Here is a 115,343-nt window from a genome sequence, read left to right as displayed (position 1 = left end):
ATCCTGGGTCTGGTTGTGACCGCCGAGGACGAGAAAACTCTCTATCTGCGGTCGATGGAAGAGTTTATCCACCATAATCTGGTGCTGCGTGAAGGACCGGTGGCTGCCGTTGCGGCCTTTGCCTTCCGGGTGCGTACGCCGGAAGACGTCGATCGGGCCGAAGCCTATTTCAAAGCGCTGGGTTGTCGTACCGAACGTCGGGTGAATGGCTTCGCCAAAGGCATTGGCGATTCGGTGCGGGTAGAGGATCCGCTCGGCTTCCCGTACGAATTCTTCTATGACGTGCAGCACGTCGAGCGTCTGGCCTGGCGTTACGATCTCTACACGCCAGGGGCGCTGGTACGTCTCGACCACTTTAACCAGATCACGCCCGATGTTCCGCGTGCGGTGGAATACATCCAGGGCCTGGGGTTCCGCGTGACGGAAGATATCCGGGATGAAAATGGCGTGGTTTACGCCGCCTGGATGCGCCGCAAAGCCACGGTGCACGACACCGCGATGACCGGCGGCGCCGGGCCGCGTATGCACCATATTGCGTTCGCCACCCATGAAAAGCACAACATTCTGGCCATCTGCGACAAGCTCGGCGCACTGCGTAAATCCGATTTGATCGAACGTGGCCCAGGCCGCCACGGCGTCTCTAACGCCTTCTATCTCTATCTGCGTGATCCCGATGGCCATCGCGTAGAAATCTATACCCAGGATTACTACACCGGCGATCCTGACAACCCGACCGTGAGCTGGGATGTGCACGATAACCAGCGTCGCGACTGGTGGGGCAACCCGGTAGTGCCAAGCTGGTACACCGAGGGGTCACTGGTGCTCGATCTCGATGGCCAGCCGCAGCCGGTTATCGAACGCAACGCGCCAAGCGAAATGGCCGTCACCATTGGCGCGGATGGTTTTTCCTATACCCGTCAAGGCGATACAGAGAAAGGCTTTAAGCTCGGTAACACCCTGTAGCCCCCAACGCGCGGACAGGCGTTCGCGCAAATTCGTTTCCCGGAGATTGCTATGCCGCATTTTTATGCTGAATGCACCAATAACATCCGCGAAGAAGCCGAGCTCCCCGCGTTGTTCGCCAAGGTCAATCAGGCACTGGCGGACACCGGTATTTTTCCGCTGGCCGGAGTGCGCAGCCGCGCTATCTGGCTGGATACCTGGCAGATGGCCGACGGTAAGCACGATTACGCCTTCGTGCATATGACATTGAAGATTGGTCACGGCCGCAGCCTGGAAAGTCGTGAACAGGTGGGCGAGATGCTGTTTGCGCTGATCAAAGAACATTTCGCCGCGCTGATGGCCAGGCGCTATCTGGCGCTGTCCTTCACGATGGAAGAGCTGGATCCGGTGCTGAACTACAAGCAAAACAATGTCCACGCGCTATTTCGCCAAGGCTAAGGGGCCGTCAATGTTGAATAAAGAGCTGGTTAGTCGTGCCGTGCAGCGCTTGCATCAGGCGGAGCAAAACCGCGAGCAGATCCGCGCGCTGTCGCTGGATCATCCCGAGATCACCATTGAAGACGCTTACGCCATTCAGCGCCAGTGGGTAGAGCTGAAGATCGCCGAAGGGCGCAAACTCAAGGGTCATAAAATCGGCCTGACGTCGCGCGCCATGCAGGTCAGCTCCCAGATCTCCGAGCCGGATTACGGCGCGCTGCTGGACGACATGTTTTTCAACGATGGCAGCGATATTCCCATCGACCGTTTTATCGTGCCGCGCGTCGAGGTGGAGCTGGCCTTCGTGCTCGCCAAGCCGCTGCGCGGGCCAAACTGCACGCTGTTCGACGTTTATAACGCCACCGATTACATCATTCCGGCCCTGGAGATCATCGATGCGCGCAGCCATAACGTGGATCCCGAAACTCAGCGCCCGCGCAAGGTGTTCGACACCATTTCCGACAATGCCGCCAATGCCGGGGTGGTGATGGGCGGGCGGCCGATCAAACCGGACGCGTTGGATCTGCGTTGGATCAGCGCGTTGCTGTACCGCAACGGCGTGATTGAAGAGTCTGGCGTGGCGGCAGCGGTGCTGAACCATCCGGCCAACGGCGTGGCCTGGCTGGCCAACAAACTTTTCCCGTACGACGTAGAGCTGGAAGCCGGGCAGGTGATCCTCGGCGGTTCCTTCACCCGACCGGTTGCCGCCCGACGTGGCGACACCTTCCATGCGGATTATGGCCCGATGGGCTGCATCAGCTGTCGCTTTGTCTGATCGGCCCTTTCCCTGTGGGAGAGTGGAAAAACCAATGGAGAACACCATGTTAACCAACCCTTTCAAGCAGGCGTTGCAGGAAAAACGCCCGCAGATTGGCCTGTGGCTGGGGCTGTGCAGCAGCTACAGCGCAGAAATGCTGGCCGGGGCCGGTTTCGACTGGCTGCTGATCGACGGCGAACACGCGCCCAACAACGTACAAACGGTATTGGGCCAGCTGCAGGCCATCGCGCCTTATCCGAGTCATCCGGTGGTGCGTCCGGCATGGAATGATCCGGTGATGATCAAGCAACTGTTGGACGTCGGTGCGCAGACGCTGCTGATCCCGATGATCCAGAACGCAGAACAGGCGCGTGACGCGGTGCGAGCCACCCGTTATCCGCCGCATGGCATACGCGGCGTTGGCAGTGCGCTGGCTCGTGCTTCCCGCTGGAACAGGGTGCCGAATTACCTGCAACAGGCCGACGCGCAGATGTGCGTACTGGTGCAAATCGAAACCCGTGAGGCGGTGAAAAACCTGGATGCCATCCTGCAGGTGGAGGGGGTCGACGGGGTATTTATCGGCCCGGCGGATCTCAGTGCCGACATGGGTTTTTCCGGCAATCCACAGCAGCCGGAAGTGCAGCGCACCATCGACGACGCTATAGCGCGCATCAGCGCCGCCGGTAAGGCAGCAGGCATTCTGACGGCCAACCCGGAACTGGCGCAGCACTATCTGGCGTCCGGCGCGCTGTTTGTCGCAGTAGGGGTGGATACCACCCTGCTGTCGCGAGCGGCGGAATCTTTGGCCAGCCGCTTTAAACAAGAGCGGCCGCCCGTACAGTCCCCGAGCGTTTATTAGGTTGCAGGCCGCCATCTTATTGGAGACACCATGAGCAACGTCGATTCGCTGCCGCCGGTCAACCCGGCGCAGCAACATAAAGCGTTAACCGCCGCCGAGCAATCGGTGATTAAAAAGTTATTTCGGCGACTGATTATTTTTCTGTTTGTGCTGTTTGTTTTCTCTTTCCTCGACCGCATCAACATCGGTTTCGCCGGGCTGACGATGGGCAAGGATCTCGGCCTGAGCTCGACCATGTTCGGCCTGGCGGCAACCTTGTTCTACGTCACCTATGTGATCTTCGGCATTCCGAGCAATATCATGCTGGGGATCGTCGGCGCGCGCCGCTGGATCGCCACCATCATGGTGCTGTGGGGCATCGCCTCGACCTGCACGCTGTTCGCCACCGGGCCGACCAGCCTGTACCTATTGCGGATGATCGTAGGTATTACCGAGGCCGGTTTTCTGCCGGGGATTCTGGTGTATCTCACCTATTGGTTCCCGGCTTTTTACCGCGCTCGCGCCAACGCGCTGTTTATGATCGCCATGCCGGTAACCATGGCGATTGGCTCGTTGGTGTCCGGCTATATTCTGGCGCTGGACGGGCTGATGAACCTCAAAGGGTGGCAATGGCTGTTCCTGTTGGAGGGCATTCCTTCGGTGCTGTTGGGCGTGGTGGTGTGGTTCTACCTCGACGATACTCCAGCCAAGGCCAAATGGCTGACCGACGAGGAAAAGGCCAGTCTGAAGGCGATGATGGAGGCGGACAAACTGCAACTGGTGCAGCCCAATGGTCCGGGCAGCCATCGGGCATTGCAACAGCGCAGCCTGTGGCGGGAAATTTTCACCCCGATTGTGCTGATGTATACCCTGGCTTATTTCTGTCTGACCAACACCCTGAGCGCCATCAATATCTGGACGCCGCAGATCCTGCAGAGCTTCAACCAGAGCAGTAGCAACATTGTGATCGGTATTCTGGCGGCGATCCCGCAAGTCTGTACCATCGCCGGCATGGTGTGGTGGAGTAAGAGATCGGATCGGCTGCAAGAGCGCAAACACCACACCGCGCTGCCGTATCTGTTTGCCGCTGCCGGCTGGCTGCTGGCGTCGGCCACCGATCACAGCATGATCCAGCTGCTGGGGATCGTGATGGCGTCGGTGGGGTCGTTCACGGCGATGGCGATCTTCTGGACTACGCCGGATCAGTCCATCAGCCTCGAGGCGAGGGCGATTGGGATCGCGGTGATCAATGCCACCGGCAATATCGGATCGGCGGTCAGCCCGGTATTGATCGGCTGGTTTAAGGATCTGACCGGCAGCTTTAACTCTGGGCTGTATTTCGTTTCGGCGTTGTTGGTCATCGGTGCCGTGATCGTGTGGCGGATCCCGATGCAAGGCTCGCGTCCACGGGCCACGCCATAAGCCTGATATTAGGCTATTTTACTTGCCATTTTGGCCTAGGGCAGTGCTCGGACCCCTTACGTACTGCGTGTACGCTCGGGTTCCTGCGCGCTGTCCATGGCCAAACTGTCTGCGACAATGACGCCTAATAAAAGGCTTATCACTGATCTCATCGCTGATGGAGGATGATGTGCAGAAAAGTACCGGTTTTATCGCCAATATCGATATCTGCAAAGAGTACGATGCGCGTTACGCCACCGACGAAGTGCACTATGAAACCTTCGCCGGACTGGCCGCGTTTTTTGGCCGCGATATGCAGGTGCATTGGCACGATCGGTTTTTCCAGATGCATTTTCTGGAGACCGGCAAGATAGAGCTACAGCTGGACAGCCAGCACTATTCGGTGCAGGCACCGCTGTTCATCCTGACGCCGCCCTCGGTACCCCATGCGTTTTTCACCGAACCGGACAGCGACGGCCACGTGCTGACGGTGCGCCAGGAGCTGATTTGGCCTTTGCTGGAGCGCCTCTACCCTGGCAGCAATCTGGCGTTGGACATGCCGGGCATTTGCCTTTCACTGGCGGATGCACCGCAGGAATTGACCGCGCTTAGCCATTACTGGGCGCTGATCCGGCGTGAGTTCAGCCAGAGGTTGGTGGGCCGCGAACAGACGCTGGTGCTGTTGGCGCAGGCGGTGTTTACCCTGCTGTTGCGCAATACCACGCTGGAGGATACCGCCACCAGCGGCGTGCGGGGTGAGCTGAAACTGTTCCAGCGTTTCAACAAGATGGTGGACGAACGTTTTCGCGATCACCTGGCGGTGCCGGACTATGCTCAGGCGCTCGGCGTCACCGAATCGCGGCTCAACGATTTGTGCCGACGGTTTGCCAATCAGCCCCCCAAACGTTTGATCTTCGATCGCCTGCTGCGCGAAGCCAAGCGCATGCTGCTATTCAGCGCCTGTACGGTGCATGAAACCGCCTATAGCCTGGGCTTTAAGGATCCGGCCTATTTCGCGCGTTTCTTCAATCGTCTGGAAGGCTGTTCACCCTCGACCTACCGCGCCGCGCAGCATCCCCTTTCATAACGGCGGAACACTGTCTGGATCACAATTCGCGGCGATTGTGGCCAACCCGCCTGAAAAGTACCGGCGTTTGCCGCAAAAGTCTCTTCTCGAAACCGGCCCTGGAAGCTTCAATTAAGCAACCAAAAGAAAACATTTTATTAACAATGAAATGTTCAAACGATATTAGTGCTAGCCAAAATAGTTGGAGTTGCAGCAAGGCGACCAGTGAACGCATCCCGATGAGCTGACTTTGGTCAGTGATTCGGGTGAGGGAGCGCAGTCAACACCGCGGCAACTGCAAATATGAAGGATACGGCCGATTACGAGGAATGCTTAATGAAACCTGAAGACTTTCGTGCTGACAACAAACGCCCGTTCACCGGTGCCGAATACCTGAAAAGTTTGCAGGACGGCCGTGAGATTTATATCTACGGCGAACGAGTGAAAGATGTCACCACTCACCCGGCATTCCGTAATGCAGCGGCTTCGGTCGGTCAACTGTACGACGCGCTGCACGATCCGGTCAGCCAGGATCGCCTGTGCTGGAACACCGATACCGGCAACGGCGGTTACACTCACAAATTCTTCCGCTACGCCCGCAGCCCGGAAGAGATGCGCCAGCAGCGTGATGCTATCGCCGACTGGTCGCGCCAGAGTTACGGTTGGATGGGGCGCACCCCGGACTACAAAGCAGCCTTCGGGTGTGCGCTGGGGGCTTATCCCGAGTTTTATGGTCAGTTTGCCGATAACGCGCGCCACTGGTACAAACGCATTCAGGAAACCGGCCTGTACTTTAACCACGCTATCGTTAACCCACCGATTGACCGCCACAAGCCGGTCAACGAAGTGAAAGACGTTTACATTCAGGTGGAGAAAGAGACCGACGCGGGCATTATCGTCAGCGGGGCCAAGGTGGTGGCGACCAACTCTGCGCTGACCCACTATAACTTTATCGGTTTTGGTTCTGCCCAGGTGATGGGGGATAACCCGGACTTCGCGTTGATGTTTGTGGCGCCGATGGACGCCGAAGGGGTGAAGCTGATTTCTCGCGCCTCTTATGAGCTGGTGGCAGGTGCAACGGGATCCCCGTTCGATTATCCGCTTTCGAGCCGTTTCGATGAGAACGATGCGATCCTGATTATGGATCATGTGCTGATCCCGTGGGAAAACGTGCTGATCTACCGCGATTTCGATCGTTGTCGTCGCTGGAGCACGCAAGGGGGCTTCGCTCGTCTGTTCCCGCTGCAGGCCTGTGTGCGCCTGGCGGTGAAGATGGACTTTATCACCGCGCTGCTGCAAAAGAGCCTGTCCTGTACCGGCGTGCTGGAGTTCCGTGGCGTACAGGCCGATCTTGGCGAAGTGGTGGCCTGGCGTAATATGTTCTGGTCACTGAGCGATGCGATGTGCGCCGAGGCCACCCAATGGGAAAACGGCGCTTATCTGCCGGATTCCACCGCGATGCAAACTTACCGCGTGATGGCACCAATGGCCTACACCAAGGTGAAGCACATTATCGAAAAGAACGTCACCAGCGGTTTGATTTATCTGCCGTCCAGCGTACGCGACATGAATAATCCGGAGATCGATAAATACCTGGCTCGTTACGTACGCGGATCCGACGGTATGGATCACGTTGAACGCATCAAGATCCTCAAGCTGATGTGGGATGCGATCGGCAGCGAATTCGGCGGTCGCCACGAGCTGTATGAGATCAACTACGCCGGCAGCCAGGATGAGATCCGCCTGCAGTGTCTGCGCAACGCACAGGGATCCGGCGCCATGAACCAGATGATGGAGATGGTCGACAAATGCTTGTCCGACTACGACCAGCACGGTTGGAAAGTGCCGCATCTGCATAATAATGGTGACATTAATCAGCTGGATAACTTGCTCAAGTGATCCTGAAGGAGGGGTGTATGTCTCAGGAAAATGAACACCGTTTGCTGTTTCGCGACGCGATGGCCAGCCTGTCCGCCGCGGTGAATATCGTCACTACCGACGGTCCTGCGGGGCGCTGCGGCATTACCGCCACCGCCGTGTGCTCGGTGACCGATACGCCGCCGACGCTGCTGGTTTGCATTAACCGCAACAGCGCGATGAACCCGGTTTTCCAGGCGAATCAGCGTCTGTGCGTTAACGTATTGAACCATGAGCAGGAGCTGATGGCGCGCCACTTCGCCGGTATGACCGAACTCAGCATGGAGGATCGTTTCCGTCTGGAGGAGTGGCAAAACGGCGCACTGAATCAGCCGGTGCTGCGTAACACGCTGGCCAGTCTGGAAGGGGAGATCGAGCAGATCCAGAGTATTGGCACCCATCAGGTTTATCTGGTGCAGATCCGCCAGATCCGGGTGAGTGCGGGCGGTAACGGCCTGATCTACTTCAAACGCAACTTCCATCCGGTGATGCACAAGATGGCGGCGTTAGTCTGAAAACGGCGGGGCGCACGGGCTGCGCCCCGTTACGGCATTAGCTTTTGTTGGTCGCCAACTCGGCGACCAGCCGGTTAACCGGATCGCTCATGTTGGTGAATTTACTCAGTTCCGAGCGGGTTACCACCACAAATACCCCAACGTTTTTCTGCGGGATCATCGCCATATAGGTGATAAAGCCACCGCCACCGCCGGTTTTCTGAATAATCCCCGGCAGTTCGCCGTTCGGCGCCATATATACCCATCCCAATCCCAGGGCGCTGGCTTCACCCGGCACATCCATCCCTTTGAGCGAAACCAGATCGTTACGCTGGAAGTACATGGTCTGCTCACTGGCCGCGGTTGATTTGCGTGGGCCGGAGACGTTGGAAGTGAGGAACTGTTGCATCCAGCGCTGCATATCGCGTGGGGTAGAGTAAACGCCGCCGCTGCCGGCCGCGGCCGTGGTATCGCGGCAGGCGCTAGGGCCGGCTGAGGCAACCATCAGCCGTGAGCACTGCTCGGCACTGGGGGTCAGGGTGGTGTCGACCATACCGAGCGGCGCGGTGATTTTTTCTTTCAGCAGGGCGCTGTAAGGTTTACCCGCCGCTCGTGACAGCGCATCCGCCAGCAGGTCATACGCCAGGTTGGAATAAGAGGCACGTACGCCCGGCGGTACCGTCACGTTGGCATGCTCCAGCCACTGCCAGCGCTGCGCTTTGGTCGGCCAGGTGAACACCGGCGTTTTAGGCGGTTTCTTGCCCGGTTGCTCACGCGGCAGTGCGCTGGTGTGGGTGGCCAGGTTCAGCAAGGTGATCGGCTGGCGAGCGTTATAAGCCGGTACGTAGGCACCGGACGGGGCGTATTTGCGCAGCGGATCGGTGAGTTTGACCCGGCCTTCCGCCGCCATTTTTACCATCACTTCGCTGGTCATCAGCTTGGTGATCGAGGCGATGCGGATCAGGGAATCCGGGCGCGGACGCAGGTTGTTACCGGGTTTGGTGTCGCCAAAACTGCGGTTAACCACCTGATTGCCGTCGATTACCACCAGCGCCATGCCGGTGGCGCCGCTGTTGTAGAAAATGTGCTCGGCATATTGGTCGACGATTTGCGAAGCCAGCTGCGGGGCGGCGGCCTGCGCGGCCAGCGGTGCGGCACACAGGCTCAGCGCCAGCAATGAAGCGGAGAAAGAGTTCTTCAACGATGGTTATCCATTTTAAAAGGCAGCAGTGAAAGGGCCTATACCCGTCGTCTTTCAAGCCGCAGCGTTCAAATCCGTTTCCGACAGATTTGTCACTCACCCCAGTTACTCTAGGGGGCGAATATATTCGCCCCGATTAATGCGGGCGCCGCATGCGGCGCCCCTACAAAAGCTGGGGATGAGCGAGCAGGTCGCCTGGCTGCAACTTGAAAGCCATAGGGTGCAATGCAATATGCTGTCAGTGTAATGTGCCTGAGCCTTGGCTGCATGTGGAAAAAAGGCGGTTTGAGAAAAAATTTCTCACCGCCCTGATGCCGACCAATAGCCCTACTGCGCGCGGGCGAAAATGGCGATCACTTCGTCCAGATGCGCTTTCATCGCCTTGCGTGCGCCACGCACGTCACGCGCCTCGATAGCGGCCAGAATTTCCCGGTGTTCCTGCTCGGAACGGTGCGGCATGTCATCCGGCGTATAGTGACGCTGAAGTACGCGGAACATGCTGCCGTAGCGGTGGCCGAGCAGGTGGCCGATGATAAAGGCATAAGCTGGGTTGCCGCTGGCCTGGGCGATGCGGATATGGAACAGCCGATCGCCGGGATGGGTGGCCGATCCCGCGCGGTTATCACGGCAGTTTTGCTCGTAGGCCTCACGGATGCCCGCCAGTTCCTGATCGGTGGCGTGCCGTGCCGCCAGTGCCGCCGTTTCGGGTTCGATCAACAGGCGGGTTTGCAGCAGTGAGAACGGCGGCAGCTCGGCGTTAAAATCCAGCTCGATATTCAATTCATCATCGATTTCCGCCCACTGATCCCGGCCGGCCTGGGCCATCACCGGCTCTTGCGATGTCATCACCGGCGTTTGCGCCCGGACGATCACCCCGTTGCCGACTTTGACATCCACCAGGCCAATCACTTCCAGCGCGATCAACGCCTCTCGAACGGAGGCCCGGCTAACCTGTAACTGCTGGGCCAGATCGCGTTCGGAGGGCAGGCGGCTGCCGGGAGGAAATTCATTGTTATCGATAAGCCGTTTCAATTGGTCGGCTATCTGTCTGTAAATACGAGGGTTTTCCAGTCGGGTGATCGGCATTTTTTACCTTGGCCTTTTCCGTGTTAAGTGATTCAGCGCACAGTTATTAGTCAAACCGCTTGAGTAATCGTTATTCAAGTGTAAAAAATTGGTTAATCAAAAAGCTGTTTCAAGTGTATCTCATAACATTCTCACCAAACCATAACGCGTAAAGCGTCTTTTGTCATGTTAAAGGCCTGACCTTTAATCGCCCTGAGTGGCCTGACCATTAGACCTTTAAGCCAAGGGAGCGAAAATGAATTTAACCGGAAAACGCGTGCTGATCACCGCCGCCGGCCAGGGGATTGGCTTCAGTACCGCCAAACTTTTTGCTGAGGCAGGCGCGCAAGTCATTGCCACCGACATCAACACCGAGCAACTGCAGGGTTTGCCCGGCATCGAGCCAATGACGCTTAACGTCACCGATGCCGCGGCGATTGCGGCAGCGGCGGAAAGCCTTGGTCCGATCGACGTGCTGTTCAACTGCGCCGGCGTGGTACACAGCGGATCAATCCTGGAGTGCAGTGAGGATCAGTGGGCATTTGCGCTGGATCTGAATGTGACCGCGATGTACCGCATGATCCGCGCCTTTCTGCCCGGCATGCTGGCGCGAAAAAACGGGTCGATTATCAATATGTCCTCGGTGGCTTCCAGCGTGAAAGGAGTGCCTAACCGCTTTGCCTACAGCGCCACCAAGGCGGCGGTAATCGGCCTGACGCGTTCGGTGGCGGCGGATTACGTCACTCAGGGCATCCGTTGCAACGCCATTTGCCCCGGTACGGTGGAGTCGCCTTCGCTGCGGCAGCGCATCGCCGAGCAGGCGCGTGAGCAGGGACGCAGCGAAGAAGAGGTGTACCAGGCGTTTGTGGCTCGTCAACCGATTGGCCGTATCGGCACCACCGGCGAGATCGCCCAATTGGCGCTGTATCTGGCCTCCGACGCCAGCTCCTACACCACAGGGACCGTACAGATTATCGATGGCGGCTGGAGCAACTGAGGCCAGGCGCTTTGGAACATTTTTAGAGTGAGGACATCATGAAACTTTTACGTTACGGCGCACCGGGACAGGAACGCCCAGGAATATTGGATCCGCACGGGCAGATCCGCGATCTGTCGCAGCATATTGCCGACCTGAGCGGAGATGCGTTGCTGCCGGCGGGCTTGGACAAACTGCGTGCGCTGGACATCAACCAACTGCCGCGGGTGGAAGGACAACCGCGACTGGGGCCGTGCGTGGGCCGCATCGGCAAATTTATCTGCATTGGCCTCAATTATGCCGACCATGCGGCGGAAACCGGCGCGGCGATCCCCTCCGAGCCGGTAGTGTTCAACAAATGGACCAGCGCGGTGGTCGGGCCGAACGATGAGGTACAAATCCCGCGTGACTCGCTTAAAACGGACTGGGAAGTGGAGCTGGGCGTGATTATTGGCCAGGGCGGACGCTATATCAGCGAACAGGACGCGATGCGCCACGTCGCCGGTTACTGCGTGATTAACGACGTCTCGGAGCGTGAATTCCAGATTGAACGCGGCGGTACCTGGGACAAAGGCAAAGGCTGCGACACCTTTGGCCCCACCGGCCCCTGGCTGGTGACCGCCGACGAAATTGCCGATCCTCATAGCCTGAATCTGTGGCTGGAGGTGGACGGCAAGCGTTATCAGGACGGCAACACCAGCACCATGATCTTCCGCATTCCGCAAATTATCAGTTACCTGAGCCGTTTTATGAGCCTGCAACCGGGCGATGTGATCTCGACCGGTACGCCACCGGGCGTCGGCATGGGGCAGAAACCCACGCCTCTCTACCTGAAAGCCGGACAGACGATGCGGCTGGGTATCGAGGGATTGGGTGAACAGCGTCAAACAACCGTACAGGCCTGATGGGGAGCATTGCCATGACAACGATTACCGCACTGCGGGTGGAAGATATTCGCTTCCCGACTTCACTGGCGCTCGACGGATCCGATGCGATGAATCCGGATCCCGACTACTCCGCCGCTTATGTGATCCTGGAGACCGATCGCGCCGATCTGAGCGGCCACGGGCTGACTTTTACCATTGGCCGCGGCAATGAGATCTGCTGCGCGGCGATCCGCGCGCTGGAGCACCAGATCGTCGGTGTCACTCTGGAAGAGATCGCCGCCGATATGGGGGCCTTTTGGCGTCGTTTTACCAGCGACAGCCAGCTGCGTTGGATTGGGCCGGACAAGGGGGCGATCCACCTGGCGACCGGCGCGGTGATCAACGCGGTTTGGGATCTGTGGGCCAAAGCCGAGGGGAAGCCGGTGTGGCGGCTGGTGGCGGAGATGACGCCAGAGGAACTGGTGCGCTGCATCGATTTTCGCTACATCACCGACTGCATTACGCCGCAGGAGGCGCTCACGCTGCTCAAACAGCGGGCGCAGGGTAAAGAGCAGCGTCTGGAACGGCTGCTGGAGGAAGGCTACCCCTGTTACACCACCTCCGCCGGGTGGCTGGGCTACCCGGACGACAAGCTGCGTCGGCTGTGTCAGGAAGCGGTCGATGCCGGTTTCTCCTACCTGAAGCTGAAGGTGGGGCGCGATCTGGAAGACGATATCCGCCGCGTGCGCATTGCTCGCGAGGTCATCGGCCCCAATCGTCAACTGATGATCGACGCCAACCAGGTCTGGGAGGTCAACGACGCCATCCCTTGGGTTAAACATCTGGCATTCGCCAAGCCCTGGTTTATCGAAGAGCCCACCAGCCCGGATGATGTCGAAGGGCACCGTCGCATTCGCGAAGGGGTTCATCCGGTCAAGGTTGCCACCGGCGAGATGTGCCAAAACCGCATTATGTTCAAGCAGTTCATCATGCGCGAAGCGATTGACGTAGTGCAGATCGACGCCTGTCGCCTGGGGGGCGTCAATGAAGTGCTGGCGGTGATGCTGATGGCGGCCAAATACAACCTGCCGGTGTGTCCGCATGCCGGAGGTGTGGGGCTGTGTGAATACGTTCAGCATCTGTCGATGATCGACTATCTGTGCATTGCCGGTACCCACGAAGGACGGGTGATCGAATATGTCGATCACTTGCATGAACACTTTGTTCACCCTTGCGACGTCAAGGGGGCGGCCTATATGCCGCCACGTCATCCGGGTTACTCGATCGAGATGCACGCGTCATCGCTCGAACAGTATCGGTTCCGTGGTTGAACGGGAAACAGCCCATGCTGCGCATCGATGCCCACCAACATTACTGGCAATACCATCCGCAACGCTACCCGTGGATCAGCGAGCAGATGGCGGTGCTGCAGCAGGACTTTGGTCCGGCGCAGCTTGATCCGTTGCTGCAGCGCCACGGTTTTGACGGTGCGCTAGTGGTGCAGGCCCGCCACGGCGAGCAGGAAACACAGGAACTGTTGGCACAGGTGCAGCAGAGCCGTGGCGTCTGCGGGGTAGTGGGCTGGCTGGACATCACTGCGCCGCAGCTGGCGCAGCGGCTTGATGAATGGCGGCAGCAGCCTCTGCTGCGTGGCCTGCGTCATCTGGTGCAGGATGAACCGCAGCCGGACGCCTGGCTGGCGCGGCCGGAAGTGCGGCGCGGCATGCAGATGCTGCAGCGGCAGGGCTACGTCTACGACATGTTGGTCACCCACCGGCACTTGACGGCGGCGGCGCAGTTTGCCGCTGAACATGACGACTACTGGTTGGTATTGGACCATCTCGGTAAACCGGATATCGCTTTGGGCGCGAAGCACTGGGCGCAGCAAATCAAGCCGTTGGCGGCATTGGGCCATGTGGTCTGCAAACTGTCGGGGCTTATCACCGAGGTGCCCGGTGGCCGGTGGCAGGCATCGCAGCTGCTGCCGTTTTTTGATGCGGCGCTGGAGGCATTCGGCCCGCAGCGGCTGATGTTCGGTTCCGACTGGCCGGTGTGCCTGCTGGCCGGGGACTATGGCCAGGTTTATCAACTGAGTGAGCGGGCGATCGCCACGCTGAGTCCTTCGCAACAGGCGGAGATTTGGGGCGGTACCGCCTGCCGAATTTATGGCTTAACGGAGTCTGGTTATGGATCTGTATCTGAAAGATAAGGTGGTGATCGTCACCGGCGGCGGTTCCGGCATCGGTGCGGCCATCACCCTGCTGCTGGCGGAGGAAGGGGCGATCCCGGTGATTGTCACCAACGCTGCGCCAGAGGCGGAGTTTCTGGCGCAGCTACGGCAGTTGCAGCCGCAGAGTGCGGTGATCATCACCGACTTATGCGAAGAGCAGGATTGTCGACGGGCGGTGGCACAAACGCAAGAGACCTTCGGCCGCATCGATGCGCTGGTGAATAACGCCGGTGTTAACGATGGCGTGGGGTTGGAGGCCGGCCGCGAGGCCTTTGTCGGATCGCTGGAGAAAAACCTGATCCATTACTACCTGATGGCGCACCTGTGTCAGTCGGCGCTGCAAAACAGCAAGGGTGCCATCGTCAACATCGCTTCCAAGACGGCCCTGAGCGGGCAGGGCGGCACCAGCGGTTATACCGCCGCCAAGGGCGCCGTGCTGGCGTTGACCCGCGAGTGGGCGGTGTCGCTGCGCCATGAAGGCGTACGGGTGAATGCGGTGGTTCCGGCGGAGGTGATCACACCGCAGTATCAGCGCTGGATCAGTACCTTCGAGCAGCCGGAACAGCAGCTCGAGAAAATTACCGCACGCATTCCTCTCGAACATCGGATGACCACGCCGCAGGAAATCGCCAACACCGTGGTGTTTTTGATTTCATCGCGTTCGTCGCACACCACCGGGCAATGGCTGTCGGTGGATGGCGGTTATCTGCATCTTGATCGGGCGATCACATGAGTGGCGCGGCGGACAGGGGACGGCGCTTTTGTCAGGCGCTCGATCTGGTCGACTCACCGGCGCTGATCGAGGAGTACCTGCACCATCACCAGCGTATCTGGCCGGAGATTGCCGCACATCTGCGAGAGCACGGCATTTTGGATATGGAGATTTATCGGCTGGGTACCCGGCTGTTCATGATTGTTGACGTTAGTACCGAGTTCGATGCCGCGCGGTTTGCCGCCGCCGGCCTGAGCAACCCCCACGTGCAGCGCTGGGAAGCCCTGATGTGGCAATACCAGGTCGCCACCCCCTGGACGCCGAAAGGCGAAAAATGGGTGGAGATGGAGCAGATATTTTCTTTGCAAAAAAAATAACATCGTTACCCTACCGAGGATATATCAATGCTTGCTGAAAAAAGTGCGGCCCCGCCACAGCTGGGCGTCAAGTCAACCGCCAACCTGCGCTGGGCTTTTATTCTGGTCACCAGCCTGTTCTTTATGTGGGGGCTGTCGTATGGCCTGTTGGACGTATTAAACAAACACTTCCAGGAGACATTGCACGTTACCAAGGCGCAGTCGGGATTATTGCAGGCGGCATATTTCGGCGCCTACTTCCTGGTGGCGCTGCCCGCCGGCTATTTTATGGATAAGAAAGGGTACAAGGCCGGAATTTTGGTCGGGCTGTGCCTGTATGCGCTGGGGGCGTTGCTATTTGTGCCGGCGGCATCCGCCAACAGCTTCGCCATGTTCCTGTTCGCGCTGTTTGTCATTGCCTGTGGGCTGGGCTGCCTGGAAACGGCGGCCAACCCTTATGCCACGGTACTGGGCGATGCGAAGGGGGCCGAACGGCGGCTGAACCTTTCCCAGTCGTTTAACGGTCTGGGGCAGTTTATCGGCCCGATGATCGGCGGCACGCTGTTTTTCTCTGCCACCCAAGGGGCGAGCAGCGGTGACCAGAGCGCGGTGAAGATGACCTATGTGGCGATCGCCGTGCTGGTGCTGCTGATTGCCTTTTTGTTCGGCCGCACTCGGCTGCCGGACATTCGTGAGGAAGAGCAACCGGAACACGGTGAAATCGCTCAGGGGCTATGGCAGCACAAACACTTTGTCGGCGGGGTGATCACCCAGTTCTTCTATGTGGCAGCCCAAGTGGGCGTCGGTGCATTCTTTATCAACTACGCCACCGAACACTGGAACGAAGTGTCCAACCAAAGTGCGTCCTACTTGCTTTCTATCGCCATGATTTGCTTTATGGTCGGGCGCTTCTTCAGCACCTGGCTGATGGGCCGGGTCAAGCCGGCCACGTTGCTGATGATCTACTCGCTGATTAACATTGCGCTGTGTGGCGTGGTGATGCTCAGCCTGGATGGGGTCTCGGTGGTGGCGTTGATCGCGGTGTTCTTCTTTATGTCGATCATGTTCCCGACCATTTTCGCCCTGGGGGTGAAAAACATGGGCAAACACACCAAGCGTGCCAGCTCCTTTATGATCATGGCGATCGTCGGGGGGGCCATCATGCCTTACTTTATGGGGGCGCTGGCGGACAAATACAGTACGGCGCTGTCGTATGTGCTGCCGCTGTTGTGCTTCGGCGTGGTGTTTGTTTACGGTTTGCAGCAGCGCCGTCGCTAAAAGTCTGGCCCGCCGGCTCAGACAGCGGCGGGCTGCACGCTAGGCGCCAACTGAATATTATTGCGGCCGTTGTTTTTCGCCTGATACAAGGCGGCATCGGCCGCACGGATCGCCGAGGATACGTCAAGTTTGTCCAAGGCGGAGATCCCGGCGCTGAGCGTCACAGTGGTGCTTTCCAACTGGTTGAAGCGATGGGGGATTTTTAATCCCTGCACCCGCAGCCGCACCCGTTCGGCCAACTGGGTGGCGTAATCCTCGCTGACGTTGGTCAGCAGCACCAGAAACTCTTCCCCGCCGTAGCGCACCACAATATCGCGAGAACGCACCGAATCGCGGATGGTGATGGCAACCTGCACCAGCGCCTGATCGCCCATGGTATGACCATAGTTATCGTTATAAGCCTTGAAATGGTCGATATCGAGTAACACCACGAAATGACAACCCGACGGCGGTACCGTCAGCATATTGATTTTATTTTCCAGTCCCCGGCGGTTATAAAGCCCGGTTAAGGGATCGATCATGCTCAAATTGCTGAACCGGTCCCGTTCGTTATACAGATTGGCTACCAGCGTTTGGGTAAAAAGCTCGCTGCGTTTGAGCATCAGATGATGAATAGAGAATGCGATAATCGGCAATACCGTGGTGAATACGATCCTGGTGGTATTGTGCATACCGTCCAGTAATAGAATAACCAGGGCGGAAGGCACGGCGTGCAGGCAAAAAGCGATAAAGTTATCGGTTAAGGCAATGGCGCTGATAAAAAACATACTGAACAGACTAATTAATAGAAAACTTTGGTTGTTCGGCGCACAGTACTGACTTTTAACGTAAATATGGGCAGCCCACAGCAGGCCAAGCACGCAGGAAAATAGATTCAATTTTTTGACGTATAACCGTGGAGACTGCAAGGTAAATAACAGCGCCACCAGACAAAATATCGGTATACCTAATAAAGGTAGGGTAAAAGCTGGCTTGTCATTAAATGGGACCAATAATGTAAATATGGAAGAGGCCGCGTTCATTAACAAAAATAAAAATAATGATAAGCGGTGTTTGCTGTTCAGCAGTTCCTGATAAGAACGCGCGTTCATACGGAGTTCACTCTTCACAATATCGATCTGTCGAAAAATTAAGGTGGCGAAAAATTCTATCGGCGTGAATTAAACATTCGCATTGTATGGTTGTTGATTGTGATTATTAACATGCGAATAAGACTAAGAATTTTCTTATGGCAAACTATCATTTTTACACCGTTATGTCATCCGCGTTTGGTGGTTGCGGCGAAAATGATGCGCAGTGAAAAAAAGTGTTATATGATATTGGTTATCATTATCACTTGAAGGGTAGGGTTATCATGATTGCAGCCATGATTACCGCGTGTGGGTTGTGGGGCGTCAGCTGGTGCCTGGGCAATCGGCTGGCCAGCGCCTGGGGCGTTTTGTTGCCCTGCGCTTTAATGCCGTTACTGGCATTGATCAACCTGGATATGATGCAACTGCGTACGCTGATTGTGATCGCCATGCTGGCGACGCTGGTGATGTTGTTCAACAGCCGCTGGCGGCATTACCTGCTGCTGCCTTCCTGTATGGCATTGGCTGGGGGATTGGCGGCGATCAGCCTGAATTTCAATCTGGGATAAAAACGCAAAAATCACGCTATCGCGTGTTGGTTATCGTTTCGATTGGGAATAGCTTTGGAGGGGTTCCGAAGAGATTTATCGATTGGTGCGAAGAGAGGGACTTGAACCCTCACGTCCGTAAGAACACTAACACCTGAAGCTAGCGCGTCTACCAATTCCGCCACCTTCGCACAGCCGATAATCTTTGTTTTGCTTTCGATTTATATCACCAGCTTGGTGCGAAGAGAGGGACTTGAACCCTCACGTCCGTAAGAACACTAACACCTGAAGCTAGCGCGTCTACCAATTCCGCCACCTTCGCATTGATGCTGTGCAATATAAATCATGTGGTTATTTGGTGCGAAGAGAGGGACTTGAACCCTCACGTCCGTAAGGACACTAACACCTGAAGCTAGCGCGTCTACCAATTCCGCCACCTTCGCATACCAGATACATTACCGGAGTAACGTTACCACGGAGGCGAATTCTAGAGATTTTGGCGGGTACGTCAATAGTTATTTCCCCTGTTTGCGGGCGTTTGCTGGAAAAACGTCCGTTTTGGGTGACTGATAGCGTTCAAACAGCCAAATCAGCCAGTCAATCAACACCCTGACCCGTGGCGCAAGGAAACGGCCGGGGGGATACATGACGTAAATGGGCATCGGCGGTGGCGGGGTTTCTGCCAACACTTCGACCAATTCTCCTTTCTGCAGCCAGGGTGCCAGCGAATAATGCGCTGCCTGTATCAGCCCCATGCCGGCGCGGCAGCCGCTGGTGTAGGCATCAGCCCCGCTGACGCTCAGTTTGGCGGGCAATTCGCGCAATTCCACTTTGCCGTTGCGGCAAAACTCCAGCGGATAATCCCGGTTGCTGGTGAGGGAAAAATAACCTACCGCCTGGTGCTGCTGTAGCTGGTCAATCGACTGCGGCACGCCGAACGCCGCCAGGTAAGCAGGCGAGGCGCAGGTCAGCTGTGGCAACATGGCAATGCGGCGTGCCACCAGGCTGTCATCTTCGGTTTCCCAGGCACGCAGCACGCAATCTACTCCATCACGCAGTAAATCCACGTGGGTGTCGTTGGCACCCAATGCCAGGGTCAGATCCGGGTAGCGCCGGTAAAAGTCATCCAATGCCGGAATAACGATTTCGCGCGCCAGCGAATGGGGCATATCGATACGCACTTTGCCGGAGGGCTGCAGTTTTTGGTGGCTGAACAAGGTGTCCGCCTCTTCCAGCGCGCCCAGCAACTGTACGCAACGCTGGTAATAGAGGGTGCCTTCGCTGGTCACCTGTACCAGACGGGTGGTGCGCAGCAGCAGGCGCACACCGAGGCGCTGCTCCAGCCGCTTAACGGCATTGCTGACCGTGGCGCGGGGTAACTGCAGGCGTTCCGCCGCCCGACTGAAACTGCCCAGTTCGACGATACGGGTAAAAATGCGCATGGCCTGGATCTGATCCATCTTGCCCGCTCCGTATTGTTAGTGATTTATGAACAGTGATGAGCAATCTGCATTATTTATCTTTTTAGGCGAAACAACCAGACTCTGTTGCATCAGCATCTTCGCTGATAAAAACCGCAAGAGGGCAACACAATGCAACAACGCAAATTAGGTCCCACTGGCCCGCTGGTTTCCGCTCTGGGGTTGGGCTGCATGGGGATGAGTGATTTTTATTCGACCGCTCACGATGAACAAGAAGCTATCGCCACGCTGCACCGTGCGCTGGAGTTGGGCGTCACTCTGCTGGATACCGCCGACATGTACGGCCCGCATACCAACGAACAGCTGATTGGCAAAGCGATCAAGGGCAAGCGGCAGCAGGTCTTTCTGGCCACCAAGTTTGGCATTGTGCGCGATCCGGCCAACCCTGCAGCGCGGGGCGTCAGCAGCCGACCGGAGTACATCCGCCGATCGGTGGAGGGCAGCCTGAAGCGTCTCGGGGTCGAGGTGATTGATCTTTATTACCAGCACCGCGTCGATCCTGAAGTGCCGATTGAAGAGGTGGTAGGTACGATGGCGGACCTGATTAGCGAAGGAAAAATCCGTTATATCGGGCTAAGCGAAGCTTCGGTCGCCACGCTGGAGCGAGCGCATAAAGTCCACCCGATTACGGCGCTGCAAACTGAGTATTCATTGTGGACACGCGATGCCGAGCAGGGCGTATTGGCGGCCTGTGAACGCCTGGGCATTGGGTTTGTTCCCTATAGCCCGCTGGGGCGCGGTTTTCTGACCGGAGCGATCCAACGGCCGGAAGATCTGGACGCTGACGATTTCCGTCGCAGCAACCCGCGTTTTCAGGGGGAAAACTTTGCACGTAATCTGGCGCTGGTGGAAAAAGTGACCGAGCTGGCTAAGCAGAAAGGCGTTGCGCCGTCGCAGTTGGCGTTAGCCTGGGTGTTGGCGCAGGGTGAGCACATTGTCCCGATCCCTGGTACCAAACGCCGTCGCTATCTGGAAGAGAATATCGCAGCGGCCGAATTGACGCTCAGCGCTGCCGAACTGGCGGCCATTGAGGCGGTGTTCCCCCTGCAGGCCGCGGCAGGGGCACGCTACGGTGCGGAGTCGATGACCTATATCAACGGCTAATAAAAAGGGCGCAGCGTGTAAACGCTGCGCCCTGATACGGAGACGCGTTAGCGGGTCGCCGTTACTTCTTTTTCTTGGTATCGCGCGGCGCACGGGCTACGGTCGCCTGGTACACCTTGAAGCGGCCGTTTTGTGCCAGCACTTCATGGCTGCCGAAGGTGGCGTCCAGGATGTCCGGATACGGCAGGAAGGCGTTGGCCACGATGCGCAGACGGCCGCCGATCGGCAGGTGCTTCAACGCCCCGCGGATCAGGGTTTCTGCTGCGGTCAGGCTGGTTTGCAGGCCATCATGGAACGGCGGGTTGGAAATGATCAGGTCGAAACGGCCGGTAATGTCGGAATAGACGTTACTGACGATCACTTCGCCTTCAATGCCGTTGGCGGCAAGCGTAGCCCGGCTGGACTCCACGGCGGCGGCGTTGACGTCGCTGAGGGTCAGCTTCATCTTCGGCGACAGTTTGGACAGCACGGAAGCCATCACGCCGGCACCGCAGCCTACGTCCAGCACCTTGCCTTTCATGTGTTTTTCCAGGGTCGACAGCAGCAGTGAGCTGCCGACGTCCAGCCCGTCGCGGCTGAACACGCCCGGCAGGGTTTTCACTTCCAGATCGTGCAGCTGATAGCTTTCCCACCAGTCTTCCAGGTTGAATTCGGTCTGCGTATCCAGACGGCCGTGATACAGGCCACAGCGGCGGGCGCTGTCGATTTTCACCAGTGTGGCATAGTCTTCCACCATCTGGTCGGCACTGCGTACGCCGCTGCGGTTTTCACCGACCACGAACACTTCTGCGCCGACCGGCAGCAGCGCCAGAATGTTGCACAGTTGGAATTGCGCTTCCTGTTTGCTCTTCGGCCAATAGTAGATCAGCGTATCGCACTCGGCGACAAACGCAGCGTCCACGGTCAGCCCGAACTGCACGTTTTCGCCCATCGCCCGGTTCAGTAACTGCCAGTGATGGTACTGCTGGGTATGGACACGCACATCCGCGGCCTCGAATTGGGCCGGCAGGGCGTCCTGCAGGTCACCGGCAAACAGAACGCGGCGTTCGATAAACTCATCACTGTGGCGCAGCATGACTTCACTGGCGGGGGTTAATGCAGACATCAGGTTTTGGCTCCTAGAAATTAGACCGGGGATTATAGAGCTTTGTGGCGATATGTTCGACGGGTTTATGCCCAATAGCTTTCTGGCTCCAGCCAGGCGGGGATCGAGAGAGTTCCCGGGAGCTGAGATAACTCAGTGACTGGGATGAGCGAGGGAAGCCAACGCCGCTGCAGCCTGAAAGATGAAGGGGATGTTGGCGCAGTCCGCGCGGGTTTGTTAGCATAGCGCGGCGCATGGCAGGCATGGCGCACCACAACGGGTAGATCCTGACAGGAATCGGCATGGCATCAAAACGCGACTGGCTGTTACAACAACTGGGTATTACGCAGTGGACATTGCGCCGCCCGGGCGTGTTGCAGGGCGAAGTAGCGGTCAGCCTGCCGCCCGAAGTGCGTTTGCTGATCGTGGCGCAGGCACTGCCTGAGCATAACGATCCGCTGTTTTGCGACGTGTTGCGCAGCCTGGGGTTGACCCCGGCGCAAACCTACGGCCTGACGCCGGATCAGGTGGCGATGCTGCCTGAAGATACCGAATGCAACAGTTGGCGGTTGGGCGTTGCGGAGCCGCTCGCGGTGGCCGGCGCACAGCTACACAGCCCGGCGCTGGCCGAGCTTTCTCTCGATGCGGGTGCCAAACGCGCACTCTGGCAGCAGATTTGTCATCATGAACAGTATTTCTACCCTGACCGCGGCCGATCTGGCCACGGCCTTCAAGATTGAGCAAGCCAGTCACGCCTTTCCCTGGACGCAAGCCACCTTTTCCAGCAATCAGGGCGATCGTTATCTTAACCTGAAACTGGACGCCGACGGGCAGATGGCGGGCTTTGCCATTACCCAGATCGTGCTGGATGAGGCCACGCTGTTCAACATCGCCATTCACCCCGACTGGCAGCGTCGCGGCTTCGGCCGCCAGTTGCTGGAAGCCTTGATTGCGCAGTTGGAAACCCGCGGCGTGGTCACGTTGTGGCTGGAAGTGCGTGCCTCCAACCGTGCGGCGATTGCGTTGTATGAAGATCTCGGCTTTAACGAAGTGACCGTCCGCCGTAATTACTATCCGAGCGCCAATGGGCGTGAAGACGCCATCGTCATGGCGCTGCCGCTGGCTTAGCCGGTGTCTTGGTTTTAACTTCTTCCCGCCGGGAAAAGCATTGATTGTCACCGGTTGACAAATCAGCGAAAATGCCCGGCTATTATCTTTTATTTACCGCTTTGCCTGGCGCCGTGCGCGGCGCGTTCTGATGCTTTCGCAGGGCGGACTAACTGTAGAATCTGAAAAACATGTCTCCTAGTGAATTTGCCCGCGAAGTCTCGAAAAGAAGAACTTTCGCCATCATCTCGCACCCCGATGCCGGTAAAACCACCATTACCGAAAAGGTGTTGCTGTTCGGACAGGCGATCCAAACCGCCGGTACGGTAAAAGGCCGTGGCTCAAACCAGCACGCCAAATCCGACTGGATGGAAATGGAAAAGCAACGTGGTATCTCAATCACCACCTCGGTGATGCAGTTCCCGTATCGCGAATGCCTGGTTAACCTGCTGGATACCCCAGGGCACGAAGACTTCTCCGAAGATACTTATCGTACCCTGACCGCCGTCGATTGCTGCCTGATGGTGATCGACGCCGCGAAAGGGGTTGAAGATCGTACCCGTAAGCTGATGGAAGTAACCCGTCTGCGCGATACGCCGATCCTGACCTTTATGAACAAATTGGACCGCGATATCCGCGATCCGATGGAAGTGATGGACGAAGTCGAGCGTGAGTTGAAAATTGCCTGCTCGCCTATCACCTGGCCTATCGGCTGCGGCAAGCTGTTTAAAGGGGTTTATCATCTGTACAAGGATGAAACCTACCTCTACCAGACTGGTAAAGGCCACACCATTCAGGAAGTGCGCATTGTCAAAGGCCTGGATAACCCAGAGCTGGACGCCGCGGTGGGCGAAGATCTGGCCGCGCAGCTGCGTGAAGAGCTGGAGCTGGTGCAAGGCGCTTCGCACGAGTTCGATCATGAAGCCTTCCTGAGCGGCGATTTGACCCCGGTCTTCTTCGGTACCGCGCTGGGCAACTTCGGCGTGGATCATATGCTCGACGGTCTGGTCGCCTGGGCGCCGGCGCCGATGCCGCGCGATAGCAACACCCGTAAAGTGGTGGCTGCGGAAGAGAAATTCACCGGTTTCGTGTTCAAGATCCAGGCCAATATGGATCCAAAACACCGCGACCGCGTGGCCTTTATGCGCGTGGTGTCTGGCCGTTACGAAAAAGGCATGAAGCTGCGCCAGGTACGTACCGGTAAAGATGTGGTGATCTCCGACGCGCTGACCTTTATGGCGGGCGACCGTTCGCACGTGGAAGAAGCCTATCCGGGCGATATCATTGGCCTGCATAACCACGGCACCATTCAGATCGGCGATACCTTCACCCAGGGTGAAGACATGAAGTTCACCGGTATCCCGAACTTCGCACCTGAGCTGTTCCGCCGTATTCGTCTGCGCGATCCGTTGAAGCAAAAACAGCTGCTGAAGGGGCTGGTTCAGCTGTCCGAAGAAGGGGCGGTACAGGTCTTCCGTCCAATCGCCAACAACGACTTGATCGTGGGCGCGGTGGGTGTGCTGCAGTTCGACGTGGTAGTTGCGCGTCTGAAAAGCGAATACAACGTCGAAGCCTTGTACGAGTCGGTCAACGTCTCTACGGCGCGCTGGGTGGAATGCAGCGACGTGAAGAAATTCGAGGAGTTCAAGCGTAAGAACGAGCTTAACCTGGCGTTGGACGGCGGGGACAACCTGTCTTACATCGCGCCTACCATGGTTAACCTGAATCTGACGCAGGAACGCTATCCGGAAGTGGTGTTCCGCAAAACGCGCGAGCACTAACAGAACAGCAGGGCGCCTTAGGGCGCCCTGTGTTATATTGCGTCTCCCCATTCTGCTAATTAATAAATCTCCTTCACCAGTTTCGTCTCCCCCGCATCTGCCAGCATTTACCCGGTCTTTCCTGTTTTTTCTGTCATATGGTCTATATTTAATAGGGCATCATTTATCCAGCAAGCGTAATTCACTATTTTTTGCCACGATAATAGCGAGTTATTCGGTAGTGTTGCCAATAAGAGACAGTGTGATGTTATTAATATCAATAACATAGCTATAACCTTGATTTTACGGACAGGTGTTGTCGTCAATAGGCGACAGTTTTTAGTTCGATTATTAATCAGCTTTTATTTTGTTATTGATTTTTAATGATTTTTTAAAGTTGGCACAGCCGTTGCAATATTCCTGGTGTGGCAACAATCGTCTTAGCGTGAATGTTTGAACGTATAGAAATCGTGAAGTATTCACTGAGTGAGTCGCGTTATGGCGACTGAAGGGTCCGCAATCATTTTGGATCCATAACCAAAGGAAGAGATCGATGAAAAATACTAAATTTGCACAATCACTGATGGCTGTTGTTTTGGGTTCCGTTCTGGTTAGTGGCAGCGCGCTGGCTGAAGATACGCTGCTCAACAAAGCGTCGAGTGCCGCTGATAGCGCGGGTGCCAAAATCGATAGCTCCATGAAAAAAGTTGACGGCTACATGGATGACAGCGCAACAACGGCTAAAGTTAAAAGTGCGCTGGTGGATGACAAAACCATTACCAGCAGCGATATCTCGGTGAAAACGGAAAAAGGTACCGTCACCCTGAGCGGTTTTGTCGGCAGCCAGGCGCAAGCTGAGCATGCGGTTGAAGTGGCCGGTAAAGTTGAAGGCGTCAAATCCGTCAGCGACAAGCTGCACGTGAAAGACGAAAGCAAACAGTCCGTGAAGGCTTATGCCGGTGACACCGCGACCACCAGTGAACTGAAAGCCAAACTGCTGGCCGATGACATCGTGCCTTCACGCAACGTGAAAGTGGAAACCACTGATGGTGTGGTGCAGCTTTCCGGTGAAGTGAAAACTCAGGCCCAGTCTGAGCGTGCAGAAAGCATCGCCAAAGCGATCGACGGCGTGAAAAGCGTTAAAAACGACCTGGTAGTTAAGCCGTAAATTTTAGTACGAGCAACAATAAGCACCAAATCCTGGGTTGGCTGAAAGGTTAACCCAGGAAGCACCATCAAAAAAAGAAACTGACCGGCAACCTGGATGAGCCTGAAAAGGGCACAGGTTGCGATGTGTTTTTTCACTATGGTAAGGAGAAGCTTATGTTTCGTTGGGGCATTATCTTTTTAGTCATCGCACTGATTGCTGCTGCGTTAGGTTTCGGCTCTCTGGCGGGTACCGCCGCCTGGGCTGCAAAAATCGTCTTCGTCGTGGGGATCATTCTGTTCCTGGTCAGCCTGTTTACCGGCCGCCGACGTCCATAGGCTGCGTCCCGCAATAGGTCGTGGCGCCGTCGCAGACCCAAAAAGCCCGTAATCAAGGCGGAGGGTGATGAGCATAGTGGGCCTACGTTCAAGCCCGACAACGCGGAGTACGGGCTTTTTGGGGCGCGACCCGAAGGGCTGGGGCCATTTGAACGCGCCCCTGTGTTACGAGCCGTTTATTTGGCCCACCAAACCTCACGACCCGTGCCTTGTTGCGCGTCCAAATGACCGCCAGCGGAGCTCACGCACTATTACGGGACACAGCCTTGTTTCTCTCAAAGTGTAACAAAGCTTAATTCCTTTTCTCACCCCAGGGAGGTCAGTCATGAATAGCGACATCATCCTCGGACGCTGGAAACAGTTGAAGGGCCGGGTGTGTCAGGCATTGGCGGAGTGGTCCGACAATGACTGCATCTGGCTGATGGGAAGCAATGACTGCCTCTCTGGCATACTGCAAGAGGATTACGGAAGAGAGCAAGACGAGGTATCCTCGGGTAAAACGTCTCACTGAGGATGCAGGGTTGGGATACAGAATACCCATCACGCTCGGCAATATAGAACCGCTGGCGTATAAACCTTACCGGCCCGGCAAAATGGCGCTGGTATGTGAAGGGGGCGGGCAGCGCGGCATTTTTACCGCCGGCGTGCTGGACGAGTTTCAGCGTGCCCGCTTTAATCCTTTTGATCTGATGATCGGCACTTCTGCCGGCGCGCAAAATCTCTCGGCCTTTATTTGTGGCCAGATGGGCTATGCGCGGCGGGTGATCACCCGTTACACCACCTCCGCTGAATTCTTTAACCCGCTGCGCTTTGTGCGTGGCGGGCATTTGATCGATCTCGACTGGCTGATCGACACTACGTCGCAACAGCTGCCGCTGGCAATGGACGTGGCGGAAAAACACCTGATCGATGGCCGTGAATTCCTGATGTGCGCCTGCCGCAGCGATGACTTTGAACCCACTTACCTGCCGGCGCAGCGTGCCAGCTGGTTGCCGGCGATCAAGGCATCCAGCGCCATTCCGGGTTTTTACCGTATGGGCGTGGATTTGGACGGCGTCAGCTATCAGGACGGTGGCATCAGCGATGCGATCCCAGTCGAAGAGGCCTACCGACGCGGCGCGGACACTATCGTGGTGATCCGTACCGTGCCTTCGCAGATGTATTACACCCCGCAGTGGATGAAGCGCATGGAGCACTGGCTGAGCGAAAGCAGCCTGCAGCAGATGGTGCGCATCCTTCAACACCACGAACAAAGCTATCACCGCATTCAGCAATTCATTGAGAAGCCGCCCGGCAAGCTGCGCATCTTTGAAATTTTCCCGCCGAAGCCGCTGGCCAGCAATGCCTTGGGCAGCCGGCTGACCTCGCTCAATCAGGATTATCATCTGGGGCGTCGCTGCGGGCGCTATTTCCTGGCGACCGTCGGGCACTGGCTGGTCGAGCAGGACAAACTGGACGGTATGAAGGTGAAGAAAGCACTGTCGCGCCGTTTGATCCAGCCTGAGAATGTCGTTATGCCTTCGCCGATCATCACCGACGTGGCACACCCGCGCGAACTTTCCACGCAGCCGGAGCCCAATCTGGCCGCGAGAGAAATTATTCTGCCGGGTGACGTACCCCCGGGTGAAGGGGGGTTGCTGTGACCCCAGATTTCACCGATACCCACTGCCACTTCGATTTCCCGCCGTTCAGCGGACAGGAGCTTGAAAGCCTGGCGTTGGCCGAACGGGCGGGCGTACGGCGAATTATCGTGCCGACGGTGACCGCCGACCGCTTTGCGCGGGTGGTAAAACTGGCGCGCGACTATCCGCCGTTGTTCGCAGCCCTCGGGCTGCACCCGCTGTATATTGCCCAGCATCAGGAAGCGGAGCTTGAACAGTTGGCGGGTTTTCTGGCCAGCCGACCTCAGAAGCTGGTGGCGGTGGGGGAGATTGGTCTGGATCTGTATATGGAGAACCCGCAGTTCGAACGGCAACAGCGGGTATTGAAGGCCCAGTTGAAACTGGCTAAAGAACACGATCTGCCGGTGATCCTGCATTCCCGCCGCAGCCACGATCAGCTGGCGGCAATGCTGCGTCGTAGCGAAGTGCCACGCCGTGGCGTCGTACATGGTTTTGCCGGTAGCCTGTCGCAGGCGCAGGCGTTTATACGCCTGGGCTATTACATTGGCGTGGGGGGCACCATCAGCTATGAGCGGGCGCAGAAAACCCGTAGCGTGATGGCTCAATTGCCGTTGACCTCCTTGCTGTTGGAAACCGATGCGCCGGACATGCCGCTGGCCGGTTACCAGGGGCAGCCCAACCGCCCTGAACGTGCCGCCGAAGTTTTCCAGGAACTGTGCCGCTTGCGCCCCGAGTCAGCCGAGGATATTGCCGCCCAGTTGCAACACAACACTCACGCCCTGTTTACCCTTTAGGTGTCTAACCCGCCATAACTGTGATGATGCTCACGTTATAAGATTTTCATTTGCTTCCTGTTGTATGCATTTGTGACATAAATCGGTACGAGGGGTACCTCGCTCCGTATAATCGCTCCCCGAAATTACTCTAAAGCAACCCCGTGTTCCTCTCTGACAGGGATGCATTTCTTTTTCGCAACAGGGATACTTTGCATGCAACTCATCATGAGCCTGGTCGGCATGGCGGTGCTGATCGCCATTGCGGTGCTGCTCTCCAGCAACCGCCGCGCGATTAACCTGCGCACCGTTATTTGGGCATTTGTTCTTCAGGTCGCCATCGGCGCGCTGGTGCTGTACGTTCCAGTTGGTCGCGCGATTCTCGGCGGCATGTCGGCGGGCGTGGCTAACGTGATCGCCTACGGCAACCAGGGGATCTCCTTCATCTTCGGTGGCCTGGTTTCCGACAAGATGTTTGAAGTCTTCGGCGGCGGCGGTTTTGTGTTCGCGCTGCGCGTACTGCCGGTGATCGTGTTCTTCTCCTCGCTGATTGCGGTACTGTATTACCTCGGTATCATGCAATTGGTGATCCGCGTGTTGGGCGGTGGCTTGCAAAAGCTGCTGGGTACCTCACGGACCGAATCACTGTCGGCGACCGCTAATATTTTCGTCGGCCAAACCGAGGCCCCGCTGGTGGTGCGCCCGTATATCGCTACCATGACCCAGTCTGAGCTGTTTACCGTGATGTGCGGTGGCCTGGCCTCGGTAGCCGGTTCCGTATTGGCAGGTTATGCCCAGATGGGGGTGCCGCTGGAATATCTGATCGCCGCTTCATTTATGGCTGCACCGGGTGGCTTGCTGTTCGCCAAGCTGATGGTGCCGGAAACCGAAAAAACCCACGATAAAGACGACGCGATGAAATTGATCGCAGAAGATGAACGCCCGGCCAACGTGATCGATGCGGCTGCTTCAGGTGCGGCTTCCGGCATGCAGCTGGCGCTGAACGTCGGCGCGATGCTGTTGGCGTTTATCGCGTTGATCGCTTTGCTGAACGGCATTCTTGGCGGTGTCGGCGGCTGGTTCGATTATCCGCAGCTGTCGCTGGAACTGATACTTGGCTGGGTATTCTCACCGATCGCCTTCCTGATCGGCGTGCCTTGGCATGAAGCGATGGCGGCCGGCTCGTTTATTGGCCAGAAGATTATCGTTAACGAATTCGTCGCCTACATGAACTTCGGTGCTTACCTGCGTCCGGACGACGTGGTGGCGGCAGAAGGGCTGCAGGTGCTGTCGGCGCATACCAAGGCGATCATCTCCTTCGCGCTGTGCGGCTTTGCCAACCTGTCGTCGGTGGCGATCCTGCTCGGCGGTCTGGGCAGCATGGCGCCGAACCGTCGTCATGACATCGCGCGCTTCGGCCTGAAAGCCGTGGCTGCGGGTACGCTCTCCAACCTGATGAGTGCGACCATCGCCGGGTTCTTCCTGGCGCTGTAACCCCGGTCCTGTCCTGTGATAGCGCCGCGAGCCCTATTGCAGGACACCGCCTATACTCTAAGACGGGCGCAGCGTGCCGTGCCCGCGTCCGTTTCTTTAGCGAATTTGTGAACGATATCGCGTTATTTTGTGATGTTCTTCACATATAATTCCGGCCTGTTACAGTGTTATTTCATATAGTGTGACTCTGAGCGCGAATTGCCCCCGGCGATCGTGTTCAAATAGCTATTACTGACCCTGCGCGATGCGAAGGGTTATGTGCGGTGAGAAGGATCTCAGTTGCCGCGGTGGGAACCCGTTCCCCAGCGCTATCTTCAAGGAACCAAGTCCGCTCGCCAACACCCAGGTACTCAGTTGGAGAGTTTTATGACCGAATTAACCGCAGCAGCGCAACGTGCGCTGACCTTAATGGATTTGACCACGCTGAACGACGATGACACCGATGAAAAAGTGATCGCGCTGTGTCGTCAGGCCAATAGCCCGGCCGGCCATACGGCGGCCATCTGTATTTACCCGCGTTTTATCCCGGTGGCGCGCAAGGCTCTGCGTGAGCAGGGGACGCCGGACATCCGCATTGCGACCGTCACCAATTTCCCGCATGGCAACGACGATATTGAAATCGCGCTGGCGGAAACGCGCGCGGCTATCGCCTATGGTGCCGATGAGGTGGACGTGGTGTTCCCTTACCGCGCGCTGATCGCCGGTAACGAGCAGGTGGGTTATGAACTGGTCAAACAGTGCAAGCAGGCTTGCCAGGCCGCCAACGTGCTGTTGAAAGTGATCATTGAAACCGGTGAGCTCAAGCAGGCCAGCCTGATCCGTAAAGCATCGGAAATCGCCATCAACGCCGGTGCTGACTTTATCAAAACCTCTACCGGTAAAGTGCCGGTCAACGCGACGCTCGAAAGCGCCGAGCTGATGATGTCGGTGATCCGCGATCTTGGCGTTGCCAAAACGGTGGGCTTCAAGCCGGCCGGTGGCGTACGCACAGCGGAAGACGCGCTGCATTATCTGCAACTTGCCGATCGTATTCTGGGCGAAGGTTGGGCCGATGCGCGTCATTTCCGCTTCGGGGCTTCCAGTCTGTTAGCCAGCCTGCTGACGACGCTGGGCCACAGTGCCGGGCAGTCCGGCAGCGGTTACTGAACGATTACGTCGGCAAGGCGAGATAATCGCCGGCCTGCACTCTACTCTAGCTAAAACAGGGGGACGCTTTGTTCCTGGCCCAAGAAATTATCCGTAAGAAACGTGACGGTCAGCCGTTGAGCGAAGCAGAAATTCGCTTTTTCATCAATGGTATCCGTGACAACGTCGTTTCAGAAGGTCAAATTGCCGCGCTGGCGATGACCATTTATTTCCACGATATGACCATGCCGGAGCGCGTGGCGCTGACCATGGCAATGCGTGATTCCGGTACCGTGCTGGACTGGAAAAGCCTGTCACTGAACGGGCCACTGGTCGACAAGCACTCCACCGGCGGCGTGGGCGATGTCACTTCGCTGATGCTGGGCCCGATGGTGGCGGCTTGCGGCGGCTATGTGCCGATGATCTCAGGCCGTGGTTTGGGCCATACCGGCGGTACGCTGGACAAGCTGGAAGCGATCCCGGGCTTTAATATCTTCCCGGACGACAATGCCTTCCGCAAAATTATTCAGGACGTGGGCGTGGCGATTATCGGCCAAACCAGCTCGCTGGCACCGGCGGACAAACGCTTCTACGCGACCCGTGATATCACTGCTACCGTAGATTCCATTCCGCTGATCACCGCCTCTATTCTGGCGAAGAAGCTGGCGGAAGGCCTGGATGCGTTGGTGATGGACGTCAAAGTCGGTTCCGGTGCCTTTATGCCAACCTACGCACTGTCGGCCGATTTGGCGCAGGCGATTGTTGGCGTGGCCAACGGCGCCGGGTGCAAAACCACCGCGCTGCTGACCGACATGAACCAGGTGCTGGCCTCCAGCGCCGGTAACGCCGTGGAAGTTCGCGAAGCCGTGCGCTTCCTGACCGGCGAATACCGCAACCCGCGCCTGCTGGAAGTGACGATGGCGCTGTGCGTGGAAATGCTACTTTCCGGTGGCCTGGCGAAAGATGATGCCGATGCGCGTGCCAAACTGCAGGCAGTGCTGGACAATGGTAAAGCGGCAGAAGTGTTTGGCCGTATGGTCGCTGCACAGCAGGGCCCGACCGATTTCGTCGAGCGCTACGACAGCTATCTGCCTGCCGCAACCCTCAGCAAGCCGGTTTACGCTGAGAAAAAAGGTATCATCAGTGCAATGGATACCCGTGCACTGGGCATGGCGGTGGTGTCCCTGGGCGGCGGTCGCCGCCGTGCAACCGACAGCATCGACTACAGCGTGGGCCTGACTGAGATGGCGCGCCTGGGTGACAAAGTGGATACCCAGCAGCCGCTGGCGGTGATCCATGCCAACGACGAAGAGACTTGGCAGCAGGCGGCCGAAGCGGTACGCAGTGCGATGGTGCTGAGCGACAAAGCGCCGGAAGTGACGCCAGTAGTCTATAAGCGCATCACGGAATAATTAACGAATCAGGAGCGGCAGCGGCCTTTTCGCTGTCGCCCACAGCGTGAAAACACGCAGGAGAGCATGATGAAACGTACATTTATTATGGTATTAGACTCATTCGGTATTGGCGCGAGCGAAGATGCCGAGCGTTTTGGCGACAAGGGTTCCGACACTCTGGGTCACATCGCCGAGGTCTGCGCGCGCGGTGAAGCCAACGTTGGTCGTCAGGGCCCGTTGACGCTGCCTAACCTGAGCCGTCTGGGCCTGGGCAAGGCCGCGGAAGAATCCACCGGCACCTTCCCGCAAGGGTTGGATCGCAATGCGGACATCATCGGCGCCTATGCTTACGCCAGCGAACTCTCTTCCGGTAAAGATACGCCGTCAGGCCACTGGGAAATCGCCGGCGTGCCGGTACTGTTCGATTGGGGCTATTTCAGCGACGAACACAACAGCTTCCCGCAGGAGCTGCTGGACAAGCTGGTCGAGCGCGCTAACCTGCCGGGCTACCTCGGTAACTGCCACTCATCCGGCACCGTGATCCTCGACCAACTGGGCGAAGAGCACATGAAAACCGGCAAGCCGATTTTCTACACCTCTGCCGACTCGGTATTCCAGATCGCCTGCCACGAAGAGACCTTCGGCCTGGATCGTCTGTATGAACTCTGTGAAATCGCCCGTGAAGAGCTGACCGAAGGCGGTTACAACATTGGCCGCGTGATCGCTCGTCCATTCCTGGGCGACAAGCCGGGCAACTTCCAGCGTACCGGTAACCGTCACGATCTGGCCGTAGAGCCACCGGCGCCAACCGTGCTGAAAAAGCTGGTGGACGAGAAGGGCGGCGAAGTGGTGTCGATCGGTAAAATTGCCGATATCTACGCCAACGTGGGCATCACCAAAAAGGTCAAGGCTACCGGCATCGACGCGCTGTTCGACGCAACCGTGACCGAAATGGAAAAAGCCGGTGACAACACCATCGTGTTCACCAACTTCGTTGATTTTGACTCCTCTTACGGCCACCGCCGCGACGTTGCGGGCTATGCTGCGGCGCTGGAGCTGTTCGACCGCCGTCTGCCGGAGCTGCTGAAACTGGTGAAAGATGAAGATATCATTATCTTCACCGCTGACCACGGCTGCGACCCGACCTGGCCGGGCACCGACCACACCCGTGAGCATATTCCGGTCCTGATTTACGGTCCGAAAGTGAAACCAGGTTCGTTGGGCCACCGTGAAACCTTCGCCGACATCGGCCAGACAGTAGCCAGCTACTTTGGCGTGTCACCGATGGATTACGGTAAATCCATGCTCTAAGCCCCGTATTTCAAGCCGCAGCATTGTTGCTACGCGCCTGGCTGCAACTCGAAATTCAAGGCTTAGATGTTTGATGTTTTTATTAAATATGATTTCTGAAGGAAGATAATTATGGCTACGCCGCACATTAATGCTGAAATGGGTGATTTCGCTGACGTAGTACTGATGCCGGGCGATCCGCTGCGTGCAAAATACATCGCGGAAACTTTCCTGGAAGGCGCGGTGGAAGTGAACAACGTGCGTGGCATGCTGGGCTTCACCGGTACCTACAAGGGCCGCAGAATCTCCGTAATGGGCCACGGTATGGGTATCCCATCCTGCTCCATCTATGCGCGTGAACTGATTGCCGAATTCGGCGTGAAGAAAATCATCCGTGTGGGTTCTTGCGGCGCGGTGCGTGACGATATCAAACTGCGTGACGTGGTGATTGGTATGGGAGCTTGCACCGATTCAAAAGTAAACCGTCTGCGTTTCAAGGATCACGACTACGCGGCAATCGCCGACTTCGATATGGTGCGTAATGCCGTAGACGCGGCAGCAGCGCAGGGTATCCCGGCGCGTGTGGGCAACATCTTCTCCGCTGATCTGTTCTATACGCCGGATCCGGATATGTTCCAGGTGATGAAGAAGTACGGCATCCTGGGTGTGGAAATGGAAGCGGCCGGTATCTACGGCGTGGCGGCTGAGCTGTTCGAAGAATTCGGTTCCAAGGCACTGACCATTTGTACCGTCTCCGACCACATTCTGCGTCATGAAGCGACCACCGCTGCAGAGCGTCAAACCACCTTTAATGAAATGATCATTATCGCGCTGGAATCTGTGCTGCTGGGCGACAAAGCCTAATCATACTGCGGGCGCAGCGTTCTGCTGCGCCCCAGCCAATCTATTCATCGTGCTCCCCTCATTTTCTTGAAATGCTTTACCTTATAGGTAATTAGCGCTATTACTCTATTCATCAATCTATTCACTCCTCTATTCATCTATGACCAGCCTCGAGCAAGTTCTGCGTAAGGGGCCCGCCGCGTCGAAAGCACTCACCGATGCGCTGGGTATCAGCCAACCGACGCTGTCGCGCTGTATCCGTGTACTGGCGGAAGCGGTACTGGCTATGGGTAAAGGCCGAGCCACTCGCTATGCATTGCGCAGGGTTGTGGGGGGAGACGTATTTTCCGCTCTATCAGGTGGATGAGCAGGGCACAGCATGAGTTGATCAGCGAGGCATTCCGTAGTCTTGCCGACCAGATGTTGATGCAGGTTCAAGGGTTGAATGAACACATCCAGCGCATGGCTTAAAGCAAGCCTAGTGCATCTTCTCTTCTTTCTTATCTTCCGGCTTTTCGTCATCGTCATCTTCCACCGTATTGCCTTCCTCCAACGGCGTATTGGCGGTTAACAGGTACGGGGACTGCTGCCAGCGGCTGCGGCGGTGCTGCAACAGCGTACGGGCCAGGATGATGCCGATGGCCAGCGCCAGCAAAATCATCAGGCGCAGCAGGTTGGTGGTGTTATCCACCTGTTTGGATTCGGTCGCCAGCACGTGGGTGTCCAGCGTGATGCGGATAAAGCCGATCGGCCCGTCTTTGTTCTCAATGGGTTCAACCAGCTGATGATTGAAGTAGCTGCCGGCGCGTTTACCGTCAAGCGACAGGCGATCGCGTATACTTATCTGCTCACCGGCGTGGGAAACCAGGGAGCCGTCCAACTGATAGACGCTGGCGTCCAAAATGCGGCTGTGGTCGGTGAGCTGTTTGAGGATGGCGTCGATGCGTTGGTTGTCGACGTCGCTGTCGTCATCCATCAGGGGGGCCAGGCTGGATGCCACCTGTTTGGTCAGCGTTTGCGCCAGTTCTTCCACCTGTTCGGATCGCGCCAATTGGTGACTCAGGCTAAAATAGGAAGCGCCCTGCATCAACAGCACCAGCAAAGCCAGGCAAATCAGGATAATAGCGGTGCGGTGCAGGCGGAATTTCAGTTTAGCGCGGGCCATGCAGGTTCCTTGGGCATCTTGGACACTTTATGTTGCCAGAAGCAATGGCGATAGGATAGCTTGATGCGTCGTTTTATCATGCAGTGTTTTTTCAGGAGTTAAGGATGTCGAATAGTCTGACCTATTGCGATCTCCCGGCTGAGATCTCTCAATGGCCGGGTCTTCCCCTTTCGCTGAGCGGTGACGAAGTGATGCCGCTGGATTATCGGGCGGGTCATACCGGTTGGCTATTATATGGCAGAGAACTGAACAAAACGCGCATTACCGATTTCCAGCGCAAGCTGGGCGCGGCGATGGTGATCGTCACTGCCTGGTGCGTAGAGGATTATCAGGTGGTGCGTCTGGCGGGCACGCTGACGGCACGCGCCAAAACGCTGGCGGCGGAGAGCGGGCTGGACGTGGCGCCGCTGGGCAAGATCCCCCACCTGCGCACCCCCGGGTTGCTGGTGATGGATATGGACTCCACCGCGATTGAAATTGAATGCATCGACGAGATTGCCAAACTGGCGGGCGTCGGTGAGCAGGTGTCGGAAGTGACCGAACGCGCGATGCGCGGCGAGCTGGACTTTACCGCCAGCCTGCGTCAGCGCGTCGGTACGCTGAAAGGCGCCGATGCCAATATCCTCAAGCAGGTGCGTGACGAGCTGCCGCTGATGTCCGGGCTGACCAACCTGGTGCGCAAGCTGCAGGCGATGGACTGGCACGTGGCGATTGCCTCCGGCGGCTTCACCTACTATGCCGAGTATCTGCGTGACAGACTGAAGCTGGTGGCGGTGGTGGCTAACGAGCTGGAGATCCGCGACGGCAAGTTGACCGGCGAGGTGCTGGGACCGGTGGTGGACGCGCAGTTCAAAGCCGATACGCTGGTAGCGCTGGCGGAAAAACTGGGTATTCCACCGCAGCAAACTGTCGCCATCGGCGACGGCGCCAACGATTTGAAAATGATGCAGGTTGCCGGGTTGGGCATTGCCTATCACGCCAAACCGAAAGTGTATGAGAAGGCGCAGGTGTCGATTCGCCATGCCGATCTTATGGGCGTGCTGTGCGTGTTGACCGGCAGCCTGAAACACGAAGTACGCTAAAGTAGGCCCCTGACCCGGCGATGACGCCCGTCAGCGGCAATGTGGTAATAAAGCAGAGGTAATACGTGGCAAAAGCAGCAAAACGGGCGTTTGTATGTAATGAGTGCGGCGCAGATTATCCGCGCTGGCAGGGGCAGTGCAGCGCTTGCCACGCCTGGAACAGCATTACAGAAGTGCGTCTGGCTGCTGTGTCTTCCTCTTCTCGCAACGAGCGTCTGAGCGGCTACGCCGGCGATGCCGGTATCAGCAAGGTACAAAAGCTGTCGGACATCAGCCTGGAAGAGCTGCCGCGTTTTTCCACCGGTTTCCTCGAGTTTGACCGCGTGCTGGGCGGCGGGGTGGTTCCGGGCAGTGCGATCCTGATCGGCGGTAACCCCGGCGCAGGTAAAAGTACCTTGCTGCTGCAGGTGCTGTGCAAACTGTCCGAGCAGATGAAAACCCTGTACGTCACCGGTGAGGAATCACTGCAGCAGGTCGCGATGCGCGCCCATCGCCTCGGCTTGCCAACCGGCGGCCTGAATATGCTGTCGGAAACCAGCATCGAACAGATCTGCCTGATCGCCGAGCAGGAACAGCCGAAGCTGATGGTGATCGACTCCATTCAGGTGATGCACATGGCGGATATTCAATCTTCGCCGGGTAGCGTTGCGCAGGTACGTGAAACGGCGGCTTATCTGACGCGTTTCGCCAAGACGCGCGGCGTGGCGATTGTCATGGTCGGTCACGTCACCAAAGACGGTTCCCTGGCCGGGCCGAAAGTATTGGAACACTGCATCGACTGTTCGGTGCTGCTGGACGGCGACGCCGATTCACGTTTTCGTACCCTGCGCAGCCATAAAAACCGCTTTGGTGCGGTGAATGAGCTGGGCGTGTTCGCCATGACCGAGCAGGGCCTGCGTGAGGTCAGCAACCCGTCTGCCATCTTCCTCAGCCGTGGTGATGAGGTCACCTCCGGCAGTTCGGTGATGGTGGTTTGGGAAGGTACGCGGCCGTTGTTGGTGGAAATTCAGGCGCTGGTGGATCATTCCATGATGTCTAACCCGCGGCGAGTGGCGGTCGGCCTGGAGCAAAACCGATTGGCGATCCTGTTGGCGGTGCTGCATCGCCATGGCGGATTGCAGATGTCCGATCAGGACGTGTTCGTTAACGTGGTCGGTGGGGTGAAGGTCAGTGAAACCAGCGCCGATTTGGCGTTGCTGATGTCGCTGGTGTCCAGCCTGCGTGACCGCCCATTGCCGAATGATTTGGTGGTGTTTGGCGAAGTGGGGCTGGCGGGGGAGATCCGTCCGGTACCGAGCGGTCAGGAACGGATTTCCGAAGCGGCGAAACACGGCTTCAAGCGTGCCATCGTGCCGCACGCTAACGTGCCGAAAAAACCGCCGGCCAATATGCAGGTGTTTGGCGTGAAGAAACTGGCGGATGCGCTGGACGTGTTGGAACAGTTTTATTAATTGCCACGCGGTACGCAGATTATGCTATTTTGTTTAGCATACTAAACGGAGGGGCTATGCGGCAATTCGATTACCTGAAGGCGTCGATTAAGCAAAAGAACTGCACTCTGCAGCAGGTGGCGGATGCCAGTGGCATGACCAAAGGCTATCTTAGCCAGCTGTTAAACGACAAAATCAAAAGTCCGAGCGCCCAGAAGCTGGAGGCGCTGCACCGTTACCTTGGGCTTGAGTTCCCACGCCGTGAGAAAAAGGTCGGCGTGGTGTTTGGTAAATTTTACCCTCTGCACACCGGTCATATTTACCTGATCCAGCGAGCCTGTAGCCAGGTGGATGAGTTGCACGTGATCCTGTGTCACGATGAACCGCGCGATCGGGAGCTGTTCGACAACAGCTCGATGTCGCAACAGCCGACGGTCAGCGATCGTCTGCGCTGGCTGCTGCAAACCTTCAAGTATCAGAAAAACATTCATATTCACTCGTTTGACGAACAGGGTATCGAGCCCTATCCGCACGGCTGGAACGTGTGGAGTGACGGGGTGAAAGCTTTTCTGGAGCAAAAGGCCATAGTGCCGAGCTTTATCTATTCCAGTGAAGCACAGGATGCTCCGCGCTATCGCGAACATCTGGGCATTGAAACCATTCTGATCGATCCCGAACGTTCATTTATGAACATCAGCGGCCGCCAAATCCGCCAGGATCCGTTCCGCTATTGGGACTATATCCCGACCGAAGTGAAGCCGTTTTTTGTACGCACCGTAGCTATCCTCGGCGGTGAGTCGAGCGGGAAATCGACCCTGGTCAATAAGCTGGCGAACATCTTCAACACCACCAGCGCCTGGGAATATGGCCGCGACTACGTGTTCTCGCACCTCGGCGGGGATGAGATGGCGCTACAGTATTCCGACTATGACAAAATCGCCCTGGGCCAGGCGCAGTACGTCGATTTTGCGGTGAAATACGCCAATAAAGTGGCGTTTATCGATACCGACTTCGTGACCACTCAGGCGTTCTGCAAAAAGTACGAAGGGCGCGAGCACCCCTTTGTACAGGCGTTGATCGACGAGTACCGCTTTGATCTGGTGATCCTGCTGGAGAATAATACCCCATGGGTGGCGGATGGGTTGCGCAGCCTGGGCAATCCCAACGATCGCAAGGCATTCCAGTATTTGCTGGAAGAGATGCTGCGGGCCAACAACATTGAATACGTACACGTAGAGTCCAGCGATTACGACGAGCGCTTCCTGCGCTGCGTAGAACTGGTCAAACAGCTGCTGGCGGCCGATGCCAGCCGCCTGGTTGGCGTTGCAGTCTAAGCCTGCGGGGCGCAGGCTGCGCCCCGTCGGTTATCAGTAAACAATCACCAGTTTTCCCTGCATATGTCCGTCGAGCAGTTTTTGGTGCGCGGCGGTCAGCGTCGGCACCGTTAGCCCGTGCATCGTTTCGCTCAGGGTGGTGCTCAGCTTCCCTTCATCCAGCAGTTGCGCCACTTGCTTGAGGATCTCGCCCTGCTGAGCGATATCCGGCGTGTTGAACATACTGCGGGTAAACATCAATTCCCAGTGCAGCGCGGCGCTTTTCAGCTTCAGTGCGCTCTGGTCCAACGGCTGGGCGTTTTCCACGATGGTGCAGATATGGCCCATCGGCGCGATCAGATCGGAGATGGCTTGCCAGTGGCCGTCGGTATCGTTCAGGCACAGAATATAATCCACGTTCTCAATGCCCTGTTGCGCCAGGTTAGCTTTCAGATCGCGATAGTCCACCACCAGATCGGCACCCCGTTCCAGACACCAGGCCGCCGACTCGGGACGAGAGGCGGTCGCAATCACCTTCACCTGACTGCGCTGTGCCGCAAACGGGATCGCCAGCGAACCAACACCACCGGCGCCGCCGATGATCAACAGAGTTTTCCCCGGTGCCGCATCCTGAATTTTCAGATGTTCGAACAGTGCTTCCCAGGCAGTCAGTGCAGTCAGCGGCATGGCGGCAGACTCGGCCCAGTTCAGGCTGCGAGGCTTGTGAGCAGTAATACGTGAATCGATCAATTGTTGGGTGCTGTTGCTGCCCGGGCGAGTGATATCACCGGCGTACCAAACCTCATCGCCGGGTTTGAAGCCGCTGACGCTGCTGCCCACTTCAACCACGACGCCGCTGGCGTCCCAACCGAGAATGCGTGGCTGCTGCAGGCCGCTTTTTTGCAGGCCGGCATGGACCTTGGTATCCACCGGGTTGACCGACGCCGCTTTCACTTCCACCAACAGATCGTACTGACCCGGCGTGGGTTTTTCCGGGCTGATCTCTATGAAGGCGGCGGGGTTTTTCGGGTCTACGGCAATGGCTTTAATCGGCATGACTGTGCTCCTTTCGAATGAATAACCTCAGTGTAGACCTCTTGAGAGGGAGTGATAAGATGGACAATAACTAACTAAGTGTTCGTATGAGGTGAACAATGAGGTTTAAGCAGCTGCAGGATATGGCGCTGTTTGCGCTGGTGGCCGAGTGCGGCAGTTTTACCGCCGCCGCCAAACGCGCCGCTTTGCCGAAGTCCAGCGTCAGCCAGCGCATCAGCCAGTTGGAACAGACGCTGGGCCTGCGCTTGCTGAACCGTACCACCCGCCAGCTCAACCTGACCTTTGCCGGCGAACGCTATCTGGAACACTGCCAGGAGATGCTGAATGCTGCCGAACGCGCCGATTTTGCGCTGCAACGGCTGCGTGACAACCCGAGTGGTCGGTTGCGCATCTCAACCCCTGCCGGGCTGGGGGCGACGTTGCTGGCGCGGCTGGCGGCGGATTTTCAGCGCCAATACCCGGACGTGTCACTGGAGGTGTCGGTATCCGATGCGATGGTGGATATGGTGCAAGACGGATTTGACGCCGCATTACGCACCGGCAAACCGCAGGACTCCTCGCTGATTGGCCGGCGTTTGGGGCATGCGCCGCGCTATTTGCTGGCATCGTCGGCATATCTGGCGCAGTACCCGCCGATCCTGCATCCGCAACAGTTGCAGCAGCACCGCTGCATCGCGCATCGTTCCTGGCCCGCATGGAATCTGCGCCGGGGCGATGAGTATTTTCGCTGGCAACTGCCGACGCTGCATATCACCGATAATCTGCTGTACGCGCGCGAATGTGCGATTTACGGCGCGGGTATTACTTTGTTGCCGGCATTTCTCAGCCGCGAGGTAGTGGCGCAAAAACAGCTGGTGGAGGTGTTGCCGGAATGGCAGGCGGAAGGCAATGAACTCTATCTGGTTTATCCCAGTCGCAAGCTCAATTCCCCGGCGCTCGCCTGTTTTATTGACGTGGTGTTGCAACACCCGGTATTTGACGATTATGCCCGCGAACTGGCGCGGGAATAAAAAAAGGCGCCGCATGCGGCGCCTTTCGGATTACTTGGCGATTCTCTTGTACTTGATACGGTGCGGCTCAAGCGCTTCGGCGCCCAGCGTACGTTTCTTGTACTCTTCGTATTCGGTGAAGTTACCTTCGAAGAACTCGACATTACCTTCATCCTGGTAATCCAGAATGTGGGTAGCAATACGGTCGAGGAACCAACGGTCGTGCGAGATAACCATCGCGCAGCCCGGGAACTCCAACAGGGCGTTTTCCAGCGCGCGCAGGGTTTCAATATCCAGGTCGTTGGTCGGTTCGTCGAGCAGCAGTACGTTGCCGCCAACCTGCAGCAGCTTGGCCAGGTGCAGACGACCGCGCTCACCGCCGGACAGTTCGCCCACGCGCTTGCCCTGATCGACGCCTTTGAAGTTAAAGCGACCGACGTAAGCTCGGCTTGGCATTTCGGTGTTGCCGATACGCATGATGTCCTGGCCGCCGGAGACTTCTTCCCAAACGGTTTTTGAATTGTCCATGCTGTCACGGAACTGATCGACCGACGCCAGCTTGACGGTGTCACCCAGCACGATGCTGCCGGAATCAGGCTGTTCCTGACCGGACATCATGCGGAACAGCGTGGATTTACCGGCGCCGTTCGGGCCGATAATGCCGACAATCGCGCCCTTCGGCACGGCGAAGGAGAGATCGTCAATCAGCACGCGGTCGCCGTAGGACTTGCGCAGGTTGCTGACTTCAACCACTTTATCGCCCAGGCGTGCGCCAGGTGGAATAAAGAGTTCGTTGGTTTCGTTACGCTTTTGGTATTCGGTGCTGTTCAGCTCTTCAAAGCGGGCCAAACGTGCCTTGCCTTTGGACTGACGGCCTTTAGCGCCCTGACGCACCCACTCCAGCTCTTTCTCGATGGATTTGCGGCGTGCGGCTTCGGAAGAGGCTTCCTGCGCCAGACGTGCGTCTTTCTGCTCCAGCCAGGAAGAGTAGTTGCCTTCCCACGGGATGCCTTCGCCACGGTCCAGCTCGAGGATCCAGCCGGCCACGTTGTCGAGGAAGTAACGGTCGTGGGTGATCGCCACAACGGTCCCTTCGAAGTCGTGCAGGAAGCGTTCCAGCCAGGCCACGGATTCTGCATCCAGGTGGTTGGTCGGTTCGTCCAGCAGCAGCATGTCCGGTTTTTCCAGCAGCAGGCGGCACAGCGCGACACGGCGACGTTCACCACCGGACAGGTTGGCGATTTTTGCGTCCCATTCCGGCAGGCGCAACGCATCGGCGGCGCGCTCAAGCTGGGTATTCAGGTTGTGGCCATCATGGGCCTGAATGATTTCTTCCAGACGGCCCTGTTCAGCGGCCAGCTTGTCGAAGTCCGCGCCTTCTTCAGCGTACAGCGCGTACACTTCATCAAGACGTTTCAGGGCACCGACCACTTCCGCCAGCGCTTCTTCGACCGACTCGCGGACGGTGTGCTCCAGATTCAGCTGCGGCTCCTGAGGCAGGTAGCCGATTTTGATCCCTTGCTGCGGGCGAGCTTCACCTTCGATATCGGTGTCGATGCCGGCCATGATGCGCAACAGAGTGGATTTACCCGAGCCGTTCAGACCCAGCACGCCGATTTTGGCGCCAGGGAAGAAGCTCAGTGAGATGTTTTTCAGAATATGACGCTTCGGCGGAACCACTTTGCCGACGCGGTGCATGGTATAGACGTATTGAGCCACGGTGCTCTAGCCTCTCTATATCAGTTTTTATAGGATGTCTGGCTGCGGAGTGTAGCCCGTTTCGAAAGCGGATCCCAGACATCACTCAGCGATCGCTAAGTATAACCGGTTATGCGCCCGTGAAGGCGCATATTGGTCGCTTAAGGAGTGACGACGATCGCGACGCGGCGGTTTTCCGCCCGGCCGCTGGAGGTGCGGTTATCGGCGACCGGGTCGCGTTTGCCCATGCCGCGAGTTTCGATGTTAGCGCGTGGGATGCCTACGCTGGCCAGCAGGTCGGCCACCGCATTGGCGCGGCGCAGCGAGAGCTGGTCGTTATAGCTGTCTTCACCGTAATTATCCGTGTGACCGTCCAGACGGAATTTGGTGATGCCGACGCTCATCAGTGCACGGCCCATTTTCTGTACCGTGTCGGTGCTTTCCGGGTTCAGCTTGCCCACGTTGTTGCCGAACAGCACCTTGTCGGACAGGCCAAATTCCCAGCCGTTATCCGTCAGTTTGAACCCTTGCGACTGCAACAGGGCAATCTGCTCGGGCGTCAGGCCCTGCGGCTTGCTCTGACAGCCGGCGAGCGCCAGCAGGGCGATAAACATCATCGTCAGCAGTGAAAAACGGTTTTTTAGTGTTTGCTGTATCATAATCAAATCCCTAGTTTTATTTTATAGCCGGGGCTTTATTTTTGTATTGCCAGCCGCCAGCCTCCGTTATAACGATGCTTGGCCTGGTACATCGCATCGTCAGCTTCGTGCAAGAGCCCCTGAGGCGTCACCGCATGTTCAGGGTAAAGTGCAATACCGATACTCAAAGAGGAAATGACCTCTTCGCCGTTCGGTAACATCACCGGTTGGGTCATGCAGTCGATAATGTTATCGGCAATCTGCAGTACATCTTCCGTAGTGTGGACCGGTGCCAACAGTACGGCGAACTCATCACCTCCTAAACGTGCAACCAGGTCGCTCTCGCGTAACTGCGCGCGGATACGCCCGGCAATGGTGGTCAGCACTACGTCGCCGGCGGCGTGGCCGTAGCTGTCGTTAACTTCCTTGAAGCGATCGCCGTCGATAAACAGCACCGCCAGTTTTTCGGGTGACTCGATGTCTCCCAGCGCGCGACTCAGTCGGCCTTCGAAGAAAGCGCGGTTTGGCAAGCCGGTCAGGCTGTCGTGGGTCGCCCGGTGGGTCAGCGAGTCATTCTCCTGTTTCAGGTGCGCCTGCCAAGCTTCCAGTTCGTCAAGCAGGCCATTAAAGTCGCTGCTCAGCTCATGCAGTTCGGCAATCGGTGCCGAAGGCACCCGCAGCCCAAAGGCGCGATCGCGCCGTACCGCATGCGCCACGTTAGCGATATCGTCCAGCGAGCGGACGATCCCCTGCAACATGCGGCGCGACAGTACCAGCGCACACAGGGTACTGAGCACCAGACAGGCGATCATGCCTACCATACCGCGTAGCAAAAAACGCAGCAGGCTGCCGCCGTGGCCACTTAACCACACTTTGCCGACCTCTTTGCCTTCGTGAGTGATCGGCAGGATCACCGGTTGTGGCAACGCCCAGTGCGCCACGACTTGCTCCATGCCGTGCAGTGGGCCATCCTTGGGATGGTGCCAGGTCGCAAGCACTTTGCCGTTGTTGTTCAGAATTCTGGCTTCCGACACTTCCTCTTTAGAGGCGATCAGCACCAGGGCTTCGCGGGCGGCGGCACGGTCTTCGAACACCACGGCGGCTTCAACGGTATAGCTGATGGAGCGCGCGATCAGATGCAGGTTATGGTTGGCATAGGCGCGCAGTGCAAACAGCGCCACCAGGGTCAGGAAGATCCCCGCAGTACCCACGGCAATCAGCGCCAGCCCAAGGTGTACTCTTTGCAGTACCCGGCCCAGCGTAGGGCGTGACTGACCCGAACGGTTCTTGCGCAACCACTTCATAGCGGGGGCGCCTGTTTGCGTGCCAACTGCAACACGTTGGGGTGAACGCGCACGCCGCTACGTGCCAGCGCATCGAGATTGGCTTTAAAACTCGCGGTATCCCCTTCGATTTGCAGGCAGAACGCGCTGCCGGCCGAGCATTCAACATCGTTTTCGCTGATGCTGAGAATGGAGTGGCCGCTGATACGCTGTATAAAATTCTGCTTCTGACCGGCGTTAACATTGCCCAAATAAATAACATCGCAGCCGGTGCTCAGCAGCGGACTGTCAAAGGATACGCGTTCGGCCTTAATGGGCCGCGGAGCACTAAGCAGGATCGGATCGAACAGGCCTTCGGCATACTGGGTGGGTGCCGTCACACACAGTCGGATCGGATTGGGTTCGCTGGGCCAGCGGGCATAGCTGATAATGCCTACCACCACGGTGGTGACGGCATGGATGCGATTTTGATAAGGATCACCGGTTTCGGGGCGGGCTGAACCCGGGAAGGCCATCAGGGTGAGCAGCACCAGCGATAACAGGCGGCCGTAGTCCAGACGTGCGCAAATGAAACTCGCAAGAGAATTTTTTGCGCAGGTCGCTAGCCACACGGCATTTTTTGCCATCTTCATCTGCCATTCCTGCCCAGATCCGCAGTACCGATGCGGCAACATAACAATGAGAAGCCTGACCCGCTCGAAGGGATAATTGCCTTACTGAAAACTGTCAATCGCACTGCCTGATGAACACTATCTACCCATTATTGGCGCGGATTGTATTATAAGATATCCCGGTTGCGCGCTTTATGTGCCGTTTTCTCAGAATTATCTTACCTTTTTTTAATAGTATAAAAACGTCCGTCAGGGTTTGCCAGGCGTTTTCTGCAAAGTTAGCCCGCCCGGCCTGAGGTTTGGGGCATTTGCGCAACGGCGTTGTCGTCGGCCAGGAAATATATCCTGCATGACTAATTATTTCAGATGACTTCATCTTATTGTCGGCAGCGCTTATTAATAATAAATGAGCTGCTCGTTTCCAGTGTTAACCTCGGGTTAATGATTAATACGCTGTCTTTGGCGCCGGCTTTATTTTATTTGTCAGCGAGGGTAAACCTTTTTTACCTGAAGCCCTTCGTGACGATAAACTTCATCTACAGTAGTGAATGGATAAGCGATCGCGCTGTCTATGGTAGATGGCTGAGCCAGTCACTCAGCGCCTCCTTTTGTTCTGGCGTGCCGGATGAAGCGATATCCCACGACAGAGCGCGAAACACTCGGAGAGCCGTTTCACTGTCCGTTGGCTGCTGGCGTAGCGCGGCAACGGGGGAATCGGCTCTGGCAACACCATCAGCATTAGCGAGGAAAGAGTCAGTATGGTCAAGGTAGACAAGTGGCGGTTTTTGGCTGTGGGCCTGTGCCTGACGGCATTCTCAGGCGCCGCATTGGCGGACTCGCTGGACGCCCAGCGTCAGCGTTACCTGCAGATTAAACAGGCGTGGGACAGTAAGCAGATGGACGTCGTGGCGCAATTGATGCCGACGCTGCGTGATTACCCGCTATACCCTTATCTGGAATACCGTGAGCTGACGCAAGATCTCAGTCAGGCCGGGTTCTCCGAGGTGAACGATTTTATCAAACAGCATCCGACGCTGCCGCCGGCCAAATCATTGGCCCCGCGCTTTGTTAACGAGCTGGCACGGCGTGAAGACTGGCGGACTCTGTTGGCCTTTAGCCCACAGGCGCCTAAACCTATAGCTGCGCGTTGCAATTACTACTACGCCAAATGGGCCACCGGCGATCAACAGGCGGCCTGGAGCGGTGCTGAAGACGTTTGGATGAGCGGTAAATCGTTACCGGGCTCCTGTGACAAGCTGTTCAGCGTCTGGAAGGGCTCCGGCAAACAGACACCATCGGCGGTACTGGAGCGCATGAAGCTGGCGTTGAAAGAGGGCAACAGCGGCCTGGTCAACAGCTTGTACCGTCAGTTGCCGTCAGATTACCAAACCATGGGCGATGCGTTGGTGCGTCTGCAAAACGATCCGGCCACGGTAGAATCCTTTGCCCGTAGCGTAGGGCCAACAGATTTTACCCGTGCCGCGACCGGCATCGCTTTTGAACGCCTGGCGCGCCAGGATGTAGAAAATGCTCGCGCAATGATCCCGACGCTGGTGCGCCTGCAGAAAATGAGCGACAGCGAGCAGTTGGGGTTGGAAGAGGCGGTGGCCTGGCGCCTGATGGGTAGCGATGCCACCTTCGAACAAACCCAATGGCGCGATAAGGTGATCCTGCGCAGTCAGTCTCCGGCTCTGCTGGAACGTCGTGTGCGTATGGCATTGGGCAATGGCGATCGCCAGGGGGTGGCTACCTGGCTGGCTCGCCTGCCAGCGGAGTCTCGCAATAAAGACGAGTGGCGTTACTGGCGTGCAAGCCTGCTGCTGGACGAAGGCAAACGCAGTGAAGGTGAAGAGATCCTGCGTCGCCTGATGAACGAACGCGGTTTCTATCCAATGGTGGCGGCGCAGAAACTGAATAAGCCTTACCCGGTAATGGTGGCCGTGGCGGCGAAACCTCGCGCTTCGCTGGTGGACGGACCGGAGATTGCCCGGGTACGCGAACTGATGTACTGGAATATGGATAATCTGGCGCGCAGCGAGTGGACCTCGTTTGTGTCCAGCCGCAGTCGTCCGGAACAGGAAGCGCTGGCGCGTTATGCGTTCGAGCAAAAATGGGCCGATCTCAGCGTGCAGGCAACCATCGTTGGCAAACTGTGGGATCACCTTGAAGAGCGCTTCCCGGTAGCCTGGCCGCAAGAGTTCCGGGCCGCGACCGATGACAAGGGGATCACGCCGAGCTACGCCATGGCGATAGCCCGTCAGGAGAGCGCCTGGAACCCGAAAGCCCAGTCACCGGTAGGGGCCAGCGGCCTGATGCAGGTGATGCCGCGTACCGCGCAGCATACGGTGCAGATGTATAATATTCCCGGCTACTCAAGCCCAAGCCAGCTGCTTGATCCCCGGGTTAACATTACCATCGGTACCAGCTACCTGGAGTATGTGTACCAGCAGTTTGGGCGTAACCGTATTCTGTCATCGGCGGCCTACAACGCCGGTCCATCGCGGGTAAATACCTGGTTGGGCAACAGCGAAGGGCGGGTAGATGCGGTGGCGTTCGTCGAAAGCATCCCGTTCTCGGAAACCCGTTCTTATGTGAAGAACGTACTGGCCTATGACGCATTTTATCGCTACCTCATGCATCGTCCGGCCAAGGTGCTGACCGATGCCGAGTGGCAGAGGCGTTATTGATTTTTGCGGCGCTATGGTATGCTGCTGTACTAGTTAAATAGTATGGTGGCTTGCCATGACGCAATTATCGCTTAACGACCCGGCTCTTTCAGAACAAGGCAATGAGGATTGGCTGCGCTTTGTCGCGCTGCTGCAGAATTCGTTCGCCCAGGATCTGCATCAACCCCTGCTGCAACTGCTGCTGACGCCGGACGAAAGAACGGCTTTGGGGACGCGGGTGCGGATTATTCAGGAACTGATGCGCGGTGAGATGAGCCAGCGTGAGCTGAAGAACGAGCTGGGGGCCGGTATTGCCACCATCACTCGCGGTTCGAACAGCCTGAAGGCGGCGACGCCGGCGTTGAAGCAGTGGCTGGAGCAGCAATTGCTGGGCGAGGCACCTTAGTCGCGCCACGCCCGCATGCGCTTATTTTTGCGGCGCGTTGTTATGGTTTTGGTAGATCGGGTTGTGGAAGGGCACCAGTGCCAACAGCAGAGCCTGATGGTAAACGCTGGTGCGGCTCAACCGCCCATCGGTGAAGATACCGATAGCGCCGCCCTGGCGCTTCACTTCGGCATTGCCGGTGATGGTCGCCATTTCCGTCCCCAATTCGCGACCGGCGCGAATTCCCTGTAAAATCGTCTCCGGCAGCATCAGACTGGCTGAACGCGATTCGCCCCGGGTATACGGGTTTTCCACCGTCATCCAGGCGAAGGTCATATTCTCTTCGATACCCGCTTCCACGCCGACCCAAAAGTCGGCCTCCGGGCGTACCTGGCGTGCTTCCATGACGCGCTGGCGTGCACCGGTACGGGTTTCGAGATTGCCGATGGGTTGTAGTGAGACACCGCTGGCGACGTCGACCGATTCAATGCGGCATTGGTCTACGCCAAAGGTGTCCTCAAAGGCCAACTGAATAGCCTTAATCTTTGCCGGGTTGGTAGTTGCAGCGACAACATGATACATAACGGGTTTAGCATCCTTAAGCTAAGAGCCTATTCAATACGTCAGACGCTTGCGCAAGCGGCCTGTGACGAAGATAAACTCAGGTTTCACGCAGTATAACGGAAAAGCAAAATGTTACAGGTATACCTCGTTCGCCACGGCGAAACGGAATGGAATGCGGCTCGCCGTATCCAGGGTCAGTCCGACAGCCCGTTAACCGCCCACGGCGAACATCAGGCTCATCTGGTTGCCCAACGCGTCAGCAAGCTCGGCATCACGCACGTGATTACCAGCGATTTGGGGCGTACCCGACGCACCGCGCAAATCATCGCAGAAGCTTGCGGTTGCGAGGTGATAAACGATCCACGTTTGCGCGAATTGCACATGGGGGTTCTGGAAGAACGCCTGATCGACAGCCTGACGCCGCAGGAAGAGCAGTGGCGCAAGCAGATGGTCGATGGTACTGCTGACGGCCGTATCCCTCAAGGTGAATCCATGAGCGAGCTGGGTGGGCGGATGCGCGAGGCGCTGGAAAGCTGCCTGATGCTGCCGGAGGGGAGCAAACCGCTGATCGTGAGCCACGGTATCGCGTTGGGTTGTTTGATCAGCACCGTGCTCGGGTTACCTGCCTATGCCGAACGTCGCCTGCGTTTGCGCAACTGTTCGCTGTCACGTGTCGACTATCAGCAGAGCCCTTGGCTGGCTTCCGGCTGGATTGTCGAAACGGCGGGCGATATCACGCATCTGGACATGCCCGCACTCGACGAACTGCAACGTTAACGGCGGATCGGGATCAAATAGTCGCAGTTGATCTCGGTCGGCGGTTGGGGTGGCCGACGGTCACCCTTGGGATAAAAGCGCTCAATGTCGTGCCCTTTGCGGCGCGTGAGTTTGAGTGCCGGCAGACAAGTGCCGTACAGCGTCAGAATAAAGTCCTGCAGGCCAGAGGCTGGGCCTTCATAACTGAACATCGCATACTCGCCACCCTGCAGCGTCAGCGGCTGCCCAGCCTGAATTTCCTTCGGAACGTGATGCGGTTCCAGCGCCGTGGTGTACAGCACTTCCTGCTCGTCGTCCTTTTCCTGGCTTGGACGCGAATGATGAAGACCATACAGCACCGGCGGCAGCGTCTCCGCTTCGCCCAGGTATTGGCGCCAAAACTGTGAACGCAGCTCGGTACGGAAGTTTGAAATTTGCTCCAGCGTGCACGAATAGCTTTGCGTCAGGCCAATCAGGTGCAGTTCCGGTAGTGTGACAAACTCTGGCTGCGGCAGGGTAAAGGCGCCCAGGCGGATTGGCGGACAGATGCCGAATGCGCTCCAGTCTTCGGCGCGGCGATACAATGCCGGCGTTTGCGCAAACTGTTTTTTAAATGCGCGAGTGAATGTCTGCTGCGAGTCGAAGCGATACTGTAAGGCGATATCCAGAATAGGGCGGCTGGTTAAACGCAGCGCCACCGCAGCCTTGGATAATCTCCTTGCCCGGATATAAGCGCCGATGGCGTTACCGGTAATATCTTTGAACATCCGTTGTAGATGCCATTTTGAGTAACCCGCTTTTGCCGCCACGTTGTCCAGCGACAAGGGTTGGTCCAAATGGCTTTCCAGCCAGCTAAGCAGATCACGAATGATACCGGCTTGATCCATAGATCTTCCTCGTAGAGCTTTAGGGTCGGGACCCGAACTGTTTATTCGTCACGCTGGTGCTTGCGCTATCAGACCAATCCATGAGCCATTTTGCGTAGCACTCTTTGCCTCTCGCAGCGGGTTGTGCGGGAGTTGGACAGGGGCACACCTTAAAGGGCGCAAAGAAATAACGACGCCGCATAATAGCAATTTTTTTCCTCCGAGACTCTCAAAGATTTTTTTCACGCTCTGTGCTAAAAAGACCGGTGCAGACCGGAAAAACCCCTATTCTGTGACCTGAAACATAAACAATATTAATTGCCTGCGGCTATTTTCAGCGCCCAGGTTATTGGAGTTAAGTGAATGAAAAAAGGATGGATATTTTTGTTTGGTTTAGTTTGCGCAACGGTAAACAGCGCGCAGGCAGAACAGGTTGGGTCGGTGGATACGGTATTCAAACTCTTCGGTCCGGACCACAAAATCGTGGTGGAAGCATTCGACGATCCTGATGTTAAAAATGTAACTTGTTATATCAGCCGAGCCAAAACCGGTGGCATTAAAGGCGGGCTGGGATTGGCGGAGGATACTGCGGATGCGGCCATTTCTTGCCAGCAGGTCGGGCCGATTGCGCTGAACGATAAAATCAAAAACGGCAAGGCTGAAGGGACGGTGGTGTTCCAGAAACGAACGTCGCTGGTGTTCAAGAAGCTGCAGGTGGTACGCTTCTACGATTCAGCTCGTAATGCGTTGATTTATCTTAGCTATTCAGACCGTGTGGTGGATGGTTCACCGAAGAACGCGTTGAGCGCGGTGCCGATCATCCCTTGGGGTGAGGCAAAATAAGAGACTTGGGGTTCAACTGAACCCCAACTATTTTAACGCGAGACTTACTCTTCCAGATCGCCGCAGAAACGGTAGCCTTCACCGTGAATGGTAGCGATGATTTCAGGCGTGTCCGGCGTGGATTCGAAGTGCTTGCGGATGCGACGAATGGTCACGTCCACGGTGCGGTCATGCGGTTTCAGCTCGCGACCGGTCATCTTCTTCAGCAGTTCGCCACGGGATTGGATCTTGCCCGGGTTTTCGCAGAAGTGCAGCATGGCGCGGAATTCACTGCGCGGCAATTTGTATTGCTCGCCCGCTGGGCTGATCAGTGAGCGGCTGTTGATGTCCAGCTCCCAACCGTTGAACTTATAGCTTTCAACCAGACGGCGTTCTTCGCCGACGCTGCCCAGGTTCATGGTGCGGGACAGCAGGTTGCGTGCGCGAATGGTCAGTTCACGTGGATTAAATGGCTTGGTGATATAGTCATCAGCGCCGATTTCCAATCCGAGGATCTTATCAACTTCGTTATCACGGCCGGTCAGGAACATCAGCGCAACGCTGGCCTGTTCGCGCAGTTCACGCGCCAGCAGCAGGCCATTTTTGCCTGGCAGATTGATGTCCATGATAACCAGATTGATATCATTTTCAGACAGGATGTTGTGCATCTCTGCACCATCATTGGCTTCATGAACAACGTAGCCTTCCGCCTCGAAAATGCTCTTCAGGGTGTTACGAGTGACTAACTCGTCTTCGACAATCAGAATGTGCGGGGTCTGCATATTTGCTACCTAAAATTGCCAACAAAATAGAAAATAGGAAGTACAGAAGTCTTTGTTTTCTTAGCGGAGGGCAGAGATTAGCGCTCACGTTCCCTCTTACCAAATGACTACAGTACGTAAACTCGTTCTTGATGCACTTTCCATCTCATGTCAACAAGATCGCTAGCTTGGTGGGGGTGCTATTCCTTACATCCCCAAAGGTGCCAAAACGGCGCATATCCTAACCCTATTAACAGCAATATAACAGTGCGTACCGAATTCATCACCCAACAAAACTAAGCTTTGTTGACATATATCAAATTCAATTGTAGCACGTTAACAGTTTTGTGAAAAACACTTACAGAAATGCCAGCTTAAGTCACAGAACCATAAATTCTGTGTACGATTCAGCATTGTTGTGCCTAATGAGGTAGAATTAACGGCTTATTGATAAAGCAGTTATATTAACACCTTGATTAATAAGAGTAGTAAATCATAAGAAGTAATAATATGTATTCCGTGCCATTTATAAGGCCAATAGCGCATTTACCCCTGTCTATCGTGGTGCGCGGGATTATTGTTGCACACTTGTAAATATAATCAGAGTATCCTGAACGGTCAAAAACCTGCGATCCCTTATTCAGTGGAGTATTGATGCAGCTGCATATTGTTTTAGTGGCTCCGGCACGGCCGGAAAACGTCGGCGCTGCGGCGCGGGCAATGAAAACCATGGGTTTTACTTCGTTGCGCATTGTCGACAGCGAAGCGCACCTGCAGCCGGCAGCGCGTTGGGTTGCTCACGGGGCGGGGGATATCCTCGACGGCGTGCAAACTTTTGCCACGCTGGAACAGGCACTGGCGGACGTAGATTTCACCGTGGCCACCACGGCCCGCAGCCGGGCGCGTTTTCATTATTACTGTACGCCGCAGCAGCTGTTAGGCCAACTGAGTGAGCGCAGCCAGTGGGTGAACCAGGCGGCGTTGGTGTTTGGCCGTGAAGATTCCGGCTTGACCAATGAGGAGCTGGAACTGGCGGATTTGCTGACCGGCGTACCTATGCAGGCGGATTACCCTTCGCTCAATCTCGGTCAGGCGGTGATGGTGTACTGTTATCAACTGTCAGAGCTGATGAACGTCAGTGCGCCACAAGAGCCGGTAGCCAACGAGGGTCAACTCAAGGCATTACGTCAGCGCGCCGAGGGATTACTGGCGGCGCTGGAGGTCAGTGGCGATCAAAAATTGCGCGACTGGCTGCATCAACGCCTTGGTGTTCTGCAACAGCGGGACACGGCGATGCTGCATACTTTGTTGCACGATATCGAAAAAAAACTGACAAAGTGATACCCGTAAACATGGCTAATTTTGCAGTGTGATCCACTGCAAATTTGCCGCCTGCCTGTCTTTTTGTTCTGTCATCTGGCTTTTCATCTCTCGCATCGCCCGGTTAGCCTGCTGGACGATAAATAAGCAAAAACAAGAAATAATTTGACTTGGGATAGCGATTGCTTTAACCAATAGAGGGGACAGAGTATTTAATGAGACAGACAGACAAAATGCGAAACATCAGCCTGAACACAACAATTATTACCACCACCGATACCACAGGTAACGGGGCGGGCTGACGCGTACAGGAAACAAAAGAAAAAAGCCCGCACCTAACCAGTGCGGGCTTTTTTTTCGGCTTAAATTCGGGAGAGACAAGAAATGCGAGTGCTGAAATTTGGCGGAACCTCGGTAGCGAATGCAGAACGTTTTCTGCGCGTTGCCGACATCATGGAAAGTAATGCACGTCAGGGACAGGTGGCCACGGTCTTGTCCGCTCCGGCTAAAATCACTAACCACCTGGTGGCAATGATTGAAAAAACGGTAGCGGGGCAAGACATTCTGCCAAATATGAGCGATGCAGAGCGCATCTTCGCCGACCTGCTGAGCGGGCTGGCGCAGGCGTTGCCCGGCTTTGAGTACGATCGCCTCAAGACGTTTGTCGATCAGGAGTTCGCCCAGCTCAAGCAGGTGCTGCATGGCGTTGCGTTGCTTGGACAGTGCCCGGACAGCGTGAATGCGGCCATTATCTGCCGCGGCGAGAAGCTCTCCATCGCCATCATGGAAGGGGTGTTTCGTGCCAAAGGTTTCCCGGTCACGGTGATTAACCCGGTTGAGAAACTGCTGGCGCAGGGGCATTACCTGGAGTCCACGGTAGATATCGCAGAATCCACATTGCGTATCGCCGCATCGGCCATCCCGGCGGATCACATTGTGCTGATGGCCGGTTTCACCGCCGGCAACGACAAGGGCGAATTGGTGGTGCTGGGCCGTAACGGTTCCGACTACTCTGCCGCGGTGCTGGCTGCCTGTTTGCGCGCCGACTGTTGCGAGATCTGGACCGACGTTGACGGCGTTTATACCTGTGACCCACGCACCGTGCCGGATGCCAGGCTGTTGAAATCGATGTCGTACCAGGAAGCCATGGAGCTTTCCTATTTCGGCGCCAGCGTTCTCCACCCCCGCACCATTGCCCCCATCGCTCAGTTCCAAATCCCCTGCCTGATCAAAAACACCGCTAATCCACAGGCACCAGGCACGCTGATTGGCGGCGAAAATCTGGATTCTGATACGCCGGTGAAGGGCATCACCAACCTGAACAATATGGCGATGATCAACGTCTCCGGTCCGGGGATGAAAGGCATGGTCGGCATGGCGGCGCGGGTATTTGCCGTAATGTCGCGCGCCGGCATCTCTGTGGTGCTGATCACCCAGTCGTCCTCTGAATACAGCATCAGTTTCTGCGTGCCGCAGAGCGAACTGCAACGTGCGCGTCGGGCGCTGGAAGACGAGTTCTATCTTGAATTGAAAGACGGTCTGCTGGAGCCGCTGGACGTAATGGAACAGTTGGCGATCATCTCGGTGGTCGGCGACGGCATGCGTACCCTGCGCGGCATTTCGGCCAGCTTCTTCTCTGCGCTGGCTCGCGCCAATATCAACATTGTCGCTATTGCTCAGGGCTCTTCTGAACGCTCCATCTCGGTGGTGGTCAGCAATGATTCCGCGACCACCGGGGTGCGCGTTTGCCATCAGATGTTGTTCAATACCGATCAGGTGATTGAAGTGTTTGTCATCGGCGTTGGTGGCGTGGGCGGCGCGTTGATCGAGCAGATTTACCGTCAGCAACCTTGGCTGAAACAAAAGCATATCGATCTGCGGGTGTGCGGCATTGCCAATTCGCGTGCCATGTTGACCAACATTCACGGCATTCAGCTTGAAAGCTGGCGTGATGAGCTGGCCGGCGCGCAAGAGCCGTTCAACCTGGGGCGTTTGATTCGTTTGGTGAAGGAGTACCACCTGCTGAACCCGGTGATTGTCGACTGCACCTCCAGCCAGGCCGTTGCCGATCAATACGCGGACTTCCTGGCGGATGGATTCCACGTGGTGACGCCGAATAAAAAGGCCAACACCTCGTCGATGAACTACTACCAACAGTTGCGCACCGCCGCGGCCGGTTCGCGCCGCAAGTTTCTGTATGACACCAACGTCGGCGCGGGCTTGCCGGTGATCGAAAACCTGCAAAACCTGCTGAACGCCGGTGATGAGCTGACGCGTTTCTCCGGCATCCTGTCCGGTTCGCTGTCGTTTATTTTCGGCAAACTGGACGAGGGCATGTCGCTGTCGGCGGCGACCCTGGAGGCCAAGGCTAAAGGGTATACCGAGCCGGATCCACGTGACGACCTTTCCGGTATGGACGTGGCCCGCAAGCTGCTGATCCTGGCCCGTGAAGCGGGGTACAAACTGGAACTGGAAGATATTGAGGTCGAGTCGGCGCTGCCGCCTTCCTTTGACGCCTCCGGGGATGTGGAAACCTTTATGGCGCGCCTGCCGGAACTGGATAAAGAGTATGCTCGCAATGTGGCCAACGCCGCTGAGCAGGGCAAGGTGCTGCGCTACGTCGGCGTCATTGAAAATGGCCGCTGTCAGGTTCGCATAGATGCGGTAGATGGCAACGATCCGTTGTATAAAGTGAAGAACGGCGAGAACGCCTTGGCTTTCTACAGCCGTTACTATCAGCCGTTGCCGTTGGTACTGCGTGGCTACGGTGCCGGTAACGATGTGACTGCAGCAGGGGTCTTCGCCGATCTGTTGCGCACACTGTCATGGAAGTTGGGAGTTTAATATGGTTAAGGTGTATGCGCCGGCCTCAATTGGCAACGTAAGCGTCGGCTTTGACGTTCTGGGTGCAGCGGTGTCACCGATCGACGGTACCTTGCTGGGCGACTGCGTCAGCGTCGAGGCTGCCGCCACGTTCAGCCTTCAGAACGCCGGTCGCTTCGTCAGCAAACTGCCGGACGATCCAAAAGAGAATATCGTTTATCAGTGCTGGCAGCGTTTCTGTCAGGAGATCGGCCGTGAGATCCCGGTGGCGATGCGGCTGGAGAAAAACATGCCGATCGGTTCAGGATTGGGTTCCAGCGCCTGCTCGGTGGTTGCCGGGCTGATGGCGATGAATGAATTCTGCAACCGTCCGCTGGATAAAATGACCCTGCTGAGCCTGATGGGCGAGCTGGAAGGCCGCATCTCCGGCAGCGTGCATTACGACAACGTGGCGCCTTGCTACCTTGGCGGCTTGCAACTGATGCTGGAAGAAGAAGGCTTCATCAGCCAGGAAGTGCCATGCTTTAAAGACTGGCTGTGGGTGATGGCCTATCCGGGCATCAAGGTGTCCACCGCCGAAGCGCGCGCGATTTTACCCGCGCAGTATCGTCGTCAGGACTGTATCAGTCACGGTCGCTATCTGGCGGGCTTTATTCATGCCTGCCATACCCAGCAGCCGCGTTTGGCCGCCAAACTGATGCAGGACGTGATTGCCGAGCCGTACCGCACCCGCCTGCTGCCGGGCTTTGCCGATGCGCGTAAAGCTGCGCAGGATATAGGTGCGCTGGCTTGCGGTATTTCCGGCTCCGGCCCGACGCTGTTCGCCGTCTGTGATGATGGCGCTACGGCTCAACGCATGGCCGATTGGCTGACTAATCACTATCTGCAAAACGACGAAGGTTTTGTTCATATTTGCCGTCTGGATACCGCAGGCGCACGACTACTGGGATAACGCATGAAACTGTACAACCTTAAGGATCACAACGAGCAGGTCAGCTTCGCGCAGGCGATCAAACAAGGCCTGGGCAAACAGCAAGGGCTGTTTTTCCCGCTGGAACTGCCGGAATTTGAATTGACCGAAATCGATCATCTGCTGGAGCAGGATTTTGTCACCCGCAGCAGCCGCATCCTGTCGGCGTTTATTGGCGATGAAGTTTCCGAAGAGGCTCTGCATAAGCGCGTAGCGGCGGCCTTTGAATTCCCGGCACCGGTGGCGCAAGTGGAAGACGACATCGCGTGCCTGGAGCTGTTCCACGGCCCGACGCTGGCGTTCAAAGACTTCGGCGGCCGCTTTATGGCGCAAATGCTGGCGGAAGTGGCAGGCGATCAGCCGGTGACTATCCTGACGGCGACCTCCGGCGATACCGGCGCGGCGGTGGCACATGCTTTCTACGGCCTGAAGAATGTTCGCGTGGTGATCCTTTACCCGCAGGGCAAAATCAGCCCGTTGCAGGAAAAACTGTTCTGCACCCTGGGCGGCAACATTCACACCGTGGCGATTGATGGCGACTTCGATGCCTGCCAGGCCCTGGTCAAGCAGGCGTTTGACGATCAGGAACTGAAAGAAGCGCTGCACCTGAACTCGGCCAACTCGATCAATATCAGCCGCCTGCTGGCGCAGATTTGCTACTACTTCGAAGCGGTAGCGCAACTGCCGCAGGAAGCACGTAATCAACTGGTGATTTCGGTACCCAGCGGTAACTTCGGCGATCTGACCGCCGGCTTGTTGGCCAAATCACTGGGACTGCCGGTGAAGCGTTTTATCGCCGCGACCAATGCCAACGATACTGTGCCGCGCTTCCTGACGAATGGTCAGTGGCAGCCACACGCCACGGTGGCTACGCTTTCGAATGCGATGGACGTCAGCCAGCCGAATAACTGGCCGCGCGTAGAAGAGCTGTTCCGTCGCAAGATCTGGCAGTTGAAAGAACTGGGGCACGCAACGGTGAGTGACGAAACCACCAAGGACAGCATGCGTGAGCTGGCGCAACTGGGCTACCTTTCTGAGCCGCATGCGGCAATCGCTTATCGCGCGTTGCGTGACCAATTGAAGGAAGGGGAGTTTGGCTTGTTCCTCGGTACTGCGCATCCGGCCAAGTTCAAAGAGAGCGTAGAGGAAATTCTCGGTCAGGAGCTGCCACTGCCCAAGGCGCTGGCGCTGCGCGCCGATTTGCCGCTGTTGTCCCACAATCTGCCGGCCAGCTTTGGCGAACTGCGTAAGTTCCTGATGGCCTTGCCTGCCTGATCCCGCTGGAGGCATAAAGCGAAAAGCCGTCATTGCGACGGCTTTTTTTATGGGCGTGGCGGATTACTGCTCGGGGCGTTTGAACACCAGTTCGTTGCCTTTGGAGTCGGCTTCATCGAAGGCGTAACCTTCCAGGTTGAAACCAAGCAGTTGTTCGCGCTGCGTCAGGCGATTCTTGATGATATAGCGGCTCATCAATCCACGCGCCTTCTTGGCGTAGAAGCTGATCACTTTGTATTTGCCGTTCTTTTCGTCGAGGAACACCGGTTTAATCAGCGTGCCGTGCAGTTTGGCCGGCTTCACCGATTTGAAGTATTCGTCGGAAGCCAGGTTGACCACCACGTCGTCGCCCTGTTGCTCCAGCGCTTCGTTAAGCTTTTTGGTGATCTGCTCGCCCCAGAAGCTGTACAAATCCTTGCCCTTGGCGTTCTCCAGTTTGATGCCCATCTCGAGACGGTAAGGCATCATCAGATCGAGCGGGCGCAGCACGCCGTACAGCCCGGACAGCATGCGCAGATGCTGCTGGGCAAAGTCAAAATCGCCCTCGCTGAAGTCCTGTGCGTGCAAACCGGTATAGACGTCGCCTTTGAAAGCCAGCAGGGCCTGGCGAGCATTGTCTGGGGTGAACTTTGGCTGCCAGTCGCCAAAGCGAGCGGCGTTCAACCCGGCCAGTTTGTCGCTGATGCCCATCAGTTTGGAGATTTGTACCGGCGTCAGCTCGCGGCAGATTTTGATCAGCTGCTTAGATTTGTCCAGCAGTTCCGGCTGAGTGAAGCGTTCTGTCGCCAATGGGCTTTCGTAATCAAGGGTTTTTGCAGGTGAAATAATAACGAGCATGGCCAGATCCTGTTTATCCAAGAAGGGGTACTGTAGCAAAAAGCGCGGGAAAAAGGGTCAATGGGTCTGATAGGCAGGGCGCGTTCCAGACGCGCCCGTAAAAACTCAGTTTTTATCCCATACGCCGGGTTCCAACTGAGATTTCAGTTCAGGGAAGCGGTTGGCGTCGAAAGTCGGCAATTTGCCCAGCGTACGCTGGCGGTGGTAATCGTTGGCCAGTTTCAGCGCCACTTTTGACAGTAGCAGGATCGCCGTCAGGTTGGTGATGGCCATTAACGCCATTGAGGTGTCAGCCATTTTCCAGACAACCGGCAATTCAGCCAGCGCACCAAACATCACCATGCCCAGTGCGGCACAGCGGAAAACCAGCAGGCCGGCCGGGTGGTTGCGCTCGAGGAACACCAGATTACTTTCGGCATAGGCATAGTTAGCGATAATCGAGGTAAAGGCGAAAAAGAAAATGGCGATGGCAACAAAGGGAGATCCCCAACTGCCGACGGCGGTGGACAAGGCTCGCTGAGTCATGTCGATACCGCTGACATTGGCTACCGGCTGATCCAGTACGCCGGACGACAGGATGATCGCGGCGGTCGCGCTGCAAATCACGATGGTATCGATAAAGACACCGAGCATCTGCACGTAGCCCTGAGACGCAGGGTGCGGTGGGTAAGGGGAGGCGGAAGCCGCCGCGTTGGGCGCGGAACCCATACCGGCCTCGTTGGAAAACAGGCCACGCTGAACGCCCTGGGTCATTGCCTGCGAAATACCATAGCCGACGGCACCTGCCGCCGCTTCCTGCAGCCCGAAGGCGCTCTTGAACACCAGCGACAAGATTGCCGGCATATGCTCGATATTCTGGCCAATCACCCAGAATGCCAGCAGTAGATAAGCCGCAGCCATCAGTGGCACCACCCATTCAGCCACGCGGGCAACCGAGCGGATACCGCCGAAGATGACCAGACCGCTCAGTACGACCAGACCGATACCGATATACAGAGGCTTCACGTTGAAGGCAACGGCGGAGGCCTGGGCAATGGAATTGGCCTGCACGGCATTGAACACTAATCCGAAGGCTACGATCAGGAAGATGGAGAACAGTACGCCCATCCAGCGCATGCCCAGCCCTTTTTCCATATAGTAAGCTGGCCCGCCGCGGAAGTTACCCTGATCGTCTTTGGTTTTGTAGAGCTGCGCCAGGCTGCTTTCGACAAAGGAAGTGGCCATGCCGATGAACGCCACCACCCACATCCAAAAGATGGCCCCGGGGCCGCCCGCAGTAAGGGCGATGGCTACGCCTGTCAGGTTACCGGTGCCTACGCGTGCGGCAAGAGTGGTGCATAAAGCTTGAAAAGAGGAGATGCCCGCGCTGTCGCTTTTGTTGCTGTGCTTGAGCACGGAGAACATATGGCTGAAATGGCGGACCTGGATAAAGCGGGTACGCAGGGTAAAATAAATGCCTGCGCCAAGCAGTAAATAAATCAGTACCGAACCCCACAAAATATTATTTATAAAATTCATCAGGTCCGTCACGGATCCCTCCTTGTTGTTATTTTTTGTGCACCGCGCCGCATCCACCGCGGGTGAAGATATATTGATTTAATTTTTACAAGAGCTTAGCTGAAACCAGTCGGGTTCCGAGCAATTGAGATTTTTCTCAGATCACTGGCCCTATTGCATCAATTTTCGCGAATTTAACATAATTTATTCAATCGATAGCACGTTATTGCCTTTTCTTCAGCTCGGGAATGACGAAAGATACGAGCGTAAACGGTTGCTCGCTCAAGGATAAAACCAGCGCCGCCGGGCCGCGATTTTCCAGCCTTGCACCGGGCCTTGCGCATGTTATTATCAGGGCAGGGCATGGTTGAACGATGCCAAAAGTTCATGCACAAACGATGAGATAATGCCAACATGACCGATAAATTAACTTCCCTGCGCCAACTCACTACCGTGGTTGCAGATACGGGCGATATCGCGGCAATGAAGCTGTATCAACCGCAAGATGCTACAACCAACCCTTCGCTGATCCTCAATGCAGCCCAAATTCCTGAATACCGCAAACTGATTGACGAAGCCATTGCCTGGGCGCGTGAGCAGAGCAGCGATCGCGAACAGCAGATCGCCGACGCCGCCGACAAGCTGGCCGTCAACATCGGTCTGGAAATCCTTAAGCTGGTTCCTGGCCGTATCTCTACCGAAGTGGACGCACGTCTGTCCTACGATACCGTGGCCAGCGTTGCCAAGGCCAAGCGCCTGATCAAGCTGTACAACGATGCCGGCATCAGTAACGACCGCATCCTGATCAAACTGGCTTCTACCTGGCAGGGCATCCGCGCGGCAGAGCAGTTGGAGAAAGAAGGCATCAACTGTAACCTGACGCTGCTGTTCTCCTTCGCTCAGGCGCGTGCCTGTGCCGAAGCTGGCGTGTACCTGATCTCTCCGTTTGTTGGTCGTATCCTCGACTGGTACAAAGCCAACGGCGACAAGAAAGAGTTCGCGCCAAACGAAGATCCAGGTGTGGTTTCCGTTACCGAGATCTACCAGTATTACAAAGAGCACGGTTACAAAACCGTGGTGATGGGCGCCAGCTTCCGTAACGTCGGTGAAATCATCGAACTGGCTGGCTGTGACCGTCTGACCATCGCCCCTGCACTGCTGAAAGAGCTGGCAGAGAGCGAAGGTTCCCTGGAGCGTAAACTGGCTTACACCGGCGAAGTGAAAGCGCGTCCTGCGGCGCTGACCGAGCCTGAGTTCTACTGGCAGCACAACCAGGATCCAATGGCGGTTGAGAAACTGACCGACGGTATCCGCAAGTTTGCCGTAGACCAGGGCAAGCTGGAAAAAATGATCGCCGATCTGCTGTAATTCAGGCAGTCAGCGCAGAAAAAGGTGGCTTAGGCCGCCTTTTTTTATGCCCGCAGATCCCCGGCGCGGGCAGACACCTTATACTCTCGGGATGAATAACAGGGCGGGAAGCGAACCCGCTCGAACCCCATTAGGCTGTAGAGGTTACGCATGGACATATTACGTATTGGTTTGGTTTCAGTTTCTGACCGCGCTTCCGGCGGCGTTTACCAGGACAAAGGCATACCGGCTTTGGAAGCGTGGCTGACCGACGCGCTGGCCACGCCGTTCAAACTGGAAACCCGCCTGATCCCCGATGAGCAAACGTTAATCGAGCAAACCCTGTGTGAGCTGGTGGATGAAATGGGCTGCCATCTGGTGCTGACGACCGGCGGTACCGGGCCGGCGCGACGTGACGTGACCCCAGACGCCACGCTGGCGATCGCCGATCGCGTGATGCCTGGCTTCGGCGAGCAAATGCGTCAAATCAGCCTACACTATGTGCCAACGGCAATTCTTTCACGCCAGGTGGGGGCGATCCGCAAGCAGGCGCTGATCATCAACCTGCCGGGACAACCGAAGTCAATCAAGGAAACGCTGGAAGGGGTCAAGGACGAACAGGGCGAGGTGGTGGTGCATGGTATCTTCGCCAGCGTGCCGTACTGCATTCAGTTGCTCGAGGGGCCTTATGTGGAAACTCAGGCTGAAGTGGTAGCAGCATTTAGGCCGAAGAATGCGCGTCGCGAGATAAACCTCTAAATTTCAGCGTTATGTGAGATAAGCCCCAAGCGTTCTGGTGTGAAAATATTTTGCCGTTATAGTAAGGATTCGTTTACAGAAGCCGCTGGCTTTTATTTTAACAGTCTCCTCTGACGGTACCCTATGCCTCACGATAATAATCGCCGGTTAAACCGGCAAGACTACAAAACTCTGACATTAGCTGCCCTGGGCGGAGCGCTGGAGTTCTACGACTTCATCATTTTCGTCTTCTTTGCTGCGGTGATGGGCGAACTCTTCTTCCCGGCGGATATGCCTGAATGGCTGCGTCAGGTGCAAACCTTCGGCATCTTTGCCGCCGGTTACCTGGCCCGCCCGTTGGGCGGCATCGTCATGGCACACTTCGGCGATTTGGTCGGCCGTAAGAAGATGTTCAGCCTGAGCATTCTGCTGATGGCGCTACCGACGCTGGGCATGGGCCTGTTACCGACCTACGCCAGCATAGGTATTGCCGCGCCGCTCTTGCTGCTGCTGATGCGCGTGCTGCAGGGTGCAGCGATTGGTGGTGAAGTGCCGGGGGCCTGGGTGTTTGTTGCCGAACACGTGCCGCGCCGCCGCATTGGTTTTGCCTGCGGTACCCTGACCGCCGGTCTGACGGTCGGTATCTTGCTGGGCTCGTTGGTGGCGACGGTGATCAACACTACGCTCAGCCAACAGACCATCGCCGAGGGGGGCTGGCGCATTCCTTTCCTGCTGGGCGGCATTTTCGGCCTGGTGGCGATGTACCTGCGCCGCTGGTTGCAGGAAACGCCAATTTTCATCGAGATGCAGGCGCGCAAAGCCCTGGCGGAGGAGCTGCCGCTGAAATCCGTGGTGCTTAACCATCGCAAGGAAGTGGTGGTGTCGATGCTGCTGACCTGGCTGCTGTCCGCCGGTATCGTGGTGGTGATCCTGATGACCCCGACTTACTTGCAAAAGCAATTTGGCATTGCCCCGGCGCTGTCGCTGCAGGCGAACAGCATTGCCACCATCATGCTGATTGCTGGCTGCATTACCGCCGGTTTGGCGGCGGATCGCTTCGGTGCCAGCAAGACCTTTATCGTTGGCAGTTTGCTGTTGGCCGGCTGCAGTTGGCTGTTTTATCGGACGGTGGGAGAACACCCGGAAATGCTGTTCGCCTGCTATGCGCTGGTAGGCTTCAGCGTGGGCGTGGTGGGCGCTGTACCCTATGTGATGGTGCGGGCTTTCCCGGCGGAAGTGCGATTTACCGGTATTTCGTTCTCATATAATGTCGCATACGCTATTTTTGGGGGTTTAACCCCAATATTTGTGACGTTGATCATGAAGTTAACCCCGTTAGCACCCGCTTACTACGTATTAGCGTTGTCGGGGATAGGACTGCTGCTGGGGATTTACCTCCATCGCGATCTGAATAGCGAAACCAAGGCGCAACGCGCCGGTTCTTACAGCTAAAAAAAAGCCCTGCAATCAACCGCAGGGCTTTTCATTTCAGGTCAATGACGCTTATGCCACTGCCCGGATAGGTTCTACATTGTTGACGCTGGGTTCGCCAATCGGCAGCACCGTACGGCCAAACTGCTCGTTGAGCACTTCCGCCATAGCCAGGTAGATGGCGCTGGCACCGCAGATGATGCCTTCGTAGCCGGCAAATTTCAGCAGCGCAGGGTTGCCGGTGATGTTACCGACGGCCAGCAGGGCGAACAGCAGCGTCAGGCTGCCGAACACGAACTGCAGCACGCGGTTGGCGCGCAGAGTGCCGAAGAACATGAACAGGGTGAAGACGCCCCACAGTGCCAGATAGATCCCCAGCACGCTGGCGTCGGTTGGTTCAGCCAGGCCCAGGCGTGGCAGCAGCAGCAGCCCGACCAGGCTCAGCCAGAAGCTGCCGTAAGAGATAAAGGCCGTCATGCCGAAGGTATTGCCTTTCTTGTATTCCAGCAGGCCAGCCATAATCTGGGCCAGTCCACCGAAGAAAATCCCCATGCTGATGATGGAAGAGTTCAATGGGAAAAAGCCCGCGTTGTGCAGGTTCAGCAAGACGGTGGTCATCCCGAAGCCCATCAGGCCGAGAGGGCCGGGATTCGCCAACTTGTTGGTGTGCATATGTCCTCTGCGATAACAGAATTTTAACGAAAATGGATAGGTAAATTCATAAATGGTCTGAATGGCCGAAAAACCTATAACTTCCATCAGAGCGCGCGGCATCATAATGATCCCCAGAACAGGAAACAATGATCTGAGTGACGATAAAAACGAATTTTTTTTTGCCCTGCCCCTTGATGCTGGATTGTATGGCCCCATCTTATTTGCAACCGCAGTTGCTGACCGCGGGTAAGTCTGAAATGTCGGGCAGTTGAAAAGCAAAAATTCGCCCGCATATAGGTTAGCAACCTGACCGAATATGAATTTATTAGTGGAGACGTTTAGATGGGCAAAATCATTGGTATCGACCTGGGTACTACCAACTCTTGTGTAGCAATTATGGATGGTGGTAAAGCGCGCGTGCTGGAGAACAGCGAAGGCGATCGTACTACACCTTCGATCATCGCATATACCCAGGATGGTGAAATTCTGGTTGGCCAGCCTGCTAAGCGTCAGGCTGTTACTAACCCACAAAACACTCTGTTTGCGATCAAGCGCCTGATTGGCCGTCGCTTCCAGGATGAAGAAGCACAGCGTGATAAAGACATCATGCCGTACAAAATTGTGGCTGCTGATAACGGCGACGCATGGGTAGAAGTGAAAGGCCAGCGTGTGGCACCACCGCAGATCTCTGCAGAAGTGCTGAAGAAAATGAAGAAAACGGCGGAAGATTACCTGGGTGAACCGGTAACTGAAGCAGTTATCACCGTACCTGCATACTTCAACGACGCACAGCGTCAGGCGACCAAAGACGCCGGCCGTATCGCAGGTCTGGAAGTAAAACGTATCATCAACGAACCGACCGCTGCGGCCCTGGCTTACGGCCTGGACAAAGAAGTCGGCAACCGTACCATCGCGGTTTATGACCTGGGTGGCGGTACTTTCGATATCTCTATTATCGAAATCGACGAAGTTGACGGTGAAAAAACCTTCGAAGTTCTGGCAACCAACGGTGATACCCACCTGGGTGGTGAAGACTTCGACAGCCGCCTGATCAACTATCTGGTGGAAGAGTTCAAGAAAGAACAAGGTTTCGACCTGCGCAACGATCCGTTGGCGATGCAGCGTCTGAAAGAAGCCGCTGAGAAAGCGAAGATTGAACTGTCTTCCGCTCAGCAGACCGACGTAAACCTGCCGTACATTACTGCAGATGCGAGCGGTCCAAAACACATGAACATCAAAGTGACCCGTGCAAAACTCGAGTCGCTGGTAGAAGATCTGGTTGCGCGTTCTATCGAGCCGCTGAAAGTCGCTCTGAAAGACGCAGGCCTGTCGGTTTCCGACATTCAGGACGTGATCCTGGTGGGCGGCCAGACCCGTATGCCAATGGTTCAGAAGAAAGTCGCTGACTTCTTCGGTAAAGAACCGCGTAAAGACGTTAACCCGGACGAAGCCGTTGCGGTGGGTGCTGCGGTACAGGGCGGCGTGTTGGCCGGTGATGTGAAGGACGTTCTGCTGCTGGACGTTACCCCGCTGTCGCTGGGTATCGAAACCATGGGCAGCGTGATGACTCCGCTGATCACCAAAAACACCACCATCCCGACCAAGCACAGCCAGGTGTTCTCTACCGCTGAAGACAACCAGTCTGCGGTAACCATCCACGTGCTGCAGGGTGAGCGTAAACGCGCTAACGATAACAAGTCACTGGGCCAGTTCAATCTGGACGGCATCCAGGCGGCTCCACGCGGTATGGCGCAAATCGAAGTGACCTTCGACATCGACGCCGACGGTATTCTGCACGTGTCTGCCAAAGACAAGAATACCGGCCGTGAGCAGAAGATCACCATCAAGGCTTCTTCTGGTCTGAACGAAGAAGAAATCCAGAAAATGGTGCGCGATGCTGAAGTGAACGCCGAAGCTGACCGTAAGTTCGAAGAGCTGGTGCAGACCCGTAACCAGGCCGACCACCTGATCCACGGTACCCGTAAGCAGTTGGAAGAAGCGGGCGACAAACTGCCGGCGGAAGACAAAACGGCTATCGAAGCGGCGCTGAAAGATCTGGAAGTTGCGGTTAAAGGCGAAGATAAAGCCGAGATCGAAGCTAAGACCCAGGCTCTGGTGCAGGTTTCCGGCAAGCTGCTGGAAATGGCCCAGGCGCAGCAGGCTCAGCAAGGTGCTGATGCCGGTGCTGACAACGCGGCGCAGAAAGATGACGACGTGGTTGACGCTGAGTTCGAAGAAGTTAAAGACAAAAAATAATCGCCCTTAAGCGGGCACGGAACGGCTGAGAGGCCGTTACCGGAAACCAGCACGGGCGTCGAGGCAACTCTACGCCCGTGCACGCATGTTAAGGGTTACAGAAATAATGGCGAAGAAAGACTATTACGAGATTCTCGGCGTCTCCAAGACGGCGGAAGAACGTGAGATCAAAAAGGCGTATAAACGCCTGGCGATGAAGTACCATCCTGACCGCAACCAGGATCAGGACGCCGAAGCCAGATTTAAAGAGGTCAAGGAAGCGTACGAAGTTCTGACCGACGATCAAAAGCGTGCGGCCTACGATCAATACGGCCATGCGGCGTTTGAACAAGGCGGCATGGGCGGTGGCGGTGGGTTTGGCGGCGGCGGTGCCGACTTCAGCGATATCTTTGGCGACGTATTTGGCGACATCTTCGGTGGTGGCCGCCGTCAACGCGCCAGCCGCGGTTCCGATCTGCGCTACAACATGGAGCTGTCCCTCGAGGAAGCTGTTCGTGGCGTGACCAAAGAGATCCGCATTCCGACTCTGGAAGAGTGTGGTGTTTGTCACGGCAGCGGCGCGAAGCCAGGCAGCTCGCCGGTGACCTGTCCAACCTGTCACGGTCAGGGCCAGGTGCAGATGCGCCAGGGCTTCTTTACCGTGCAGCAGGCCTGTCCGCACTGTCATGGCCGCGGTCAGATCATCAAAGACCCTTGCAACAGCTGCCATGGCCACGGCCGGGTAGAGAAAGCCAAAACGCTGTCGGTGAAAATCCCGGCCGGCGTGGATACCGGTGACCGCATCCGCCTGGCGGGTGAGGGTGAAGCAGGCGAACACGGCGCACCTGCTGGCGATCTGTACGTTCAGGTTCAGGTGAAGGCTCACCCGATCTTCGAGCGTGAAGGCAACAACCTGTACTGTGAAGTACCGATTAACTTCGCGATGGCAGCATTGGGCGGTGAGATCGAAGTGCCGACGCTGGATGGCCGCGTGAAGCTGAAAGTGCCGACAGAAACCCAGACCGGCAAACTGTTCCGCATGCGCGGCAAGGGTGTTAAATCGGTACGTGGCGGCAGCCAGGGCGACCTGCTGTGCCGTGTAGTGGTGGAAACCCCGGTTAACCTGAACGACAAGCAGAAGCAATTGCTGAAGGAACTGGAGGAGAGCCTGGGTGGCCCTTCCGGTGATAAAAACAGTCCGCGTTCGAAAAGTTTCTTCGACGGCGTGAAAAAGTTTTTTGATGACCTGACGCGTTAAGCTTCTGTCTCCGTTAGCGTTCTGCATAACCCCGGTGTCAAAACCGGGGTTTTTTATTGACGTTTATTCACCAATACCCCTATAAAAAATGTGATATATATCGTTAATTGTTCGGTTTTAACGATGTTTAAAGCATTTATAAACGTATTTTATCGAGCTAAATCGCCGTCTATACTCGTTCCATTACTTTGTCTGCGGGGCCCATGTGCTTCGCACAGATCTGGAGAGACGTATTGTGACCAACATTATTCGTCAGTTTTTACGTCAGGAGGCCGCGGGCGGTATCATCCTGATAGTCGCCGCGATTATTGCATTGATCATGGCCAATACCCCGGCTCAGGGGATCTATCACGCTTTCCTCAATTTACCGGTCATGGTTAAGGTGTCTTCACTGGAGATTGCCAAGCCGCTGCTGCTGTGGATTAACGATGGCCTGATGGCGATCTTTTTCCTGGTGGTGGGGCTGGAGGTTAAGCGTGAGCTGATGCAAGGTTCATTGGCCGGGCGCGACAAGGCGGTCTTCCCGGCAATTGCCGCGCTGGGCGGCATGCTGGCACCGGCGCTGATTTACCTGATGTTCAACGGCGCGGACGAGGTGACTCGTCAGGGCTGGGCAATCCCGGCGGCGACCGATATTGCGTTTGCCCTCGGGGTGATGGCGCTGCTGGGTAACCGCGTGCCGACCAGCCTGAAGGTGTTCCTGCTGGCGCTGGCGATTATTGATGACCTGGGCGTGATCGTAATTATCGCGCTGTTCTATACCCACGAAGTCTCGATGGCGGCGCTGGGCGTGGCGGCGGCGGCTGTTGCGGTACTGGCGTTTATGAACTGGCGCGGGGTGGGGAAAACTTCACTCTATATGATTGTCGGCCTGGTGCTGTGGGTAGCTATCCTCAAATCCGGGGTGCATGCAACGCTCGCCGGGGTGATCGTCGGTTTTATGATCCCGCTGAACGTGAAGAAAGGCCCGTCGCCTTCAGAAACGTTAGAGCATGAACTGCATCCGTGGGTGGCCTTTATGATCCTGCCGCTGTTTGCTTTCGCTAACGCCGGCGTTTCATTACAGGGCGTGTCGTTGAGCGGGCTGACCTCGCTATTGCCGGTCGGGATCGCGGCGGGTCTGTTTATCGGTAAGCCGTTGGGCATCTTCACCTTTAGCCTGTTGGCAGTGAAGTTGGGGATTGCCAGGTTGCCTGAAGGAATTGGTTTCAAACAGGTGTTTGCCGTTTCTGTGCTCTGTGGTATTGGTTTCACCATGTCGATTTTCATCGCGTCACTGGCGTTTGGTGATGCGGATGTTGTACTAAGCACCTATTCGCGTCTGGGGATCCTGATTGGGTCAACTACGGCGGCGGTGGTCGGGTACGCTCTGTTGCGCATGTCGTTACCAAGGGTCAGATAACCCCTTTAGGGTATCCCCTGTTTGCGGGGACACACTACAATAGCTGGTCGGAGCTGCACAGTATAAAATATGTGCAGCTTCGGCCGTTCTGTTTGGGACGAATGCAGCAACAGGTTGTCTGAAACAGGGAAAGGACATTAGTCGCTCGTCACGGTCGAAAGTTCGCCGCGATGAAATGTTAAGGAGAGCACCTCGTGAGGATGTCGCATATCAACTTTAATCACCTTTACTACTTCTGGCAGGTCTGCAAGGAAGGTTCTGTGGTCGGCGCCGCCGAAGCGTTGTTTCTGACGCCGCAGACCATCACAGGCCAGATCAAAGCGCTGGAAGAGCGTTTGGACGGCAAGCTGTTCAAGCGGCAGGGGCGTGGGCTGGTGCCTTCTGAATTGGGGCAGCTGGTGTTCCGCTATGCCGACAAGATGTTTATGCTCAGCCAGGAAATGCTGGATATCGTCAACTATCGCAAGGAATCCAACCTGCTGTTCGACGTTGGGGTGGCGGATGCGCTGTCCAAGCGTTTGGTGAGCCAGGTGCTGGAAACGGCGGTGGTGGTGGATAATGAGCAAATTCACCTGCGTTGCTTTGAGTCGACGCATGAGATGCTGCTGGAGCAGCTCAGCCAGCATAAGCTCGATATGATCCTGTCAGACTGCCCGGTGGATTCCAGCCAGCAGGAAGGGCTGTTTTCACTCAAGCTGGGTGAGTGCGGCATCAGCTTCTTCTGTCGTCAGCCGGCGCCGGACCTGCCGTTCCCCGCCTGCCTGGAACAGCGCAAATTGTTGATCCCTGGCCGACGTTCGATGCTGGGACGTAAATTGCTTAACTGGTTTAACACCCAAGGCATTCAGGTAGAAATCCTGGGCGAGTTTGACGATGCGGCCCTGATGAAAACCTTTGGCATGTACCACAACGCGATCTTCGTTGCTCCGACGCTGTATGCGCAAGATACCTATAACGACGATGACGTGGTGGAGATTGGACGTATTGATAGCGTGCAGGAAGAGTACTACATCATCTTTGCCGAGCGCATGATCCAGCATCCGGCGGTACAGCGGGTGTGCAACAAGGACTTCTCTGCGCTGTTTGCCTACTAGACCGGGTAGCGCAGACGTAAAAAAACCGGCCTGAGCCGGTTTTTTTTCAAGCAGACAACACGATGCTTATTACAAAGCGTTGATGCGCGCCGACAGGTTTGACTTATGGCGTGCTGCTTTGTTTTTGTGGATCAGGCCTTTAGCAGCCTTGCGGTCCACGATTGGTTTCATTACAGCGTAAGCAGCTTGCGCAGCTTCTTTGTCGCCAGTGGCGATAGCAGCTTCTACTTTCTTGATGTAGGTACGCATCATTGAGCGGCCGCTAGCGTTATGCTTACGACGCTTCTCAGACTGTACGGCGCGCTTCTTAGCTGATTTGATATTAGCCAAGGTCCAACTCCCAAATATATTCTATTGAGGACAATTCGAAGGCCGAGGAATATGCCCTTTTAGCCTGCGTTTGTCAATGAATTTGTGCAAATAAGCGCCGTTTGTACGGGCGGCACTTGCTACGTTGTGATGGCGCAGGATTTTACCAGCTTCGGTCATGGGAATACAGTCTTTCGCGAGAAAATTCACCAATGATTTGCCACGGTGGTCGCAACCCATTGGCCGCAGTCGGTAATCACCCGGATGACGCCGGATAAACTGCGGTTAGGGCGTTTCACCTGCAGATTATCTCCGGTATGGTATGTCTATTACATAAAGGCACCAATCGCGGGTTAACCTTAACCGCTGTACAAGGTATAATCCGGCGATTTCCACTGTTTTGAGCCAGCTATGGAGCTAATTCGCGGCATTCACAATATCCGGGCACGCCACCATGGTTGCGTGCTCACCATCGGCAACTTTGACGGCGTACACCGCGGTCACCAAGCGTTGCTGGAGCAGCTGAAACAAGAGGGGCAACGCCTCGGGCTGCCAGTGATGGTCATGATCTTTGAGCCGCAGCCGCTGGAAATGTTTGCAGCGGACAAGGCACCGGCCCGTCTCACGCGTTTGCGTGACAAGGCCAAATACCTGGCGCAGGCGGGCGTTGATTACCTGCTGTGCGTCAAGTTTGATCCGCGTTTTGCCGCCAACACGGCACAGGCGTTCGTCGCCGACCTGCTGGTGGAAAAACTGGGCGTGAAATTCCTGATGGTCGGGGATGATTTTCGCTTTGGCGCTACCCGCCAGGGCGATTTTCCGCTATTGCAAAAAGCCGGGAAAGAATACGGCTTTGAGGTGATCAGCACGCCGACCTTCCGCGAGGGCGATCAACGCATCAGCAGCACGGCGATCCGCAATGCGCTGCGCGATGACGACCTGGCGCAGGCGGAGACGCTGCTGGGCCACCCGTACAGCATTTCTGGTCGGGTGGTGCACGGCGATGAGCTGGGTCGCACTATCGGCTTCCCGACCGCCAACCTGCCGCTGAAGCGCCTGGTTGCCCCGGTGAAAGGGGTTTATGCGGTAGAAGTTTATGGTCTGGGGCCTGAGCCGCTCCCTGGCGTAGCCAATATCGGCACGCGCCCAACCGTTGCCGGTGTGCGTCAGCAGCTGGAAGTCCACCTGCTGGATGTCACAATGGATCTTTACGGGCGCCATATAGACGTGGTGCTCCGCGCGAAATTGCGCAATGAACAGCGTTTTGCTTCGCTCGATGCCCTGAAGCAGCAAATCGCCAATGATGTGGTGACGGCCCGAAAGTTTTTCGGGTTAAAAACACTGGTTTAATCGTTTACCCTAAACAATTCGAGTGGCATCGTGGCGGCAACCGCGCGAACCCCGATGAGCTTGCACAGGCAAGTGATTCGGGTAAGAAAGGGCAGCCAACAAAGATGCAGCTTGAAGTGTGACGGGTAAATAGCCGAAAACGGAAACGAGAATCTCATGAGTGACTACAAGAATACCCTGAACTTGCCGGAAACAGGGTTCCCGATGCGCGGCGATCTGGCCAAGCGTGAACCTGGCATGCTGCAACGTTGGTATGAACAGGATCTGTACGGGATTATTCGTACTGCCAAAAAGGGCAAAAAATCCTTCATTTTGCATGACGGCCCTCCGTATGCGAACGGCAGCATTCACATTGGTCACTCGGTTAACAAGATTCTCAAAGACATTATTATCAAGTCGAAAGGGATGTCCGGCTTCGACTCGCCTTACGTTCCGGGTTGGGACTGCCATGGCCTGCCGATCGAACTGAAAGTTGAGCAACTGTACGGCAAACCGGGTGAGAAACTCACCGCCGCGGAATTCCGTGTGAAGTGCCGTGAGTACGCCGCTGAGCAGGTTGAAGGCCAGAAAAAAGACTTTATCCGTCTGGGCGTGTTGGGCGACTGGGATCACCCGTACCTGACCATGGACTTCAAAACCGAAGCCAATATCATCCGCGCGTTGGGCAAAATCATCGACAACGGCCACCTGCTGAAAGGCGCCAAGCCGGTGCACTGGTGTACCGACTGCCGCTCTTCGCTGGCGGAAGCGGAAGTGGAATATTACGACAAGACTTCGCCGTCGATCGATGTGGCTTTCCACGCGGTTGACGCGGCTGCCGTGGCGGCCAAATTTGGCGTCACCAGCTTCAACGGTCCGGTTTCTCTGGTGATCTGGACCACCACGCCGTGGACCTTGCCGGCTAACCGCGCGATCTCTTTGCACCCTGAATTTGCTTATCAACTGGTGCAGGTCGAAGGCCAGTGCCTGATCCTGGCGGCTGAGCTGGTAGAAAGCGTGATGAAGCGCGCCGGTATCAGCTCATGGACCGTGCTGGGCAGCTGCAAAGGCGCCGATCTGGAGTTGATGCGTTTCGAACACCCGTTCATGGGCTTCGACGTACCGGCGATCATGGGCGAACACGTCACGCTGGATGCCGGTACCGGTGCGGTCCATACCGCCGGTGGCCACGGTCCGGATGACTTTGTCATCAGCCAGAAATACGGTCTGGAGATTGCCAACCCGGTAGGGCCAAACGGCTGCTACCTGACCGGCACTCATCCGTTGCTGGACGGCAAGTTTGTCTTCAAGGCCAACGATCTGATCGTAGACCTGCTGCGTGAGAAAGGCGCACTGTTGCACGTTGAAAAACTGGTTCACAGCTATCCATGCTGCTGGCGCCACAAAACGCCGATCATCTTCCGTGCAACGCCACAGTGGTTCATCAGCATGGACCAGAAAGGCCTGCGTCAGCAGTCGCTGGAAGAGATCAAAGGCGTGCAGTGGATCCCGGAATGGGGCCAGGCACGTATCGAAACCATGGTGGCCAATCGCCCGGACTGGTGTATTTCGCGTCAGCGTACCTGGGGCGTGCCGATGTCGCTGTTTGTGCACAAAGACACTGAACAACTGCACCCACGTAGCGTTGAGCTGATGGAAGAAGTGGCGAAGCGCGTTGAGCAAGACGGCATTCAAGCCTGGTGGGATCTGGACGCTGCCGATATTCTCGGCGCGGATGCTGCCGACTACGTCAAAGTGCCAGACACCCTGGACGTGTGGTTCGACTCCGGTTCTACCCACTCTTCCGTGGTTGACGTACGTCCGGAATTCCAGGGCCACGGTGCCGACATGTATCTGGAAGGCTCCGATCAGCACCGCGGCTGGTTTATGTCATCGTTGATGATTTCCACCGCGATGAAGGGCAAGGCGCCATACAAAGAAGTGCTGACCCACGGTTTCACCGTTGACGGTCAGGGCCGCAAGATGTCCAAGTCCATCGGCAACACCGTCAGTCCACAAGACGTGATGAACAAGCTGGGTGGCGACATCCTGCGCCTGTGGGTGGCGTCTACCGACTACACCGGTGAAATCGCGGTGTCCGACGAGATCCTCAAGCGTTCTGCCGATTCTTATCGTCGTATCCGTAACACCGCGCGTTTCCTGTTGGCCAACCTGAACGGGTTTGAGCCAAGCACCGATTGCGTGGCCCCGGAAGACATGGTGGTACTGGATCGCTGGGCGGTGGGCCGTGCACTGGCGGCGCAGAAGGATATCGAACAGGCTTACGCCAACTATGACTTCCATGAAGTAGTGCAGCGCCTGATGCAGTTCTGCTCGGTCGAGATGGGCTCCTTCTATCTGGATATCATCAAGGATCGTCAGTACACCGCGAAGAGCGACAGCGTTGCTCGCCGCAGCTGCCAGACCGCATTGTTCCACATCGCGGAAGCGCTGGTTCGCTGGATGGCGCCGATCATGTCGTTCACCGCCGATGAAATCTGGAGCTTCCTGCCAGGCAAACGTGCGCAGTACGTGTTCACTGAAGAGTGGTACGACGGTCTCTTCGGTTTGGCCGAAGGTGAAGGCATGAACGACGCCTTCTGGGCCGAGCTGCTGAAAGTGCGCGGCGAAGTGAACAAGGTGCTGGAACAGGCACGTGCCGACAAACGCCTGGGGGGTTCTCTGGAAGCGGCGGTCACGCTGTATGCCGATACCGAACTGGCCGAACGTCTTAACAGTCTGCAGGATGAGCTGCGCTTTGTGTTGCTGACCTCGGCGGCGCGCGTTGCTCCACTGGCCGATGCGCCGGCGGATGCACAAACAGCAGAATTGGTGAAAGGTCTGAAAATTGCCTTCAGCACCGCAGAAGGTGAGAAGTGCCCGCGCTGCTGGCATTACACCACCGATATCGGCCTGGTGGCGGAGCATGCAGATCTTTGCGGCCGCTGTGTGATCAACGTAGCCGGTGACGGCGAAAAGCGTAAGTTTGCCTAAATGAGTAAACCAATCTGTTCGACCGGTCTGCGCTGGCTGTGGCTGGTGGTGGTGGTGTTGGTACTGGATTTCGCCAGCAAACAGTGGATCCTCGGTAACTTTGTGCTGGGCCAGTCCCAGCCGCTGATCCCGTCGTTCAATCTGTTTTATGCGCGCAATTACGGCGCCGCCTTCAGCTTCCTCGCCGATCACGGCGGCTGGCAGCGCTGGTTCTTTGCCGGCATCGCCGTCGCTATCGTTGCGGTGCTGTTGGTGATGATGTACCGCAGTCAGGCACAGCAAAAGCTGAACAATATTGCCTATGCTTTTATCATCGGCGGGGCGCTCGGCAACCTGTTCGATCGCCTGTGGCACGGTTTCGTGGTCGATTTCATCGACTTCTACGTAGGCGACTGGCACTACCCGACCTTCAATCTGGCGGATAGCTTTATCTGCGTGGGGGCGGCGATGATCGTGTTGGAAGGCTTCTTGTCGCCGGCGAGCAAAAGCGCAAAGAGTAAAGGTGAGTAATATGACGGCTCAGGTTAACGGTAGCAGCGCAGTGCTGGTTCACTTCACGCTGAAATTGGAAGACGGTTCGACCGCAGAATCTACCCGCAGCAGCGGCAAACCGGCGCTGTTCCGTCTGGGTGACGGCAGCCTATCGGCACCGCTGGAAGCGGAGTTGATTGGCCTGCGTGCGGGCGACAAGTGCGCCTTTACCTTGCAGCCGGAAGCCGCATTCGGTGCAGAGAACCCGGACCTGGTCCAGTACTTCTCACGTCGCGATTTCGCGGAGACTGGGGTACCGGATGTGGGCACCATCATGCTGTTTACCGCCGTCGACGGCAGTGAAATGCCGGGCGTGGTGCGTGAAGTGGCGGAAGATTCGATTACCGTTGATTTCAACCATCCGCTGGCGGGCCATCCGGTGAGCTTCGATATTGAAGTGCTGGAGATTGATCCCGTGCAGGAGGAGACGCATGCAAATATTGCTGGCTAACCCACGTGGCTTCTGCGCCGGGGTTGATCGTGCGATCAGTATAGTAGAGCGCGCACTGGAAATTTACGGTGCGCCTATCTATGTACGCCACGAAGTGGTGCATAACCGCTATGTGGTGGACAGCCTGCGCGAGCGCGGGGCGGTGTTTATTGAGGAGATCGGTGAAGTGCCGGATGGGTCGATTCTGATCTTTTCGGCGCATGGGGTTTCCCAAGCGGTACGGGCGGAAGCCAAGGCGCGCGATCTGACCATGCTGTTTGACGCAACTTGTCCGCTGGTAACCAAAGTGCATATGGAGGTGGCGCGCGCCAGCCGTCGTGGCACTGAGGCGATCCTGATTGGCCATGCCGGCCACCCGGAGGTGGAAGGCACCATGGGCCAGTACAGCAACCCGAAGGGGGGCATGTATCTGGTTGAGTCGCCGGACGACGTGTGGAAGCTGCAGGTGAAGGATGAAAGCAACCTGTGCTTTATGACGCAAACCACGCTGTCGGTGGATGACACTTCTGACGTGATCGACGCCTTGCGCAAGCGCTTCCCGAGCATCATCGGGCCACGTAAGGACGACATCTGCTATGCCACGACCAACCGCCAGGAAGCGGTACGGAACCTGGCCGGGGATGCGGACGTGGTGTTAGTGGTGGGCTCGAAGAACTCATCCAACTCCAACCGTCTGGCTGAACTGGCTCAGCGCGTTGGCAAGCCGGCCTACCTGATTGATTCCGCCGCGGATATTCAGGAAGCCTGGCTGAAGAACGCGAGTAACATCGGCGTTACCGCCGGTGCGTCCGCCCCTGACGTGCTGGTACAGGACGTGATCGCTCGTCTGAAAGCCTTGGGCGGCCTTAACGTCCATGAAGTCAGCGGCCGTGAAGAGAATATCGTGTTTGAAGTGCCAAAAGAGCTGCGGGTCGATATCCGGCAGGTTGACTAGGCCACAGTGGTAAATAAATGAACGGGGAGCTTAGGCTCCCCGTTTTGCATTTGTGGATCGGGGGACGGGGGGCAATATTAGATCGAGAGGAAGGAATAGGATGTAATTCAAATTTTCTGTTATTTAAAGTCAAATTTGTTCTGACAATTTGAGTTAATGAAAAATGAAGTGCTTATATAGGCAGTAATAAAGTTATTAAGACTAATATCATTAGTCTGCAATCTAAATAAAGTCTGGTGTTGGTCAGCAAAGGGCTGAGAGGTTAAATAACTAAATTAATTGTCGTTGCAGACACTGTTTATTTAATTAAGTTCGAAACTGGTTTAAAGAATTTTTCTCCTTTTGCTGCAGATGGATTTTCATATGCTCAAGCAAACGGCGAACTTTTAAAGGTTGGCTGTCCCGTCGCGGCATAATTGCATAGCAATTAATCTCTGGTAATCGCCATTCAGGCAGGATTTCCACCAAATCGCCATTGTGTAATTCACGCTCAACATTGACAAAGAAATTACGGATGATCCCTTTGCCCGCCAGCGCCAGTTCTTTCATGGCCATACCGTTATTGGTAAATAGACGCCCGGTCATTCGTAGCCGATGTTCATCGCCGTTGTGGTGGAGCAGGCGAACAAATTGCGGGTTGCCCAAGGGGGTAAAAGTCACCCATTGATGCCGGGTTAACGCTTGTGGGCTCTCGGGAATACCATGTCCCGCAAGGTAGGCTGGTGATGCACATAATACCTCACGAAAGCGCGCAAGGCGGGTAGAAACGTAACTGGAATCAGCCAATACACCGCCACGGATCGCCAGATCAATACGCTGGCCTATCAGGTCGATTTTCTCGTCGTGGATCTCCAGCCTCAGCGTGATGCGCGGGTGTTCATCAAGGAAGCTTTGCAGTGCAGGCACCAGATAGTGAGTGGCGAACTCGGTAGAGGTCGCGACGCGCAATTCACCGCTCAGTTCGCCGCGCAGGGCGGCGATACGTTGTTGCCCCCGCTCGGCAGCATGCAGCATTAAAACGCAATCTTCATAAAAACAGAGCCCGGCTTCGGTCAGGCTCAGTGAGCGAGTGGAACGCAGAAGTAATTGAATGCCGAGTTCGTTTTCCAACAGGCGGATATGCTGGCTGACGGCAGAGGTGGTAATGCCTAATTCCTTGGCTGCCATGCTGAACGCGCCGCAATCGACAACTTTAGAAAAAATGGCCATGCGTTTTAGAATATTACTCATAGTTTGTTAAGTTCAACTTAACCAAGATTGTTAATTATACGGGCTAATAATATAGCACCATCTCTTCTATATTGCCTGAAGCAGATAAATATCAGCAGTGAGTATTATTCCCTGGTGATGCCTCTTTTTTCGAAAAGTCTTATTGCGTTTGTGAATAAATCACCTGCGCCATAATCTGAACAGGAGTTAATTGTGGACAGTGCCCGTATTGAAAAAATATCGTTAAAGATCCTTCATGAGCTATTGCAATATCGGCGTCGTTTTCCAGGAATGGAAACATCAAACTCCGAGGAAGAGCTGCTCGTTACTCAGGTGCAATTACCGCGCATTCGGGCATTCATTGAACAACAACGGCGGATTGAGTTTGTACTGCCGGCCTTTCCGACAAAATCACCCAATACTAATAAGGTGATCGGTGCGGTACCCGATATGGCGGAACGCTTATCGTTGATATTCCTTAATTCCCTCTGCCAGCGTATTCAGCTTTATTATCCGCCGGGTGCGCATATTGTCATCTGTTCGGATGGTCATGTCTTCGGCGATTTAATCCGCGTCAGTGACGATGCCATCAACCACTATCAGCGCGAAATTGAAACTCTGCTGCATGAGGTTGGGGCCACGCACCTGAGCGTGTTCAACCTGGGGGACGTGGAAGGGCTGGCGGAACACACCGACGACTACGACTTGCTGCGCCAGTTGCTGGTCGACGGTTATGCCGAATCGGAGTCGGCAATCAAACAACAGCTGATGGAAAGCGAGCAGGGGCTGCAACTGTACCGCGCCATTACCCGCTTCCTGTATGAAGACAGTCAACTGCCGGGCTACAGCGGCTCGAATGCCGCGCTGCAGAAAGACGCCAAGCTGCGGGCCTGCGGCGTGATCCAACGCAGCTGGGCCTGGGGTAACCTGCTGGCTCAGCATTTTCCGGCGGCGATCCGCTTGTCGATCCACCCGCAGCCTGCCGACAGTCTGAAAATAGGCATTCATATGATGCCAACCAAGGACGACTGGTTGACACCGTGGCACGGCGTCGCGGCTAACGTCAACGGACAGTTCGTACTGATGAAACGCAAAGACGCTCAGGAGTTAGAGGGCGAATTGGTGGCGATCCGCGGTACGCCAAGCCATTACCTGATTGAACAACCTCAAGCGGTGTAATGCACCACCTTACGCCCGCTATCTTGGCGAGCGTCTTTTAACGGCACGGTTGCCGTGTGAGCAGCAAATTTGCTTCAAGGAGAGTCACCGATGGACAATCAACAATTGAACTGCCGTATTGAACTCAATAGCCCCTTTGGCGCCGTATTGACCCCTGAACACCCGGGGCAATCCATCAGCGAGCTGCCGGTAGCGGCGCTGCGGACGTTGGCACAGCAGCATCACCTGTTGGTGCTGCGCGGCTTCGATTCGGGTTTTACCGATCCGCGGGTATTGACCCGTTATGCCGGCAATTGGGGTGAGATCATGATGTGGCCCTTCGGCGCGGTGCTGGATGTGAAAGAACATCCAGACGCCAAGGACCATATTTTCGACAGCAGCTATGTGCCGCTGCACTGGGACGGCATGTATAAACCGACCATCCCGGAATTCCAGCTGTTTCACTGTGTAGCCGCGCCCTCGCAGGATGAAGGCGGTTGCACTACCTTTGTCGATACTACGCGCCTGCTGGCCAATGCCGATGAGTCGCAGCTGGCTCAGTGGCTGACGGTGTCTATCTCATACCGTATCAAGCAGGTGGTGCACTACGGTGGTGAGGTGTGTTCGCCGCTGGTGGTGACGCACCCGAGCGGTAGTGGGCTGATCATGCGCTACAACGAACCGCCGACAGAAGGGAAGAAATTCCTCAACCAGCATGCGCTGGAATATCACGGGGTGCCGGAAGATCAGCAGGAAGCGTTCCATCAGACTCTGCAGCAGCATCTCTACGATCCGCGCCACTATTACGCCCACCAGTGGCAGCAGGGTGATGTGGTGATCGCAGATAACTTCTCGCTGCTGCACGGGCGTGAAGGCTTTACCGCCCGCTCGGCCCGCCATTTACAACGGGTTCATATACAGAGCAACCCGGTGTGCGCCAATCTGGCGCTGAAACCGGCCAACGCAGAGGCTTAAGAGTTATGGCACGTATTCTGATGACCGCCGTGGCAACGCCCGGTCACGTTTACCCGATGCTGGGCATTGCCCGGTACCTGATTGCGCAAGGGCACCAGGTTCGGGTGATGACCGGCGCGTTGTTCCGTGAACGTGCGGAGGCGATAGGGGCGAAGTTTGTTGCCTTCGATCCCAAGGTCGATTTCGACTATCGCTATCTCGAGGAACACTTTCCTGAACGCGCTGCACTGCCGCCGGGCAATGTGCAGATGGCGCTGGCGTTGAAAGACTTTTTCGCCGCTCCAATCCCGTTGCTGAATCAACAGTTGCGTACGGTGATCGCCGCCGAGGCTACCGATCTGCTGATGGTGGAAAACTGTTTCTACGGGGTATTGCCGCTGCTGCAGGCGGAAGAACGCCCTCCGGTTATCGGTATCGGCGTAACGCCGCTGTCATTCTCGTCTGAAGATTCCATCTTCTACGGGCCGCGCATTCCTCCGGCGCTGTTGCCGCGGGAGCTACGTCGCGAACAGCTGGTGGATGACGCCACGCGTGCCTTGATTGATGAGGTGCAGCAGAGTTTTGACGCCGCGATGACGCAATCCGGTGGCAGGCCGCTGCACCAACCCTTTAGCGATGCCTTGATCGGCGGTTGCGATCGTTTCTTGCAACTGGCGACCCCTGCGCTGGAATATCGGCGTGACGATTTGCCGGCCGGCGTGCGATTTATTGGCCCGTTGCGCAGCGCCCCGATACAACAGCCGAGCGAAGCCCTCTGGGATGAGACGGACCAACGGCCGCTGGTGATTGTCAGCCAGGGCACGTTGGCGAATGTCGATCTGCATCAGTTGATTGTTCCGACGCTGAAGGCGTTGGCACAGTTACCGGTACGGGTGCTGGCGACCACCGGGGGGCGTTCGGTCGACGGGCTGTTGGATCGGCTGCCGGACAATGCCAGAGTGCGGGAGTTTATCTCTTTCGAACGCTGGCTGCCGCAGGCCGCAGTGCTGATCACCAACGGCGGTTACGGTTCGATCAACTACGCGTTGGATCAGGGCGTGCCGTTGATTATTGCCGGTACCGGCGAGGACAAGCTCGAGGCGGCTGCTCGGGTGGTGGCAGCTGGCTGTGGCATTAATCTGCACACCAGCAATCCGGACGAATCGCAGCTGCGTCATGCCGTGCAGCAGATCCTGACGCAACCGGCCTACCGACAGCACGCGGCATGGGTTCAGGCCGATTACGCCTGCCATGATGCGCTGGCGGCGATTGCCGAAGAGGTGGCGGCGTTAACCGCTTGAGTCGCTTTTATCACGGGGGCTTTTGCCCCCTCTTTGTGTCTTCCGCTATCGGTCGTCGTCTTGCATAATGGCACTGCGTCCCCCATCCATCACAATTGTGGTGCCGGCGATAAATCCCGCACCATCGCTGGCAAGAAACAGGCATAAATCACCGACTTCCTCGGGGCGGCCAAGGCGACCGACCGGATGTTTCTTAACGGTTTTCTCTCGCGCCAGTTTGGCGTCAGTATGGGCGTCGAACCAGGCTTGATTGCCTTCGGTATCGATAAAGCCAGGGGCAATACCCAGCGTGCGGATCGTCGGACCCCACTCAATAGCCAGGCTTTGCACCAATGACAGCAGCGCCCGTTTGCTGATGTTGTAGGGCGCACAGCCAGGCATGGTGGAAAATGCGTGGTTGGAGGTGATCACCAGGATCACGCCATGGCTTTTGGTCAATGCCGGGCGGGCGCATTTCGCCAGATACCAGTGCGAGCGCAGGTTGAGATCGAAATTGTGGGTCCAGTCTTCTTCTTCGCAATCAATGCCTTTGAAGACGTTTTTCCCAGCGTTGGAAACCACGATGTCGATGCGTCCGCATTGTTGTTCAGCATTCGCGACAAAGCGTTTAATCTCGGCGGTCTGGGTGACGTCGACCGAAGAATAGAAAAAATGCTGTGGGTAATCGGCCAATAATTGTCGGGCCTGCGGCGCATTCTCCAGGCTGGGATAGGCGCACCCCATCACGGTATCGCCGTTAGCGAGAAAGGTTTTGGCGATAGCCAGCCCTATGCCCTGACTGGCGCCAGTGACGATGGCTACACGCCCGGATTGGTGGGGTAGCATATAGACCTCCGAAAGGGCCGCGATCAAGCGGCCGTCTTGGCTACAGAGAAAACTGGCTTAAAAACTGCGCGATCATAAGGTGATCATCAGCGGTCAGTTGCCAACCGGGGTGGCGACAGTAATCGGTAGCGATGATATTGCGTCGTTGCAGGATGGTCTTTTCGATCTGAATGATGTATTCGCAGTGGCTCATCCAGCGTTGGATGTAAGGCAACAATGCCTGATGCAGCCTATTCGCTTGTTCCACTTTACCGGCCTGCCAATGGCGATAAATACGCAGGTACATCTCGCTGAACGAGCAACCCGGCATCACGCCTTTGCCGCCCGCCGCCAACATCTGCAACATATAAAGCCCGGCATAGCCGTTCAGAACGTTGGCCTGGGGAGCCAGTTGCAGAAATTCTTTGGTGTATTCCACCGGCGGATTACATTCAATTTTGAACACCGCATGGGGATAGCGGGCTGCCACGTCGGCCAATTGTTGCGGGGTGATCGGCAAACCGGTTTCACTCGGCGCGTATTGCACCATTACCGGGATGTCTACGGCCTCCAGAACGGCGAAAATGTGCTGCTGGATCGCCTGTGGGCTGGGTTGAAGGAAAAAGGGGGGCAGCAGCATCAAAGCGTCGGCGCCCAGAGCTTGATAATGACGAGCGCGTTTGACGGCGACTTCGCTGCTGTGATCGGTGACCGAGATAGCGCGAAACAGCGGGGCTCCTGCCAGTTCGCTGATAAATATCTCCGCCAGGCGTTCACGCTCAGGCTCCTCGAGCTTCGGGAATTCGCTGGCGATGCCAAACAACGTCATTCCCTGAACGCCGGTTGCTGCCAGATGCTCCAGCAACTGGGTAAAACTCAGCGGGTCGATTTCGCCATTGGCCTTGAACGGCATTGCGACGATAGGGTTGACCCCTTCAATGTCGATAGCTTGGTAACGGCCCATTATTCCTCCTCCCGATCGGCCAGTACGGCACCCTGCGCAGCAGGTAAAGCCCAGCGACGATATAAACGCAGGAAGCCGCGCGGCACTTCTTTGTCCACGGGTTGCCAGTTTTGGCGCCGCTGCGCCAACATCGTCTCGTCAACGTGCAGCGTAAGAGTACGCGCGGGAATATCGATGGATATTTCGTCACCGTCTTGCACCAATGCCAGCTCGCCGCCGTCCACCGCTTCAGGCGAGATATGGCCGACAAACAGCCCGCGGTTGGAGCCGGAGAAACGGCCGTCGGTGATCAGAGCGCAACTGTCAGCCAGGCCCATGCCTTCCAGCGATTTCATCGGCTTATACATTTCCGGCATTCCGGGGCCACCTTTAGGCCCTTCATAGCGCAAGACCAGGGCGCTACCCGGTTTAATCTGGCCGGACATAATCGCCTCGACGGACTCCTGCTCGCTGTTGAACACCACGGCGGGCCCCCGGAAGCGCATCAAATTTTCCGGCACAGCCGCAGGCTTCACCACGCAGCCTAACGGTGACAAATTACCGTGCAGTACGGCAACGCCAGCTTCATTCCGCACCGGAATGGCCAGGGTATGGATGACTTCCGGGCGGCGGCTTGGCCGGGTTTCCGCCAGCAGTTCAGCTTTGGTTTTGCCGGTGACGGTTAACGCGTTGAGATCGAGCAGTTTGGCAATCTCAAGCTCTACTGCCGGGACGCCACCCGCTTCCCAAAAATCAATCATGTCATGTTCACTGGCCGGGTAGAGCGAGGCAACCAGCGGTACCTGGTGGCTCAACTCATCGAAGATGGACAGCGGCAGATGGCCCAGTTCCGCTTCGTAATGAATGGCTTGCAGATGCAGGATGGCATTGGTGGAGCCGCCGGTGGCCAGCAGGTAGATCACCGCATTGCGGATCGACTCGGCGGTGATAATTTGGCGGGCATTGACGCCATTCAATACCAGTTCCACCGCGGTGCGCCCGGTTTCGATAGCGCACTCGCGGCGTTCGGCCGAAACCGCCGGCAGCGTGCTGCTGCCCGGCAGGCTCATACCCAGTACTTCACCGATGCAGCACATGGTGTTGGCGGTGCCGTACATAGTGCAGGAGCCCGGGCCGGGTTCGGCGATATTTTCGATATGGGCAAATTCCGCCTCATCGATTTCGCCACGCATCTTCCAACCGATGGCCTCGGTGACGATGTTGCCGTCCCAGTGTTTACCTTTATATTCAGCCGGGTACATCGGCCCGCCGTTAACCATGATGGCCGGAATATCCAGCCGTGCCGCCGCCATCAGCATGGCGGGGACAATTTTGTCGCAGGAGCCAAGCAACACCATGCCGTCGAAACGATGGGCACGCATCATCACTTCGATGGAGGCGGTGATCACTTCACGAGCGGCCAGAATGTAGCGCATGCCGAGATGCCCTTCGGCGATACCGTCACAGGGAGCGATAGTGCCGAACACCATGCCGACCCCGCCGGCTTCTTCAATGCCCTGCAATACCTTGGCCGTCAGCTCATTCAGATTGGCGTGGCCGGCCGTCGCGTTGGTATAGCTGTTGACCACGGCGATCACCGGACGGCGCAGTTGTTCGTCGCTGTGCCCCATGGATTTGTATAGCGCACGCTTCAGAGCGCCGTCATCGCCCTCCAGAATAGGGTTGAAATGCGAGCCGCAACCGCTGCTGCCACAGGTTCCACATCCGCTCATCATTAAAATCTCTCAGTGATATTTAAAGGATCCTCAGCGTCAGGCTGAGCAACATCTTGGTCATGCATGCCATGGGTTTTGCCGGGGGAGACCAGCTTGGCAGGCAGCATGAAAATCAACGGCGCACAGAGCAGCAGGAAGCCCGCCAGAATGTACAGGCCGCTGTCGGTCTGGCCGGTTTGATCTTTCAGCCAGCCGAGAACCGTGGGGCCGAAGAAACCCGCGAGGTTGCCGACAGAATTCACCAGAGCAATACCGGCAGCGGCGGCGGTGCCGGAAAGCAGGGTGCCGGGCAGGCTGATGTAGGTAGGGATCAGCGCCAGGGTGCCGGACATCGCTACGCAGATCCACGTCATCATCCAGAAGGTGGAGCCGCTGCAGTAAGCGCTCAACGTCAGGCCGATACAGCCAATCACTGCCGGAATGGCAATATGCCAGCGACGTTCCTGTTTCAGATCGGAATGGCGGCTGTTCCATATCATAAATGCCGCGCCAAACACGTAGGGTAGGGCTGCCAGCAGGCCGATTTGGAGATCGTCGCTGATACCCGAAGTCTTGATGATGGAAGGCAGCCAGAAGCTGACGCCGTAATAACCGACGTTGAAACTGAAGAAAATCAGCGCCAGCAACCAGACATAGCGGTTAGCCAGCATCTCTTTCAGGCTGTGGGACGCTTTGCCGTTCGCCGCCCGATCCCGGTTGGCACGATCCTTGGCCAGATCGGTTTGCACGATCTGTTTTTCTTCGACGGTGAGCCATTTGGCTTCGTCCACGTTGTTATCCAGGTAACGCAGTACCACAAAGGCCAGTACGAAAGAGGGAATGGCCTCGACCAGGAACAGCCACTGCCAGTTGTGTAAACCGCCGACATTTTCGAACAGTTTGAGGATCAAACCTGAAAGCGGGCTGCCGATAATCACCGACAGTGGTGTAACCAGAATGAACAGCCCCAGCGTGCGGGCGGAACGCCATGAAGGGAACCACAGCGTTAAATAGAACACGATGCCGGGGAAAAAGCCGGCTTCGGCCACGCCAAGCAGGAAACGCAATACATAGAAGGTGGTTGGCGTGGTGACAAACATCATGGCCGCGGACAGGATCGCCCAGGTAGCCATGATGCGGGCAATCCAAAAACGCGGCCCGAAGCGTTGCATCAGCAGGTTGCTTGGCAGCTCAAAAATAAAATAGCCGATGAAGAAAATGCCGGCACCGAGACCATAGACGGTATCGCTGAAGCTCAGGGCATCCTGCATATGCAGCTTGGCGAACCCGACGTTAACGCGGTCCAAATAGGCGAAGAAATAGCACAAAATCAGGAAAGGGATCAGACGGCGAGTAATTTTACCGTACACCCGCGTTTCAGCGGCCTGTTCCGCCGTTGGATTTTCCGTGGTCAGCTTCATGATGGTTTCCTCTGATTTATTTTTATTAGCCGGGTTATGCCGGCGTATTCAAGGAATGGTCGGTAGTCTTGGGCTGGGGTGGCCTGCCTATATGGCGCAGGGAGGCACCCTGCATCAGATTTTTTTCGATGCATTCAAGGGAGATATTTTTGGTTTCCGGTACGAAACATAACGTCAGTACGATGCATAGCAGATTGAGTAGCGCGTAAAGCCAGAAAGTCCCGGCGCTGCCGAGGTTGTCGATCAGCGTCAGGAAGGTGGCACCAATAATCATGTTGGCAATCCAGTTGGCCATGGTGGAGCAGGTGACGCCAAAGTCTCGTCCGGCCAGCGGTTGGATTTCGGAGCACAGTACCCAAATCAATGGGCCGGCACTCATGGCGAAACCTATGATAAAGATCAGCAGCACCGTCACTGCGGCGTATTGTTCCGTGGGATTGCCGATGCCGATATAAAACATATAACCGAGCGTCGCCATGCAGATTGCCATCAGGCTGAAGCCGAGTTTGAGGATCGGTTTACGACCCCAGTGATCGACCAGCGCGATCGCGATAAAGGTGGCCAGAACATTGGTCAGGCCTGCTATCACGGTGCACCACATTTGCTCGCGGGTGGTGGCGAAACCGGCGATTTCAAAAATCTTGGGGGCGTAATACATGATGATCGTCATGCCGGTGAACTGCTGCATAAATTGCAGCAGAACGCCCAGGTAGGTGGAGCGGCGGAAGTGCGCATTGTGGCGAAACAGCTGCCAGCCTCGTTGCTTCATTTGCAGGCTTTCACGGATTTGGTTGAGTTCGTCGCGAGCCTCGGCATCCGAATTGCGTAACAGTTGCAAGACCTTGCCGGCCAATTCACCGCGCCCCTTCATCGCCAACCAGCGTGGGCTTTCCGGCAGTGTCAGTACGCCGATAAATAGCACCAGCGCCGGGAAGGTGATGATGCCCAGCATCCAGCGCCAGTGTCCGCCAGCACTGAATGCGGTATCAGACAGGAAGGCGGCCAAAATTCCGATGGTAATCATCAACTGATAGAGAGAAATCATGCTGCCGCGAATGCGCTCTGGAGCGATTTCCGACAGATACAGCGGCGCAGTGAACGAGGCTATGCCCACGGCTAATCCCAGGATAAAGCGGGAAATCACCAGCACTTCTAGATTTTGGGCCACGGCGCAGCCGATCGAGCCGACGACGAACAAAACCGCACCTAACAACAAGCTTTTTTTACGGCCCAAATGGGAGGACATAGGCCCGCTGCTCAGGGCCCCCAGCGCGGCGCCGAACATCATGATGCTGACGACGATTTCCTGCTGTTGGCTCGAGAGGCTAAATTCGTTTGCTAGGAACGGCAACGCACCGGCGATCACCCCCATATCCAGGCCGAACAGCAAACCGGCTAACGCGGCAAGAAAGCAAACCTGCAGGGTTTGGCGGTTTGTTTTTGCGGGAATAGATGATTTATTCATAACAACACCTTTTAATTCAATGCGTTATATTTATTTTTATACAAGCATCGGCAACGTCGCAGTGGGCAAATAGCTATTCCACGCAATGTTGCCAGGCGGCCTGATAGGCCAGCGCGCGTTGACGTAATGCCGCCAGGCTGATGCCGGGTTGATAGAGTCCGCCTCCCAGCCCAAACCCGTTGCTGCCCGCCTGGATATAGGCGCGCATCTGCAGGGGATCCGGTTGGATCCCCCCTACCGGCAAGCAAACCAGCCTTTGGGGAAGCACGACACGCAGCGCCTTGGTTACCGCTGGGGTAATACTTTCTGCCGGGAACAGCTTCAATCCGCTGGCTCCGGCGGCAAGGGCGCAGAAGGCTTCGGAAGGGGTGGCCACGGCGGGCATGCTGATCAGATTCAAATAACGGGAATGGCCGATCACCGCGGCGTCGGTATTGGGAGAAATAATCAGTTGTCCCCCGGCTTTGGCCACCTCTTCAACCTGCTGGACGTTCAGTACGGTGCCGGCGCCGACAAAACCCCTGTCGCCGACGGTTTTCCTGATCACGCGGATAGAGTCGTACGGGGTGGGGCTATTAAGCGGTACCTCCAGAAAGCGGAAGCCGCAGTCCAGCAGAATTTCGGCGACGGGCTCAGCCTCCTCAGGCGTGATGCCACGCAAAATAGCGACCAGGGGGAGCGGCTGTTGCTGCCACTGTTGGAGGAAGATCTCTGGGCTCATTGGGCGGTTCCTTGTAGTAGGGGATACAGTTGACTTAATCCGTTGATAAAGCAGCTATCGCCATCCGTGGCGCGCAATGACAGGCCCAAGGGTTCCGCCGCCATTTGGTAGCGCGCAACCAGCGGGGGGCTGGCGACAACCCAGATGGGCTGGTGCGCGGGCAGCGCCTGAAGCTCATTACCGATCAACAAGCCGGAAAGGTAGCTGTGTATATTTGCCGCGGCGATTTCACCGCTGAGGCGGCGGGTACGTGCCGAGAAAATCAGGTGGCTGAGGGGGGCACCGCTGCGTGCCGTATCGGCCCCGAGGATGAACGCCTGCGCGTCCTCCTGTTGTTCCGGCAGGGCGTTGCCCAAAATGGAGTGCCGGCAGAGCAACGAGAACAGTTCGCCGGTCATAAAGGTTGAGAAGTGGCCGATTTCTCCCTGATTCAACTGAACATGCTTGCTGTGGGTTCCGGGTAAAATTGCCAGGCATTGCGCCGCTGGATGTCGTCTGGCCAAACCGAGCAGCTGCACTTCTTCTCCTCGCATCACTTCAGGCTGCTGAGCCAGCCCCAGCCCCTGAACGCCGGGAATGATCCACGCTGGGCTACCCCAGTCAGTGGTGAATTTCATGGCCTCGGCCGCCAAACTTTTCATGCCGCACGGCTGGGTTATGTAGGCAACCTCATGCCACCCCTGTTGTGATCCCACCATGCCGGCCATGACCACCGGCAAAGCGCCATGTTCGACTAACCAGGGCTGTAATAAGGTATGCAGGGTGTCGGCAAACCGGTTTTTTTCCACGGCCAGCAACCCGCAGGGATGGCTGAGGTTACTTAGGCATTGCTCCCCACACATTAAAAAAGCGCGGAAGTTAGTGGTGCCCCAATCGATACCAATCCAGTTGTTATTCATTCAGGTAATACAAATCATTCAGTCTTGTCATACAAGAATGCTAGAGCGAAAATTGCTCAGGATCTGTGAGGGCGATCGAAATTACAGCAAAGAGGGATTTTTAGAGGATGTGGGCGAACATTTCCGGTTGCTGCTGCCAGTGATTCTTTTTGGCCGCATTGAGCAGAATGACACGCATGCGCTGGCGTGCGGTTTCTACCTGTTTGAAGCGAATGGCCTCCAGCAATTGTTGGTGCTCTTCAACCGCATTTTTGGTCAGCCGGATATCTTCTTCCAGCGTTTGCTGGAAAGAGAGCGCCATGGCCGCGGAAAGTGCGCTGCCCAATGAATGCAAAAAAGGATTGTGGCTGGCGCCCAGCAAGGCAAGGTGAAATGCCATATCGCCCTGCTCGAAGAGTTGGCGACTGGCCTGCTGTTGCCCTTGTGACATGAGTTTGCAAGCATCTTCCAGCGCGGCCAGGTCATGACCGGTGGCGTTAACGGCCGCTAATGCCGCGATATTCGGCTCAAAGATCAGACGGGTAACCATCAATTGTTCGACCAGTTGTTGGTCGAGACTGCCTTCCGCCAACCAGCTCAGTACGTCAGGATCCAAAAAGCTCCATTGTTCGCGGGCATTGACGGTACTGCGCTTCTTGGCCTGAATGGAGATCAACCCCTTCGCCGCCAGCACCTGCAACGCGTTACGTACCGAAGTGCGTGAAACCGAATACTGCAAGGCCAATTCATTCTCCCCCGGCAGCGACAGCCCAGGCGGCAGATCGCCACTGATGATGCGGCGGGCCAAATCTTGCGTCAGGGTTTCCGATATGGTGGTTTGCGCGGTTTTCATCCGTGGTTCTCAGGTAATTAAAGCGGCAGTTGCGCCCTATACTAAGCTAAGCGGCGTGCGGGTGGTACCTGTGCCGGTTTGAATGAAGAAAACGAGCGTTTTTTCATGCAAATTTCACCGGTTCAAATTGCATGTTTATGTACAATCGTCAATGGGCGTTGATCGGCCTGATTGTTAACCCATTGACAGCATTACTGATGAAAAGTGGGGGATATCATAATTTTCTAATTATGAAATGAATCCTCTGGCGATGATAGGACGAGGCAGTTACCCTGAACCGATATACCCGTCATACTTGAAGCTGTATCTGTGTTGACTGCGCTCACTTACCCGAATCACTTACTGAAGTAAGCTCATTGGGATAAGCTCGCTTGCCGCCTTGATACAGCTCCAATTATTTAGGGTAATGAAATCAATCAACAAGAGAGCAAGTATGACTGATTCACCCATCCGCATTGCGATTGCGGGTTCCGGCGGCCGTATGGGCCGCCAATTGATCCAGGCGGTACATCAGGCGCAGGGCGTGGTTTTGGGGGCGGCAGTATCGCGCCCAGGTTCAAGCCTGATTGGGACCGACGCCGGTGAACTGGCGGGCATTGGTGCGCTGGGCATAACCGTCAGCGACAGCCTGGAAAAAGTGGCCGACGATTTCGATATCCTGATCGACTTCACCCGTCCGGAAAGCACCTTGGCGTACCTGGCTTTCTGCGTTGAGCACAAAAAAGCCGTAGTGATTGGCACCACCGGTTTCGATGATGCGGGTAAGGAAGCCATCCGCGCCGCAGCTGGGCAGATTGGCATCGTTTTCGCCGCCAACTTCAGCGTGGGCGTGAACCTGGTGTTAAAACTGCTGGAAAAAGCCGCGCAGGTGATGGGCGACTATACCGATATTGAGATTGTTGAAGCGCATCATCGTCATAAGGTAGACGCTCCTTCGGGGACGGCTTTGGCGATGGGCGAGGCGATTGCCGGCGCGCTGGGGCGCGATCTGAAAGAGTGCGCGGTGTATGCGCGTGAAGGTTATACCGGTGAACGCGATCCGAAGAGCATTGGCTTTGCCACTATTCGCGCTGGCGATATCGTCGGCGAGCACACCGCCATGTTCGCCGACATCGGTGAGCGGGTAGAAATCACCCATAAGGCCTCCAGCCGCATGACTTTTGCCAGTGGTGCGGTTAAGGCTGCGATATGGCTTAAAGGCCATGATAAAGGTCTGTTTGATATGCGTGATGTGCTCGGTTTAGACCAGTTATAATTGATTTGTATGCCATCGTGATGTGGCTGTATTAATCATAGTGCTATGATTAACGGACAATAATTTTATTGTCCTTTTTTTTAACATGATAAATATGTGTTTGAGGTTGTTTTTATTGGTTGATTGCTATTTTTGGTGGTTAACTTTTAATTTATGATGCTTTTTCCCCTTCCAACGTATCTCTTGCCTGGAAAAGTGCCCTGGGAATTGTTATTTTCTGTCTTTAGAGCTCGCAACCGTTTACTCACCCGAGTTTAGATGTGTTTTTATGGCTACTGACCCCATTAAACGCCGAGAAGTGCAAAAATAAGAGAAAAAATGGCGCTTTGGGTAGACAAGCGGAGCACTCATCATTAAAATGCGCCCAATTTGCCAAAAATTGACCTTGAGGGCGGTTTTTGCATTGATTTAGATCGTGATATCTGAATTAATATGCAAATATTGTGATTGATTATTCCTTGGAGGGTGTTTTGATTAAGTCAGCGCTATTGGTTCTCGAAGACGGAACCCAATTCCACGGTCGGGCCATCGGGGCAGAGGGTACGGCAGTGGGGGAAGTGGTCTTCAATACGTCGATGACCGGTTATCAAGAAATCCTCACTGATCCTTCCTACTCCCGCCAGATCGTTACTCTTACTTATCCTCATATCGGCAATGTCGGCACCAATGCTTCCGACGAAGAATCCTCCGCTGTACACGCCCAAGGCCTCGTCATTCGCGACCTCCCACTGATTGCCAGCAACTATCGCAACGAAGAAGGCCTGTCTGACTACCTGAAGCGTCACAACATCGTGGCGATTGCCGATATCGATACCCGCAAGCTGACCCGCCTGCTGCGCGAGAAAGGGGCACAGAACGGCTGCATCATCGCCGCCGACACGCCGGATGCCGCCTTGGCGTTAGCGAAGGCCAAAGCCTTCCCGGGCCTGAAAGGCATGGATCTGGCGAAAGAAGTTACCACCCAGGAAGCCTACAGCTGGCAGCAGGGCAGTTGGACGCTTGAAGGCGACCTGCCGGAAGCCAAACCGGCCTCTGAGCTGCCGTTCCACGTTGTGGCCTATGACTACGGCGCCAAGCGCAACATTCTGCGTATGCTGGTGGATCGCGGCTGCCGCCTGACGGTGGTGCCGGCACAGACCCCGGCGGATGAAGTCTTGAAGATGGATCCGGACGGTATTTTCCTGTCCAACGGCCCGGGTGACCCGGAGCCATGCGATTACGCCATCGCCGCCATCAAGCAGTTCCTGACAACCGATATCCCGGTGTTCGGCATCTGCCTCGGCCATCAGTTGCTGGCTCTGGCCAGCGGTGCAAAAACCGTGAAGATGAAGCTTGGCCACCACGGCGGCAACCACCCGGTAAAAGATCTGGATAACGACTGCGTCATGATCACCGCGCAGAACCATGGTTTTGCGGTAGACGAAAACAACCTGCCGGCCGAACTGCGCGTCACGCACAAATCCTTGTTTGACCACACGGTGCAGGGCATTCACCGCACCGATAAAGCAGCGTTCAGCTTCCAGGGCCACCCTGAAGCCAGCCCGGGCCCACACGACGCCGCGCCGCTGTTCGATCACTTTATCGAACTGATTGAGACTTACCGTTCTAACGCCAAATAATCAGGAGCAGTAAAAAATGCCAAAACGTACAGACATAAAAAGCATCCTGATCCTCGGCGCTGGCCCGATTGTTATCGGCCAGGCGTGTGAGTTCGACTACTCGGGTGCCCAGGCGTGTAAAGCGCTGCGCGAAGAGGGTTACCGCGTTATTCTGGTCAACTCCAACCCGGCCACCATCATGACCGACCCGGAAATGGCGGATGCGACCTACATCGAGCCAATCCACTGGGAAGTGGTGCGTAAAATCATCGAAAAAGAGCGTCCGGATGCCGTGCTGCCGACCATGGGCGGCCAGACCGCACTGAACTGCGCGCTGGAGCTGGAACGTCAGGGCGTGCTGGCCGAGTTCGGCGTGACCATGATTGGCGCTACCGCTGACGCGATCGACAAAGCAGAAGACCGTCGTCGCTTCGACGTGGCGATGAAAAAAATCGGCCTGGACACCGCGCGCTCCGGTATTGCGCACAATATGGAAGAAGCGCTGGCGGTGGCCGCTGACGTCGGCTTCCCGTGCATTATCCGTCCTTCCTTTACCATGGGTGGCACCGGTGGCGGCATCGCCTACAACCGCGAAGAGTTCGAAGAGATCTGCGAGCGTGGTCTGGACCTGTCTCCAACCAAAGAGCTGTTGATTGACGAGTCGCTGATCGGCTGGAAAGAGTACGAGATGGAGGTGGTGCGCGATAAGAACGATAACTGCATCATCGTCTGTTCGATCGAAAACTTCGATGCCATGGGTATCCATACCGGCGACTCCATCACCGTAGCACCGGCGCAAACCCTGACCGACAAAGAATACCAAATCATGCGTAACGCCTCGATGGCGGTACTGCGTGAAATCGGCGTGGAAACCGGTGGTTCCAACGTGCAGTTCTCGGTTAACCCGAAAACCGGCCGTTTGATCGTCATCGAAATGAACCCGCGCGTATCCCGCTCTTCGGCGCTGGCATCTAAAGCCACTGGCTTCCCGATTGCCAAAATCGCCGCCAAACTGGCGGTGGGTTACACCCTCGATGAGCTGATGAACGACATCACAGGTGGCCGTACGCCGGCGTCGTTTGAACCGTCCATCGACTACGTCGTGACCAAGATCCCTCGTTTCAACTTTGAGAAATTTGCCGGTGCCAATGACCGTCTGACTACCCAGATGAAATCCGTCGGCGAAGTGATGGCGATTGGCCGTACCCAGCAAGAGTCACTGCAGAAAGCATTGCGCGGGCTGGAAGTGGGCGCCACCGGTTTTGACCCTAAAGTGAGCCTGGATGACCCGGAAGCACTGACCAAAATCCGTCGTGAGCTGAAAGACGCCGGTTCTGACCGCATCTGGTACATCGCTGATGCCTTCCGCGCCGGCCTGTCCGTTGACGGCGTCTTCAACCTGACTAACGTAGACCGCTGGTTCCTGGTGCAGATTGAAGAGCTGGTGCGTCTGGAAGAGCAGGTTGCCGGTACCGGCATCAACGGCCTGACGAAAGAGTTCCTGCGCACCCTGAAGCGCAAAGGCTTCGCCGATGCGCGTCTGGCCACCTTGGCCGGCGTCGCCGAAAGCGAAATCCGCAAGCTGCGTCATGGCTATGGCCTGCACCCGGTTTACAAGCGCGTGGATACCTGCGCGGCGGAATTCGCCACCGACACCGCTTACATGTACTCCACCTATGAAGAAGAGTGCGAGTCCAACCCGACCAACGACCGTCCGAAAGTGATGGTGCTGGGCGGCGGGCCAAACCGTATCGGCCAGGGTATCGAATTCGATTACTGCTGTGTGCACGCCTCGCTGGCGCTGCGCGAAGACGGTTACGAGACCATCATGGTCAACTGTAACCCAGAAACCGTGTCTACTGACTACGACACCTCTGACCGTCTGTACTTCGAGCCGGTAACGTTGGAAGACGTGCTGGAAATCGTGCGCATCGAGAAGCCGAAAGGCGTTATCGTGCAATACGGTGGCCAGACGCCGCTGAAATTGGCGCGCGAGCTGGAAGCCGCAGGCGTACCTATTATCGGCACCAGCCCGGACGCGATTGACCGCGCCGAGGACCGTGAGCGTTTCCAGCAGGCGGTACACCGTCTGGGCCTGAAACAGCCGGCCAACGCCACCGTGGCAACCATTGAGCAGGCGGTAGAGAAAGCGGCCGGGATCGGTTACCCGCTGGTGGTACGTCCTTCTTATGTGCTGGGCGGTCGGGCGATGGAAATCGTTTACGACGAAATCGACCTGCGCCGTTACTTCCAAAACGCAGTCAGCGTCTCCAACGACGCCCCGGTGCTGCTGGACCGCTTCCTGGATGACGCGGTAGAAGTCGACGTCGACGCCATCTGCGACGGCGAACGAGTGCTGATCGGTGGCATCATGGAACACATCGAACAGGCGGGCGTGCACTCCGGTGACTCGGCTTGTTCACTGCCGGCCTACACCCTGAGCAAGGAAATTCAGGACGTGATGCGTCAGCAGGTTGAGAAACTGGCGTTTGAGCTGCAGGTGCGCGGTTTGATGAACGTGCAGTTCGCCGTGAAGAACAATGAAGTCTACCTGATTGAAGTCAACCCACGCGCCGCGCGTACCGTGCCGTTTGTTTCCAAGGCCACCGGCGTGCCGTTGGCCAAAGTGGCTGCGCGCGTGATGGCAGGCAAAACCCTGGCAGAGCAGGGCGTGACGGAAGAAGTCATCCCGCCTTACTACTCGGTAAAAGAAGTGGTGCTGCCGTTCAACAAGTTCCCAGGCGTCGACCCGATTTTAGGGCCGGAAATGCGCTCTACCGGGGAAGTGATGGGCGTGGGTCGTACCTTCGCCGAGGCCTTCTCCAAGGCGATGCTCGGCAGCCAGTCAGGCATGAAAAAACAGGGCCGTGCGCTGCTGTCGGTGCGTGAAGGCGATAAAGCCCGGGTAGTAGATCTGGCGGCAAGCCTGCTGAAACAGGGCTTCGAGCTGGATGCCACTCACGGTACCGCCGTGGTACTCGGCGAAGCGGGGATTAACCCACGCCTGGTCAACAAGGTGCATGAAGGCCGTCCGCACATTCAGGACCGTATCAAGAATGGCGAATACACCTACATCGTCAACACCACCGCCGGTCGCCAGGCGATTGAGGACTCCAAGCTGATCCGTCGTAGCGCATTGCAGTACAAGGTGCATTACGATACGACCCTGAACGGCGGCTTTGCCACCGCGATGGCGCTAAAAGCGGATCCGACCGAGCAGGTGACTTCGGTGCAGGAGTTGCACGCGCGTATCACCAAGTAATTCGATGATGCCGTAAGAGCCAGGGCGCTGCAGTTCATTGCAGCGCCCTTATTTTTTTAACTTGTTCAGTGAATTTGTTGTCGTGAATTAGAAATTTCCGCTATCAATCATTCAGCAAACTGTCACCCTGTGTGATTGGTATATGCTTGATGTATTGGCATGGAACGAAGGAACGACGACAACAATGATTCTGATTATTTACGCCCATCCCTATCCCCGGCATTCGCATGCCAATCACCGCCTGCTGCAGGCCGTGAAGGATATTCCCGAGGTGGAGGTACGCTCGCTGTATGAGCTGTATCCCGACTTCAACATCGATATCAATGCCGAACAGCGGGCACTGGAGCGCGCCGATCTGGTAGTGCTGCAACATCCGATGCAATGGTACAGCCAACCGCCGCTGCTGAAATTGTGGATCGATAAGGTGCTGGAGCACGGCTGGGCCTATGGTCATGAAGGCAATGCCCTGGTGGGCAAAGATGTGCTGTGGGCAGTGACCAGCGGTGGCGATGAACACCATTTCGAGCTGGGCGATTACCCGAACTTCGCGGCTCTCGGGCAGCCGCTGCAAGCGACGGCGCTGTACTGCGGTATGCATTGGCAACCGTATTTTGCCGTGCATAACACCTTTACCTGCAATGAACCGGCGCTGATTGCGGCAGGGGAAGCCTACCGTCAACGGCTGGTAGCCTATCTGATGGAACACGGTGAACCCGCCGAGCAGGGAGTTGAACATGGATAATCACCAGATGATGATTGAGGGGCTGATCTATTTGGGATCGGCCGCGTTGTTTGTGCCGATTGCGGTGCGGCTCGGGCTGGGCTCGGTGTTGGGCTACCTGATTGCCGGCTGCATTATTGGCCCCTGGGGGCTGAAGCTGGTCTCCGATGCCGAATCGATCCTCACCTTTGCCGAAATCGGCGTGGTGCTGATGCTGTTTATCATCGGCCTGGAGTTGGATCCGAAACGGCTGTGGACGCTGCGCGCCTCGGTATTTGGCGGTGGCATTATTCAGATGGCAGCATGCGGATTGGCGCTGAGCGCCTTTTGCTACTTCCTCGGATTGAACTGGAAGGTGGCGCTGCTGATTGGCCTGACGCTGGCGTTGTCATCCACCGCCATCGCCATGCAGGCCATGAGCGAACGTAACCTGACGCCGTCGCCGATTGGTCGCAGTGCGTTTGCGGCACTGCTGTTCCAGGATATCGCGGCGATCCCCCTGGTGGCGATGATCCCACTGCTGGCCAGCAGCGGTGCCACGACTACGTTAGCGGCGTTTTCCCTGTCAGCGGCCAAAGTGGTGGGTGCGCTGGCAATAGTGGTACTGCTGGGGCGCTATGTGACCCGGCCGCTGCTGCATTTTGTCGCGCGATCGGGCATGCGTGAGGTTTTCAGCGCCGTGGCGCTGTTCCTGGTGTTCGGCTTTGGCATTCTGCTGGAAATGGCCGGGCTGTCGATGGCGATGGGCGCCTTCCTCGCCGGGGTGCTGCTGGCGAGCTCTGAATACCGCCATGCGCTGGAAAGCGATATTCAGCCGTTCAAGGGGCTGCTGCTCGGGCTGTTCTTTATCGGCGTTGGCATGTCGATCGACTTCGGTACCTTGTTCCATCACCCGCTGCTGATCGCCTCGCTGCTGCTGGGCTTTATGCTGATCAAGGCGGCGCTGCTGTGGCTGATTGGCCCCTGGCTTGGGGTTCCGAAGCGTCAACGCGGCATGTTCGCGATCCTGCTGGGTCAGGGCAGTGAGTTTGCCTTCGTGATCTTCGGCGCCGCTCAACTGGCCGGAGTATTGCCGCCAGACTGGGCCAAATCGTTGACGCTGGCGGTTGCCCTGTCGATGGCGGCGACGCCGCTGCTGCTGGTGGTGGCAACACGGCTCGAGAAAAATACGCCGAAAGACGAACGCCCGGCGGATGTGATTGATGAAGAGAACGCCAGCGTGATCATCGCCGGGTTTGGTCGTTTCGGTCAGATAGCCGGCCGTTTACTGCTGGCCAATGGCGTACATACCGTGGTGTTGGATCACGATCCTGACCATATTGAAACGCTGCGCAAGTTCGATACCAAGGTGTTTTATGGTGATGCCACCCGCGCCGATCTGCTGGAGGCCGCCGGTGCCGAGCACGCCAAGGTGTTGATCAACGCCATCGACGACGTGGAGGCTAACCTGCAACTGACCGAGTTGGCAAAACGGCACTTCCCGCACCTGAAAGTGGTAGCGCGCGCGCGTGATGTCGATCACTGGTATCAGCTGCGTCAGTTAGGCGTGGAAAAGCCGGAGCGTGAAACCTTTGAAAGCTCGCTACGCATAGGCCGCGAAACGCTGGAGCTGCTGGGGCTGGACGCCTACGAGGCGCGGGAAAAAGCGGATACTTTCCGCCGCTATAACCTGAAAATGCTGGAAGACACGCTGGATAATTATCAGGATACCGAATTCCGCGTTGCCAGCCTGCAGCGGGCGAAAGAAATGCTCAGCGCGGCCATCGAACAGGATCAGGATCGGTTGGCGCGAGTACCGCAGAGTGGTTGGCGTGGCAGTATTGATGGCAAAGCGCCGGAAGATGAGGTGGTGGAAGCCAAGGGATAAGCCTAATGGGCGCAGCCGTCGGGCTGCGCCCACGATGGCCGAATTAACTCAGCGCCACCTTGATACCCAGAGCAATCAGCATCCCGCCCAGCAGCTTATCCACCACCTTTTGCGTTTTCTCCAGGCCACGACGCACCGGTCCGCTTTGGATCAGGAACACCAGAACTGGCCACCAGAGAGCAGACAGGCCAAGGATAATTCCCGCATACCACAGTTTTTCGCCCAACCCTGAGTCGATTTGCAGCACCTGGGTGAATACCGCCAGGAAGAACAGCGTAGCTTTTGGGTTGAGCAAATTGCACAGATAGCCCTGTACGAAGGCGCTTTTCAGGCTTGTTTGCTGCGGCGGCAGGTTACTGACGTTCATCTTGCTGCCGCTGCGCGACAGCAGTGCCTGAATGCCGACCCAAATCAGGTAGACCGCACCGGCGTATTTCAGCACGTTGAACAGCCATGGCGTGGTGGTGATCACGACCGCTAGCCCGGCGACGCAGTAAGACATGTGAGTGGCGACGCCGCAGATCACGCCGAAAGCCGTCATCATCGCGGCCAGACGCGGGTAGCGGGCGGCGTTCTTGATCACCAGGAAAAAGTCCGGGCCGGGTGACAGCATGCCCAAGGTGGCGATACCAGCAACGAACAGCGAAGTTTCAAGCATGATTTGACTCTCTGCACAAAAGGCGTAATGGAGGCGATAATAACGCCACGTCCCCTGATACGCATCAACCAAATGAGGTAATGTTTGGCAATATGATGAATATTCACTCAGGGATCTCGACGGGGCCTCATGTATCAGACAACCCATATAGACCAGCCGGAAGCGCAGCGACAGCAGCGTGAAATTACCCGCCTGTGCATTCAGTGCGCTTTACTGTTGCTGCAGCACGGTGCCGAGAGCACGGTGGTGGAGCAGTTATCGACCCGATTGGGGATAGCGCTGGGGATGGACAGCGTTGAAAGTTCGATCTCGGCCAATGCGGTGGTGCTGACCACCATCAGCCACGGTGAGTGTCTGACCACCACGCGCAAGAACGTCGATCGCGGCATCAATATGCAGATGGTGACGGAGGTGCAGCACATCGTTATTTTGGCAGAGCATCGGCTGGCGGATGTGCATGACGTTGCCCGGCGCTTCGACAAGATCCGCCCTTTGCGTTATCCACGCTGGCTGGTGGTATTGATGGTGGCGCTGTCATGCGGTTGTTTCAGCGTGCTGAACGGCGGCGATCAAAAGGCCTTTGCCGTCACCTTTATTGCCAGCGGCCTGGCTATGTCGGTGCGTCAGGTGCTGACCGCACGCCACATGAATCCCTTGATTAACTTTTGCCTGACGGCCTTTGTCGCGACCTCGGTTTCCGGGCTGTTGCTGCGGCTGCCGCTGTTTAACGAAACCTCCACCGTGGCGATGGCCGCCAGCGTATTGCTGCTGGTGCCAGGTTTCCCGCTGATTAACGCGGTGGCCGACATGTTCAAGGGCCACGTCAATACCGGTTTGGCGCGCTGGGCGATGGCCAGTCTGCTGACGCTGGCTACCTGTATCGGCGTGGTGATGGCGATGTCGCTGTGGGATCTGCGGGGGTGGTCATGAGTCTGCTCTGGGCCTTATTGCAGGATATGCTGCTGGCGGCGGTGCCGGCGTTGGGTTTCGCCATGGTGTTCAACGTGCCGCTGCGCGCACTGCGCTATTGTGCGCTGTTGGGGGCGATTGGCCACGGCTCCCGCATGCTGATGATGCATGTGGGGATGAATATTGAATGGTCATCGCTGCTGGCGGCGATCCTGATTGGCATCATCGGTATTTATTGGTCGCGCTGGCTGTTGGCGCATCCGAAGGTGTTTACCGTGGCGGCAGTGATCCCGATGTTCCCCGGTATCTCGGCCTATACCGCGATGATCAGCGTGGTGGAGATTTCGCATCTGGGTTACAGCGAGGCGCTGATGGCCACCATGATGACCAACTTCCTCAAAGCCTGCTTTATCGTGGGGGCATTATCGATTGGGCTGTCATTACCTGGGCTGTGGTTATACCGCAAACGTCCCGGCGTTTAAGGATCATGGGCCAAAAATTGTTGGGCATTAGATATACTGATAAGAGCTATCTTATATATTCATATTGCTTGATTAGCCTATCGACGACCGTTGGGGCTTTACGTATAGTGTGAGCAATTTTGCTGCCTACACAGGGTTTAACAATGATTATCAGCCTGATCGCTGCCTTGGCGGCGGATCGCGTTATTGGCATGGAAAACGCCATGCCTTGGCACCTGCCGGCGGACCTCGCGTGGTTTAAACGTAACACGCTGAATAAACCGGTTATTATGGGCCGTAAAACTTTCGAGTCTATTGGTCGTCCGTTACCGGGCCGCCATAACATCGTGTTGAGCAGCCGTCCTGGCACTGACGCCGGGGTGACCTGGGCGACTTCGCTGGACGAAGCGCTGGCCGCAGCCGGTGATGTGGAAGAAGTGATGGTGATGGGCGGCGGGCGTATTTATACCCAGTTCCTGGCACGCGCTAACCGTATGTACCTGACGCATATCGATGCCGAAGTCGGCGGTGACACCCATTTCCCAGACTATGAGCCGGATGAATGGGAAACCTCGTTCAGCGAGTTCCACGATGCCGACGAGTTGAATTCTCACAGCTATTGTTTCGAGATCCTGGAACGCCGTTAATGGCCGGCGATTAACCGTATCCTTCTGAGGGCGCAAGTGATTGCGCCCTTTGTCTTTTTACCACCCACCTCTCCCTGACTTTTCGTTGTAACATTTTCGTCACACTTCCTGATTAGTATGAAGCCCAACTCTGAGCGCCCCGGCAACTCTGGTGAATCTCGATCGCGGCGCCATATTAAAAAGGAAATAAACCTATGACGACCAAAATTGAGCAATTAGATGCCGATCGCCTGACCGATCCCACTCGCCGTAAACTGTTGCTGGGCAGCGCCGGTGCCGTTGGCCTGGCCGGTTTCCTCGGCGGCGGTATTTGGACGGTTTCCGCTCAGGCTCTGGCGGAAGATTTGCCACCGAACAAGCTGCTGGGCTTTAAAGGGATTGCCGCTTCCACCGCTGATGAGGTGGCGATTGCGCCAGGGTATCGCGCCGAGGTGCTGATCTCCTGGGGTGAGCCGCTGGTTGAGGGAGCTGCCGCTTTCGACCCACAGGGCAACAACAGCGCTGCCGATCAGGAAAAGCAATTCGGCGATAATAATGACGGTATGAGCTTCTTCCCGATTGATGACAATCACGGCGTGATGGCCATCAACAACGAATACGTCAACGAGCAATACCTGTTTGCTCATGGCGGCACCAAAGCCACCAGTCTTGAAGACGTGCGCAAGTCACAGGCTGCCCATGGCGTTTCTATCGTGGCGGTACGCCGTGTGGGTGATAGCCAACGTTGGGAGGTCGAGCGCCCATCGCGTTATAACCGCCGGATCACCGCCAACACCGAGATGCAATTCAGCGGCCCGGCTGCCGGGCACGCGCTGCTGCAAACGGCGGCGGATCCTGGCGGCCGCAAGGTATTGGGTACCTTCGGTAACTGCGCCAACGGGAAAACCCCTTGGGGCACTTACCTGACCTGCGAAGAGAATTTCGATACCTATTTCGGCACTCATCAGGCTGACTACAAGACCACGGCGGACCAAAAGCGCTATACGTTGAAAGTCAGCGAACCTGAACGTAACTGGCCGGATTACGATGAACGCTTTGACGTGGCGAAGAACCCTAATGAATTCAATCGTCATGGCTGGATCGTCGAAATCGACCCGATGAACCCTGGCTCAACGCCAATCAAACATACCGCGCTGGGCCGCTTCAAACATGAAAATGCGGCGGTGACCGTCGCCAAGGATGGTCGCCTGGTGGTCTACATGGGTGACGATGAGCGTGGTGAGCACATCTATAAATACGTATCCAAAGGCGTGGTTGACGTGGCTAACCCGGCCAACAACCGCAGCCTGCTGGACGAAGGCACTTTATATGTGGCGCAGTTTGACGGGGACGCCAACGGCACACCGCTGAAAGGTACCGGGCGCTGGATAGCGCTGGAGTTCGGTAAAAATGGCCTGACGCCGGAAAATGGTTTCCGCGATGAGGCGGAAGTGTTGATCTTCGCCCGCAAGGCTGCGGCGCAGGTGGGGGCTACCAAAATGGACCGGCCGGAATGGATCGCCGTCAATCCACATGATGGGCGCGCCTACTGCACGCTGACCAACAACAGCAAACGTGGTGAAGAAGGCATGCCGTTGAATGCCGCTAACCCGCGACCGAACAATGTCTACGGCCAAATTATCCGTTGGGATGAAGGCGGTGATGCCACTGCTGCGTCATTCAACTGGGATATTTACGCGCTGTGCGGTAACCCGATTGCCCATCCGGAAGGTGTGAATCGCGGCACACCCAATATCACGGCCGACAATACTTTCAACAGTCCGGACGGACTGGGCTTTGATAAGACCGGTCGCCTGTGGATCCTCACCGACGGCAAATACAGCAACAAGGGCGACTATGCCGGACAGGGCAACAACCAAATGCTGGTGGGCGATCCGCAAAGTGGCGAAATCCGCCGCTTTATGGTGGGGCCAAAGTCATGCGAACTGACCGGCATTACCTTTACCCCCGATTACAAGACGATGTTCGTCAACGTACAGCACCCGGGTGAAGAAGGTGATTCTCATTTCCCGAACAATAGCCCGCGTCCGCGCTCATCGGTGTTGATGATTACGCGTGAAGACGGTGGAGTGATTGGGGCTTAAGAAGAAAACAGCGGGGCGGCATTGACCGCCCCGACGGGATTATGACGCGGCCTGCTGGTGTACGCTGTCGGACAGATCGCTGCGATGGGCCGGTTGGGTAAAGTACTGCCGGTCTTCCCAACGCAACATGGTCAAATCGCCCCCCCAGCAACAGCCGGTATCCAGGCCAATAATGCCTTCCGGCGTGCCTTTGCCTTCCAGTGATGCCCAGTGACCGAAAACAATGGTGTAATCGGCGTCGACCAATCGTGGCAAATCAAACCAGGGTTTCAGCGGAGCAGGCGCAGTGCCTGGCGCATCTTTGCAGATCATATCGAGTTGGCCGTTCGGGAAGCAGTAGCGCATGCGCGTCAGGGCATTGGTGCTGAAACGCAAGCGCGCCAGCCCGCTCAGTTCCGGGCTCCAGTTGTTCGGCATGTCACCGTACATGGCGTCGAGGAACAGCGGATAGCTGTCGCTGCTCAGTACGGCTTCCACTTCACGGGCACAGGTTTGCGCAGTTTCAATGTCCCACTGCGGCGTGATGCCGGCATGCGCCATCACCAGCTTGAGTTGCTCATCGACCTGCAGCACCGGTTGGCGGCGCAGCCAGTTGATCAGCTCATCGGCGTCTGGCGCTTCCAGCAACGACGTAATGCGATCTTTGGGTTTATTGCGGCTGATGCCGGCATAAACGGCCAGCAGATGCAGATCGTGATTGCCCAGCACCATGCGTACTGCCGGTCCGAGTGAGCGCACGTAGCGCAGCACGTCTAGTGAACCGGGGCCACGCGCGACCAGATCGCCGGTCAGCCACAGCTGGTCATGTTGGGGATCGAAGGCAACCTGGGCCAATAGCGACTTGAGTTCATCAAAACAGCCATGAACGTCGCCGATAAGATATGTCGACATAATCAGTGAATCAGCGTTGGAATGGCTAAGCGGAACACGGGAATAGCGGTCTGGAACGGCTGACCCTGATGATCAACCATTTCGTAATGGCCTTCCATGGTACCCAGCGGCGTTTCAAGAATGGCGCCGCTGGTGTATTGGAATTCGCCCCCGGGCGGAATGAGCGGCTGCTCGCCGACCACGCCTTCGCCCTGAACTTCGGTTTGACGGCCATTGCTGTTGGTGATCAACCAGTAACGGCCGAGCAGCTGCACGTTGAAACGCCCCAGATTGCGAATGGTGATGGTATAAGCGAAGACGTAACGTTCTTCCTCAGGTATCGACTGTGATTCCACATAGACACTTTGTACCTGAATACATACGCGAGGCGAATCAATCATGATCACTACTCCTTATTGCTGCGGCGCGGGATTGGCTGAAAGCCAGTTAGCCAGCTTACAGTATTGCGCCACAGAAATATTTTCTGCTCTAAGTACCGGATCGATACCCAATTCCGTCAGTTGCTCCGGAGTGAACAAATCCCCCAGGCTATTGCGGACAGTTTTCCGGCGCTGGTTGAACGCCTGAGTCGTGATGCGGCTCAGCATGCGCACGTCACCCACCGGATTTGGATTCACCTTGTGCGGTACCAGACGTACCACTGCGGAATCCACTTTCGGCGCCGGAGTGAACGAAGTTGGTGGCACTTCCAGCACCGGAATAACGTTGCAGTAGTACTGCGCCATCACGGTTAAACGCCCGTAGGCTTTGCTGTTAGGGCCGGCAACCAGGCGGTTGACCACCTCTTTTTGCAACATAAAGTGCATGTCGCGAATCGCCTGAGTATAGCTGAAAAGGTGGAACATCAGCGGCGTCGAGATGTTGTACGGCAGGTTACCAAATACGCGCAGCGGTTGGCCAGCCTGCTCGGCCATTTCGGCGAAGTTCACCGTCATGGCATCTTGCTGGTGAATGGTCAGCTTGTCTTTCAACTGCGGGTGGTTTGCCAGACGGGCCGCCAGATCGCGGTCCAGCTCAATCACCGTCATGCGGTCCATGCGCGCGCCGACCGGCTCGGTCAGTGCGCCCAGGCCGGGACCGATTTCAACGACCGCTTCACCCGGCATTGGATGAATGGCGGAAACAATGCTATCGATGACAAACTGATCGGTTAAAAAGTTCTGTCCAAAGCGTTTGCGGGCAAAGTGCCCTTGGTGGACTTTATTATTCATTACAATTAATTATCATTTTAATGGCGAGATTCAAGGCCGTTTTGAAACTGCCCGCATCGGCGGTGCCGGTGCCGGCCAGTTCCAGAGCGGTACCGTGGTCGACCGAGGTACGGATAAAAGGCAAACCGAGGGTAATGTTTACCGCCCGGCCGAACCCTTGGTATTTTAGCACCGGCAGGCCCTGATCGTGATACATCGCCAGCACCGCATCCGCATGTTGCAGATACTTGGGCTGGAACAGGGTGTCCGCCGGCAGCGGGCCGATCAGATGAATACCTTCAGTCCGCAGCGCGTCTAGCGCCGGGATGATGGTATCTATCTCTTCGCGTCCCATATGGCCGCCTTCTCCCGCATGCGGGTTCAGTCCGCAGACATATATCTGCGGCTGGGCGATGCCAAATTTGGTTTTCAGATCGTTGTCGAGAATGCGGATGACTTCGAACAGGCTTTGGCGAGTGATGGCACCAGGCACTGCCAGCAAAGGCAGGTGGGTGGTTGCCAGCGCTACGCGCAGCTCTTCGGTCGCCAGCATCATTACCACGCGGTCGCAACCGCTGCGATCGGCAAAAAATTCGGTATGGCCGATAAAGGGCACACCGGCGTCGTTGATCACGCCCTTGTTCACCGGGCCGGTGATCAGCGCAGCAAACTCGCCGTTCAGGCAACCGTCGCAGGCACGCGCCAGCGTTGCCACCACGTAAGCGCTGTTACCGACATTCAGCTCACCAGCCACTACTGGATGAGCAGTCGCAACCGGCAATACCGTCAACGTACCCGCACGCTGTGGCTGAGCGGGGTGCTGTGGCTGATAGGTGCGCAGCTGTAGCGGCAGGTTCAACTGTCGGGCGCGTTCAAGCAACAAGGCCGGATCCGCGCACACCACCAGTTCAACAGGCCAATCCTGTTGCGCCAGCGCTGCCACTAAATCCGGCCCAACCCCGGCAGGCTCGCCGGGGGTGATTACGATACGATTATTGTTGTGCATTACCGTCAAGGATCTTCACGTAAGCCTGAGCACGTTGTTCCTGCATCCAGGTCTGCGCTTCTTCAGCAAACTTGCGGTTGAACAGCATGCGGTAAGCGCGATCTTTTTGCGCCGCATCGGTTTTGTCCACCTGACGCGTATCCAGCAGCTGGATCAGGTGCCAGCCGAAGGAAGAGTGTACCGGTTGGCTGACCTCGCCTTTGCTCAGCTTCATCAACGCGTCGCGGAAGGCCGGATCGTAGATGTCTGGAGAAGCCCAGCCCAGATCGCCGCCCTGCAGTGCAGAACCCGGATCCTGAGAAAGCTGTTTGGCTTCGTCAGCAAACTTGGCGCGACCGCTCTTGATGGCTTCGGCTACCGCCTGCAGCTTGGCACGTGCCTGATCGTCGGTCAGCACCACGGAAGGTTTCAGCAGAATGTGACGAGCATGAACCTCGGTGACAGATACCGACTGGTTGGCGCCACGGATATCATTCACTTTCAGGATGTGGAAGCCGACGCCGGAACGGATTGGCCCAACCACGTCGCCTTTTTTGGCATTAACCAGTCTTTCGGCGAACAGGGTAGGGATCTCCTGCAGCTTGCCCCAGCCCATGTTGCCGCCTTTCAGCGCCTGGGAATCGGCAGAGTAGGAGATGGCCAGCTTGCCGAAGTCTGCGCCGCCGTTGATTTCACCCATCAGCTGTTTAGCCAGGGCTTCAGCATCGTCAACCTGCGCCTGTGTCGGGTTCTCCGGCAGCGGGATCAGGATGTGGCTGATGTTCATTTCGGTATCGCTGCCGTTCTGAGCGCCAACCTGAGTCGCCAGTGAGTCCACTTCCTGAGGCAGGATGGTGACGCGGCGGCGAACTTCGTTGTTACGCACTTCGCTGATCAGCATTTCTTTGCGGATCTGTGAACGGTAAGTGTTGTAGTTCAGACCTTCATACGCCAGACGGCTGCGCATCTGATCGATGCTCATTTTGTTCTGTGCGGCGATGTTGCCGATGGCTTTGTCCAGATCGGCATCGGAGACGTTAATCCCCATTTTCTTGGCCATCTGCAGTTGGATGTTATCCATAATCAGACGTTCAAGGATCTGGTGACGCAGGGTCTTGTCATCCGGCAATTGCTGACCGGCCTGCTGCGCATTGAGCTTCACCGACTGCAACAGGGTGTTTACGTCGCTCTCAAGTACCACGCCGTTATCCACGACGGCGGCGACTTTATCCACTTCTTGGGGTGCTGCGAACGCGGTATTGGCACAAACCACCAATCCGAGAATAAGCGTTCTCCAGTTCTTCATACTTTTCCCATTCTGTAATCCGCAAATGCGGGTGAAAGTTCTCGTTTTCAAAGTGTTACAAAGTATCAAAATGCACGCTGGTAAGGCAGTATGCCGGAACGCAACATTTCCGCGGAGCCCAGACTGTGATCGCTGCTCAGGCCACGCAGTTCGATGTTGAATGAAACTTTGTTGTCATAAACGCTGGTATTGTTGCTGTTGTTCCAGTCGGTGATCTTGCGCTCGTAGCCCAAGGTCACTGCCCAGCAGCAGGTGTTGTACTTCAGACCGAGCAACTGATCGGCGGACTGTTGGGCACGGGTGTCGTAGTAATAAGCCCCCACGACGGCCCAGCGATCGGCGATTGGCCAACTGCCGGTGACGCCCACCTGCGAAATACCGTCCTGATAAGCCGGCACCTGTCTGGTGTTCAGTGCCGTCTCAATATACTCCGGCGTAGCGTAACGGTAGTTCAACTGCAATACGCGTTCGGAATCCTGACGGTATTCCACCACGGCGTTACCCAACGAGACGCTATTGAGACGCGTATCATACTGCAGGCCGCCACGCAGGCCCCAACGATCGTCAATCTTCCAATAGGTGTCGCCGGCCCAGGCCAGGCTACCGGTGTCGTCATTGTTGTCGTAATTCGTCGTTTTGTCGCCGGTACGGGAACGGCTGAAGTAGTAGATTTGACCCACGGAAACGTTAAAACGTTCAACCAGCGCGTCATCATAAATACGCGAGGTCAAACCGGTCGATACGCGGTTCTGTGAGGCAATGCGATCCAGGCCGCTGTAGGTGCGGTCGCGGAACAAACCGGAGTAGTCGGTTTGCAGCAGCGTGGTGTCGTAGGTGTAGATGTTGCTTTGATCGCGATAGGGTACATACAGGTACTGTACGCGTGGCTCGAGGGTCTGGGTATAGCCTTCGGACCAGTTCATTGGGCGATCGAACACCATCTTGCCGTCGACCTTGAACTGCGGCAACACGCGGTTGACCGAATCTTCGAGATCGGGGGCGTCGCTGCCGGTGCGGTTCTTGTAGTTGTTGGCGAAACCGTCAGGAATATCCTGCTGGTAATGGGTCGCCAGCAGCTTGGCTTCGGTATTGATACTGCCCCAACCGTTGGTCAGTGGCAGGCTGAGCGTCGGTTCCATATGCAGACGGGTGGCGTCCGGGCTATAGGGGTTGACGCTGATAAACTTGGCGGCCTGACCATAAATGCGGAAATCGAACGGGCCGAGATCCTCTTTATAGTAGTTCAGGTCGAGCTGCGGCTGAACTTTGTAGGAGTCTGAGCTGCTGCGATCGGTATCGTCATAAATCTGGAACTGTTTGGAGCTTAAAGTCGCGTCCCAGTTATCAATGGCGTAGCCGACGCTGAATTTCTGCGTCGCATAACCGTCGGTGGTCGAACCGTATTTGGAATCCAGATCGGTAAAGTATTTGGAGTCGCTGACCTTGGTGTAGTCGACGTTGAAACGCCACACCTGATCCATCACGCCGTTGTGATTCCAGTAGAACAACCAACGCTTACTGTCGTCAGGATTGTCCTTGCTGTATTCCTTGTCGTCCGGCAACCAGTCCAATTCCATCAGGCCCAGACCCGGCTGCACCAGGTAGCGGAATTCGTTCTGTAACTGCAGGCCACGTTTGGACATGTAATGCGGGGTGATAGTGGCGTCGAAGTTCGGCGCAATGTTCCAGTAATACGGCAGCATGAACTCAAAGCCATTGCTGCTGCCATATTTTGCGTTCGGGATCAGGAAGCCGGAACGACGCTTATCACCGACCGGCAATTGCAGGTACGGGCTGTAGAATACCGGTACACCGCCAATTTTGAAGCGGGCGTTCCAGATTTCAGCGACTTGCTCTTCGCGGTCGTGGATCACCTCGGAACCGACTACGCTCCAGCTGTTATCACCCGGCAAACAGGAGGTAAAGGTCCCGTTTTCCAAAATGGTGTAACGGTTGGCGCCGCGCATCTTCATTTTGTCGGCGTCGCCACGTCCCTGACGGCCTACCATTTGGTAGTCGCCTTCATAGACGTCGGTATCTTTATTATTCAGGTTCGACCAGGCTTTCGGGCCTTTCAACTTGATCTGGTTGTCGCTGTAGTGCACGTCACCCGTAGCGGTCACGGTGCGAACCGGTTCGGTTTGCCCCGCGTCTTGCGTCTGGTTCAGTTCAACCTGTTTGGCGGTCAGGGTGCTGTTGCCTTGTTCAATATTCACGTTGCCGGTGAACAGCGCGCTTTTCGGATAGTCCGCGCGTGAATCATCGGCGTGAATGGTGACAGGCAGGCTGTTAGGATCGCCGCTGACCAGCGGTTTGTCATAAACAGGAACGCCAAGCATACATTGCTCGGCCAGGTCAGCCAGCGCGTGCTGACTGTAGAGTGCCGTCCAAATCAGTGTGGCCAGCAGTGTTGGGAAACTTTTTTTCATACGCGGTTTTGGTGTTCCGTCATCAGAGGCGTCATGTCCGGCAAACGGTCAGAGACTATATCACTCATCTGCGTTGCGCTAGTGTTAAATCCGGCCGTTTACTTGCGTCGTCGATAGGCGCAAAGATAAATGACAGGTATGATAATCCAAATCCTGAGAAAAATCGCCTTAACCCTTACCTAAGACGGAAGGGAGCAGTCGGCTTTCGGCATGATAATTGAGGAGTATATGCAGTATTGGGGAAAACTGCTCGGGGTCATCGTGGCCATTTGGGCTGGCGCGGGATTCTGGGGTGTAGTTTTGGGGCTGATTGTCGGTCATATGATCGACTCTGCGCGTAGCAATAAGCGCAGCCGGGGCTTTTTTACCGACCAGCAAACGCGGCAAACGCTGTTTTTCCGCACCACTTTTCAGGTGATGGGTCACCTGACCAAATCAAAAGGGCGCGTTACCGAGGCGGATATTCAGATCGCCAGCCTGTTTATGGATCGTCTGCAACTGCACGGGGAAGCCCGTACCGCGGCGCAGCAGGCGTTTCGTGAAGGCAAACAGAGCCAGTTCCCGCTGAGAGAAACGCTGCAGCAGTTCCGCAGCATCTGCTTTGGCCGTTTTGACCTGATTAGGATGTTTCTGGAAATTCAGATCCAGGCGGCGTTTGCCGACGGCTCACTGCATCCTAACGAACGGCAGGTACTGTATGTGATCGCCGAAGAGCTGGGCATTTCACGTGCGCAGTTCGACCAGTTCCTCAGCATGATGGAGGGCGGACGCCAGTTTGGCGGCGGTCAGCAGGGCGGTTATTCGCAAGGTGGTTACCAGCAGGCGCAACGCGGTCCAACGCTGGAGGATGCCTGCAAGGTATTGGGTGTCAGCAGCAGCGACGACGCGACCACCATCAAGCGCGCCTACCGCAAGCTGATGAGCGAGCACCATCCGGATAAGCTGGTAGCGAAAGGTTTGCCGCCGCAAATGATGGAAATGGCCAAGCAGAAAGCGCAGGAAATTCAGGCGGCCTACGACCTGATCAAACGCGAGAAAGGCTTTAAGTAAAAAGAGGTGAGGGCTCGGTATTCTCTGAGCCCCTCTTTATATCGGTCAGAAGTCGGGTTCGACGCGAAAGTGCATCGGCGTCTGGAAAGCCGGATGGGTAATGCGCAGCTCTTGTGCATGCAGCTGTAAACGCGGCGCCATGGCTTTGGCTTCTGGCGTGGCATAGAAACCGTCGCCGAGGATAGGATGCCCCAGCGCCAGCATATGCACGCGCAGCTGGTGCGAGCGGCCAGTGATCGGCATGAGTTTGACCCGCGTGCTGCCGTCGGCGTCGCGTGACAACACCAGATATTCGGTTTGCGCCGCTTTGCCGGTCTCGAAACACACTTTCTGCAGCGGCCGATTCGGCCAGTCGCAAATCAGCGGTAAATCCACCAGACCTTCATCCTGCGCCAGATGCCCCCACACGCGGGCGATGTAGGACTTCTTCGGCTCGCGCTCACGGAACTGGCGCTTGAGTTCACGCTCGGCCGCCTTGTTCAGCGCCACCACAATCACCCCGCTGGTGGCCATATCCAGACGATGCACCGATTCGGCAGCCGGAAAATCCGCCTGAATGCGCGTCATCAGGCTGTCTTTATTTTCCGGCGCACGGCCCGGGACCGACAGCAGGCCACTTGGCTTGTTGACCACGATAATGTGCTCATCCTGATACAGGATATGCATCGGGCCCTGCGGGGGATTGTAGGGTTCCATTTTGTTGGCTCCGCTGAGAGTAACGGCCAGGGGAACTGCAGTTCCCCTGGCGCGGGTTACTGGTGAGTGACGACCACCAGACGGATTGCATCCAGACGCCATCCCGCTTCATTCAGGTTGAGCAGCACCTGCTTGCGGTTGAACTCCAGCGTTTCTACCTCGTCATCACGAATGTTCGGGTTGACCGCCTTCAGGGCTTCCAGACGAGCCAGCTCGGTGCTCAGCTTGTCATCCGCTTCCTGTTTGGCCTGCTCGATCAGGGCGCGAGCCTGTTCTTCAACCAGGCTTTCCGCCTGTTGCAACATGGCATGCACATCCTGTTGCACCGCATTGACCAGCTTGCTGGAGGTATGGCGGTTGACCGCGTTCAACTGGCGGTTGAAACTTTCGAATTCAACCTGCGCTGCCAGATTGGTGCCTTTGCGATCCATCAACATGCGGATAGGCGTTGGCGGCAGGAAGCGAGTCAGCTGCAGATGTTTCGGCGCCTGCGCTTCGACCACATACACCAGCTCGACCAGCAGGGTACCGACCGGCAGTGCCTTGTTTTTCAACAGGGAAACTGCACAGCTGCCGGTATCGCCGGACAGGATCAAGTCCAGGCCGTTGCGGATAATCGGGTGTTCCCAACTGACGAACTGGGCATCCTCACGCGACAGGGCCTGTTCACGATCGAAGGTGACGGTACAGCCGTCCTGCGGCAGCCCCGGGAAGTCGGGCACCAGCATGTGGTCGGACGGCGTCAGAACAATCAGGTTGTCGCTGCGATCGTCCTGGTTGATGCCGACGATATCGAACAGGTTCAGCGCGAAGCCCACCAGATTGACGTCGTTGTCCTGATTGGCAATGGCTTCCGCCAGCGCCTGCGCTTTCTCGCCGCCGTTGGAGTGCATTTCCAGCAGGCGGTCACGGCCCTGCTCGAGCTGCATTTTCAGGTGGTCGTGCTGCTGGCGGCAGGCGTGAATGAACTCGTCCAGCCCTTCCTGCTCGGTCGGCGAAGCCAGGAAAGCGATCAGCTGCTCGTAGCCGCTGTCGTAAATGGTACGGCCGGTCGGGCAGGTATGCTCGAAGGCATCGAGCCCTTCGTGGAACCAGCGGCCCAGAACTGCCTGAGCGGTGTTCTCCAGGTACGGCACCATGATTTGAATGTCATGCATCTGGCCGATACGGTCCAGACGGCCAATACGCTGTTCCAGCAGGTCCGGGTTGAACGGCAGGTCGAACATCACCAGATGGCTGGCGAACTGGAAGTTACGGCCTTCGGAGCCGATCTCGGAACACAACAGCACCTGGGCACCGTCTTCTTCGGAGGCGAAGTAAGCGGCGGCGCGGTCGCGTTCGATAATCGACAGGCCTTCGTGGAACACTGCGGCACGGATAGCTTCACGTTCCCGTAGCACTTGCTCCAATTGCAGCGCGGTGGCAGCCTTGGCGCAGATAACCAGCACTTTCTCATGGCGATTGGTCACCAGATAGTTCAGTAGCCATTCAACGCGAGGATCGAAGTTCCACCAGGTGGCGTTCTCGCCTTCGAATTCCTGATAGATTTGCTCTGGATAGAGCATGTCGCGTGCGCGCGCCTCAACGGTTTTCTTCGCGCCCATGATGCCGGACACTTTAA

General features: G+C 56.5%; 105 protein-coding genes, 3 tRNA genes and 1 other annotated feature (2 of these 109 cut by a window edge). Of the genes, 69 read left to right on the top strand and 39 right to left on the bottom strand.

The window, feature by feature from the left end; translation table 11 throughout:
• The 8 genes from hpaD to hpaC all read left to right on the top strand — a co-directional run.
• On the top strand, window positions 1–963 hold the 3' portion of the coding sequence (hpaD, locus tag ACMGG1_RS21400; RefSeq protein WP_020825085.1) for a 3,4-dihydroxyphenylacetate 2,3-dioxygenase. Its footprint begins 111 nt before the window's first position; 963 of the gene's 1,074 nt are visible here — the last part of the coding sequence; its start codon lies off the left edge, out of view; its stop codon occupies window positions 961–963.
• Between the two features lie 51 nt (window positions 964–1,014).
• Window positions 1,015–1,401 carry a 5-carboxymethyl-2-hydroxymuconate Delta-isomerase gene (locus tag ACMGG1_RS21395; protein WP_020825086.1) on the top strand — a complete coding sequence of 129 codons (387 nt, stop codon included), beginning with the start codon at window positions 1,015–1,017 and terminating at the stop codon, window positions 1,399–1,401.
• A gap of 10 nt (window positions 1,402–1,411) precedes the next feature.
• Window positions 1,412–2,215 carry a 2-oxo-hept-4-ene-1,7-dioate hydratase gene (gene hpaH / locus ACMGG1_RS21390; protein ID WP_020825087.1) on the top strand — a complete coding sequence of 268 codons (804 nt, stop codon included), beginning with the start codon at window positions 1,412–1,414 and terminating at the stop codon, window positions 2,213–2,215.
• A 46-nt stretch (window positions 2,216–2,261) separates the two neighbouring features.
• The gene (hpaI, locus tag ACMGG1_RS21385; protein WP_046375088.1) at window positions 2,262–3,056 is read left to right on the top strand and encodes a 4-hydroxy-2-oxoheptanedioate aldolase; all 795 of its coding nucleotides are present in this window, start codon (window positions 2,262–2,264) and stop codon (window positions 3,054–3,056) included.
• Between the two features lie 30 nt (window positions 3,057–3,086).
• On the top strand, window positions 3,087–4,457 hold the full coding sequence (hpaX, locus tag ACMGG1_RS21380; protein ID WP_116691327.1) for a 4-hydroxyphenylacetate permease: 1,371 nt from the start codon (window positions 3,087–3,089) through the stop codon (window positions 4,455–4,457).
• A 169-nt stretch (window positions 4,458–4,626) separates the two neighbouring features.
• A complete protein-coding gene (gene hpaA / locus ACMGG1_RS21375) occupies window positions 4,627–5,523 on the top strand; it encodes a 4-hydroxyphenylacetate catabolism regulatory protein HpaA (protein ID WP_044554078.1) in 897 nt (298 codons plus the stop codon).
• A gap of 315 nt (window positions 5,524–5,838) precedes the next feature.
• Window positions 5,839–7,401, top strand: coding sequence for a 4-hydroxyphenylacetate 3-monooxygenase, oxygenase component (gene hpaB / locus ACMGG1_RS21370; RefSeq protein ID WP_020825091.1), 1,563 nt, complete (start codon window positions 5,839–5,841; stop codon window positions 7,399–7,401).
• A 17-nt stretch (window positions 7,402–7,418) separates the two neighbouring features.
• Window positions 7,419–7,934, top strand: coding sequence for a 4-hydroxyphenylacetate 3-monooxygenase, reductase component (gene hpaC, locus ACMGG1_RS21365; RefSeq protein ID WP_020825092.1), 516 nt, complete (start codon window positions 7,419–7,421; stop codon window positions 7,932–7,934).
• 37 nt (window positions 7,935–7,971) lie between these two features.
• On the opposite strand, the gene ampH is transcribed toward hpaC, so the two are convergent.
• Both ampH and ACMGG1_RS21355 read right to left on the bottom strand, forming a co-directional pair.
• Window positions 7,972–9,114 carry a D-alanyl-D-alanine-carboxypeptidase/endopeptidase AmpH gene (gene ampH / locus ACMGG1_RS21360; RefSeq protein WP_020825093.1) on the bottom strand — a complete coding sequence of 381 codons (1,143 nt, stop codon included), beginning with the start codon at window positions 9,112–9,114 and terminating at the stop codon, window positions 7,972–7,974.
• Between the two features lie 327 nt (window positions 9,115–9,441).
• Window positions 9,442–10,200: a FadR/GntR family transcriptional regulator gene (locus ACMGG1_RS21355; RefSeq protein ID WP_020825094.1), complete on the bottom strand. Its 759-nt coding sequence runs from the start codon at window positions 10,198–10,200 to the stop codon at window positions 9,442–9,444.
• A 235-nt stretch (window positions 10,201–10,435) separates the two neighbouring features.
• Between ACMGG1_RS21355 and ACMGG1_RS21350 the strand changes: the two genes are divergently transcribed.
• Genes ACMGG1_RS21350 through fucP form a run of 7 tightly spaced genes read left to right on the top strand, consistent with a single transcriptional unit; the run spans window position 10,436 to window position 16,597 of the window.
• Window positions 10,436–11,176, top strand: coding sequence for an SDR family oxidoreductase (locus ACMGG1_RS21350; RefSeq protein WP_020825095.1), 741 nt, complete (start codon window positions 10,436–10,438; stop codon window positions 11,174–11,176).
• A 38-nt stretch (window positions 11,177–11,214) separates the two neighbouring features.
• Window positions 11,215–12,060 carry a fumarylacetoacetate hydrolase family protein gene (locus tag ACMGG1_RS21345; RefSeq protein WP_414160998.1) on the top strand — a complete coding sequence of 282 codons (846 nt, stop codon included), beginning with the start codon at window positions 11,215–11,217 and terminating at the stop codon, window positions 12,058–12,060.
• Between the two features lie 14 nt (window positions 12,061–12,074).
• Window positions 12,075–13,352, top strand: coding sequence for an L-fuconate dehydratase (locus ACMGG1_RS21340; RefSeq protein WP_414160997.1), 1,278 nt, complete (start codon window positions 12,075–12,077; stop codon window positions 13,350–13,352).
• 14 nt (window positions 13,353–13,366) lie between these two features.
• On the top strand, window positions 13,367–14,230 hold the full coding sequence (locus ACMGG1_RS21335; RefSeq protein ID WP_414160996.1) for an amidohydrolase family protein: 864 nt from the start codon (window positions 13,367–13,369) through the stop codon (window positions 14,228–14,230).
• A complete protein-coding gene (locus ACMGG1_RS21330) occupies window positions 14,208–14,984 on the top strand; it encodes an SDR family oxidoreductase (RefSeq protein WP_122077047.1) in 777 nt (258 codons plus the stop codon). The genes ACMGG1_RS21335 and ACMGG1_RS21330 overlap by 23 nt, the downstream gene beginning before the upstream one ends.
• A complete protein-coding gene (locus tag ACMGG1_RS21325; RefSeq protein ID WP_414160995.1) occupies window positions 14,981–15,340 on the top strand; it encodes an L-rhamnose mutarotase in 360 nt (119 codons plus the stop codon). Before ACMGG1_RS21330 ends, ACMGG1_RS21325 begins: the two co-directional genes overlap by 4 nt.
• Before the next feature lie 27 nt (window positions 15,341–15,367).
• On the top strand, window positions 15,368–16,597 hold the full coding sequence (gene fucP / locus ACMGG1_RS21320) for an L-fucose:H+ symporter permease (protein WP_020825101.1): 1,230 nt from the start codon (window positions 15,368–15,370) through the stop codon (window positions 16,595–16,597).
• 17 nt (window positions 16,598–16,614) lie between these two features.
• On the opposite strand, the gene ACMGG1_RS21315 is transcribed toward fucP, so the two are convergent.
• Window positions 16,615–17,688, bottom strand: coding sequence for a GGDEF domain-containing protein (locus ACMGG1_RS21315; protein ID WP_020825102.1), 1,074 nt, complete (start codon window positions 17,686–17,688; stop codon window positions 16,615–16,617).
• Between the two features lie 263 nt (window positions 17,689–17,951).
• Between ACMGG1_RS21315 and ACMGG1_RS21310 the strand changes: the two genes are divergently transcribed.
• Window positions 17,952–18,236, top strand: coding sequence for a DUF1435 domain-containing protein (locus ACMGG1_RS21310; protein ID WP_020825103.1), 285 nt, complete (start codon window positions 17,952–17,954; stop codon window positions 18,234–18,236).
• Window positions 18,237–18,319: 83 nt separating this feature from the next.
• Here ACMGG1_RS21310 and ACMGG1_RS21305 read toward each other — a convergent pair.
• From ACMGG1_RS21305 to ACMGG1_RS21290, 4 genes are all read right to left on the bottom strand, one after another.
• A tRNA-Leu gene (locus ACMGG1_RS21305) sits at window positions 18,320–18,406 on the bottom strand.
• 44 nt (window positions 18,407–18,450) lie between these two features.
• Window positions 18,451–18,537: transfer RNA gene (locus tag ACMGG1_RS21300), tRNA-Leu, on the bottom strand.
• A gap of 34 nt (window positions 18,538–18,571) precedes the next feature.
• A tRNA-Leu gene (locus ACMGG1_RS21295) sits at window positions 18,572–18,658 on the bottom strand.
• Window positions 18,659–18,730: 72 nt separating this feature from the next.
• Window positions 18,731–19,675 (bottom strand): LysR family transcriptional regulator, encoded by a 945-nt coding sequence (locus tag ACMGG1_RS21290; protein WP_130016152.1) that lies wholly within the window; start codon window positions 19,673–19,675, stop codon window positions 18,731–18,733.
• Between the two features lie 132 nt (window positions 19,676–19,807).
• Here ACMGG1_RS21290 and ACMGG1_RS21285 point away from each other — a divergent pair, with 132 nt between their 5' ends.
• Window positions 19,808–20,800: an aldo/keto reductase gene (locus ACMGG1_RS21285; RefSeq protein WP_046374564.1), complete on the top strand. Its 993-nt coding sequence runs from the start codon at window positions 19,808–19,810 to the stop codon at window positions 20,798–20,800.
• 61 nt (window positions 20,801–20,861) lie between these two features.
• Here the strand turns inward: ACMGG1_RS21285 and rsmC are convergent, their stop codons facing one another.
• Window positions 20,862–21,905, bottom strand: a complete 1,044-nt coding sequence (gene rsmC / locus ACMGG1_RS21280; protein WP_046374563.1) for a 16S rRNA (guanine(1207)-N(2))-methyltransferase RsmC — start codon at window positions 21,903–21,905, stop codon at window positions 20,862–20,864.
• Between the two features lie 281 nt (window positions 21,906–22,186).
• Between rsmC and ACMGG1_RS21275 the strand changes: the two genes are divergently transcribed.
• The 14 genes from ACMGG1_RS21275 to ACMGG1_RS21210 all read left to right on the top strand — a co-directional run bounded on the left by ACMGG1_RS21275 (window position 22,187) and on the right by ACMGG1_RS21210 (window position 35,144).
• Complete coding sequence (locus tag ACMGG1_RS21275; RefSeq protein WP_020825107.1) at window positions 22,187–22,624, top strand: DNA polymerase III subunit psi; 438 nt, start codon at window positions 22,187–22,189, stop codon at window positions 22,622–22,624.
• Window positions 22,569–23,012 (top strand): ribosomal protein S18-alanine N-acetyltransferase, encoded by a 444-nt coding sequence (rimI, locus tag ACMGG1_RS21270; protein ID WP_020825108.1) that lies wholly within the window; start codon window positions 22,569–22,571, stop codon window positions 23,010–23,012. Before ACMGG1_RS21275 ends, rimI begins: the two co-directional genes overlap by 56 nt.
• A 170-nt stretch (window positions 23,013–23,182) precedes the next feature.
• Window positions 23,183–24,772, top strand: coding sequence for a peptide chain release factor 3 (gene prfC, locus ACMGG1_RS21265; RefSeq protein WP_020825109.1), 1,590 nt, complete (start codon window positions 23,183–23,185; stop codon window positions 24,770–24,772).
• 532 nt (window positions 24,773–25,304) lie between these two features.
• Window positions 25,305–25,919 carry a molecular chaperone OsmY gene (gene osmY / locus ACMGG1_RS21260; protein ID WP_020825110.1) on the top strand — a complete coding sequence of 205 codons (615 nt, stop codon included), beginning with the start codon at window positions 25,305–25,307 and terminating at the stop codon, window positions 25,917–25,919.
• A gap of 155 nt (window positions 25,920–26,074) precedes the next feature.
• On the top strand, window positions 26,075–26,236 hold the full coding sequence (locus tag ACMGG1_RS21255; protein WP_004857650.1) for a DUF1328 domain-containing protein: 162 nt from the start codon (window positions 26,075–26,077) through the stop codon (window positions 26,234–26,236).
• Between the two features lie 325 nt (window positions 26,237–26,561).
• Window positions 26,562–26,747: a CsbD family protein gene (locus ACMGG1_RS21250; protein ID WP_020825111.1), complete on the top strand. Its 186-nt coding sequence runs from the start codon at window positions 26,562–26,564 to the stop codon at window positions 26,745–26,747.
• 10 nt (window positions 26,748–26,757) lie between these two features.
• Window positions 26,758–27,879 (top strand): patatin family protein, encoded by a 1,122-nt coding sequence (locus tag ACMGG1_RS21245; RefSeq protein WP_041414172.1) that lies wholly within the window; start codon window positions 26,758–26,760, stop codon window positions 27,877–27,879.
• Entirely contained in the window at window positions 27,876–28,652 is a 777-nt protein-coding gene (locus tag ACMGG1_RS21240) for a TatD family hydrolase (protein ID WP_115060173.1), read from the top strand. Before ACMGG1_RS21245 ends, ACMGG1_RS21240 begins: the two co-directional genes overlap by 4 nt.
• Window positions 28,653–28,847: 195 nt before the next feature.
• Window positions 28,848–30,125 carry a NupC/NupG family nucleoside CNT transporter gene (locus ACMGG1_RS21235; protein ID WP_048762894.1) on the top strand — a complete coding sequence of 426 codons (1,278 nt, stop codon included), beginning with the start codon at window positions 28,848–28,850 and terminating at the stop codon, window positions 30,123–30,125.
• Between the two features lie 366 nt (window positions 30,126–30,491).
• Complete coding sequence (deoC, locus tag ACMGG1_RS21230) at window positions 30,492–31,271, top strand: deoxyribose-phosphate aldolase (RefSeq protein ID WP_142815995.1); 780 nt, start codon at window positions 30,492–30,494, stop codon at window positions 31,269–31,271.
• Window positions 31,272–31,339: 68 nt separating this feature from the next.
• Window positions 31,340–32,662: a thymidine phosphorylase gene (deoA, locus tag ACMGG1_RS21225; protein ID WP_046374560.1), complete on the top strand. Its 1,323-nt coding sequence runs from the start codon at window positions 31,340–31,342 to the stop codon at window positions 32,660–32,662.
• A 69-nt stretch (window positions 32,663–32,731) separates the two neighbouring features.
• Window positions 32,732–33,955: a phosphopentomutase gene (deoB, locus tag ACMGG1_RS21220; protein WP_020825117.1), complete on the top strand. Its 1,224-nt coding sequence runs from the start codon at window positions 32,732–32,734 to the stop codon at window positions 33,953–33,955.
• Between the two features lie 111 nt (window positions 33,956–34,066).
• Window positions 34,067–34,798: a purine-nucleoside phosphorylase gene (gene deoD, locus ACMGG1_RS21215; RefSeq protein ID WP_020825118.1), complete on the top strand. Its 732-nt coding sequence runs from the start codon at window positions 34,067–34,069 to the stop codon at window positions 34,796–34,798.
• A 139-nt stretch (window positions 34,799–34,937) separates the two neighbouring features.
• The gene (locus ACMGG1_RS21210) at window positions 34,938–35,144 is read left to right on the top strand and encodes a hypothetical protein (protein ID WP_262255825.1); all 207 of its coding nucleotides are present in this window, start codon (window positions 34,938–34,940) and stop codon (window positions 35,142–35,144) included.
• Window positions 35,145–35,255: 111 nt separating this feature from the next.
• Here ACMGG1_RS21210 and ACMGG1_RS21205 read toward each other — a convergent pair whose 3' ends face one another.
• Window positions 35,256–35,942 (bottom strand): YtjB family periplasmic protein, encoded by a 687-nt coding sequence (locus ACMGG1_RS21205; protein ID WP_262255824.1) that lies wholly within the window; start codon window positions 35,940–35,942, stop codon window positions 35,256–35,258.
• 104 nt (window positions 35,943–36,046) lie between these two features.
• On the opposite strand from ACMGG1_RS21205, the gene serB reads away from it, so the two are divergent.
• The 3 genes from serB to nadR all read left to right on the top strand — a co-directional run bounded on the left by serB (window position 36,047) and on the right by nadR (window position 39,788).
• Entirely contained in the window at window positions 36,047–37,024 is a 978-nt protein-coding gene (gene serB, locus ACMGG1_RS21200; RefSeq protein WP_020825122.1) for a phosphoserine phosphatase, read from the top strand.
• A gap of 65 nt (window positions 37,025–37,089) precedes the next feature.
• The gene (radA, locus tag ACMGG1_RS21195; RefSeq protein WP_020825123.1) at window positions 37,090–38,475 is read left to right on the top strand and encodes a DNA repair protein RadA; all 1,386 of its coding nucleotides are present in this window, start codon (window positions 37,090–37,092) and stop codon (window positions 38,473–38,475) included.
• Between the two features lie 56 nt (window positions 38,476–38,531).
• The gene (gene nadR / locus ACMGG1_RS21190) at window positions 38,532–39,788 is read left to right on the top strand and encodes a multifunctional transcriptional regulator/nicotinamide-nucleotide adenylyltransferase/ribosylnicotinamide kinase NadR (protein WP_020825124.1); all 1,257 of its coding nucleotides are present in this window, start codon (window positions 38,532–38,534) and stop codon (window positions 39,786–39,788) included.
• A 33-nt stretch (window positions 39,789–39,821) separates the two neighbouring features.
• Here the strand turns inward: nadR and ACMGG1_RS21185 are convergent, their stop codons facing one another.
• Window positions 39,822–40,823: a zinc-binding alcohol dehydrogenase family protein gene (locus ACMGG1_RS21185; RefSeq protein WP_260629326.1), complete on the bottom strand. Its 1,002-nt coding sequence runs from the start codon at window positions 40,821–40,823 to the stop codon at window positions 39,822–39,824.
• Between the two features lie 98 nt (window positions 40,824–40,921).
• On the opposite strand from ACMGG1_RS21185, the gene ACMGG1_RS21180 reads away from it, so the two are divergent.
• Window positions 40,922–41,833 (top strand): LysR family transcriptional regulator, encoded by a 912-nt coding sequence (locus tag ACMGG1_RS21180; RefSeq protein ID WP_020825126.1) that lies wholly within the window; start codon window positions 40,922–40,924, stop codon window positions 41,831–41,833.
• Between the two features lie 30 nt (window positions 41,834–41,863).
• Here the strand turns inward: ACMGG1_RS21180 and ettA are convergent, their stop codons facing one another.
• The 4 genes from ettA to ACMGG1_RS21160 form a co-directional block, all read right to left on the bottom strand.
• Complete coding sequence (ettA, locus tag ACMGG1_RS21175; RefSeq protein ID WP_041414175.1) at window positions 41,864–43,531, bottom strand: energy-dependent translational throttle protein EttA; 1,668 nt, start codon at window positions 43,529–43,531, stop codon at window positions 41,864–41,866.
• A 140-nt stretch (window positions 43,532–43,671) separates the two neighbouring features.
• Window positions 43,672–44,169, bottom strand: coding sequence for an OmpA family protein (locus ACMGG1_RS21170; protein WP_020825128.1), 498 nt, complete (start codon window positions 44,167–44,169; stop codon window positions 43,672–43,674).
• A 35-nt stretch (window positions 44,170–44,204) separates the two neighbouring features.
• Entirely contained in the window at window positions 44,205–45,452 is a 1,248-nt protein-coding gene (locus ACMGG1_RS21165; RefSeq protein ID WP_048762898.1) for a diguanylate cyclase domain-containing protein, read from the bottom strand.
• Window positions 45,449–46,063, bottom strand: a complete 615-nt coding sequence (locus tag ACMGG1_RS21160) for a YfiR family protein (protein ID WP_130016158.1) — start codon at window positions 46,061–46,063, stop codon at window positions 45,449–45,451. Before ACMGG1_RS21160 ends, ACMGG1_RS21165 begins: the two co-directional genes overlap by 4 nt.
• Before the next feature lie 737 nt (window positions 46,064–46,800).
• On the opposite strand from ACMGG1_RS21160, the gene sltY reads away from it, so the two are divergent.
• Together sltY and trpR are read left to right on the top strand one after the other, a co-directional pair.
• Complete coding sequence (gene sltY / locus ACMGG1_RS21155; protein ID WP_048762900.1) at window positions 46,801–48,729, top strand: murein transglycosylase; 1,929 nt, start codon at window positions 46,801–46,803, stop codon at window positions 48,727–48,729.
• A gap of 55 nt (window positions 48,730–48,784) precedes the next feature.
• A complete protein-coding gene (gene trpR / locus ACMGG1_RS21150) occupies window positions 48,785–49,114 on the top strand; it encodes a trp operon repressor (RefSeq protein WP_020825132.1) in 330 nt (109 codons plus the stop codon).
• A 21-nt stretch (window positions 49,115–49,135) separates the two neighbouring features.
• On the opposite strand, the gene yjjX is transcribed toward trpR, so the two are convergent.
• Window positions 49,136–49,675, bottom strand: a complete 540-nt coding sequence (yjjX, locus tag ACMGG1_RS21145) for an inosine/xanthosine triphosphatase (protein WP_020825133.1) — start codon at window positions 49,673–49,675, stop codon at window positions 49,136–49,138.
• Between the two features lie 111 nt (window positions 49,676–49,786).
• On the opposite strand from yjjX, the gene gpmB reads away from it, so the two are divergent.
• A complete protein-coding gene (gpmB, locus tag ACMGG1_RS21140) occupies window positions 49,787–50,434 on the top strand; it encodes a 2,3-diphosphoglycerate-dependent phosphoglycerate mutase GpmB (protein WP_020825134.1) in 648 nt (215 codons plus the stop codon).
• On the opposite strand, the gene robA is transcribed toward gpmB, so the two are convergent.
• Window positions 50,431–51,300 (bottom strand): MDR efflux pump AcrAB transcriptional activator RobA, encoded by an 870-nt coding sequence (gene robA, locus ACMGG1_RS21135; protein ID WP_020825135.1) that lies wholly within the window; start codon window positions 51,298–51,300, stop codon window positions 50,431–50,433. The genes gpmB and robA overlap by 4 nt on opposite strands.
• A 342-nt stretch (window positions 51,301–51,642) precedes the next feature.
• Between robA and creA the strand changes: the two genes are divergently transcribed.
• Complete coding sequence (gene creA / locus ACMGG1_RS21130) at window positions 51,643–52,122, top strand: protein CreA (RefSeq protein WP_020825136.1); 480 nt, start codon at window positions 51,643–51,645, stop codon at window positions 52,120–52,122.
• Window positions 52,123–52,166: 44 nt separating this feature from the next.
• Here creA and arcA read toward each other — a convergent pair whose 3' ends face one another.
• Window positions 52,167–52,883, bottom strand: coding sequence for a two-component system response regulator ArcA (arcA, locus tag ACMGG1_RS21125; protein WP_004949989.1), 717 nt, complete (start codon window positions 52,881–52,883; stop codon window positions 52,167–52,169).
• 633 nt (window positions 52,884–53,516) lie between these two features.
• On the opposite strand from arcA, the gene ACMGG1_RS21120 reads away from it, so the two are divergent.
• The 5 genes from ACMGG1_RS21120 to thrC all read left to right on the top strand — a co-directional run bounded on the left by ACMGG1_RS21120 (window position 53,517) and on the right by thrC (window position 59,250).
• Window positions 53,517–54,203 carry a tRNA/rRNA methyltransferase gene (locus ACMGG1_RS21120; RefSeq protein WP_046374553.1) on the top strand — a complete coding sequence of 229 codons (687 nt, stop codon included), beginning with the start codon at window positions 53,517–53,519 and terminating at the stop codon, window positions 54,201–54,203.
• Between the two features lie 194 nt (window positions 54,204–54,397).
• Window positions 54,398–54,484, top strand: coding sequence for a thr operon leader peptide (gene thrL / locus ACMGG1_RS21115; RefSeq protein ID WP_071592991.1), 87 nt, complete (start codon window positions 54,398–54,400; stop codon window positions 54,482–54,484).
• Window positions 54,423–54,541: a sequence feature (Thr leader region), on the top strand. It overlaps the preceding gene by 62 nt.
• Window positions 54,542–54,566: 25 nt before the next feature.
• Window positions 54,567–57,026 (top strand): bifunctional aspartate kinase/homoserine dehydrogenase I, encoded by a 2,460-nt coding sequence (thrA, locus tag ACMGG1_RS21110; protein ID WP_122077094.1) that lies wholly within the window; start codon window positions 54,567–54,569, stop codon window positions 57,024–57,026.
• Between the two features lies 1 nt (window position 57,027).
• Window positions 57,028–57,957: a homoserine kinase gene (thrB, locus tag ACMGG1_RS21105; RefSeq protein ID WP_044554113.1), complete on the top strand. Its 930-nt coding sequence runs from the start codon at window positions 57,028–57,030 to the stop codon at window positions 57,955–57,957.
• Between the two features lie 3 nt (window positions 57,958–57,960).
• Complete coding sequence (thrC, locus tag ACMGG1_RS21100; protein ID WP_020825140.1) at window positions 57,961–59,250, top strand: threonine synthase; 1,290 nt, start codon at window positions 57,961–57,963, stop codon at window positions 59,248–59,250.
• A 63-nt stretch (window positions 59,251–59,313) separates the two neighbouring features.
• Here thrC and yaaA read toward each other — a convergent pair whose 3' ends face one another.
• Together yaaA and ACMGG1_RS21090 are read right to left on the bottom strand one after the other, a co-directional pair.
• Window positions 59,314–60,087 carry a peroxide stress protein YaaA gene (gene yaaA, locus ACMGG1_RS21095; protein ID WP_020825141.1) on the bottom strand — a complete coding sequence of 258 codons (774 nt, stop codon included), beginning with the start codon at window positions 60,085–60,087 and terminating at the stop codon, window positions 59,314–59,316.
• A gap of 105 nt (window positions 60,088–60,192) precedes the next feature.
• On the bottom strand, window positions 60,193–61,617 hold the full coding sequence (locus ACMGG1_RS21090) for an alanine/glycine:cation symporter family protein (RefSeq protein ID WP_128865027.1): 1,425 nt from the start codon (window positions 61,615–61,617) through the stop codon (window positions 60,193–60,195).
• Window positions 61,618–61,998: 381 nt separating this feature from the next.
• Between ACMGG1_RS21090 and tal the strand changes: the two genes are divergently transcribed.
• From tal to ACMGG1_RS21075, 3 genes are all read left to right on the top strand, one after another.
• Window positions 61,999–62,952, top strand: a complete 954-nt coding sequence (tal, locus tag ACMGG1_RS21085) for a transaldolase (RefSeq protein ID WP_020825143.1) — start codon at window positions 61,999–62,001, stop codon at window positions 62,950–62,952.
• 150 nt (window positions 62,953–63,102) lie between these two features.
• The gene (gene mog / locus ACMGG1_RS21080) at window positions 63,103–63,690 is read left to right on the top strand and encodes a molybdopterin adenylyltransferase (RefSeq protein ID WP_201895756.1); all 588 of its coding nucleotides are present in this window, start codon (window positions 63,103–63,105) and stop codon (window positions 63,688–63,690) included.
• 123 nt (window positions 63,691–63,813) lie between these two features.
• A complete protein-coding gene (locus ACMGG1_RS21075) occupies window positions 63,814–65,121 on the top strand; it encodes an MFS transporter (RefSeq protein WP_046374548.1) in 1,308 nt (435 codons plus the stop codon).
• 51 nt (window positions 65,122–65,172) lie between these two features.
• On the opposite strand, the gene satP is transcribed toward ACMGG1_RS21075, so the two are convergent.
• Entirely contained in the window at window positions 65,173–65,772 is a 600-nt protein-coding gene (gene satP, locus ACMGG1_RS21070) for an acetate uptake transporter (protein ID WP_041415204.1), read from the bottom strand.
• A 324-nt stretch (window positions 65,773–66,096) separates the two neighbouring features.
• Here satP and dnaK point away from each other — a divergent pair, with 324 nt between their 5' ends.
• The 4 genes from dnaK (at window position 66,097) to nhaR (ending at window position 71,743) form a co-directional block, all read left to right on the top strand.
• Complete coding sequence (dnaK, locus tag ACMGG1_RS21065) at window positions 66,097–68,010, top strand: molecular chaperone DnaK (RefSeq protein ID WP_020825147.1); 1,914 nt, start codon at window positions 66,097–66,099, stop codon at window positions 68,008–68,010.
• Between the two features lie 106 nt (window positions 68,011–68,116).
• Window positions 68,117–69,247 carry a molecular chaperone DnaJ gene (gene dnaJ / locus ACMGG1_RS21060; RefSeq protein WP_020825148.1) on the top strand — a complete coding sequence of 377 codons (1,131 nt, stop codon included), beginning with the start codon at window positions 68,117–68,119 and terminating at the stop codon, window positions 69,245–69,247.
• Window positions 69,248–69,482: 235 nt separating this feature from the next.
• The gene (nhaA, locus tag ACMGG1_RS21055; RefSeq protein ID WP_020825149.1) at window positions 69,483–70,649 is read left to right on the top strand and encodes a Na+/H+ antiporter NhaA; all 1,167 of its coding nucleotides are present in this window, start codon (window positions 69,483–69,485) and stop codon (window positions 70,647–70,649) included.
• 194 nt (window positions 70,650–70,843) lie between these two features.
• Window positions 70,844–71,743: a transcriptional activator NhaR gene (gene nhaR, locus ACMGG1_RS21050; RefSeq protein WP_004950031.1), complete on the top strand. Its 900-nt coding sequence runs from the start codon at window positions 70,844–70,846 to the stop codon at window positions 71,741–71,743.
• Between the two features lie 69 nt (window positions 71,744–71,812).
• On the opposite strand, the gene rpsT is transcribed toward nhaR, so the two are convergent.
• Window positions 71,813–72,073, bottom strand: a complete 261-nt coding sequence (rpsT, locus tag ACMGG1_RS21045; RefSeq protein ID WP_012005147.1) for a 30S ribosomal protein S20 — start codon at window positions 72,071–72,073, stop codon at window positions 71,813–71,815.
• Window positions 72,074–72,463: 390 nt separating this feature from the next.
• Here rpsT and ribF point away from each other — a divergent pair, with 390 nt between their 5' ends.
• The 5 genes from ribF (at window position 72,464) to ispH (ending at window position 78,291) form a co-directional block, all read left to right on the top strand.
• A complete protein-coding gene (ribF, locus tag ACMGG1_RS21040; protein WP_020825150.1) occupies window positions 72,464–73,402 on the top strand; it encodes a bifunctional riboflavin kinase/FAD synthetase in 939 nt (312 codons plus the stop codon).
• A gap of 156 nt (window positions 73,403–73,558) precedes the next feature.
• A complete protein-coding gene (gene ileS, locus ACMGG1_RS21035; protein ID WP_020825151.1) occupies window positions 73,559–76,375 on the top strand; it encodes an isoleucine--tRNA ligase in 2,817 nt (938 codons plus the stop codon).
• Window positions 76,376–76,885, top strand: coding sequence for a signal peptidase II (lspA, locus tag ACMGG1_RS21030; RefSeq protein WP_020825152.1), 510 nt, complete (start codon window positions 76,376–76,378; stop codon window positions 76,883–76,885).
• Between the two features lies 1 nt (window position 76,886).
• Window positions 76,887–77,357, top strand: coding sequence for an FKBP-type peptidyl-prolyl cis-trans isomerase (fkpB, locus tag ACMGG1_RS21025; RefSeq protein WP_046374547.1), 471 nt, complete (start codon window positions 76,887–76,889; stop codon window positions 77,355–77,357).
• Window positions 77,338–78,291, top strand: coding sequence for a 4-hydroxy-3-methylbut-2-enyl diphosphate reductase (ispH, locus tag ACMGG1_RS21020; RefSeq protein WP_020825154.1), 954 nt, complete (start codon window positions 77,338–77,340; stop codon window positions 78,289–78,291). The genes fkpB and ispH overlap by 20 nt, the downstream gene beginning before the upstream one ends.
• 306 nt (window positions 78,292–78,597) lie before the next feature.
• Here the strand turns inward: ispH and ACMGG1_RS21015 are convergent, their stop codons facing one another.
• Window positions 78,598–79,500 (bottom strand): LysR family transcriptional regulator, encoded by a 903-nt coding sequence (locus ACMGG1_RS21015; RefSeq protein ID WP_240504893.1) that lies wholly within the window; start codon window positions 79,498–79,500, stop codon window positions 78,598–78,600.
• A 213-nt stretch (window positions 79,501–79,713) separates the two neighbouring features.
• On the opposite strand from ACMGG1_RS21015, the gene pvcA reads away from it, so the two are divergent.
• The 3 genes from pvcA to ACMGG1_RS21000 all read left to right on the top strand — a co-directional run bounded on the left by pvcA (window position 79,714) and on the right by ACMGG1_RS21000 (window position 82,913).
• Window positions 79,714–80,679 (top strand): L-tyrosine isonitrile synthase, encoded by a 966-nt coding sequence (gene pvcA / locus ACMGG1_RS21010; protein WP_130016162.1) that lies wholly within the window; start codon window positions 79,714–79,716, stop codon window positions 80,677–80,679.
• A gap of 90 nt (window positions 80,680–80,769) precedes the next feature.
• Complete coding sequence (locus tag ACMGG1_RS21005; RefSeq protein ID WP_128865025.1) at window positions 80,770–81,633, top strand: TauD/TfdA dioxygenase family protein; 864 nt, start codon at window positions 80,770–80,772, stop codon at window positions 81,631–81,633.
• Between the two features lie 20 nt (window positions 81,634–81,653).
• A complete protein-coding gene (locus ACMGG1_RS21000; protein WP_414161463.1) occupies window positions 81,654–82,913 on the top strand; it encodes a glycosyltransferase in 1,260 nt (419 codons plus the stop codon).
• 45 nt (window positions 82,914–82,958) lie between these two features.
• Here ACMGG1_RS21000 and ACMGG1_RS20995 read toward each other — a convergent pair whose 3' ends face one another.
• The 8 genes from ACMGG1_RS20995 to ACMGG1_RS20960 form a co-directional block, all read right to left on the bottom strand.
• Window positions 82,959–83,738: an SDR family NAD(P)-dependent oxidoreductase gene (locus ACMGG1_RS20995; RefSeq protein ID WP_308529877.1), complete on the bottom strand. Its 780-nt coding sequence runs from the start codon at window positions 83,736–83,738 to the stop codon at window positions 82,959–82,961.
• A gap of 40 nt (window positions 83,739–83,778) precedes the next feature.
• Window positions 83,779–84,681, bottom strand: coding sequence for a dihydrodipicolinate synthase family protein (locus ACMGG1_RS20990; protein WP_142815945.1), 903 nt, complete (start codon window positions 84,679–84,681; stop codon window positions 83,779–83,781).
• Window positions 84,681–86,393, bottom strand: a complete 1,713-nt coding sequence (gene ilvD, locus ACMGG1_RS20985) for a dihydroxy-acid dehydratase (protein ID WP_130016214.1) — start codon at window positions 86,391–86,393, stop codon at window positions 84,681–84,683. Before ilvD ends, ACMGG1_RS20990 begins: the two co-directional genes overlap by 1 nt.
• Before the next feature lie 2 nt (window positions 86,394–86,395).
• Window positions 86,396–87,796 (bottom strand): MFS transporter, encoded by a 1,401-nt coding sequence (locus ACMGG1_RS20980; protein ID WP_142815944.1) that lies wholly within the window; start codon window positions 87,794–87,796, stop codon window positions 86,396–86,398.
• A 34-nt stretch (window positions 87,797–87,830) separates the two neighbouring features.
• On the bottom strand, window positions 87,831–89,261 hold the full coding sequence (locus tag ACMGG1_RS20975) for a sugar porter family MFS transporter (RefSeq protein ID WP_122077115.1): 1,431 nt from the start codon (window positions 89,259–89,261) through the stop codon (window positions 87,831–87,833).
• Window positions 89,262–89,334: 73 nt separating this feature from the next.
• Window positions 89,335–89,982, bottom strand: coding sequence for a 2-dehydro-3-deoxy-6-phosphogalactonate aldolase (locus ACMGG1_RS20970; protein ID WP_122077118.1), 648 nt, complete (start codon window positions 89,980–89,982; stop codon window positions 89,335–89,337).
• Window positions 89,979–90,881: a 2-dehydro-3-deoxygalactonokinase gene (locus tag ACMGG1_RS20965; RefSeq protein WP_130016165.1), complete on the bottom strand. Its 903-nt coding sequence runs from the start codon at window positions 90,879–90,881 to the stop codon at window positions 89,979–89,981. The genes ACMGG1_RS20970 and ACMGG1_RS20965 overlap by 4 nt, the downstream gene beginning before the upstream one ends.
• A 100-nt stretch (window positions 90,882–90,981) precedes the next feature.
• Complete coding sequence (locus tag ACMGG1_RS20960; protein WP_187962270.1) at window positions 90,982–91,713, bottom strand: FadR/GntR family transcriptional regulator; 732 nt, start codon at window positions 91,711–91,713, stop codon at window positions 90,982–90,984.
• A gap of 433 nt (window positions 91,714–92,146) precedes the next feature.
• On the opposite strand from ACMGG1_RS20960, the gene dapB reads away from it, so the two are divergent.
• The 5 genes from dapB to kefC all read left to right on the top strand — a co-directional run bounded on the left by dapB (window position 92,147) and on the right by kefC (window position 100,416).
• A complete protein-coding gene (dapB, locus tag ACMGG1_RS20955) occupies window positions 92,147–92,968 on the top strand; it encodes a 4-hydroxy-tetrahydrodipicolinate reductase (protein WP_128865021.1) in 822 nt (273 codons plus the stop codon).
• 470 nt (window positions 92,969–93,438) lie between these two features.
• Window positions 93,439–94,587 carry a glutamine-hydrolyzing carbamoyl-phosphate synthase small subunit gene (gene carA, locus ACMGG1_RS20950; RefSeq protein ID WP_071844605.1) on the top strand — a complete coding sequence of 383 codons (1,149 nt, stop codon included), beginning with the start codon at window positions 93,439–93,441 and terminating at the stop codon, window positions 94,585–94,587.
• Between the two features lie 16 nt (window positions 94,588–94,603).
• Window positions 94,604–97,828 (top strand): carbamoyl-phosphate synthase large subunit, encoded by a 3,225-nt coding sequence (gene carB / locus ACMGG1_RS20945; protein WP_020825167.1) that lies wholly within the window; start codon window positions 94,604–94,606, stop codon window positions 97,826–97,828.
• A 184-nt stretch (window positions 97,829–98,012) separates the two neighbouring features.
• On the top strand, window positions 98,013–98,570 hold the full coding sequence (gene kefF, locus ACMGG1_RS20940; RefSeq protein ID WP_020825168.1) for a glutathione-regulated potassium-efflux system oxidoreductase KefF: 558 nt from the start codon (window positions 98,013–98,015) through the stop codon (window positions 98,568–98,570).
• Window positions 98,563–100,416: a glutathione-regulated potassium-efflux system protein KefC gene (gene kefC, locus ACMGG1_RS20935; protein ID WP_020825169.1), complete on the top strand. Its 1,854-nt coding sequence runs from the start codon at window positions 98,563–98,565 to the stop codon at window positions 100,414–100,416. Before kefF ends, kefC begins: the two co-directional genes overlap by 8 nt.
• Window positions 100,417–100,459: 43 nt before the next feature.
• Here kefC and ACMGG1_RS20930 read toward each other — a convergent pair whose 3' ends face one another.
• Window positions 100,460–101,074: a LysE family translocator gene (locus tag ACMGG1_RS20930; RefSeq protein ID WP_020825170.1), complete on the bottom strand. Its 615-nt coding sequence runs from the start codon at window positions 101,072–101,074 to the stop codon at window positions 100,460–100,462.
• Between the two features lie 129 nt (window positions 101,075–101,203).
• On the opposite strand from ACMGG1_RS20930, the gene ACMGG1_RS20925 reads away from it, so the two are divergent.
• The 4 genes from ACMGG1_RS20925 (at window position 101,204) to ACMGG1_RS20910 (ending at window position 105,175) form a co-directional block, all read left to right on the top strand.
• On the top strand, window positions 101,204–102,004 hold the full coding sequence (locus tag ACMGG1_RS20925) for a threonine/serine ThrE exporter family protein (protein ID WP_020825171.1): 801 nt from the start codon (window positions 101,204–101,206) through the stop codon (window positions 102,002–102,004).
• Window positions 102,001–102,465: a threonine/serine exporter gene (locus ACMGG1_RS20920; protein ID WP_020825172.1), complete on the top strand. Its 465-nt coding sequence runs from the start codon at window positions 102,001–102,003 to the stop codon at window positions 102,463–102,465. Before ACMGG1_RS20925 ends, ACMGG1_RS20920 begins: the two co-directional genes overlap by 4 nt.
• Window positions 102,466–102,608: 143 nt before the next feature.
• Complete coding sequence (gene folA / locus ACMGG1_RS20915; RefSeq protein WP_020825173.1) at window positions 102,609–103,091, top strand: type 3 dihydrofolate reductase; 483 nt, start codon at window positions 102,609–102,611, stop codon at window positions 103,089–103,091.
• A 194-nt stretch (window positions 103,092–103,285) separates the two neighbouring features.
• The gene (locus ACMGG1_RS20910; RefSeq protein WP_122077131.1) at window positions 103,286–105,175 is read left to right on the top strand and encodes a PhoX family protein; all 1,890 of its coding nucleotides are present in this window, start codon (window positions 103,286–103,288) and stop codon (window positions 105,173–105,175) included.
• Window positions 105,176–105,214: 39 nt separating this feature from the next.
• Here ACMGG1_RS20910 and apaH read toward each other — a convergent pair whose 3' ends face one another.
• From apaH to lptD, 6 genes are all read right to left on the bottom strand, one after another.
• Window positions 105,215–106,066 (bottom strand): bis(5'-nucleosyl)-tetraphosphatase (symmetrical) ApaH, encoded by an 852-nt coding sequence (gene apaH, locus ACMGG1_RS20905; RefSeq protein ID WP_116691303.1) that lies wholly within the window; start codon window positions 106,064–106,066, stop codon window positions 105,215–105,217.
• Between the two features lie 2 nt (window positions 106,067–106,068).
• Window positions 106,069–106,446, bottom strand: coding sequence for a Co2+/Mg2+ efflux protein ApaG (gene apaG, locus ACMGG1_RS20900; RefSeq protein ID WP_012005174.1), 378 nt, complete (start codon window positions 106,444–106,446; stop codon window positions 106,069–106,071).
• A 12-nt stretch (window positions 106,447–106,458) separates the two neighbouring features.
• Complete coding sequence (gene rsmA, locus ACMGG1_RS20895; RefSeq protein WP_020825176.1) at window positions 106,459–107,277, bottom strand: 16S rRNA (adenine(1518)-N(6)/adenine(1519)-N(6))-dimethyltransferase RsmA; 819 nt, start codon at window positions 107,275–107,277, stop codon at window positions 106,459–106,461.
• A complete protein-coding gene (pdxA, locus tag ACMGG1_RS20890; RefSeq protein WP_414160994.1) occupies window positions 107,270–108,262 on the bottom strand; it encodes a 4-hydroxythreonine-4-phosphate dehydrogenase PdxA in 993 nt (330 codons plus the stop codon). The genes rsmA and pdxA overlap by 8 nt, the downstream gene beginning before the upstream one ends.
• Window positions 108,249–109,547 (bottom strand): peptidylprolyl isomerase SurA, encoded by a 1,299-nt coding sequence (surA, locus tag ACMGG1_RS20885; RefSeq protein ID WP_041414190.1) that lies wholly within the window; start codon window positions 109,545–109,547, stop codon window positions 108,249–108,251. Before surA ends, pdxA begins: the two co-directional genes overlap by 14 nt.
• A gap of 65 nt (window positions 109,548–109,612) precedes the next feature.
• Window positions 109,613–111,976: an LPS assembly protein LptD gene (lptD, locus tag ACMGG1_RS20880; RefSeq protein WP_122077138.1), complete on the bottom strand. Its 2,364-nt coding sequence runs from the start codon at window positions 111,974–111,976 to the stop codon at window positions 109,613–109,615.
• Between the two features lie 228 nt (window positions 111,977–112,204).
• Here lptD and djlA point away from each other — a divergent pair, with 228 nt between their 5' ends.
• Window positions 112,205–113,026 (top strand): co-chaperone DjlA, encoded by an 822-nt coding sequence (gene djlA, locus ACMGG1_RS20875; protein ID WP_020825180.1) that lies wholly within the window; start codon window positions 112,205–112,207, stop codon window positions 113,024–113,026.
• 45 nt (window positions 113,027–113,071) lie between these two features.
• Here djlA and rluA read toward each other — a convergent pair whose 3' ends face one another.
• Window positions 113,072–113,722 carry a bifunctional tRNA pseudouridine(32) synthase/23S rRNA pseudouridine(746) synthase RluA gene (gene rluA, locus ACMGG1_RS20870; protein WP_046374535.1) on the bottom strand — a complete coding sequence of 217 codons (651 nt, stop codon included), beginning with the start codon at window positions 113,720–113,722 and terminating at the stop codon, window positions 113,072–113,074.
• A gap of 56 nt (window positions 113,723–113,778) precedes the next feature.
• Window positions 113,779–115,343, bottom strand: the 3' portion of a protein-coding gene (rapA, locus tag ACMGG1_RS20865; protein ID WP_201895748.1) for an RNA polymerase-associated protein RapA. 1,342 nt of this gene lie beyond the right edge of the window; 1,565 of the gene's 2,907 nt are visible here — the last part of the coding sequence; its start codon lies beyond the right edge, outside the window; the stop codon is at window positions 113,779–113,781.

Origin of the sequence: Serratia sp. BNK-12 (assembly GCF_047456085.1) — a bacterium.
Classification (GTDB): Bacteria; Pseudomonadota; Gammaproteobacteria; order Enterobacterales; family Enterobacteriaceae; genus Serratia; species Serratia liquefaciens.
The sequence above is the reverse complement of the archived record's forward strand: the minus strand, read 5'-3'. Positions and strand labels throughout refer to the sequence as shown.

Coding starts and splice junctions, on each gene's coding strand:
- ACMGG1_RS21395 (WP_020825086.1), top strand. CDS start 1,015: ATGCCGCATTTTTATGCTGAATGCACCAATAACATCCGCGAAGAAGCC.
- hpaH (WP_020825087.1), top strand. CDS start 1,412: ATGTTGAATAAAGAGCTGGTTAGTCGTGCCGTGCAGCGCTTGCATCAG.
- hpaI (WP_046375088.1), top strand. CDS start 2,262: ATGTTAACCAACCCTTTCAAGCAGGCGTTGCAGGAAAAACGCCCGCAG.
- hpaX (WP_116691327.1), top strand. CDS start 3,087: ATGAGCAACGTCGATTCGCTGCCGCCGGTCAACCCGGCGCAGCAACAT.
- hpaB (WP_020825091.1), top strand. CDS start 5,839: ATGAAACCTGAAGACTTTCGTGCTGACAACAAACGCCCGTTCACCGGT.
- hpaC (WP_020825092.1), top strand. CDS start 7,419: ATGTCTCAGGAAAATGAACACCGTTTGCTGTTTCGCGACGCGATGGCC.
- ACMGG1_RS21355 (WP_020825094.1), bottom strand. CDS start 10,200: ATGCCGATCACCCGACTGGAAAACCCTCGTATTTACAGACAGATAGCC.
- ACMGG1_RS21350 (WP_020825095.1), top strand. CDS start 10,436: ATGAATTTAACCGGAAAACGCGTGCTGATCACCGCCGCCGGCCAGGGG.
- ACMGG1_RS21345 (WP_414160998.1), top strand. CDS start 11,215: ATGAAACTTTTACGTTACGGCGCACCGGGACAGGAACGCCCAGGAATA.
- ACMGG1_RS21340 (WP_414160997.1), top strand. CDS start 12,075: ATGACAACGATTACCGCACTGCGGGTGGAAGATATTCGCTTCCCGACT.
- ACMGG1_RS21335 (WP_414160996.1), top strand. CDS start 13,367: ATGCTGCGCATCGATGCCCACCAACATTACTGGCAATACCATCCGCAA.
- ACMGG1_RS21330 (WP_122077047.1), top strand. CDS start 14,208: ATGGATCTGTATCTGAAAGATAAGGTGGTGATCGTCACCGGCGGCGGT.
- ACMGG1_RS21325 (WP_414160995.1), top strand. CDS start 14,981: ATGAGTGGCGCGGCGGACAGGGGACGGCGCTTTTGTCAGGCGCTCGAT.
- fucP (WP_020825101.1), top strand. CDS start 15,368: ATGCTTGCTGAAAAAAGTGCGGCCCCGCCACAGCTGGGCGTCAAGTCA.
- ACMGG1_RS21315 (WP_020825102.1), bottom strand. CDS start 17,688: ATGAACGCGCGTTCTTATCAGGAACTGCTGAACAGCAAACACCGCTTA.
- ACMGG1_RS21310 (WP_020825103.1), top strand. CDS start 17,952: ATGATTGCAGCCATGATTACCGCGTGTGGGTTGTGGGGCGTCAGCTGG.
- ACMGG1_RS21290 (WP_130016152.1), bottom strand. CDS start 19,675: ATGGATCAGATCCAGGCCATGCGCATTTTTACCCGTATCGTCGAACTG.
- ACMGG1_RS21285 (WP_046374564.1), top strand. CDS start 19,808: ATGCAACAACGCAAATTAGGTCCCACTGGCCCGCTGGTTTCCGCTCTG.
- rsmC (WP_046374563.1), bottom strand. CDS start 21,905: ATGTCTGCATTAACCCCCGCCAGTGAAGTCATGCTGCGCCACAGTGAT.
- ACMGG1_RS21275 (WP_020825107.1), top strand. CDS start 22,187: ATGGCATCAAAACGCGACTGGCTGTTACAACAACTGGGTATTACGCAG.
- rimI (WP_020825108.1), top strand. CDS start 22,569: ATGAACAGTATTTCTACCCTGACCGCGGCCGATCTGGCCACGGCCTTC.
- prfC (WP_020825109.1), top strand. CDS start 23,183: ATGTCTCCTAGTGAATTTGCCCGCGAAGTCTCGAAAAGAAGAACTTTC.
- osmY (WP_020825110.1), top strand. CDS start 25,305: ATGAAAAATACTAAATTTGCACAATCACTGATGGCTGTTGTTTTGGGT.
- ACMGG1_RS21255 (WP_004857650.1), top strand. CDS start 26,075: ATGTTTCGTTGGGGCATTATCTTTTTAGTCATCGCACTGATTGCTGCT.
- ACMGG1_RS21250 (WP_020825111.1), top strand. CDS start 26,562: ATGAATAGCGACATCATCCTCGGACGCTGGAAACAGTTGAAGGGCCGG.
- ACMGG1_RS21235 (WP_048762894.1), top strand. CDS start 28,848: ATGCAACTCATCATGAGCCTGGTCGGCATGGCGGTGCTGATCGCCATT.
- deoC (WP_142815995.1), top strand. CDS start 30,492: ATGACCGAATTAACCGCAGCAGCGCAACGTGCGCTGACCTTAATGGAT.
- deoB (WP_020825117.1), top strand. CDS start 32,732: ATGAAACGTACATTTATTATGGTATTAGACTCATTCGGTATTGGCGCG.
- deoD (WP_020825118.1), top strand. CDS start 34,067: ATGGCTACGCCGCACATTAATGCTGAAATGGGTGATTTCGCTGACGTA.
- ACMGG1_RS21210 (WP_262255825.1), top strand. CDS start 34,938: ATGACCAGCCTCGAGCAAGTTCTGCGTAAGGGGCCCGCCGCGTCGAAA.
- ACMGG1_RS21205 (WP_262255824.1), bottom strand. CDS start 35,942: ATGGCCCGCGCTAAACTGAAATTCCGCCTGCACCGCACCGCTATTATC.
- serB (WP_020825122.1), top strand. CDS start 36,047: ATGTCGAATAGTCTGACCTATTGCGATCTCCCGGCTGAGATCTCTCAA.
- nadR (WP_020825124.1), top strand. CDS start 38,532: ATGCGGCAATTCGATTACCTGAAGGCGTCGATTAAGCAAAAGAACTGC.
- ACMGG1_RS21185 (WP_260629326.1), bottom strand. CDS start 40,823: ATGCCGATTAAAGCCATTGCCGTAGACCCGAAAAACCCCGCCGCCTTC.
- ACMGG1_RS21180 (WP_020825126.1), top strand. CDS start 40,922: ATGAGGTTTAAGCAGCTGCAGGATATGGCGCTGTTTGCGCTGGTGGCC.
- ACMGG1_RS21170 (WP_020825128.1), bottom strand. CDS start 44,169: ATGATACAGCAAACACTAAAAAACCGTTTTTCACTGCTGACGATGATG.
- ACMGG1_RS21165 (WP_048762898.1), bottom strand. CDS start 45,452: ATGAAGTGGTTGCGCAAGAACCGTTCGGGTCAGTCACGCCCTACGCTG.
- ACMGG1_RS21160 (WP_130016158.1), bottom strand. CDS start 46,063: ATGAAGATGGCAAAAAATGCCGTGTGGCTAGCGACCTGCGCAAAAAAT.
- sltY (WP_048762900.1), top strand. CDS start 46,801: ATGGTCAAGGTAGACAAGTGGCGGTTTTTGGCTGTGGGCCTGTGCCTG.
- trpR (WP_020825132.1), top strand. CDS start 48,785: ATGACGCAATTATCGCTTAACGACCCGGCTCTTTCAGAACAAGGCAAT.
- yjjX (WP_020825133.1), bottom strand. CDS start 49,675: ATGTATCATGTTGTCGCTGCAACTACCAACCCGGCAAAGATTAAGGCT.
- gpmB (WP_020825134.1), top strand. CDS start 49,787: ATGTTACAGGTATACCTCGTTCGCCACGGCGAAACGGAATGGAATGCG.
- robA (WP_020825135.1), bottom strand. CDS start 51,300: ATGGATCAAGCCGGTATCATTCGTGATCTGCTTAGCTGGCTGGAAAGC.
- creA (WP_020825136.1), top strand. CDS start 51,643: ATGAAAAAAGGATGGATATTTTTGTTTGGTTTAGTTTGCGCAACGGTA.
- arcA (WP_004949989.1), bottom strand. CDS start 52,883: ATGCAGACCCCGCACATTCTGATTGTCGAAGACGAGTTAGTCACTCGT.
- ACMGG1_RS21120 (WP_046374553.1), top strand. CDS start 53,517: ATGCAGCTGCATATTGTTTTAGTGGCTCCGGCACGGCCGGAAAACGTC.
- thrL (WP_071592991.1), top strand. CDS start 54,398: ATGAGACAGACAGACAAAATGCGAAACATCAGCCTGAACACAACAATT.
- thrA (WP_122077094.1), top strand. CDS start 54,567: ATGCGAGTGCTGAAATTTGGCGGAACCTCGGTAGCGAATGCAGAACGT.
- thrB (WP_044554113.1), top strand. CDS start 57,028: ATGGTTAAGGTGTATGCGCCGGCCTCAATTGGCAACGTAAGCGTCGGC.
- thrC (WP_020825140.1), top strand. CDS start 57,961: ATGAAACTGTACAACCTTAAGGATCACAACGAGCAGGTCAGCTTCGCG.
- yaaA (WP_020825141.1), bottom strand. CDS start 60,087: ATGCTCGTTATTATTTCACCTGCAAAAACCCTTGATTACGAAAGCCCA.
- tal (WP_020825143.1), top strand. CDS start 61,999: ATGACCGATAAATTAACTTCCCTGCGCCAACTCACTACCGTGGTTGCA.
- mog (WP_201895756.1), top strand. CDS start 63,103: ATGGACATATTACGTATTGGTTTGGTTTCAGTTTCTGACCGCGCTTCC.
- ACMGG1_RS21075 (WP_046374548.1), top strand. CDS start 63,814: ATGCCTCACGATAATAATCGCCGGTTAAACCGGCAAGACTACAAAACT.
- satP (WP_041415204.1), bottom strand. CDS start 65,772: ATGCACACCAACAAGTTGGCGAATCCCGGCCCTCTCGGCCTGATGGGC.
- dnaK (WP_020825147.1), top strand. CDS start 66,097: ATGGGCAAAATCATTGGTATCGACCTGGGTACTACCAACTCTTGTGTA.
- dnaJ (WP_020825148.1), top strand. CDS start 68,117: ATGGCGAAGAAAGACTATTACGAGATTCTCGGCGTCTCCAAGACGGCG.
- ribF (WP_020825150.1), top strand. CDS start 72,464: ATGGAGCTAATTCGCGGCATTCACAATATCCGGGCACGCCACCATGGT.
- ileS (WP_020825151.1), top strand. CDS start 73,559: ATGAGTGACTACAAGAATACCCTGAACTTGCCGGAAACAGGGTTCCCG.
- lspA (WP_020825152.1), top strand. CDS start 76,376: ATGAGTAAACCAATCTGTTCGACCGGTCTGCGCTGGCTGTGGCTGGTG.
- fkpB (WP_046374547.1), top strand. CDS start 76,887: ATGACGGCTCAGGTTAACGGTAGCAGCGCAGTGCTGGTTCACTTCACG.
- ispH (WP_020825154.1), top strand. CDS start 77,338: ATGCAAATATTGCTGGCTAACCCACGTGGCTTCTGCGCCGGGGTTGAT.
- ACMGG1_RS21015 (WP_240504893.1), bottom strand. CDS start 79,500: ATGGCCATTTTTTCTAAAGTTGTCGATTGCGGCGCGTTCAGCATGGCA.
- ACMGG1_RS21005 (WP_128865025.1), top strand. CDS start 80,770: ATGGACAATCAACAATTGAACTGCCGTATTGAACTCAATAGCCCCTTT.
- ACMGG1_RS21000 (WP_414161463.1), top strand. CDS start 81,654: ATGACCGCCGTGGCAACGCCCGGTCACGTTTACCCGATGCTGGGCATT.
- ACMGG1_RS20995 (WP_308529877.1), bottom strand. CDS start 83,738: ATGCTACCCCACCAATCCGGGCGTGTAGCCATCGTCACTGGCGCCAGT.
- ACMGG1_RS20990 (WP_142815945.1), bottom strand. CDS start 84,681: ATGGGCCGTTACCAAGCTATCGACATTGAAGGGGTCAACCCTATCGTC.
- ilvD (WP_130016214.1), bottom strand. CDS start 86,393: ATGAGCGGATGTGGAACCTGTGGCAGCAGCGGTTGCGGCTCGCATTTC.
- ACMGG1_RS20980 (WP_142815944.1), bottom strand. CDS start 87,796: ATGAAGCTGACCACGGAAAATCCAACGGCGGAACAGGCCGCTGAAACG.
- ACMGG1_RS20975 (WP_122077115.1), bottom strand. CDS start 89,261: ATGAATAAATCATCTATTCCCGCAAAAACAAACCGCCAAACCCTGCAG.
- ACMGG1_RS20970 (WP_122077118.1), bottom strand. CDS start 89,982: ATGAGCCCAGAGATCTTCCTCCAACAGTGGCAGCAACAGCCGCTCCCC.
- ACMGG1_RS20965 (WP_130016165.1), bottom strand. CDS start 90,881: ATGAATAACAACTGGATTGGTATCGATTGGGGCACCACTAACTTCCGC.
- ACMGG1_RS20960 (WP_187962270.1), bottom strand. CDS start 91,713: ATGAAAACCGCGCAAACCACCATATCGGAAACCCTGACGCAAGATTTG.
- dapB (WP_128865021.1), top strand. CDS start 92,147: ATGACTGATTCACCCATCCGCATTGCGATTGCGGGTTCCGGCGGCCGT.
- carB (WP_020825167.1), top strand. CDS start 94,604: ATGCCAAAACGTACAGACATAAAAAGCATCCTGATCCTCGGCGCTGGC.
- kefF (WP_020825168.1), top strand. CDS start 98,013: ATGATTCTGATTATTTACGCCCATCCCTATCCCCGGCATTCGCATGCC.
- kefC (WP_020825169.1), top strand. CDS start 98,563: ATGGATAATCACCAGATGATGATTGAGGGGCTGATCTATTTGGGATCG.
- ACMGG1_RS20930 (WP_020825170.1), bottom strand. CDS start 101,074: ATGCTTGAAACTTCGCTGTTCGTTGCTGGTATCGCCACCTTGGGCATG.
- ACMGG1_RS20925 (WP_020825171.1), top strand. CDS start 101,204: ATGTATCAGACAACCCATATAGACCAGCCGGAAGCGCAGCGACAGCAG.
- ACMGG1_RS20920 (WP_020825172.1), top strand. CDS start 102,001: ATGAGTCTGCTCTGGGCCTTATTGCAGGATATGCTGCTGGCGGCGGTG.
- folA (WP_020825173.1), top strand. CDS start 102,609: ATGATTATCAGCCTGATCGCTGCCTTGGCGGCGGATCGCGTTATTGGC.
- ACMGG1_RS20910 (WP_122077131.1), top strand. CDS start 103,286: ATGACGACCAAAATTGAGCAATTAGATGCCGATCGCCTGACCGATCCC.
- apaH (WP_116691303.1), bottom strand. CDS start 106,066: ATGTCGACATATCTTATCGGCGACGTTCATGGCTGTTTTGATGAACTC.
- apaG (WP_012005174.1), bottom strand. CDS start 106,446: ATGATTGATTCGCCTCGCGTATGTATTCAGGTACAAAGTGTCTATGTG.
- rsmA (WP_020825176.1), bottom strand. CDS start 107,277: ATGAATAATAAAGTCCACCAAGGGCACTTTGCCCGCAAACGCTTTGGA.
- pdxA (WP_414160994.1), bottom strand. CDS start 108,262: ATGCACAACAATAATCGTATCGTAATCACCCCCGGCGAGCCTGCCGGG.
- surA (WP_041414190.1), bottom strand. CDS start 109,547: ATGAAGAACTGGAGAACGCTTATTCTCGGATTGGTGGTTTGTGCCAAT.
- lptD (WP_122077138.1), bottom strand. CDS start 111,976: ATGAAAAAAAGTTTCCCAACACTGCTGGCCACACTGATTTGGACGGCA.
- djlA (WP_020825180.1), top strand. CDS start 112,205: ATGCAGTATTGGGGAAAACTGCTCGGGGTCATCGTGGCCATTTGGGCT.
- rluA (WP_046374535.1), bottom strand. CDS start 113,722: ATGGAACCCTACAATCCCCCGCAGGGCCCGATGCATATCCTGTATCAG.